We start from the raw sequence: 115,343 nt of genomic DNA, 5'->3' as shown, positions 1-115,343 counted from the left end.
TCCTGCAGGTTCTATTTTGGGAGCTCCAAAACCTAAAACCTTAGAAATAATTCAGGAAGCAGAAGGTTATAACAGAGGATACTACACAGGTGTTTGTGGCTGGTTCGACGGTAAAAATGTCGACAGCTGTGTAATGATACGTTTTATTGAAAAAGAGGATGATAAACTCTATTTCAAAAGCGGAGGCGGTATAACGCATATGAGTAAATTAGAAGACGAATATCAGGAAATGAAAAATAAAATCTATGTCCCAATTCATTGAAAGCATTAAGGTAGAAGATCAGGAAGTTTTTTTATTAGACCTCCATCAAAAACGTGTTAATCAAACATTTTCCCACTTTGGAAAAGAGGGATCTATTGACCTGGCCAAAATCTACAAAAACCTGCAGCATGATGAAGATGGACTTTTCAAGCTGAGAATTTCTTATGATCTGGATAAAAAGGTTCGGACTCAAATGATTCCTTATGCTATTCCTGAAATTCAGGATTTCCAACTGGTGGAAAATAACAGCTTCGATTACTCGTTCAAATTTGAAGACCGTAGGGAACTGGATAAGATGAAAATGAAGTCTAAGGCTGAGGAAATCATCATTGTCAAGAATAATCACATCACCGATACCTCTTTCTCCAATCTTTTATTTTTAAAAGGCAAGGATTGGTTTACCCCAAATTCTTTTCTTCTGAATGGAGTTCAAAGACAGCATCTTTTAAAACAGAAAAAAATAAAAGAGGCTGAAATTACCTTACAAAATATAAAGCAATTCAGCCACTTTCAACTCATCAACGCTTTAAACGATTTTGATGATATGTTTATCTATCCTATTGACAGAATCAAAAATCTGCCGGGAAATGAAGAATATCTAGATCTTTAGTTCTCTTTCATGAAATTAAAGTAAGCCTTCTGAACATCAGCACTGTTCTTCCCGTAAGTATTCACCTCCAGAATTTTTGGTTGTGCATCAGGCTTGAAGAAATTCTCCATTACTCGATCTAATGTAAGATCATCTTCCACTTTGATGTAAGAGAATCCAAAGTGTTTTGCCAGATGCTCAGCATTTTTACGGTGTTTGGTTGCAATGAACTCATCCAGTGTATTCGGATTGGCATTTCCTGGTCCAGGAATGATTTTAAAGATGTTTCCTTCTCCGTTGTTGAAGATGATAATTCTTACAAAAGGAGGGATATATTGGTTCCAAAGGCCATTGATATCATAGAAGAAGCTTAAATCACCGGTAATCAATAAGGTAGGATTTACATTCTTAATCGCAAAGCCCATTGCTGTAGAAGTTGAGCCATCAATACCACTGGTTCCTCTGTTGCAATATATTTTTCTTTTACCAAAATCAAACAGCTGTGCATATCTTATGGCTGAAGAGTTTGCAAAATGAATATTATAATTTTCAGGAACCGTTTGTGAGGCTTTATTGAAAAAATAAAAATCTGAGAATTCAACGGCATTTAAAAACTGTTGGTGCTTCGCATCTTTTTTATCTCTCAGAACATCCCAAAGATTGAAATAAGGTCTTGGTTCCAGATTAATAAATTTCAACAATTTAGAAAAGAATACTTCCGGTTTTACTTCTATTTTTTCTGTCAAAGAGAAATAAGTATCCGGCTGCCAAACTTCATCCAAATGCCAGTGCTGTTTTGGTCTCGCACTTCTCAGGAACTGCTTTACTTTTTTAGACACCACATTCTGCCCTACGGTAATCAACAGATCCGGAGCATAGGTTTTAAAATCTTCTTCTGTAAAGTTGAAAATATAACGGTCTATATGTCTGAAAAATTTCTCATGATACAAATTGGAATTCGCTTCACTCAATACAACAACAGAATGGTTTTTAACCAATTGTGTTAACTGATTTTCCAATTCCGGGCTATAATCTCTTGTCCCTACCAATAACATAATTCTTTGAGAAGTATGCCATTCTGCAATCAGATTGGAGGGGATCTCATAGTCTTTATGCTTAATTGTTTTTTCAACCGTCGGGAAGGTTGGAAGTTCTGATACCAATTCATATAATGGCTCTTCCAAAGGAATATTGATATGTACCGGCCCCTGCTTTTCAAAACAAAGCTCGATAGCCTTTTTAATAATATCGAAATTAACATCTTCTGCATTCTCTTTACTGTCTTCCAGCAATTGGAAGTCCCCGTAAGAATGCTGATGAAAAACATCCTTTTGTCTGATCGTCTGCCCATCAAAAATATCAACAAAATCCGTAGGTCTGTCAGCTGTTAAAACCAAAAGCGGAATATTCTGATAAAAAGCTTCTGTAATGGCAGGATAGTAATTAACCACCGCAGATCCGCTGGTACAGGTAATTGCTGTTGGTTTTTTCTCACTCTTAGCCATTCCCATTGCCACGAAGGCAGCACTTCTTTCATCTACTATACTGTAACAATTGAAGCTGTCTATTTCTGAAAAATGAATCGCTAAAGGAGCATTCCTTGATCCTGGTGAAATGACAACATCTGCAATTCCGTACTGCTGAAGAAGATGTGCAAGTATTTGGATACTTCTCTTAGAAGAATATTTTTTCATACAGCAAATTTAACTTATAAATAATGATTTTAAAATCATTTAATTTAAAAAAAATGTAATTTTGCTATTCGTAAATTTCTAAAAATGGATAAAATACCTAGTGTAGACCTGCGTGATTTCCTTTCGGACAACCCGGAACGCAAACAGAAATTTGTAAATGAAATCGGAAAAGCTTATGAAGAAATTGGTTTTGTAGCCTTAAAAGGCCACTTTCTTGATGACAACCTTGTAGAAGATTTATATGGAGAGGTAAAAAACTTTTTTGACCAACCAGTGGAAACGAAACAGAAGTATGAGATTCCAGGAATTGGAGGGCAGAGAGGGTATGTAGGATTCGGTAAAGAAACTGCAAAAGGTTTCAAAAAAGGAGACTTAAAAGAATTTTGGCACTTTGGGCAGTATCTAGCTGATGATTCAAAATACAAAGCTGAGTATCCAGACAATGTCATCGTTGATGAACTTCCAAAATTCAACGAAGTAGGTAAAGAAGCCTTCCAGATGCTTGAAAAAACGGGACAGTATGTTTTAAGAGCATTAGCTTTACACCTTGGTTTAGATGAATTCTATTTTGACGATAAAATCGCAGAAGGAAACTCAATCTTAAGACCTATTCACTACCCACCAATCACTGAAGAACCGGATGATGCGGTAAGAGCAGCAGCTCACGGAGATATTAACCTTATTACTCTTTTAATGGGAGCACAGGGGAAAGGTCTTCAGGTTCAGAACCATAACGGAGAATGGATTGATGCGATCGCAGAACCGGATGAATTGATGATTAACGTTGGTGATATGCTATCAAGACATACCAACAACAAATTGAAATCTACAATTCACAGAGTGGTAAACCCGCCAAGAGAATTATGGAGCACTTCAAGATTTTCAATTCCTTTCTTTATGCACCCAGTGAGTGCCATGTCATTAAACGCTCTTGACAACTGTGTAGACGAAAACAATCCAAAGTTATACGAAGACACTACAGCAGGAGAATTCTTACATGAAAGATTGATAGAACTAGGCTTGATTAAGAAATAATATCAATATAACGATATGAAATCGGCTGTCTCAAATGAGACAGCCGATTTTTATATCATTAATTAAAAATTTTTTACATAAATTTACATTACTATCAAATTTTTAATTAAAACCATATGAAAAATTTAAAAAAACTAAGAAAAGACCAATTGAAAGGTATTGCTGGAGGAGCTAAACTTCCCATTATTGAATACTGCATGTACTATTGTAATGGCACAGTCATTTGTGCAGCTTGCAGTGATGATTTCCAATGCCCTGTTACAGGAGGAGAAATAATGTAAATCTATTATGAAAAGGCAATTATACCGTTTCTTCTGAAACGGTATTTTATTTTTCAGCACCCAGTATCTGAAACAAAATAAAAATCTCATAAACAAACACTTAAGAATATTTTCATATCTTTATTTAAACCAAAATCAAATTATATGAAAAATTTAAAGAAATTAAGTAAAGACAAATTGAAAACCATTTCAGGAGGAATAAGCTATCCTTTTCCTGGAGACTGTTTCTAAGTGTGTAGTGATGGGATACAGTATAAAGCACTATGCAGAATGGAATTCATCTGCCCTGATGGTGAACAGCCTATTATTTACTAAAACAAAAAAACGTCTCTTCGAGGCGTTTTTTAATATAATTTAATCAAACAGTCTCAACTGCTGATCTTTTGTTCCAGTAAAATTAGCTGTTGACAGTTTTGGAAATTCCTTGCCGTCAAAAAACTTTTTTCGACCTATTTTAAAGGTCGTATGAATCATTTCAGCAATGTTTCCCTCCCCTCTCTGTCTCTCAAAATATCTTTTATCACCAAGCTTTCCTCCACGCATAGAACGGATAAGATTCAACACTTTCTGTGCCCTATCCGGAAAATGAGTTTCAATCCAATTGACAAAAACAGGTTCTACGGTATCATTCAATCTAACCAGAGTGTATCCAAACCCAAGCGCTCCGGCATCAGAAATAGATTTTAAAATATTCAAAGGTTCATCACTATTCAGCCCTGGGATAATAGGAGCTACCATTACATGAACAGGAATTTTATTTTCAGAAAGAATTTCAATTGCTTTTAATTTATTGGAAGCTGAACTCGTCCTTGGTTCCATTTTTCGTCTTAGCTCCTCATTGATCGTAGGAATACTTAAAGAAACTGAAACAAGATTTTGCTCAGCCATGGGTTTTAGAATATCCAAATCCCTTAGTACCATTGCGTTTTTTGTCAGAATATTGACAGGATGTCTGTAATCAAGACAAACCTGCAGGAGTTTTCTGGTTATTTCAAATTGCCTTTCAGCCGGCTGATAACAATCTGTGTTTCCTGAAAGCAAAATAGGCGCAGCTTTATAGCCTCTTTTCTGAAAAAACTTTTCCAGCAGTTCAGGAGCATTTTTCTTCACCATGATCTTTCTTTCAAAATCAATTCCGGCACTATAGCCCCAATATTCATGGGTAGGTCTGGCAAAGCAATAAGAGCAACCATGCTCACACCCCTGGTAAGGATTCATAGAATATTCCATCGGAAGATCTTCGCTTTTCACCTGATTAACTATCGTTTTGGGAAAGACTTCGGTAAAAGAGGTTTTAACGGTTTCGAAATCTTCAGGTTCAGGTTCATAAGTATACCTGTCAAAACGGTTGATAACGTTTCGCTGAGCTCCCTGACCTTTTATGAAATTTTCGTTTGACATTCTGATGTAAAATTAGAATGGATTTTTTATAAAATAATGAACTTTAACATTTAAGTTTTCCACAAAAAAATCCAACACTTTCAAAAGCGTTGGATTTAAACATAATTTAATATATTTTTTTACTACTTCAGCGCGTAAAATTCCACTCCGTGTGTTTCATCGTCGTGGTTCTTTTCATCAAAGTGTCTGTGATAATCTGAATAATTATCACTATATTTTTTATCTTTTTTAGTCAAAATTTTCTTGATACTTATTAAACTTAATACTGCCAAAAGACCAACTCCCCCTGCCAGTAAAACTCCAACTTCTTTTTTCATATTTTCTTTGATTTATTGTGATGAGTATTGCAAAAAGTGTACCTATTTTCTTTTTCCGAATTATAAATTTTGTTAACATTAAACTCTATTTTTAAGAAAATTATAATCCATTATTTTTCTTATCTTTAGAAAAGCAATGGTTTAATTATTGTACTTATCAACAAAAATATTATTATGGAAAATCCAGAAAACATCGATCAAATGACCACTTTAAGCCAGGTCATGAACAAACTCTCTGAGAGAGGGATAAAGAGAGAATTCAGAATGAATGAAAACTGTGAGATGAAATTTGAGAATTCTGAAAAACTTTATACTCCTTCTGACCTGACTATTTTAAAAACATACCGTTTTGAAGGGGACAGTAACCCGGATGACAATGCCGTATTATATGTGGTAAAGGATGATGCCGGAAACCGCGGAATGATTATCGATTCTTATGGAGCCGACAGCAATTATTCCGGAGATAAATTTGATAAATTTCTGAGAGATATCCCAGTTCACGAAAGTGACGAATTCAATTTTTAAGTATTGAAAGGCAATATTAATTTTTTAAACCATTAAGACTCTTTTAAATTAAAATAAATTTGATTTCGTACCAACTGTAAAGATATGTTTATCATTACACTTTAATGGTTTAAAAAATTATTTCTCTTCAGTATTATCTTTCTTTTTAAAAATACCATTTAAGAAACCTTTCTTCTCTTTTTTTTCTTCCTGGGGTCGAGAAGTATGCTTTTTCTGTTTGATTTCCTCTTTAATGTCTTTTACAGACTGTTTCATTTCTTTCACTGATGAAACTGCGTTTTTAACTTTCTGTTCAGTTTTTTCAACATTTTTTCCAATAAGAGTTTTCTTCAGCCCCTGTTGAATTCCCTTCCAAAAAAGGTTAAAGAAGGATTTCGTAGGATCACGTTCCACATTTTCTACCGTCACCGATTCCGGATAGTTCCCAGAGTTCGATTTTAAGAAAACATTAGCCACCGCCGTTAAAAAGCCTTTCTTTTCATGGTTCTCTTTATTTAATACCGCAATCTTTAAATCTTTATGCTTTAAATTAAATGTTCCGTGCAATCCGGCAGGGTTTCCTTTAAAATTAAACAGCATTTCCTGAATGATTCCCGCAGTAGCTGTTACGTGCAGATAAGGCCTGATAAATGGGTTGATTCCATTTGCGGGAAGATTGGAGGTCTTTCCTGAAATCATAAAGACATCATGTTGATCTGCAACATCAAAACTCCAATTCACAGAAAGTGGTGATAAATTCATGAATGAACAGTTAATATTAATATCCACTTTGGTAGGCTTTCCTTTTGCTTTCGCAGAGTTAAGGTTTTTGACATTCATATTAAAGTTACTGAATGTGAGTTTACCCGGGCCCATACTTTCGGGAGTATCTTCCTCGTATACCAAAACAGAATTCTTCAGATCCAGAGTATTGATATTCATAGGAATTTTAATAGAACGAAGTAATTTGGAATATAAAGGCTTAATCTTCGGATCGTCCTTTGGAATTTTACTCCTGAAAATATTAGCATCTGCAGATTGAATCTCTACATGTGAAGCATTAATGAACTGATGATCTGAAAACAAATCCCAATCGCCTTCAGCAATTACCTGACCAGCCTTCAAATCATACAGGTCTCTCTCCACAGGTATCATTTTGATAAACTGATTTCTCGAAACGAGAGGCTTCATTACAAAATTATTGATCTGGATTTTATTTTTATTCAGCTTTAAAAGCCCAAGACTAATATTATAAAACTGAGTTTTATAAGCAAAATTACGGGTAGTGAGAAAATAGTCTTTTATGGTAAAGGAAAGCCCTTGGTTATTTGTTTTAGGACTTATTTCAACACCGTTTACAGTAGCATTCAAGTCATGAAAAGCCAATGGTTCTTTTCCTTTATCATAAATAAGGTTCGAGTTCTTCAAAGAGACTTTTCTTACAATGACAGACTGTAAAATTCCGGAATTGGTATTTTTCTTTTGCTTATTCTCTCCTGCCTTTATCATTCCGTTTGCATTTTCAATCAGAATGTCTTTAACATCAAGATTCAGCTTTTTATTAATGAATTCCAGCTTATTGATATTAAATGCAATATGGCTGGATTTTAAATCCATTGTCGTTTTTCCGCTGGCTTGAGAACCCGGAGTGAATGAAAGATCTCGGATTTCTCCATTAGTAGGTTTTAAAGCAATACTTTTAATTGCAATATTCTGATGATCAGCATACACGATATCTTTTCCAGAGAATATAAAATCTTTATATCTAACCGGAATCACCTGTTCAGCAGTTTCTTTATTAAATATAAACTGATTGATATTTAAATTCAGGTTTCCTACAGATAAGAGCCTGCTTCCGTCAGCCTTGTTAATTTGAGTTACAGCATTTTTAAGCTTTATGTTCTCCAAATTAACTTCAAAGTCCGGTTTCTTCTTTTCTTTTTGAGCATTTTTCACACCGGTATTGTAGACCGTAAAAACCGGGGTTTGAAAATCTGCATCAGAAAGAGAAACTTTATTTTTATTTAAAACAACATCCTTAAATTCCATTTTGGGAATGGTAAATTCAAAAAGCTGAGTTTTTTGAGGATAAAACCTTTTAAACTGAGCAAAAGACAAGAGCGGAATCAGTTTAAAATTCTCAACAGCCATCTGCCCATCCGTTGTATTGATGGAACTAATAGTAACAGCATATACATCTGCCGGTCTGAAAAAGAAGTTTTCCCCTTTAATACTGTACCTGTCAAAAACAATGGGCAGCTTATCTTCTACAGATTCTTCCGTCATCTGCAGGTTTTCTACCAACAGATCCAGCTGTTGTACCGATAAAAGCTTCTGCTTGGTAGGTTTGAAAACAGTAATCTTGCCATCATTGATCCTGATATTTTCAAATGAGATGGGATTTCTTTTTTTTCCTGGTTTTTGGTCTGCTGGTTTTGCCAGGATGATATTTAGATTCGGTTTTGCCAGCAATAAATCAGATGAACTTATTATTTTATTGAAAATAGCATCGTAAATCCCAAAACGACTGACCTTTAATGTATCAACAGTTCCCTGAATCCCAATAACATTGATATTTTGCGGATCTTTACTGTTCACAGAAATTCCTGTTGCCAGAATGTTTCCGGTGCTAAGATCCACATCCAGACTTTTATACGAAACTTTATAAGCCGTATTATTTCTGATGTATTCCGGAAGCTGGGTTTTAAGCCAAAAATTCAACCCGAAATTCGCTGCAAGAAGAAGTCCTGCCAGGATTCCGAAACTGATTAATAGTCTTTTAACCCATTTTTTCATACTTACACATTTTGATATTCAGTATTCTCTTTATAAGCTTTCTTTGAAATTTCTTTTATAACTTTTCCTGCTAAGCTTATTTCGTAAAATTTTCCTTCTTTTCTAGCATAAATACTGTTAGCCTTTTCACTATATCCATATCCAAAAGAAACGGCTGGTTTGATTTCATCAAAAATAAAAGGACATAATTCTTTATTATTAGTATCTAAAATACCTGATTTACCATTTCTGCAAGCAAAAATAACACCTCCCCTCTGAATAAACTGATCATAAACCGGCAAAATTATAGTCTTAAATGTCTCATATTCTATTAAACCATGCTTACCTTTTTTTACGACAAAATGCCTTTTTTCGGGTCCATATTCTACCCAATTTGATATTTCATCATATTCTAACGGCAGCAATACTTTATTCTTAATATCAACAACTCCGAACTTTTTATTTTTAGATGCAATGAACTTTTGATGGTTATAATGAATCGGTACAAGAGTATCATATCCAAATAATATAGGTTTATTCTCTATGTCTATAACTTTATGATCTCCAATAAATAATTGAGTATCATCATCAAGCTCATATAAGTCTTTATACTGAAAAGGAATTTTTACTTTTCCATTTTCATCCAATAAACCAGTTTTCCCATTTTTTCTTCCATAAATAAAACCACTCTTCTGTTTTTGAAGATCTTCGTATTCAAAAGGAATCACAATATTTCCACCCCAATGCACCATTCCATATTGTCCTTTCAAATTTTTAAATATAAGATTTGGTGTAGAAACTGAAAAGTCATTAGAAACCTGTTCATATGATTCTCCTATCTTTTTCAGGTCTTTATTATAAATATGAAATATCTTTCCTTTTTTTGCATTATAATACTCCGAAGAATTATGATTTGTATCAAAATATCCTATCCAATCATATTCTATAGGAACTTTGGCAGATCCGTCCGGCTTTATAATTCCATATTTCCCATTTCTTTTAATAATGGCATTTTTATAAGTATCAAATACAGAAGCGGAATCATATTTATTGTTGGAAAATGCAGGTTCCAATTTTTCATTGATAAAACAATATTCTTTACCATTCCGCACTAATGCAGCCCCATTTTTAAAAAAGGTTGTTTCTCCTCTTTTAAAGACATCCTTTGAAAAATCTTCGTTCCATGATCTGTAAACATCGTCAAAAATAAAATCTGAAAGCTGTTTTCCTTTTCTATCAAAGAACGCCCATTTTTTATCTTTCTCAGCAATGACAAGGTTATCCATTTGCTCAGATCTTACATTGTTATAAATAATCGGGACTACAACTTCCCCTTTCATATTAATAAATCCGGATTTATGATTCTTTTTGACTTCACAAAGACCAGTCTGTGTAAAATAGTCAACATCATCATACAATAGAGGAATCACTATTTTTCCATCTTCGTTGATAAAACCCCATTTATTTTTTATTCTGACTGCAGCACGACCAAATGAAAAAATCCTCACTTCATCATAATTTGCTGCTAACTTTAAATTTCGGGTCGTTATAAAAAATTTTTCTTTCCCTTTTTCCGCATAAGCCAATCCATTTTCAAATGGGTTGAGAAAATCATATTGAACAGGAATTTGCACAATACTATCGCTATTGATGAACCCCCATTTTCCCTCTTTATTTTTTATCCGAATCCAACCTGTTTCGGTATCATGTTCCAAGAAAGAAATATCCTTTTTGGAAATGGAATGATTACAACTCAGACATAATACAACTACTAAGAGATATAAAAGTTTATACATATTAATTTTCAATACCTAGCTCTATCACATAGCCTTCATGTCCTCTTACATTGATAAAGTTTCCGCCTTCAAATCCAAGATACTGTCCTTTTATTCCAGTTAGTTTTCCGGTAAATTCCGGTTTCTTATCTAATGTAAATGAAGTTACTTTCTCTGGTTTTTCAAATGGATAATCAAATGCCCAAAGTTCTTCTCCTTCACTGTAGAACGTCTGGAATTCCTTTGGAAAATATTCTTTGATCTTTTGTCTGAAGTCTGCAAGATCTACTTCTCCTTCAAAGTCATCCTGAAGCATTTTTCTCCAGTTGGTTTTATCTGCTAAATGTTCTTTTAGGGCAACTTCTATCATTCCCGCTTCATAACGGTTTTCAGTTCTTGCAATAGGCAAAGCAAAAGTAGCTCCCTGATCGATCCATCTTGTAGGAATCTGAGTATTTCTGGTCACCCCAACTTTTACATCTCCTGTATATGCCAGATATACGGTGTGAGGCTGAAGCTGAATTTCTTTTTCTACTTCCAGATCACGTTCTGCAACTCCTAAATGTGCTGTTGAAAGCTCCGGACGGATAATGGTCTCACTTGCATACGGGCTTTCAAAAAAACAGCTTTTACAGAAACCCATCCTATAAATAGGCTTATTTTCACCACAGTTTACGCATTGAAACCCTATATGCTTAATGCTTAATTCTTTTCCCAGCAACTCATTGATATGAATCAGATCTCCTGAAAGATTCAGATAATATTGGATGGGTTTAGCATCATAGCTTATCATTTTTAAAATTTGCCCTTGAAACTGCATATTATATTTATATTACTTTTTTACGTAAATTTAATGATTATATTTTTCAAAAAGTAAAATTTATATTTTTGTATTCATAAAAAAACATTGATGATTTATCTTGTAACAGGCGGTAGCGGGTTCATAGGTTCCCATTTAGTTGAACAATTATTAAGAAATGGACATTCTGTCATAAACATTGACAATTTTGATGATTTCTATAGCTATCAGACAAAAATTAAAAATACTTTAGAGTCTATTGGTAAAATTTCGGATTTTGATTTCTCTGATAAAGAGACTGATATTCAACGTCTGGTTTCTCTCTCTGCATCTGATAAATATTCACTCTACTATCAGGATATCAGAGATAAAAAAGGACTTGAAGACATTTTCAAAAACCATTCTATTGATATGGTGATTCATTTGGCAGCATTAGCCGGTGTTCGCCCCTCTATTGAAAGACCTTTGGAATATGAAGAAGTGAATGTTCGCGGCACCATGAATCTTTGGGAATTGTGTAAAGATTTCAATATCAAAAAATTCATTTGTGCATCTTCATCAAGTGTTTATGGAAACAACGAAAAAGTCCCTTTTGCAGAAACTGATAATGTAGACAATCCTATTTCTCCCTATGCAGCAACGAAAAAGTGCGGAGAAATTTTGGGCCATGTTTATCATAATCTTTATCACATTGATATGATTCAGTTAAGGTTCTTCACCGTATATGGACCAAGACAGCGGCCGGATCTTGCCATCCATAAGTTTACAAAGCTTATTTCAGAAGGTATGGAAATCCCTTTCTATGGTGACGGAACTACTGCAAGAGATTATACTTATATTGATGACATTATTGACGGGATTACCAAATCTGTTCTGTATTTGGAAAACCACTCCAACGTATATGAAATCCTTAACTTAGGAGAAAATCAGGTTGTGGGCCTAACAGAGATGGTAGCCACTATAGAAAATGCCCTGAAAGTGACAGCCCACAAAAAAATTCTGCCAATGCAGCCCGGAGATGTCACAAAAACCAATGCCGATATCACAAAAGCAATGGCTTTAATAGGATATAAACCTGACACAGACTTCCAAAATGGCATAAAAAAATTTGTGGAATGGTTTTTGAGAAAACGACAATAGTAAAATAACTGACATGGCTGCCATGCAGTTGGTGACAGTGATTTACAAGAAAAAATTATAAAAAGAATTGAAAATCAAGTATAAAAAAGTTTATTATACAACCTATTTTTATACTTTTGCAAAAAATTAGAAAATTATGTACTGGACATTAGAATTAGCTTCATATCTAAGTGACGCACCTTGGCCAATGACAAAAGCAGAGCTTATTGACTACGCAATCAGAACTGGTGCACCTATGGAAGTAGTTGAAAACCTTCAGGCAATTGAAGATGAAGGGGAAATTTATGAGTCTATTGAGGAGGTTTGGAGCGATTATCCAACAGACGAAGACTTCCTTTGGAACGAGGACGAATATTAATAAAGCGATAAGCTTTAGGCTGCGAGCTTAGAGCTTTTTTGCCCTTTTTTATATATTAACTTACACGATAAGCGTGTCATTAAAACGCTTAAAGCATCTTGCATTAAGCATAAAGCAAAAAATTTATGAGTTTTTTAAACAAAGTTCTTAAAGGGTTTTTGGGAGACAAAAAAGCGCAGGACCTAAAAGAAGTAAAAAAAGTTGTAACAAAAATCAAGGCTGTAGAACCTAACATCCAACAATTGTCGGATGATGGACTGAGACAAAAAACTGCTGAGTTTAAAGCAAATATTAAAAATGCTACCAGCAAGATCACAGCTCAGATAGAACAGATTAAAGAGCAAATAAAAAACTCAACAAATGTTGATGAGAAAGAAGCTCTTTTCTCAAATATTGAGTCTCTAAAGAAAGAATCTTACGAAATTGAAGAGAAAGTCCTGGTTCAGGTTCTTCCAGAAGCTTTTGCATTGATCAAAGAAACCGCAAGAAGATGGGCACAGAATGGAGAAATTCGTGTAACAGCAAGTGACTGGGATAGGGAACTGGCTGCTGCAGGAAAAGATTTCGTTAGCATTCAGGGAGACCAAGCTGTTTGGAAAAACTCATGGGACGCTGCCGGAACTCCAGTAGTTTGGGATATGGTCCACTATGATGTTCAGTTTATCGGAGGTATTATTCTTCACAGTGGTAAAATTGCTGAGATGGCAACCGGTGAAGGTAAAACTTTGGTAGGAACATTACCTATTTACTTAAATTCGCTTCCGGAAAGAGGGGTTCACGTTGTAACGGTGAATGACTACCTTGCCAAAAGGGACTCCGCTTGGATGGGACCTCTTTATCAGTTCCACGGAATGTCTATCGACTGTATCGATAACCACCAGCCGAACTCAGACGGAAGAAGAAAAGCATACAATTCAGATATTACTTACGGAACGAACAACGAATTCGGTTTCGATTATCTGAGAGATAACATGGTGACTTCACCTTCAGAACTGGTGCAAAGAGAATTGAACTTTGCCATCGTGGATGAGGTAGACTCCGTTTTGGTAGATGATGCAAGAACACCTTTGATTATTTCTGGTCCGGTTCCTCAGGGAGACAGACAGGAATTTGACGTTCTTAAGCCTTCTATCGACAGAATCGTTGAAGTTCAGAAGAAAACAGTTTCTGTAATCTTCAATGAAGCGAAAAAACTAATCGCGGCAGGAAAAACTAAAGAAGGAGGATTCAAATTGCTTCAGGCATACAGAGGTCTTCCTAAAAACAGACAATTAATCAAATTCTTATCGGAAAGCGGAAACAGAGCATTACTTCAGAAAACTGAGGCTCAATACATGCAGGATAACAACCGTGATATGCCGATTGTAGATAAAGACCTTTACTTCGTTATTGAAGAAAAAAACAATCAGGTAGATCTTACAGACAAAGGTGTTGAATACATGTCTCAGGGGAACTCTGATTCTAACTTCTTCGTTCTTCCGGATATCGGAACTGAAATTGCTGAAGTAGAGGCTAAAAACTTATCTAAAGAAGAAGAATTCGAAGCTAAAGAAAGGCTTTTCAGTGATTTTGCTGAAAAATCTGAAAGAGTTCACACCATGAGCCAGCTATTGAAAGCCTATACATTGTTTGAGAAAGATGATGAGTATGTAGTAATTGATGGCGAGGTAAAAATTGTTGATGAGCAGACAGGGCGTATCATGGAAGGAAGACGTTATTCTGACGGTCTTCACCAGGCGATCGAAGCTAAAGAAAATGTAAAAATTGAGGCTGCTACTCAAACTTTTGCAACAATTACGCTTCAGAACTATTTCCGTATGTACAACAAACTTGCGGGAATGACTGGTACTGCTGAAACAGAGGCTGGTGAGCTTTGGGAAATCTACAAATTAGATGTTGTGGTTATTCCAACCAACCGTGTGATTTTAAGAAATGACAAACAGGATTTAGTTTTCAAAACTAACAGAGAAAAATATAACGCTGTAATTGAAGAAATTGAAAAATTAACGGCAGAGAAAAGACCTGTACTTGTAGGGACAACTTCTGTTGAAATTTCTCAGTTGCTTTCGAAAGCACTTCAGTTAAGAAAAATTCCACACCAGGTATTGAACGCGAAGCTTCACAAGAAAGAAGCTGAAATTGTTGCTGGAGCAGGACAGCCGGGAGTTGTAACCATTGCAACAAACATGGCAGGTCGTGGTACGGATATTAAACTTTCTAAAGAAGTAAAGGAAGCTGGAGGTTTAGCGATTATCGGTACAGAAAGACACGATTCAAGACGTGTTGACAGACAGTTAAGAGGTAGAGCTGGTCGTCAGGGAGATCCGGGAAGTTCTCAGTTCTATGTATCTCTTGAAGATAATTTGATGCGTCTATTCGGTTCTGAAAGAATCGCTAAAATGATGGACAGAATGGGTCATAAAGAGGGTGAGGTTATTCAGCACTCTATGATTAGTAAGTCTATCGAAAGAGCTCAGAAAAAAGTAGAAGAGAATAACTTCGGAACAAGAAAGAGACTTCTTGAGTATGATGACGTAATGAACAAACAACGTGACGTGATCTATAAGAGAAGAAAGAATGCTCTATTCGGCGATCACTTGAAATATGATATCACAAACATGATTTTTGATGTAGCCAACTCTATCGTTGCGAAAGGGAAAGCTACAGGAAGTTATAAGGATTTTGAATACGAAATCATTAAAACATTTACAATGGAATCTCCGGTTTCACAAAATGATTTTAATAATAAAAACATTCAGGATCTAACGAATATCTTATTCAAAGCAGCTCAGGAAGACTATCAGATGAAACTGAACTTATTGAAGGAGAAATCATTCCCAATCATTGAGAATGTTTATCAAAACCAAGGTTCAATGTTTAAAATGATCCAGGTTCCTTTCACAGACGGGCATAAAACAATGACAATTGTAGCTGATCTTAAAGAGGCTTATGATACTCAGTGTGAAAGCCTAATCAATGATTTTGAAAAGAACATCACTTTATCCATCATTGATGAAAACTGGAAGCTTCACCTTCGTGAGATGGACGACTTAAGAAGATCTTCTCAGGGAGCTGTTTATGAGCAGAAAGATCCGCTTGTCATTTACAAACAAGAATCTTTCCACTTATTCAGTGAAATGATGGAGAAATTAAACAAAGAAATAATTTCTTTCTTATACAAAGGAGAAATTCCTGCATAAGAAATAATTAATGATATTATTAAGAAACCGCTCTGGCATTGCCCGGAGCGGTTTTTTGTTGTGGATTGTATAATAATTTTATGACAAATATCAATATTATTGTTTATTTAGAATAGTTAAAAACAATATATTTGCATAAAATTTTGTTTTCATGAAAAATGTACTGATCTGTGCTTCTGCACTGGGGACATTGATGGTTTCTGCCCAAAAAAAAGATTCATTAACCACAAAAAACATAGATGAAGTAGTTATCAATACATATGTCAAGAAAGACAGTGATTATTCCAACAAAATGCCCCTTAAGGCCATAGAGGATCCACAGGTGTACTCTTCTATTGACAAAGGAGTTTTAGAAAACCAACTGCTATTCACCATAGATGATGCCTTCAGGAATGTGGCAGGTGCACAAAAAATGTGGAGCGCAACCAACAGATCCGGAGACGGAGGAATTTATCTTAACCTGAGAGGTTTTGTAGCAGGAAACTCTATCAGAAACGGTATGGTAGCTCCTATTACCACTTCCATGGATGCTATTAATGTTGAAAGAATTGAAGTTTTAAAAGGGCCTTCTGCAACGTTATTTGGAAGTAATGTAACCTCTTATGGCGGAGTTGTCAACAGAATTACAAAAAAGCCTTATGAAACATTCGGAGGAGCAATATCTCTGGCAGGAGGAAGTTACAACTACTACAGGGTGCAGGCGGATGTAAATGCACCGCTGACCGATGATAAGAAGTTATTATTCAGATTAAATACGGCTTATACAAACCAGGGCACTTTCCAGAGAACCCATGCAAAGAATTCATTCTATGCATTTACACCTTCCATCACTTACCGTCCTACAGATAATTTAGAGATTAATGCGGAACTGGAAATGTTTGAAACCAATTCATATCCTGAAACTGCATTTTTCTTTTATTATCCTAGCTCACAACTTGGTGCAGACAACATGGACAAAATGGAGAAACTTGGTTATAACTATAAACAGTCTTATATCGGGGAAGGTCTTAAAACTGTGGGTAAGGCAAGAAATTTCTTTGGGCAGGTTAACTATAAGATCAATGAGCATATTAAATCCTCCACTAATATAAGTACTGCTTATTCTTACTCAGATGGATTTAGCCCATATTTTTATTTTGCCCCCAATCCTACAAATAGTTCTGAAGTTGGAATAGCAAGAGCCGACCAGTCAACCAAAGACAGCAAAAGAACTTATTTCCAGCTTCAGCAGAATTTTAATTTTGATTTCAATATCGGAAGTATAAGAAACAGAACAGTAGCAGGTTTTGATTATTTGAGATTGAATGACAACCAATACTTTATGTTTACCAATTTTGACTGGGTGCCTTTTACGGGTACAGACTATTCTAATATGAATGGCCAGACAGTGGGAGCAATGTATGATCATCTGAGAAACGAGTCTGATTTTGAAAAAAATAACACATATATCAGTACAGGAAAAAAAGATGTTTACAGTGGATATATTTCCAATGTAATCACTCCTGTAGCAGGACTTAATATCCTTACCTCTTTGCGATACGAAAGTGTAGACTTTAAAGGAGGTCAAACGGGACAAAATGTAACGGCAGCATATACCCAGGGAGCATGGTCTCCGAAACTGGGAATTGTTTATCAGATTGTTCAGGATAAAGTATCTGTATTTGGAAATTATCAAAATAGTTTCACAAGCAATGGATATTATGTTTCCGACGCCAATTCTAATGTAACCCTTTCTGATCCTGAACGAGCTAATCAGTTTGAAGGTGGATTCAAAGCCAGTCTCATCAAAGGAAGAATCAGTACAACATTAAGCTATTACAATATCAAAGTAAAAAATACACTTCTGAATGTCGGATATACTGATCAAGGGAGAGCAATTCAAAGACAGGCAGGCTCACTAACGAGTCAAGGGATTGAATTGGAAGCAAATGCTTATCTGATCAAAGGATTCTCTGTAATTGCCGGTGTAAGCTATAATGATATGAAATATACGGAAGCGGATGAAACTGTAATCGGAAGAAGGCCTGCTACAGCCTCTTCTCCGTGGTTGGTTAATTTCAACGCGAGCTATCAGTTCCTTGACGGAAAATTAAAAGGCCTTGGATTTGGCGTGGGAGGAAATTATGCCAGCGATAACAAGATTGTTAACTCAACAACAATGGGAACGTTTATTCTTCCAAAATATCTGGTGCTGAATGCTAATGCCTTTTATGATACAAAAAAATTCAGAATTGGGGTAAAAGTAGACAATTTCACAAACGAAAAATACTGGAGCGGATATACAACAGCCAATGCACAGGCTCTTGCGAACGTATTAGGAAGCTTCACTTATAAATTTTAAAAAATAAAGGTTAACCCTCTCGGGGGTTAACTTTTTGCTATGAAAAGAAAGCATCACCATAAAAAGAAAATTTCTTCAACAAAGAAATGGTCTGCCAAACTGCATTTGTGGTTTGGTTTGTCTGTTGGTATCATTGTATTCATAGTCTCTCTTACAGGGACTTTATATGTTTTTAAGGATGAAGTACAGAATATACTCCGTAAGGACGTTATTTATGTAAAACATGAAACCTCAGCCCAAAAACCATTGCCTATTAACATTCTTCGGGAAAAAGTAAGTTTGGAGCTTAATGAAAAATACCCAATCACCTCTGTTGAAATATCTCTAAACAAAGGAAAATCTTACCGTTTTTTATATTACGAAAAGAATAAAAAGGGCTGGAATTACTTTCAGGAAGTTCTTATCAACAAACAGATTTATGTAAACCAATACACAGGAGAAATTCTGGCCGTTTATAACGAAAAATACGATTTCTTCAATATTTTAAAGTATATCCACTGGGGGTTGCTTTTGAACTCAGACTGGGGAAAATATGTGGTAGGTATTCCCACTGTTCTTTTCATCTTCATGCTGATTACAGGAATTATCTTATGGTGGCCAAAAAATAAGAATGCAAGAAAAGGCCGTTTCTGGTTCAACTGGGAGAATGTAAAAACATGGAAGCGTAAAAACTATGACCTTCATAACGTATTGGGGTTTTATGCCTCTTTCATTGCACTGTTAATGAGCATAACGGGGATCTATTTTGCTTATCCTTACGTTAAAAATGTATTCAATTACACGTTATCTGGCTCCCCTGATCTTGCCAAAGAAAAACAGATCAAATCTCCAGATTCATTGATGGCAAAGAGGTCTGATATCTTCGATATGACTGCTTTACAAACTGAAAAACTGTATGCCGGTGCCTCCAGCTACAGGATTTCACTCAATGGAAAAAACAAGAAAGGGAAAGAGCTTAAAAACCTTCCCTTCACGATCTATGGACAGGAAGGAAGATTCAGTGAAAGAAGCATGCTGACATTTGATAAATATTCCGGAAAACTGCTAACCAACAAACCTCATCAACAACTGAGCAATGCCGAGAAATATGCCAATGCCAATTATGATATCCATACAGGATCCTATTTTGGATTGTTTGGAAAAATCATCTGGTTTATTGCCGGTCTTATATGTACCTCACTTCCCGTTACCGGATTTCTGATCTGGTGGGGAAAAAGAAAGAAACAAGGAAAGAAAATATAATGAGAAAAGCGCTTTTATCAACCGCATATCTGGGAACAGTAATTGTTTTTGCCCAGAAGAATGATTCTTTAAACACTCAAAAAGTTGAGGAGGTTGTTATGACCGCTTCCAGAAAAAAAGAAAATATTAAGGAGGTACCAAGTTCTATAACTATTGTGGGGGAAAAGCAGATTCAGTCTCAATTGACTGTCAATTCAGACATTACAAGCATATTACAATACACGGTACCGAGCTTAGGAACCAATTCCGGACAAACTTCCAATACAGGGCAAACCTTGAGGGGACGTCAGGTGCTTGTTTTAATAGATGGGATTCCTCAATCTACTCCCCTACGAAACGGAGCAAGAGATCTAAGGGTAATTGATCCATCAGCTATTGAAAGAGTTGAAGTCATAAAAGGAGCTTCTTCTATTTATGGAAATGGTGCAGACGGAGGAATTATCAATTATATTACGAAAAGAAATAAAGCCAATAAAAATATTTCCGGGATTTCACAGATTGGTTTCACAGGACAGCGGTCAGGGGGAACTCTTGGTATAAGAGCCAGCCAGCTTTTATCCGGAAAGATCAATAAGTTTGATTATACCCTTTCCTTAGCCTACGAAAGAACAGGATATATGAAAGATGCCCATAAAGTCTATTTAAGCCCTACCTACAGTACTGCAAAAATGGATAACTACAACGGAATGTTAAAGTTAGGCTATGACATTAATGAAAATCAAAGGATTGAAGCTTCTTACATCGGATATTCTTCAAGGTCAGATCTTAATCTTGGATTAAATACTGGCATATATGGCACTAGACCTACTATTGGTGAAGGGCAGGGAAAAGGTTTAGAAACCACACCACAAGGAACACCAAGAAACCACAATATCAGACTAAGCTATGATAATAAAAATCTGTTCGCCGGAACTGCATTAAATGTGAATCTTTATTATCAGGATTTTAAAACAGTTTACGGATATAGTGATACATTTTTCAATGGTGGACAGTCTAATGTTCTTTCCAAAAAAGCAGGGGCAAGATTCAATTTAGATACCCAGCTTTGGAATACTCAAAACTCTCAGGCAGAAGTTATCTATGGAGCTGATATCCTGAATGATGAAACAGTACAGAAACTGGAAGATGGCCGTTTCTGGACACCCAATATGAATATGACCAATATTGCCCCTTTCTTATTGGCCAAAATTGATCTGTTCAAAAAGTTAACCATCAAAGGAGGCCTTCGATATGAAAATATCAAAGTAAATGTAGATGATTTCAATACGCTTTCTGTTATTAAAAACAATGGGACATTTACCCCAAGTATTCCGGTAGCAGGAGGAAAATTAAGCTATAATGCACTCGTAGGAAATATTGGACTACGTTACAATATTGAGCCATTTATCAATCTTTTTGGAAGCTTTTCACAGGCCTACTCTATCAACGAACTGGGAAGAATCCTAAGAACCTCAACCTCTGAAACCATTAAAAACCTTGAAACAAAGCCCATCATCGTAAACAATTACGAATTAGGAGCTACAGGACAGGTTTCCAGTTGGATGAACTATGAATTAACCTCTTATGTAAGTACTTCAAAACTAGGGGCTACCTTTGTTCAGAGTGCAGACAGAGCTTTAACCATCAAAAGAGCACCTGAAATTATCTATGGTGTAGAAGGGTTTTTACATTTTACTCCTGTTAAATGGCTTCAGTTTGGAGGAAGTTATAGCTGGATGGAAGGAATCTCTTCTCCGGATGATAACGAAAATTACTCCGCTAAAATCAATAACAGCAGAATCTCTGCTCCTAAAGTTCTTGCCTATGTTCAGATAAAGCCTGTTCCGGAATTTTTCCTTGGCGTGGACATGCTTCACTCTTTTCAGCAAGACAGATTTCAGCCTGGAGCTAATAAGCAATATACCTATGGAGAGGGGTTTGTTCCTGATTACACAGTTTTTAATCTAAAACTAGGAAGTGAGATCAATACAAACTGGAAACTGTCAATAGGAGTTGAAAACTTATTCAACAAACTATATCAGCCATCTATCGCATGGTGGTCAGCAAGAGACAGTGAATTTGTTAATGCTCCGGGAACAAGAGGAACCCTTATTCTTGAATACAAATTTTAATAAAAACTAAGTTACCATTACGATATGAAGAAAAATCATCATCACAAAAAAAAGCCGGGATTCTTTAAAAAGTGGTCAGCAAAGCTTCACCTATGGTTTGGGCTGGGAATTGGCTTTTTAATCTTTATTATCTCTATTACCGGGGCACTATATGTTTTTAAGGATGAAGTGGAAAATTATACCCGAAAGGATGTAATCTACCATCATGAGCAAAATATTGAGCAGAAACAGGTTCTTCCTATCCGCGTGATGGAGAAGGCTGTTGCAGAACAGGTAAAAGAAAAATATCCAATCCACTGGGTTAATATTCCGATGGATAAGAAAATGTCCTATATGTTCTTCTGGTATGAGCATAATACGAATGCATGGAATTATTTTGATGAGTTTCCCATCTATAAGCAGGCCTATGTAAACCCTTATACAGGAAAGGTTCTGAGAGTGTATGATGAAAAGAACGGATTCTTCAATATTGTAAAAATGATCCATTGGAGCTACCTTCTGAAGCAGGATTGGGGAACTTATGTGGTAGGAATTCCGGTGATTATTTTTATCATCATGCTGATTACCGGAATTGTTTTATGGTGGCCTAAGAATAAGGCGGCAAGAAAACAGCGTTTCTCATTCAAATGGAAGAGTATCAAGAGTTGGAAAAGAAAGAACTATGACCTTCACAATGTATTAGGATTCTATGCTTCAATCTTTGCCCTTATCTTCTCGATAACAGGTTTGTTTTATGCATTCTTTGTAGTTCAGGCGATGATTTATGTAATCTTTTCCGGAGGAGAAACCGTATATCCTGATTTCTCACATATTAAAACAAAAGCTCCCATAGAAATGAGAACCGAAACCACCCTGGATAAGATCATCAATACCGTTAAAGAAAAATATCCCGAGTCTTATGGTTTTGCTATAGATCTTGGCCATGAACATATGGATGACCATGAGCATCCTAATTTTGAGGTATATGTAAAACATCTTACTTACTCCTATCACAAAAGCAGCAGCCTTATTTTTGATGAAAATTCAGGAGATTTGCTCCACACCCATGATCCAAAAGATAAAAACTTTGGAGAAAAAGTGGTAAGTGCGAATTATGATATCCACGTGGGAGCTATTCTAGGCCTTCCTACAAAGATTATTGCTTTTATTGTAAGTCTTATCTGCGCTTCTCTTCCGGTAACAGGATTTATGATCTGGTGGGGACGAAGAAAGAAAAAACCGTTAAAAACAGTTTAATCTTTTAAATAATATGAGGTTAATAAGCTATTAATACAATCTTTTTTATAATTTTAGCACCTAGAATTTAATAATAGAAATGTCATTAATAGATTTATCAAAACAGGTTGCCCTTGGAGTTGACATCGGCGGAACCAATACCAAATTCGGAATTGTAAACCACCGTGGAGAAGTTCTGGATAAAGGAAGCCTTAAAACCGATGCCTATGATAAAGTAGAAGATTTTATCAACGCTTTATATGAACATGTATATCCTTTAATGGAAAAACATGGTACAGAAAAGCACTTCGACGGAATTGGTGTAGGCGCTCCCAACGCAAACTATTATAAAGGAACAATAGAACTAGCACCCAACCTACCATGGAAAGGTGTAATTCCTTTTGCCGAGCTGATGACCGCAAAGTTCAATTTACCATGTAAAATAACCAATGATGCTAATGCAGCAGCATTGGGAGAAATGCTTTTCGGGGCAGCACGTGGAATGAAGGATTTTATCATGATTACCCTGGGAACAGGAGTAGGAAGCGGAATTATTGCCAATGGAAGCCTCATCTACGGACATGATGGTTTTGCCGGAGAATTAGGGCACACTATTGTAAAACCAGGCGGAAGAAAGCACTGGAGCACGGGATCTGAAGGAAGCCTTGAGGCTTATGCTTCTGCAACAGGAATCACCATTACGGCTAAGAAAATGAGAGCCGAATTTCCTGAATCTATGCTGAACCAATATCCTGAAGACGAAATCAATTCTAAAACAGTATATGAATGTGCGATAAAAGGAGATCCTATTGCGATTGAAGTTTTCAGATACACAGGACAAAAGCTGGGTGAGGCATTGGCCAATTTCGTGATGTTTTCTTCACCGCAAGCTATTCTTTTGTTTGGAGGAGTGATCAAGGCCGGAGATTTTATCTTAAAGCCTACTAAACTTCATATGGAAAGGAATTTACTTCCAATCTTCAGAAATAAGGTACAATTGGTATTCAGTGAACTGGACGAGGCCGATGCTGCTATTCTTGGCGCAAGTGCTTTGGTTTGGGAAAAATAACTGGTACACTTATAATATTTAAAGCGATCTCATTGTGGGATCGCTTTTTTGTTTGCCACAAATTCACGAATGAATTTATTAGGCATTCGTAGCCGAAAAAATATTATTTATCAGCCTGTGATTCTCTTTGTATCATTCGTATAATCTATGAAAACAATTCATGGTATGCGTATCAAAATCCATGAAGTTTTTCTTACTTTTGATTAGCATTTTCCACAGCCTTCGTAGCCAAGGAAAATATCATAAAATAATATAATTACCAAAAAATGGATAACAATAATTTAGAAACCATCGTATTCGGTGGCGGATGTTTCTGGTGTGTAGAAAGCTGTTTCAACCTATTAAAAGGCGTTGATGCTGCCATTTCAGGATATTCTGGCGGTCACAAGGATAACCCCACTTATCAGGAAGTATGTACCGGTGAAACAGGCCATGCAGAAGTAGTACAGATCACTTACAATCCATCCATCATTTCCTACGAGCAATTAATGGATGTTTTCTTCTTCTTACACGATCCTACTCAGCTTAACAGACAGGGAAATGATATCGGAACACAGTATCGTTCTGTTATTTATTATAAAGATGCTGCAGAAAAAGCAAAAGCTGAAGAAGCCATTAAAGTTTCTCAGGAATCAGGAAGATGGGCTGGCACCTACGTGACAGAACTGGCTCCATTTGAAAAATTCTGCCCAGCAGAACAATATCACCAAGGTTATTACAATGAAAACCCTACACAACCTTACTGTAGTGCAGTAGTAGGTCCTAAGATTCAGAAGTTTAAAAAATATTTTGGAGAACTTGGGATGCTGAATGCAGAATAAAGTATATAAAACAAATCTAACCATAAAACATGATTCAATTTATTTTAATCCTTCTCGGATTGATATTCCCTAACAAAGCTACCAATGCAACTACCTCTAATGTAGCAATAGTAACTCAAAATTCATTTGTGAACTCTAATGAACTTGTTGAGGATACGAGTGGAGAAACAGGACAAATACTTCCACCTAAAAAATAACAAATGATTCAATTTATTTTAATGCTGTTCGGCTTAACATTTTCAAATGATAATACCAATAGAACAGATAACAATCAAACAATCTATACAATAACAACTTATTCAGGATCTGAACAAAGTACAGACGACGGCGGACCTGTTGGTGGAAACTCTGGACAATTACCTCCTCCAAGATAGTAATATTTTTAACCAAGAAAACTTGAGTTATTTATTACCTGATAAATGAGCAGCATATTTTTCAAAATAAAAATTTTAACCAGACAAAATGATTCAATTTATTTTAATCTTATTAGGTTTAGTACCTTCAAATGACAATACTAAAACATCTGCCGGTAATCAGCAAAATTCCTATATAGCTGTTTACTCAGCAATACCACCTAGTTATGATGATGGCGGACCTGTAGGAGGAGAAACGGGACAAACACCCCCTCCGAGAAAGTAGTATTAACAGTATATTTTCAAAATAAAATTTTATCCAGACAAAAAATGATTCAATTTATTTTAATGCTATTGGGCTTAACATTCCAAAACAACACTATCAATACAGTAGCATCTAATAATTCAGAAATAATAATACAAAGCTCTGTTTCTAATTCAGATGAATCAACTGAAGATACAAGTGGAGACAATGGGCAATTACCACCCAAAAAATAACATTTCTATTGATAAAGGCGGAATATTTTATATTCTGCCTTTTTTATTTCCTAATACCCTGCATACTTCTCAATAATATAAGCTGTAGAAACTCTCAATTCCCGCCCGGTATCCGGATCTACGCCATCCATGGTAAAAAATTCAACATTTCCGTTAAATTTTGAATACCAGGTTGTCCCAACGGCATTTTCTAAAGTAAGCGTATCTTTTCTTGTAATCCGTTTAAAATACTTAAGCTGAATCGTATCTTTTGGAATCAGGCTGCGCTGAGGATTTTTATCATTACAATCACTTAACTTATACTCACTATCATCCCAAAACATACAACTTCTCTCATCAGAAACTCCTCCGAAAAAACTTAAAGGAGTATTTTTTTTACTTCTTGATGAATAATGACTCCCAATTAAAACACTGATCACCAAAAAAACTCCGGCGAACCCCAATCCATTTTGCTTTACAAACTCAGGCACTTTAAAATGCTGTTCATTTGTTATATTGATAAAAATGTTAGAGATTTTATCAGATAAAGACTCTTCATGGTCATCTACCTTTATTCTAACTGTAGTTTTATTGACTTCTTCATCCTTTTTAATAAACATACTGGAAAAATCAAAAAAGTCTTTATAGCCCACATATTGGCTAAGCTTGTTAAGAATCAGGACATCCTTTATGTTGACGTCTTTGTTATCACGTATACAAGTATCATAATATCTAGTAAATGTCTTCTCATTAATCATAAAGTTCATGTTCTTCTCAAAATGATCAGACAATTCGGAGGCCCAACCACTCTTTGTACTTTCAGCAGGAAAGTCTTCTCGTGCTTTTCTGAACACCTCATGGATTAGTAGTTTTTTCTTGGACATATATAGTTTTTTCGGTCTTTACAAAATAGGCGATTTTCAATCATACCACATTACGGATTCCCATAAAGCCCCCATTGTCCAATTCGTGTCCATCAATGTCCAAAACGTGACTAACACCTGCGTCACGTCTTGTCGCATCTTTGCTTCAGAAAATCAGTGGAAAACAAAACATTACAAAAACAAATTTACAAAACTGATTTCAAAATCACCAGATAAAACGGAGGAAAACTCCGGGTTGGGAAGCAGATGTTTCTCCTCCGTTTTTGAAGGTTCACTTCCCAAAAAATTTAGAAGCGCTTCAATTTTTTTAACCGTGTAATACTATCTGCGATCTGTTTCGCGGGGAAGAACACGAATGCTTTAACAATAAATTTTTTGAAAAAATGATACAGTTTATTTTAATGCTATTAGGTTTAGCATTCCCAAATAATAACGCACATACAACAACTGATAATAATCAAACACCTGATATAGTAGTAACTTATTCAGAATCTGAACAAGGCATGGACGACGGCGGACCCGTTGGAGGAAATACGGGGCAAACCCCTCCATAAATAAGATAATAGAAGAACAGATTGTATAAATCTGTTCTTTTTTATATTTTGCACAAAACTAAAAAATGAAAAAATCAATATATTTATTATTGGTATTAATTATTGTTTCCTGCAAAAAAAATAATGTAAATGAAGGTATTAATATTAACTTTAAAAAAGCCACGATTTACAGAGATTCAAAATCTTCAGATTCTGCTTTTTACTATTTCAATTTAGCCAAAAATGATTATTTAACAATTCATGATTCCATAGGAGCAGCCCGCTCTTTAGCCAATATGGCAATTATTCAAACAGAAAAGGGAGACTTCTTCGGAGGAATTGAAGCATCATTAGAATCTAATAAAGCTATTAAATTGGAGCATAGTGATAGCCTGTCAAAAAAAATAATGGCAGCAAACTATAATAATATGGCTATAGCATCTAATTATTTAAAAAACTACGAAAATGCCTTTAATTATTACCTCCAAGCCCTCAAGCATATAAATCAAAAAGATACCATTAGTAAATATATTTATTATAATAATATTGGGGATGTTTTAATAACATTAGGACAATACAGAAGCGCACAAAACTATTTAAATAAAGCCATTAAAACAAAGGATGCTCCTACCTATGCAAGGGCATTAAATAACCTTGCAAAAGCCAAATATATCGGAAATAAAGATTACAATCCCATACCGGAGTTACTGAAAGCATTAGAAATACGTAGGATAAATAATGATAAAAAAGGACAAAATTCAAGTTATGAAACTTTATCAAGCTATTATTTGGATAAAGATCCTGATACCTCATTATTATTTGCAAAAAAAATGCTGGCTGTTGCGGAAGAAGATAATAGTCCTGATGATCAAATATTAGCCTTAGAAAGAATTATCACTTTAGAACCTATAAATTATCTGAAAAACTTTCAAAAGTTGAAATACATTAATGACAGTCTGCAAACTGCCAGAAATCAAGCAAAAAATCAGTTTGCAATTATTAGGTTTGATGTTGAAAAATTAAAAATGGAAAATACCAAGAAAGAAATTGATCTTTTAAGACGAAATATTGGTATTGCTACCTTATCATTATCATTAATCGGAGGTGTGTTCTGGTATAGGAGAAGAAAAAAAAGACTTCAGCAAGAAAAAGAAATCGAAGTAAAAAATACGCAGCTCAAAATGTCTAAAAAAGTTCATGATGTTGTTGCAAATGGGCTTTATCATATGATGATTGATGTTCAGAATAATCCAGAAATGGACAAAACCAGAATTCTTAATGATATTGAGAAAATGTATGAAGAATCAAGAGATATCTCTCATGAGGATATCGCAGAGAAAGATTTTGCGTTACGCTTTATCAATATGATCACATCTTATTCTTCAGACCAACAAAAGGTTTTATTGGTAGGATATAAAGAAAACATCTGGGAAAATATTTCCTATAATACACAACTTGAGCTTTATTATATTTTGAGAGAGATTCTTGTAAATATGAAAAAGCACAGCCAGGCAAAACTTGCCTCAGTACGATTTGAAAAAAACAATGACCGTTTAAAAATAAGATATACAGACAATGGTGTAGGGATTAATAATGTAGACCAACAAAAAGGAGTAGGAATACATAATACGGTTTTCCGTATTGAAAACATTGGAGGAGATATTACTTTTGAGAAAAATCCTTCAGGTGGATTAATTATTCGAATAACCGTTCCAATACAAGCAAAATATGTTTAAAAAAGTTCTCATAGCCGAAGATCACGAAGTCCGAAACCTTGGTGTCGTAAATACCCTTACAGAATTACAAATTCAGAATTATGATTTTGTAAATTATTGTGATGAAGCATTACAAAAAATAAAAGCCGCAGCTACCAACAATATTTCTTATGACCTATTAATTACTGACTTATCTTTCGATAAAGATCATATAGAGCAAAAAATAAATTCAGGTCAAAAATTAATCGAAGAAGTCAAAAAAAATCCAGCCGAATTTAAAAATTATTGCTTTTTCTATAGAAAAGAAACCTAAAATAATTGATGATCTTTTTAAAGTACAGAACATTAATGGTTTTGTAAGTAAAGGAAGAAATGATGGTAAAGATTTAAAAAACACCATCAAGAAAGTCTTTTCCGGTGAAACCGTTCTTCCACAAGAGATTTTAAATTCTATCCGAAACACATCTTTTGAGTTTACAGAATATGATGAGACCCTTATTGAGCTACTTTCTAAAGGGTGGAAACAAAGTGAGATCGAACAACATTTTAAAGAAAATAAAATAAGTCCGGATAGTAGAAGTGCTATCGAAAAAAGATTAAATGATCTCCGCTTTGAACTCGGCGCCAAAAATAATATTGAATTGATTGTCATCTGTAAGGACATGGGCATTATATGACTTACATCTCAACAAAATACGAGTAACCTTTCAGCATTTCTGGAAGGTTTTTTTATTAAATAACCCGAGTTCGAAATAATAAAATTAAGGATAATAGGCTGGAAGCCGGAAGAGTGAGGCTGGAAGTTACTATCGCAACTATAATTTCTGACGTTGCCGTAAAATTTGATGAAGCTGTCTTTAAGGAATAATATGTAATAGCCACAACTTGATCTGACAGTTAGGGTTTAAAAATAATTGTCAGTTATCCAATATTATCCTTACTTCCAAAAGTAAGGATTTTTTGTTCCTCTGCAAGAGTTTCCAATAATTTCTCTTTTGCAATAGGTTTACTATCCAAAAACGTCTGCATCGGTGTTTTACCGTAACAATGTTTTCCTGTATGCGTTCTTTCATTATTGTAATACGACAGCCAGCTGTTTAAGTCTAATTGCAGCTCTTCAATACTTCTGTAAATTTTCTTTCTGAAAGCTATGGCATAAAACTCTTCCTGTATTGTCCTGTGAAAACGTTCACAAATGCCGTTGGTCTGAGGGCTTTTAGCCTTGGTCTTCGTGTGATCAATATCTTCAATGGCTAAATAAAGCTGGTATTCATGCTGTTCTCTTATTCCACAGTATTCCGTTCCTCTGTCTGTTAAAATTCTGAGTAAACGAAGTTCCTGTTGCTCAAAGAACGGAACTACCTGATCATTAAGCATGTCAGCAGCAATAAGAGCATTTTTACGGTCATATAGCTTTGCAAATACTACTTTAGAATACGTGTCAATAAAAGTTTGCTGATAAATATGTCCAACTCCTTTGATATTGCCTACATAATAAGTGTCTTGAGCTCCTAAATATCCAGGATGATGAGTTTCAATTTCTCCATGAGCTTTTTTCTCCTCCTTGGCTCTTTCTAGTGCTGAAAGTTGAGATTCAGTAAGGACTATACCATCTTGAGCGGATTTGGCTTCCAAGGCTTTTAATCTTAGTTTAAACGTATGTAGATCGTGTCTTAACCAAATACCTCTGACCCCGCCTGGGGATACGATCAACCCTTTCTTTTTAAGTTCATTACTCACTCTAAGCTGCCCCAAAGCAGGGTTTTCAATGGCTATATCAACAACAGCCTTTTCAATAACTTCATCTACACGATTCTTTAATACTGGCTTTCTTCTGGAGATTTCCTGTAATGCTAATTCACCTCCTTGCTCATACAGTTCTTTGAATCGATAAAAACTGTCTCGGGAATAGCCCATTACTTTACAAGCTTTGGATACATTTCCTAAATGTTGTGCTAATTCAAGTACACCTAACTTGTTTTTGATGATTTTTTGTTGTGTTGTCATAATACTTAATCTGTTTTAAAGTTATTTAATTTGATTATAACTGTCAGATTAAGTCTTGACTAATTCAAATAATACATTACTGGGTTGCAAGTGGTTTTTTAAACTCAACCCACTTCCCACTCCTGGCTAACTAACTAACTAACTAACTAACTAACTAACTAACTAACTAACTAACTAACTAACTAACTAACTAACTAACTAACTAACTAACTAACTAACTAAAAACAGAAATGTCTTATCCCGAACTCAGGTTAAGTAATCCTATTTATGGTTTTCCGTAATGCACCGAAACTTAATGCTCATATTTTTGAAGTGTTAAAAAAAAAAACAATTATGGAATACAAAGTAATACCATTTGTTGCAACTGCCAATCAACAAAATATGAGCGCAAAAAATATTGCAGAACAACTAGACAATTTAATAAAAGTTCATACCAATGATGGCTGGGAATATATAAGACTGGAAAGTGTATCCACCTATATACAACCTGTAGAAGGCTGTTTTGGCCTTGGACACAAACCAGGCTATATGACTTCTTACCAAATGGTGGTTTTTAGTAAAGGAGAAAATGAAAAATCTATTAATTCTTCTTATTAAAATGTATTGGCTGGTAATTCCTCCGGCAAAAAGAAGGAAGTGTATTTTCAAAACCAGCTGTTCCAAGCACGTATATGAAAAAACCATAAATGAAGGATTTATTTCCGGATTAAAAGCTTTCAAGTACCGTTTTAAAAACTGTAGATCCGGTGCCTATATTTTGGAAAATCCTTCAGGAAAAATTCAAGTTATTCTACCTAATCAACAAATTCTTAATGAAACAGAGATTTCAGAAAGATTAATTATAAATAATAATCATGGGAAAATTTATAATCACTCAAAGAGTCAATAAAGAATATCAATTCAATCTGAAAGCCAAAAATGGAGAAATTATTTTAACCAGTGAAGGATATGTTCAGAAAGTATCTTGTCAAAAAGGAATTGAATCTGTTAAAACCAACTCTCAGGATGATACAAGATATGACAGAAGAATTGCAGTGAATGAAAAAGAGTATTTTGTTTTAAAAGCCAGAAATGGAGAAATTATTGGTAAAAGTCAATTATACAGTTCAAAATCCGGAATGGAAAACGGAATTGAATCCGTAAAACAGAACGCCCCAACTGCCGAAATCATTGATGAAACGCTTAAAAATTAAAACTATGGATCTTAAAATTAAATTGGACCAGTTACATCAGAAAGTCATCGGTCTGAAGGATCAGATTTCTACTGAAGAAGCAACAAAAAATGCCTTTGTGATGCCTTTCATACAAATTCTGGGGTATGATATCTTTAACCCTACCGAAGTAATTCCGGAACATGTTTGTGATATTGGAACGAAAAAAGGGGAAAAAGTAGATTACGTTATCAAAAATAATGACGAACCCATCTTTATTATCGAATGTAAACATTGGAAGGAAAGTGTAGACGCTCACAATTCACAACTTCACAGATATTACCATGTTTCGAAAACGAGATTCGGTGTGTTAACCAATGGTATTGTCTACAACTTTTATACGGATTTGGAAAAACCCAATATTATGGATGAAAAACCATTCTTCACCATTAATATTGAAGATTTAAAAGACAGCTCCATTAAAATACTGGAAAGCTTTACCAAGAAAGACTATAATCTTGAAAGTATTTTGGATTCTGCGGAAGCACTGAAATATATTAAAGCTATAAGAAAGGAATTTGAAAAGGAAATAGAAACTCCTTCTGATGAGATTGTTAAACTTCTGGTAAACAGATTCTTTGATAAGCCTATTACTGCAAGCAGATTAGTTTCTTTTAAAGAGTATACTAAAAAGGCATTGACGACCTCCATCAATGAGTCTATTAGCTTTAGACTTAAATCTGCATTAAGCATTAATGAGCAAATTGAAAAACAGGATGATGAAGTAAAAACACCCCAATCTATTGATGAGAATAATGATTCTAAAATTGTAACCACGGAAGAAGAACTTGAAGGTTTTCAAATTGTAAAAGCTATAATGAGAGAAAAAATTCCTTCAACCCGTATAGCCTATAGAGACACTTTATCTTATTTTGGAATTTTGTTGGATGATAATAACAGAAAACCACTTTGCAGACTGCATTTTAACACTGCCAATAAATATATTGAAACATTCCATAAGGGTAAAGACTCTGGTGAAAAAACTTTACTGAGCAGTCTTGATGAAATATATAACTTCAGAGAAGAGCTTCATAAAACGTTGGAACATTATTAATTATCTTCCTCAAATAGTTTACACAACTATTGAATAACCATGAAAACTATTCTATATAACTAAAAAACAAATACTATGAAAAAACTACTTTTCACAGGTCTTTTAGGACTTGGACTTTTATTACCTGCAAACATTTCCGCATCCCCTGTCAGCACTGCTTCTGCCAAAGAATTATTTAAAAAGCCAAGAAAAGGAAAGACTAAAACCAACAGAAAAAGCAAATCAACAAGATCAAGCTATTCTTCTCCAAGATCTTATTCCTCTACTTCCAGAAGCCAGGGCTGCTCTTACAACGGAAATCAATTGTATGTGGGCTCAAGAGGTGGATGTTATTATTATTCTGGCAACAGTAAACAATATGTGGATCGATCTTATTGTTCTAGCTGCAATTAATCAAAAAAAACTAAAAACACTCAATATATCATCATAAAAAAGCGAAGATTCTCTTCGCTTTTTTATTATTTTCGGGAATTAAAATTCTAATAATATGATTCAGACTTTATTAACACTCTTGGGGTTCTTATTTCCTCATAACAATCTAAATACTACTTATACCTCTCAAGATATTACAGCGTCGCAAAGTGCAGAACTTGGAGAGGGTATTGATACAGGTGGAGAAACAACCCCTCTGCCTCCGAAAAAATAATTCAACATCATAAAATTTATACCAAATGCTTCATTTTTTATTGATCTTGATTGGCTTTTTGTCTCCAAATCAAGATATTCAGATTCATTCAAAATCTACAACTGTACAGAGTACAACCATTGGAATAAATCCAGACACTGGCGGAGATACAATTCAAGTTCTCCCGAAAAAATAAACCATAACAATTATGATACAGCTTATATTAATGTTGCTAGGACTGTCCTTTCCAAATGACAACATCCAGAATACAAATAGCAACAGCCAAACTTCAGTAACAATATACAATAATACTACTTCCGGTGAAGGATTAGACACCGGAGGCGATACAGGCCACGTACTACCTCCTAAAAAATAACATTAATTAATACTCTACTTATGATACAATTCTTATTGATATTACTAGGATTCGCACATCCAAATAATAACTTAAATACAATCAACAATAACCAAGTAACCATACCAAGTAGTACAGGACTTGGAGAGGGACTTGATACTGGTGGTGAAACAACGCAGACTCCACCTAAAAAATAACAACTAAAATAACCTTTATGATACATTTTTTATTGATATTACTAGGATTCGCACATCCAAATAACAACTTAAATACAATCAACAATAATCAAATAACTGTACAAAGTAGTACAGATCTTGATGAAAATTTTGATACTGGAGGAGAAACAGGACAAATTATTCCTCCAAGAAAATAAATTACTAATACCCACTTACTATTATATGCTCTATTTTTTATTGATGTTACTAGGATTCGCACATCCAAATAACAACTTAAACACAACCAACAATAATCAAATAGCTGTACAAAGTAGTACAGATCTTGATGAAAATTTTGATACTGGAGGAGAAACACATCCAATACCTCCTAAAAAATAACAGATAAAACAAATACCTATGATTCAGTTCTTATTAATATTAATAGGATTTGTATATACAAACAATTCAACATCTACTTTTTTACAAAGTAACATATATCAAAAAGAAGGAAATGGTCATGGAAACGGAGGGAGCACAACAGGTAATACAGGCCAAACTCCTCCTCCTTTCAGTTAACCATAAATTAACTTGTAACAAAAAAGGTATCCCATCCGAGATACCTTTCATTTTATTTTCTAATCATTTCCGTATGCGAAATATCATCTTCCAGATATTTCTTTCCGGTATCCTCAAAACCGAAATCACCATAGAATCTCAACAGATAATCCTGTGCTGAAATTCTGATTTCGGAAGTATGAAAACGATTTTCTATAGTATCAATAGCATACTTTATCAATAGTTTTCCTAAGTTCTTGCCTCTTCCATGCTCCGTTGTAAGAACTCTTCCAATGGAAGTTTCATCATATTTTATCCCTTTGTCGAAAATACGGCAGTAGGCCAATATTTCTCCATTTTCTTCTGCCCAGATATGAACCGCTTTCTGATCATAATTATCAAGGTCAGGATACGGACAATTCTGTTCGATGATAAAAACATCAACACGAGCTTTCAAAACAGCATACAGTTCAGGAACCGTAAATTCATCAAACGTTTTGATTTTCCAGACAATATTACTCATCGAAGCTTACACTATTTTGAATTAAAAAGTCATTCGTCTTTTCTATAAAGTCTAAAATCAGATCTCCACCTTCCTTCTTTTCTGCTGAAGTAACATACAATTCTGGAAGATCTTCCCAGGTTTTATGAAGCTCCGCCTTATAATCCTCAACGTTTTTGATAACAACGTTCGGTTTTAGCTTATCTGCTTTTGTAAAGACAATTGAGAATGGGATTCCGCTTTCCCCACACCATTGGATAAATTCCAGGTCAATTTTCTGTGGAGTATGTCTTGAATCTACCAAAACAAAAAGGTTCACCAGATTTCTTCTGTTCAGAATATAATTGGTGATCAGTTTTTCAAAATCCTTTCGCTGAACTTTTGAAACCTTTGCATACCCATATCCTGGTAAATCGGTAAGGTACCAGTTTTCATTCACCAAAAAATGATTGATCAGCTGAGTTTTTCCTGGAGTTCCCGAAGTTTTAGCCAAATCTTTATGATTCATCATAGCATTGATCAATGACGATTTTCCTACATTAGATCTTCCGATAAAAGCATACTCAGGAATATTCGGTTCAGGACATTCCTGCCATTTTCCACTACTTTTTACAAACTCTGCTGTCTTAATAACCATTTTGAAATATATTTTAGAAAAATAAACCATTAAGAAAAGCTCTTAATGGTCATTTATTATGTTTTTAAACTTTATCTTTTATCCAGTTGTACAGGATTTCATTGAATTCATCCGGCTTTTCCATCATGGCAGCGTGCCCACAATGATCTATCCAGAATAAATCCGAGTTAGGAATAAACTTATGCATATCCTCTGCCACTTCCGGTGGGGTTACATTATCCTGTTTACCCCAAATCAGGCATGTGGGCGTCACGATCTTTGGAAGATCATTCAGCATATTATGTTTGATGGCACTTCTTGCCAGCATTACCGTTTTTATTCCTTTCATTCTGTCATTCACCACCGCAAAAACTTCATCTACAAGATCTTCAGTAGCCACCTTAGGGTCATAAAAAACCTCTTCCGTTTTCTTTCTGATATAAGATCTGTCATTCTTTCTTGGAAAACTATCTCCGAAAGTTCTTTCGTATAAGCCTGAACTGCCGGTTAAAACCAGATTCTTTACCAGATCAGGTCTTGCTAGGGTCAAAATAAGCCCTACATGCCCTCCCATTGAATTTCCAACAATGGAAACAGGTCCAGAAATATGACTTTCTATAAACTTGATGATATATTTTGCAATAGTGGTAAGATTCGTATTGAGTACCGGTAAATCATAGATGGGTAACTGAGGAACATATACTTTGAACCCTCTATCCGAAAAAAAATCTACCATTTTATCGAAATTACTCAAACCACCCATTAACCCGTGCAACAGCACTAATGGATGTCCTTCCCCAGCCTCTACATAGGAATATTTCTTTTCTTTTTTTGTACTAAATATCATATAATGCCTTAATAAAGCCCTGCAAAAATACAAATTAAACCTCAAAAATATTTTGATTATCCTAATTTAAGATAAAAATAATACAATATTCCCCTTTTTAACTTTTTTTTTCAAAATCGCTTTACTATGGCTTAAATAACAGTTTTAACAACCTTCTACATATCAATTAATTACATTCTTAGAACTCAATCTTTAATAAAACTTATTAACATTGAGTCAAAAAGTGGGAAAAAGTGGGAAATTTTGGAAATTATTATATAAATTTGTCCCAAATGAAAAATTTCATTGGGACATATGAGTGTAAAATTGACGATAAAGGCCGCTTAAAAGTTCCTTCATCTTTAATTAAACAGATGGAAAACTTCGACGATAAGGCGTTTGTAGTCAAAAGATCTGTGTTCCAACCTTGTCTGGAAGTCTATCCAATGAATGCATGGGATAAACTGATGGGCAAAATTAATAAACTGAACAGATTCATAAAAAAGAATGCTGATTTCATACGAATGTTTACGGCAGGAGTAAAAACAGTAGAATTGGACAATGCGGGGAGATTACAAATTTCTAAAGACCTGATGACTTTTTCAAATCTTCAGAAAGATGTAGTAATCACCAGCGCAGGAGAACTTTTCGAAATTTGGGATAAAGAAGCCTATGAACAGGTTATTTCAACCAATGAAACTGATTTTGCCAGCCTCGCCGAGGATGTAATGGGCTCTTTTGACGAAGAATAACTGTAAAGGTTATTAAAGATTTTATTTAATAAAAAACACAATTAAGCATGTATCATAACCCCGTTTTGTTGAAGCAGAGTGTAGATGATTTGGTGACGAATCCTGACGGAATCTATGTGGACTGCACCTTTGGAGGAGGTGGCCACTCAAGAGAGATTTTGAGCAGACTTTCTGACAAAGGAAAACTGTTCAGCTTCGATCAGGATCTGGATGCGCTTAAAAATACAATTGATGACCCCAGATTTACATTGGTAAATCAGAATTTCAGATTTCTGGAAAACTCACTATTAATGTATGGAGTTCCTCAGGTGGATGGTGTTTTAGCTGACCTTGGAGTTTCATCTCATCAGTTTGATGAAGCAGACAGAGGTTTCTCTACAAGAAGCAATGCTCCTTTGGATATGAGAATGAATGTGATGCAGAATCTTGATGCTAAAAGAGTGATTAACGAATATGGAGAAGAAGAACTTGCTGATATTTTCTATCACTATGGAGAATTAAGGGAAGCAAGAAAACTGGCAAGAGATATTGTACACCATAGAAAAACAAAAAGTATAGACACTACAGAGGATTTGAAAAAGCTTTTCAGCTACCTTCCTCCTCATAAAGTGAATAAATTCTATGCACAACTTTTTCAGGCAGTAAGAATAGAAGTAAACCAGGAACTTGAAGTATTAAAAGAAATGCTGGTTCAGGCCTACAATGTTTTAAAACCGGAAGGAAGATTAGTAGTAATCTCTTATCATTCTTTAGAAGACCGTTTGGTGAAGAGATTCCTGAAAAACGGAATGTTCGAAGGAGAACCGGAAAGAGATATCTACGGAAATTATAAAAAAGCATTCGAGTTGGTGAAGAGTAAAGCAATCATTCCTGATGACAAGGAGATTGAAGAAAACTCAAGAGCCAGAAGTGCTAAAATGAGAACAGGAATAAAGATATAAATGATAAACCATAAGTGATAGGCGATATCAATTATCTTTTATCATTCATCAATTATAAACAAAGCTTTGGCAAAAAGAACAACAAATCGCCCCCAGAAAAGACTCACTTTTATAGACATTATAAAAGGAAACTTTCTGAATCGTGATGAGATCAAAATACATTACAAGTATTTTCTCTTGTTGTTTATCTTGATGATGGCCATGATTTACAGTAATCACCTCGTCAACAAGAAAATTAAAATTGTAAACGCTTTAAAAGAAGAAACAGAAGAATACAAATCAAGAAACGCTTACGCCCAGAGTAAGTTAATCAAGGTAAAAATGGAATCAGAGCTGGGGAAAGAGGTTGCGCGGGACTCTTTGATGACCCTCGAAAACCACCCTCATAAATTGCTAATAAAACTGGACAGTACAGATGCAAAAGCAAAATGAATACGACAACAAACGTAAAAAAACGTTACGATGGGGCTACCTCTTTGCAGTGGTAGCTTTGTGCGTGTTTGTAATGTTCTTGGCAAGGATTGTAGTCCTTCAGAATACCAATGTTCAGGAAATTAAAGATGATTACATTAATAAAAATTATCGTGAAGCGACTCTAAAGGCTGCCCGTGGTAATTTATTTGCTTCCGATGGATCTATTTTGGCCACAACTGTGATGCGCTATGATATCTATCTTGACTTCAAAACGATGAAAGATACGATCTACAGCAATCACATCGGAGCATTAACGGATTCTCTGAGCAAAATGTTCGGAAAATCCAGAGGAGAGTTCAGACAAAAATTCGACGAGCAGAAGAAAAAGAAAAATCAATATTACACCCTGGTAAAAGGACTGGATTTTGACCAATACGACAGAATCAGACAGTTTCCGATCTTCAAAAGAGGTAAAAATAAAGGCGGATTTATTGTAGACAGAAACTACAAAAGAGAACTTGCAACCTCAGAAATTGGTGCAGGAACCATTGGTATGGATAACGGAGAACTGAAATCCGGACTGGAAGGAGCTTTCTCAAAGTATTTAACAGGTACTGACGGGAAAAGATTAGAACAAAGAATCAACTCTTCCCAATGGAAACCTATCGACTTCTGGAAAGTTCAGGAACCCATTGATGGAGAAGATGTATATACAACTTTAGATCTTAGAATTCAGGATATTGCACACTCTGCATTACAGAAGCAGCTAATCCATTACGAAGCCAAACACGGAACTGTAGTTGTGATGGAAGTAGAAACCGGAAAAGTACGTGCTTTGGTTAACTTAAGAAGAACTGAATCCGGAGAATACGAAGATTCTTACAACTATGCGTTAAAAGACAATATCGAACCGGGATCCACATTCAAAACCATTTCGCTTTTAGCGGCAATGGATGATGGATTCATTGATGAAAATTCAACGGTAAACGTAGGAAACGGAGTTTGGACCTATGCAAAACAAAGAATTTCTGATGGCCACGGTGGAGGTACTTATGACATTAGTGATGTTTTAGCCAAATCCAGTAACGTAGGAACAGCAAAGCTCATCACAAAATTCTATGCTGAAAAACCACAGATCTTCCTTGACCATTTGAAACGTTGGAAATTATTCGACAAAATGGATATCGAGCTTCCGGGAATCACAAAACCGAAGATCGTAACCCCAGAAAATAAAAGATGGAATGCAGCAACCCTAGCCTCTATCTCTTACGGATACTCTTCAAACATTAACCTGCTGCAGCTGGCAACATTCTACAACGGAGTAGCTAACGGAGGTAAAATGCTTAAGCCATTATTCATCGATAAAATCATGAAAGACGGAAAGGTAATGTACAGTGCAAAACCTGAAGTAATGGTCAGCAAAATGGCATCTGAGAAAGCCATCAAAATGATGACCAGCGCACTAACCAAAGCCGTAGAAAAAGGAACAGGACGAAGCATCTTCACTCCTAATCTTAAAATGGCAGGAAAAACAGGAACTGCAAGATTTGAATACTGGCTTCCCGGCCCAATGAAATATCGTGCATCATTCGCAGGATTTTATCCGGCAGATGCACCAAAATATACATGCTACGTGATGGTAAGTGAACCCAATACATCAATTGGATTCTATGGAGGTCCGGTAGCAGCGCCAGTGTTTAAGGAAATAGCAGGAAAAACCTTCCTGAAAACACCACAAAACATTGAAAAAGAAATGCTCGTAGACAAAAAGGTAAACCTCAGCAAAATGGTTGAGCCTAATGTAAAAGTAGCAGTCAATGATAAGCAAATGCCTAATGTAGTAGGATTGATCGGTAAAAATGTCATCCCACAATTGGAAAACTTAGGATATCGTGTCAATTTTAAAGGAGTTGGACGAATTAAAGAACAGTTCCCCTTAGAAGGCACAACAATCAGTAAGAACCAGAGAATATATTTATCTCTACAGAATTAGAAAAAACAGAGTCCCAAAGGGACGATTTAAGCCGAAATAGGATAAAGTCCTATTGATAAAAGATGATAATAACAGAATTAGTAAACAGAATTCCAGTAATAGAAATCCACGGAGACAGCAACCGTGAGGTATCAGAATTGGTTTTCGACAGCAGAAAGGTTACAGAAAACGCTCTTTACATTGCTATAAGAGGAACAGTAGTGGATGGACACTCATTCATTGCATCTTCTATTGAAAAAGGAGCAACAGCAATTGTTTGTGAAGAATTCCCTGAAACGCTGGCAGAAAACGTAACTTATATCAAAGTGAAAGACTCTGCTAAAGCTTTAGGTCATCTTTCATCTAACTTCTACGGAAATCCTTCTCAGAAACTAAAACTGATAGGTGTTACCGGAACCAACGGAAAAACTTCTGTTTCTACCCTCCTTTTTGATGTTTTCAAGAATTTAGGATATGATTCTGCTTTATTATCAACCGTTGAAATCAGAATTGGGGAAGAAATTATTCCCGCGACTCATACCACTCCGGATGTTATTACCATCAATAAAATCTTAGCTGAAGCAGTGGAGAAAGGGTGCGAATTTGCTTTCATGGAAGTAAGTTCTCACGGAATTGCCCAAAACAGAATCGAGGGGTTACACTTCAAAGTAGCAGGATTTACCAATCTTACCCACGATCATTTAGATTATCATAAAACATTCGAAGAATACTTAAAAACGAAAAAAAGATTCTTTGATGAATTAGAAGATACAGCCATTGCCATCACCAATGTAGATGACAAAAATGGTAACGTCATGCTTCAGAATACAAAAGCGACAAAGAAATCTTACGCTTTGAAAACAATGGCAGACTATCACGGAAAACTATTGGAAGTAGATTTCAACGGAATGCTGCTGAACTTCAACGGAAAAGAATTTTGGACCACATTAACAGGAAAATTCAATGTGTACAACCTATTGCTGGTTTTCGGAATTGCGGAAGAACTTGGGTTTGAACAGGATGAGATTCTTCAGGCCATCAGTAACTTAAAAAGAGTTTCCGGAAGATTTGAAACCATGAAATCCGATGGTGGAATTTTCTTTATCGTAGACTATGCACACACTCCGGATGCTTTAGAAAATATCTTGGACAGCATTAACGATATCAGAACCAAAAACGAAAGATTAATCACCGTTTTCGGTTGTGGAGGAGACAGAGATCACTCCAAAAGACCTGAAATGGGAAATATTGCCACTAAAAAATCAACATTGGCAATCATCACTTCAGACAACCCAAGAACAGAAGATCCCGGACAAATTATCAAGGAAATAGAAGCAGGTGTTGAACCTCAGAACTTCAGCAAATACACTTCAATTCCGGACAGAAAAGAAGCCATAAAGATGGCCATAAAGTTTGCAGAACCTAAAGATATTATTCTCGTAGCCGGAAAAGGCCACGAAAACTATCAGGAGATCAATGGTGTAAAACATCATTTTGATGACAAAGAAGTAATTAATGAGCTTTGGAAATTAATGAGCAAGTAATTATTAACAAATTGAAACTATGCTATACTATCTATACGAATATCTAACCGACCATGGAATTCACGTTCCGGGATTAGGAATGTTGAAATACATCTCCTTCCGTGCAGGAATGGCAGTATTGTTCTCATTAATTATTGCTCTTGTCTACGGAAAAAGAGTCATCAACTACCTGAGAACAAAACAAATGGGTGAATTAGTCCGTGATCTAGGATTGGATGGCCAAAAACAAAAAGAAGGAACTCCTACCATGGGAGGACTTATCATTATTTTGGCTACCATTATTCCCGTATTGCTGTTTACAAGAATTACAAACGTATATATTGTCTTACTGCTCGTTTCAATGTTTTGGATGGGGGCCATCGGATTTCTGGATGATTATTTAAAGAAAATAAAGAAAAATAAAGACGGACTAAGCGGTAAATTCAAAATTGTGGGGCAGGTTGGTTTAGGCTTAATTGTCGGAATCACCATGTATTTCCATCCGGATATCACCGTTAAAAGAAAATATGCCGATGCAAAAGTAGTGAACAGAAACAACGTAGAGCAAAACTTCATGCCTACAGAGAAAATCACAGTTTCTACAGTACCATTCGCAAAGAATAATGAGTTCGATTATAGCGGAATCCTGTTTTGGATGAATGAAAAAGATGCCCATGAGTGGGCATGGATTGTCTTTATCCCTATTGTCATCTTCATCGTAACAGCCGTTTCCAATGGAGCCAATATCACTGATGGAATAGACGGGCTCGCCGCAGGAACCAGTGCCATAATACTGCTTACCCTTGCCCTTTTCGCCTACCTTTCAGGGAACATCATCTTTGCAGACTATCTCAATATCATGTTCCTGCCGAATATGGGAGAAACCACCATTTTTGCCGTCGCAATGGTAGGAGCCGTAATTGGATTCTTCTGGTACAATACCTATCCTGCCCAGGTTTTCATGGGCGATACAGGAAGTTTGATGCTAGGAGGAGTAATTGCCGTTTTAGCGATTATTTTAAGAAAAGAATTACTGATTCCTGTTTTATGTGGAATTTTCCTGATCGAAAACCTATCCGTTATGCTTCAGGTAGTTGTTTTCAAATACAGAAAGAAAAAATATGGGCTGGAATATGCTCAAAACAATAGACTATTCAAAATGTCACCACTACACCACCATTATCAGAAAGAAGGTTTTCACGAAAGTAAAATCGTAAACAGAATGATTATCATTGGAGTAATACTGGCAATTGTTTGTCTGATCACCTTAAAAATGAGATAAAACTTAATTTAAAAATTGAAAGATTTAAACACTGAAGATCTTTTAATCATTAAATCAAAATAATATGAAAATAGTTGTTTTAGGAGGAGGAGAAAGCGGATGTGGAGCTGCTTATTTGGCCAAAAAGAAAGGTCTGGAAGTATTTCTTTCAGATAAAGGAGCCATTAAAGATAACTATAAGCAGTTTCTTACCGAAAATGGAATTGAATTTGAAGAAGGAAACCACGATGAAGACAGGATTTTAAATGCCGATTGGATCGTAAAAAGTCCGGGAATACCGAAAAAAGCAGAGATCATCCACAAAATTCATGAAAAAGGAATCAGACTTTCCTCTGAAATTGAATTCGCTTCTGAGTTTACAGATGCAAAGATCATTGCCATTACAGGAAGTAACGGAAAAACAACCACCACTTCCCTGATCTACTACATCCTGAAAAATGACGGATTAAATGTAGGGTTGGGAGGAAACATAGGATATAGCTTTGCAAAGCAGGTTGCAGATGAAAACCATGAATATTATGTATTGGAAGTAAGCTCTTTCCAGTTAGATGATATCCAGAATTTCAGACCTTATATCTCTTTATTGTTGAATCTGTCTCAGGATCACCTGGATCAGTACAACTACAACTATGAAGAATATGCATTGGCAAAATTCAGAATCACTGAAAATCAGGAAAACGACAACTTCTTCATCTACAATAAAGATGACGAAATGAGTAAAAACCTGCTTGAAAAATTAGAAATAAAAGCGAAGATGATTCCTTTCTCCACAAAGGAACAGCTTCCTGAAGGAGGTTTTGTAAACGATGATCAGATTGTGGTAAAAATGAAGGATGAATTCTCCATGAAAGTTGAAGAATTATCCCTACTTGGGAATCACAATGTTGCCAACAGCTTAGCTGCTTCTATAGCAGGTAAAATACTGAAGATCAATAATGAAAGTATAAGACATTCATTAATGACATTCCAGGCTGTAGAGCACAGACTGGAGTTTGTAACTGAAACGGATGGAGTAAAATACATCAATGACAGTAAAGCAACCAATGTGAATGCCACTTACTATGCTTTGGAAAGTATGAAAACCCCAACCGTTTGGATTGTTGGTGGATTAGATAAAGGAAATGACTATACCGAAATAGAGGATTTAGTCAAAAGAAAAGTAAAGGCAATTGTTTGCCTTGGTATTGACAATAAGAAGATTATAGATTTCTTTAAAGATAAAAAGGAGTTTATTTATGACACTTCAAGCATGGAAGAAGCCGTGAAAATATCAAAATTACTGGCTAAAAAAGGAGACACTGTTCTACTTTCTCCATGTTGCGCAAGCTTTGATTTATTCAAAAGCTATGAAGACAGAGGACGTCAGTTTAAAGAGCAGGTATTAAAGTAAAAATGTAAAATGTCAGTTGTAAAAAGTGGATGACACTTTTTACAAAAAACATCAATACAAAACATATGGACGAGCAGAATACAGAAACCAGATTTGAATTTCTAAAGGGCGATAAAGTACTTTGGATGGTCATTCTCGTGATCTCCATTTTCTCTATTTTCCCTGTTTATTCTGCAAGTTCAAACCTGGAATATATTGTTAATAACGGAACCACTACAGGTCACGTTATCAAACATATGTTCTTTGTAGTCCTGGGATTAGCGATTATGAGACTTGTAGGAACAATAAAATATGAATACATCGGTAAACTCAGCAGTATCCTGCTTGGGCTGATGATTGTTCTATTGATTGTTACCATGTTTACCGGACAGACCATTGATGGAGCCAGTGCTTCCCGATGGCTGAAAATTCCGGGAACCCCTATCTCATTCCAGCCGTCATCATTCGCCTTCCTGATGTTGATTATCTATTTATGCAGATATTTAACCAAGAAGATAACAAGAGAAAGACTTCCGATAGAGAATATCATGTATATTTTCGGTCCTATTCTACTTGTTTTTGTACTGGTAGCAAAAGATAACGGTTCTACAGCATTAATGATCCTTATGGTTTCAGTGGTTGTTCTGATTATCGGACAGCTTCACTGGAAATACATTGCAGGCTTTATTTCAGCATCATTTGTGGCCATTGTATTCTTTCTGTTAATTGCATTGAATACAAACATGATCGGAGGAAACCGTGTTCATACATGGATGAGCCGTATTGAAACATTTACATCAAGTAAAGCAAAATCAGCAGATATTGATGATGAAAGTGTAAAAGCCAAGAACTATCAGGTAATGCAGGCCAAAGCTGCCATCGTACACGGTGGCATTACCGGAATGGGACCCGGAAAAAGCGCATTAAAACAGATGCTCCCGCAATCTGCCTCCGACTTTATCTTCGCAGTAATCGTTGAAGAATACGGAGTAATAGGAGCCGCATTTTTAATCAGTCTCTATCTGATTATGATGATAAGGATTGTGATGATCGCCAGTAAAATGCCGGCCTTCTTCGGATCATTGCTCGTGCTCAGTCTCGGGGTAATGATTTTTATACAGCTATCTGTAAATATTGCTGTTGCCGTTAATCTGATCCCGGTAACAGGGCAGCCGTTACCATTGATAAGTTACGGAGGAACCTCCATGCTGGTAACCTATTTACAGCTAGGAATTATCTTAAATATAAGCTCCAGAATTCAGATTTACGATGAGGAAGGAATGGGCAAAAAACAAAGCATAGCAGAAATAAACGATATCGCATAAACCAAAAGAGTCCCAAAAGGAAAATTTAACAAAAATCGGACGAAGTCCTATTAATTAAAATGAACAAAAAACTAAAAATACTACTATCAGGCGGAGGAACAGGAGGACACATCTTCCCTGCCATTGCCATCGCTGACGAAATCAAGAAAAGGTTTCCAGATGCAGAATTTTTGTTCATTGGAGCCAACGGAAAAATGGAAATGGAAAAAGTTCCACAAGCTGGTTATAAAATTGAAGGAATTGATATCGCAGGAATTGACAGAGGAAACCTGTTATCCAACTTAGGACTTCCTTTCAAGATTCTAAAAAGTTTAAACAGATCAAAAGCAATTATCAAAGACTTTAAGCCAGACATTGCGATAGGAACAGGAGGTTTTGCAAGTGGCCCCGCTTTATATGAAGCTACAAAATTGGGAGTTCCGGTTTTTATTCAGGAACAGAATGCCCACGCAGGAGTCACCAATAAGATTTTAAGTAAAGCAGCAAAAGCCATCTTTACAGCCTATCCGAAAGTAGCAGGCTTTCCCGCAGAAAAGATCAAGTTTCTGGGAAACCCAATCCGTTCTGTTATTATTTCAGGAATGCAGGAAACAGCTCAGGCAAAACAAAAAATGGGGTTAAATAAAGATAAACTAACCATTTTATCGGTGGGTGGATCTTTAGGCTCCAGAACATTAAACAATGCATGGAAATCACATTTAAACCAAATTGTAGATAAAGATTATCAGCTGATCTGGCAGACAGGAAAGCTTGATTATAAAGATATTATTGAAGAAACAAAAGATATTGATACCAGAAATATTCAGATCCGTGAATTTATCAAAGACATGGAACTTGCTTATTCTGCAGCAGATATCATCGTTTCAAGAGCCGGAGCCATTGCCATTTCAGAGTTGGCCGTAGCACAGAAACCGGTATTATTGGTCCCATTCCCTTTTGCAGCGGAAGACCATCAAACCAAAAATGCCATGAATCTGGTTGAAAAAAATGCAGCCAGAATGGTAAAAGACTCTGAAATGCAGGAAAAATTCTGGAATACATTATCAGAAATCTGCGAAAATGAAAGTGTGAGAAAAGAAATGTCCGACAATCTGAAATATTTTGCTAAGCCGGATGCTACAAAAGAGATTGTAGATGAGATATTTAAAATCATAAGATAAATGTGTAAAATTTGTCATTCTGAACGAAACATAGTGAAGTGAAGAATCTCTATTATCAAGATTCCTCGTTCCTCGGAATGACAAAATGAAAATTATTAATAAGTAATGAAGAATTTAGAAACATATCAGAACTTTTACTTCGTTGGAATCGGAGGCATAGGAATGAGTGCATTAGCACGCTATTTCCATGCGTCCGGAAAAAAAGTATTGGGTTACGATAAAACCAACACCAAGCTTACTCAAAATCTGATGAAAGAAGGAATTGATATCGTTTTCGAAGATCTTATTGATGAAAGGGTTACCTCTCTTCAAAAAGAAGATACATTAATCATTTACACGCCTGCCATCAAAACACTTGGGATTTTAGATTACTTTAATCAAAATCAGTTTGAAGTGCTGAAACGTGCAAAGGTTTTAGGATTAATCACGGAAAATACAGACTGTATCGCAGTAGCAGGAACCCACGGTAAAACAACAACGTCTACCCTGGTTTCTCATTTATGCAAAGAAGCAAACCTTCCATTCTCATGCTTTTTAGGTGGGATTTCTGAAAACTTTAAATCAAACTTTCTATATAACGGTTCTAAGTATTCAGTAGTGGAAGCAGATGAATACGACAGAAGCTTCCTGAACCTTTCTCCAGACTGGGCAGTTGTAACTTCAACCGACGCAGACCACTTGGATATTTATGGAGATAAAAGCCATATTGAAGAAGGCTTCAGACAATTTGCAGCCTTAGTTCCTGAAGACCAACAGCTCTTCGTAAGAAAAGGCATTGAAATCGGAAGAGGACATCAGACCTACGCTGTAAATGAAAAAGCTGATTACTATTCTGATAACCTGAGAATGGATCATGATAAAATTTATTTTGACTTCCACACTCCAACCGAAACCATAAAAGATTTTGTTTGGGAAATCCCAGGAATTCATAATGTAGAAAATGCAACAGTAGCATTAGCAATTTTACACAATTTGGGCGCAGATTTTGATACGCTGAAAAAGGCAATTGCCAATTTTAAAGGAATTAAAAGAAGATATACCAAGCATTTTTACGAAAATGGTAAAATTTATATAGATGATTACGCTCATCACCCAACAGAAATTAATGCGGTAATGGGCTCTATCAAGACATTTTATCCTGATAAAAAATTATTGGTGGTCTTCCAGCCTCACCTGTTCAGCAGAACAAGAGATTTTGCAGATGGATTTGCTGAAAGCCTGAGCAAAGCAGACGAATTGATTCTTTTGGATATTTACCCGGCAAGAGAACTTCAGGAAAATTTTGAAGGAGTTACTTCAAGTTGGTTGTTGGAAAAAGTAACATTAGATAAAAAAGAAGTATCCACTTTATCCGATGCTTTTGAAAAAATAAAACAAAAGGATTTTGATATCCTTCTCACCGTAGGTGCCGGAAATATAGACACCCTATATGACCCGATCTGTGAGTGGATTGCAAAAATTTAATCTAAACGCTGTGTGCGCTAAGAAAGTTTAAAAAGTAAAATATTTTTGGGCGCAGAGGCGTTTCACTCAGCAAAGAAAATGAGTTAACAAAGATTACTGTAAAAAAAGATATATTAACAATAAAATTATAAAAATTACAGCCTTCGATGAGTGAAACGCCCTCGCGAACGGAAAAAGAATAAGGATTCTCTGCGATCCTAGCGTTAAAAATAAAAAACACAATGTATGATAGAAAATAAAATTTCAGGTATTGTTTTCGATGCCGGAATGAAAATACATCGTACGCTTGGAATAGGACTTTATGAAAATGTATATGAAGAATGTTTAGTTTATGAACTAGAAAAAAGAGGATTAAATGTAGAATATCAAAAAAACATTGATATTAAATATGAAGAATTAAATATCTCTAAAGCGTTCAGAGTAGATTTATTAATTGAAAACAAAGTAATAATTGAAATAAAAGCAGTTCCGGAAATTAATGATTATCATTTCTTTCAGCTTTTAAATTATTTGAGGATAACAGATATGAAACTCGGAATGATTTTAAATTTTCATTCAATGTTATTTAAAAATGGTGTAAAACGAGTTGTGAATAAATTATAAAGGAGAGTAAAAATATCTCTGCTAATAAGAAATAAAAATACTTTGCGCACATAGTGTTTAAAGAAAAATATGAAAAATAAATACAGAATATTAAAAATTGTTATCACGGTAATCATCCTTGGATTGTTGCTGAGTTTCTCCTTGAAGAGATTCGGCGGCCAAAAGATTACAGATAATAAGATTTCTGTAAAAATGAATGAAAAAACTCCTGTTTACTTTGTTGATGAAAAAGACATCAGAGAGATTGTAAAAAAGGAGAATCCATCAGGAAAAGTAGGAGATTTGAACATTCCGGCATTAGAAAAAAAGATCAACGCACTCCCAGCTGTAGACAGTGCCAATGTCTATCTGAACTTAAATGGGAAACTGAATCTGGATATCAAACAGAGAGTTCCTGTATTCAGGCTCAATAAAGAAGGAAAAGACTTTTATGTGGATGAAAAAGGAGTTGAATTTCCTATTTCAAGAACCTATTCCCATCCATGTATGCTGGTTACAGGAAATGTACAGCCGGATGAATATGAAAAGCTGGCAGAACTGGTTGGAAAAATTGATAAAGACGACTTCAGTAAGAAATTCTTCATTGGAATTTCAAAAAGTAAAGACAGCTATAATCTCCTGACCAGTGAAGGAAACTACAGAGTGGAACTTGGAGATCTGGAGAATATTGACTTTAAAGTAAGAGGATTTAAAACTTTTGTAGAAAAATACCTGGTTTATCAGGATCCTCAAAAATACAGTATGGTTTCTGTAAAATACCAGAACCAGATTGTAACCACTCTAAATCCACACTTCAAGGAAAACGACAGTATCCTGAAAGCGGGTAAATTAGAAATGGCAAAAGCTCCGGCACTTACAGCTGCTGCTAAAAAGGCGGATGCAAAACCAAAGATTGCAGAAGTGAAAAAAACAAGCTCAACTCCGGCAAAACCGAAAGAGAGTACGAAACCCAAAACACAGGCAAAAGAAACAAAGAAAACAGAGAAGAAAACAACGGCCCCGGCACAGTCCAAGCCAAAGCCGAAACCCAAGGTGAAAATAGAATAAAAAATAGTCCCGAAAGGGCAATTTAACACAAAGCAGGACTAAGTTCTGCATGGAAAAAGTAGAAAAAAATCAAATCGATATAAAATGGAAAATCAAGAGTATTCAGTAGGTCTGGACATCGGGACAACAAAGATAGTCGCGATTGTCGGAAGAAGGAATGCACACGGGAAAATAGAAGTTCTCGGTGTAGGAAAAGCTAAAAGTCTTGGTGTTCATAAAGGTATTGTGAATAATATTTCACAAACTATTAATTCAATCAAGGCTGCAGTATCCGAGGCACAATCCAGTGCCGGGGTTCCTATCCGCAAAGTTACGGTAGGTATTGCAGGAAAACACATACGTTCTCTGCAGCACTCCGATTATATTATGCGTGAACATCCGGATAAGTTCATCACAGATGATGATATTGAAGCGTTAAAAGATCAGGTCAAGAAACTGGTTATGCTTCCTGGAGAAGAAATTATCCATGTCCTTCCACAAGAATATAAAGTGGATTCCGAAGGCGAAATTCAGGAACCTGTCGGAATGCACGGAAAACGTTTAGAAGCCAACTTCCACGTTGTAGTAGGGCAAATGGGAAGCATCAGAAATATTGCAAGATGCGTTCGTGAAGCCGGATTAGAAATGGAAGCCCTTACTTTAGAACCATTAGCCTCTTCAGAAGCTGTTCTTACCAAAGAAGAGAAAGAAGCAGGAGTAGCTATTGTTGATATTGGAGGGGGTACTACAGATATTGCCATCTTCAAAGACAATATCATCCGTCATACCTGCGTAATCCCTTACGGAGGCGGTATTATTACGGAAGATATCAAAGAAGGATGCTCCATTATTGAAAAACATGCTGAACAATTGAAAGTAAAATTCGGTTCGGCTGTTCCAGAATTAGAAAAAGACAGTACTTTTGTAACAATTCCGGGACTTCATGGGCGACCAGATAAGGAAATCTCTTTAAAAACCCTTGCTCAGATCATCAATGCAAGAGTAGAAGAAGTTCTGGAAATGGTTAATACCGAGCTTAAAGCCTACGGAGCCTTTGAACAGAAGAAAAAGCTGATTGCAGGAATCGTACTTACAGGTGGTGGGTCAAACCTTAAACACCTTAGACAGCTGGCCAATTATACCACAGGTTTTGACAGCAGAATCGGTTTTGCAAATGAATATATTGCCAACGATAAAAATCAGTATCTGAAAGGCCCTGAATTTGCTACGTCTATTGGGTTATTGATGGAGAGTTTGAAGATCAGGGATAAAAGGCAGACTATTGACGATATAGAAGAAGCTGTAAAAGAGCAAACTAAGCCTGAAGCAGCTCCTGTACAGGCAGAAACTGTTCAACCTATTCAGCAGACTGCAGCTCCTGTTCAGGAACAGCAAATTGCTGATGAAAGACAGGAAAACAGAAAAGCTAAACTGACCTTCGGGCAGTCGCTTATGGAAAAAGTAAAAAAATTCTTTGAAGAAGTAGAATAAATATAAATGATAAAAGATTAATGATCAATGATACCAGAAAATAGCTTAATATTTATTAACTTAAAACGAATATCATTCATCAATTATCATCTATCAGTTATCAATTATTAAAAATATAGTTATGGAAAATATAGGTACACAAGGATTTTCATTTGACCTACCAAAAGGAAATTCATCCATCATAAAAGTAATCGGTGTAGGAGGTGGAGGAAACAACGCTCTAAAGCACATGTACGAGAAAGGGATCCACGGAGTTGATTTCGTGGTCTGTAATACAGACGCCCAGACCCTGGATAATAACCCCGTTGCCAATAAGGTTCAGTTGGGAACTTCTATTACAGAAGGTCTTGGAGCCGGTGCTGATCCTGAAGTAGGAGAAAAATCAGCAATTGAAAGTATTGAAGATATCAAGGCTGCTATGGGTCAGAACACGAAAATGGTGTTCATCACTGCCGGAATGGGTGGTGGTACAGGTACCGGAGCCGCTCCTGTCATTGCTAAAGTGGCAAAAGACATGGGAATCTTAACCGTAGGTATTGTTACCGTCCCTTTCAGTTTCGAAGGAAAAAGAAGATTGGAACAGGCTGAAAACGGGCTTGAGAAATTAAAAAATAATGTTGATTCATTAATTGTAATCAACAATGATAAACTGAGACAGCAATTCGGAAACCTTGGATTCAAACAAGGATTCTCTAAAGCGGATGAAGTCTTAGCCAATGCTGCTAAAGGAATGGCAGAAGTTATTACGGGTTACTTTGATGTAAACATTGACTTTAGAGATGCTAAATCTGTGCTTCAGAACTCTGGTACAGCTCTAATGTCTACCGGTACAGCTTCAGGTGAAAATAAAGCCGAAGAAGCCGTAAGAAAAGCATTAGATTCTCCACTATTGAATGACAACAAAATTACTGGTGCTAAAAATGTACTATTGTTGATCAGAAGTGGTGCTGAAGAAGTTACCATGGACGAAATCGGTATCATTATGGACCACATCCAGAAAGAAGCCGGAAATACTGCTGATATCATTTTTGGAGTAGGTGCCGATGAAGAACTTGGAGATGCAGTAAGCGTACTTGTTATTGCTACAGGATTCTCTAATGACAATAAGAAATTCTCTGGTCCTACCGAAAAGATCAGAATCAGTCTTAATGATAATTTAGAGTCCCAAAAATCTTCCCCTTTTAAAACAAGAGAAGAAAGAGAGTCTGCTCCTGAAGTAACTCATGATTTCGGCAGAAAAAGCCTTTTCAGATTGGATGATGAGGACCATGATACACCATTCAATGTGACTTCTACCGAAAAAAAAAGGATTATTGAGGAAGAGGAGATCAGAACAGAAATAAAATTCTTTGATAAAGAAGAAAATACAATCAACACTCCTGAGCAAGGGTGGAGAAATGAAGATGAGCAGGAAGAATACAGCTTACTTTCTATTGAAGAAGAGGAAGATCCAAATGATTTAGAAATTCAGTCTTTCTCATTTGATTTCGACAATAAAAAAGAGGAACTTCAGTCTGGGAATGTTTTCAACAACAATTCTTCACAAGAGAAACCGGTTGAATTCAATTTCTTCGTTAATGAGCCTATCAGAAATGAGCCTAAAACAGATTACGGACAGCCTAAAGCAGAGTTTAATGCTCCGGTAAGTGCAGTAGCAGAACCTGCTCAGAAAATCGAAACCTTCTATCAAAAAGAAGAGCCAAAAACTGAAACAAGACCTGCTTTTGAAACTAAAACAGAAATTGAAACTCCAAAAACTGAAGAATCAGAATTCACTTTCGTGAACAAAACGATCGATCAGGACAGAATTATAGAAAGAAGAAATAAATTAAAAGAATTCAATTCCCGTTATCAAAGCTTTGACAGCACGAGTGAATTCGAATCTATTCCTGCTTTCAAGAGAAAAAACATCTCTATTGACGGAACCAACCCATCAGATCAGAATATCAACACATATATGTCTGACAACAACGGTTCTATGCAAATCAGAGAAAATAGATTTTTAAATAAAGACGTAGACTAAATTTAATTCGAAAATGAAATAATTTGAGAATTTGAAAATTAATCCACAGGAAATCATAAATCCGGTGTTTTTATAATCTTCAAATTGTTTCATTTTCAAATTTTCAAATCATAATTATGAGTTTAGAAAATATTATAAGCGAAGCTATAAAAACTGCGATGAGAGAGAAAGACAGAGTTGCTTTAGACTCTCTTCGTGCTGTAAAATCTCAAATTCTTCTTTTACAAACAGAAGCCAGAGGTGCTGAAGTTTCTGCAGAACAGGAAATTGCTATTCTTCAGAGAATGATTAAGCAACGTAAAGATTCTTTTGAGCAGTTTTCTGCCCAGGGAAGACAAGATCTTGCAGAAGTGGAAGAAGCTCAGATGAAAGTTATTGAGAAGTTTTTACCAAAACAGCTTTCTGCAGAAGAATTAGAAACAGAAATTAAAAATATAATTTCAGAAACCGGAGCTGAATCTATGAAAGATTTAGGAAAGGTAATGGGAGTTGCTTCAAAAGCATTAGCCGGAAAATCAGACGGAAAAAGCATTTCCGAGATGGTTAAAAAGCTCCTTTCATAATGTGATACCAGTTCAGGGTTCGGATTTTCCGAATCTCGAAAACATGTATCTCATTCTATAACTAAGGATATACAACCTTTGCATATCGATTTGATTAAGAAGCCCGGGACTTTTTGAGTCTCGGGCTTCATTTTTTTGGATATTAAAGTCTATTGATTCAGAAAACTTTAAAAAAGAGTTTAGATACGATCATATTTCGGATGGTATTAAGTGATTGATTGCTTGAGGGAAAGCCTTAAATGTTTTTTTCATGGTCGTTTGTTTTTCAGAATCATTTCAAATTTAATAATTATATTTGATTATTCCTAATTTTAATTCACATTTTTTTGAATATTGTTATAATATTAATATTGGGTTAATTTTATATGCCTAATCCATTCATAGTTATTATATATTGAACAAACGTAAAGAATTGCTTAACTTTGTAGTGATAAAAAACAAAATATATGTATCCAACAGATTTAGTAATGCCTATGAAGGCTGAACTTACAGATAAAGGTTTCCAGGATTTAACAACTCCTGCTCAGGTAGAAGGTGCTTTGAAGCAGTCTGGAACTACATTATTGGTCATCAACTCTGTATGCGGATGTGCTGCAGGTGCTGCAAGACCGGGAGTAGTATACTCTTTAACTGGAGACAAAAAGCCAGATCATTTAACAACTGTATTTGCAGGTTTTGATACTGAGGCTGTAGTAGAAGCAAGAAAACACCTTGCTCCATTCCCGCCAAGCTCTCCTTGTGTAGCACTTTTCAAAGATGGGGAATTAGTTCATATGCTGGAAAGACATCACATTGAAGGAAATCCAGCAGGAGCAATCGCTGCAAATCTTCAGGCTGCTTATGATGAGTACTGCTAAGAAACAATAAACTAGATACTAAACCGTTACAAATTTTGTAGCGGTTTTTTTATTTAACCCCACAAAAAATTCTCTAAACATTCAAATATCATTATATTTGTTGGAATGGCAACCAAGGCACTTTTTAATACTGTAGTCAACTGGTTCATCCGCCAAAGGATAGACCAGATTCAGAATTTCATGGATCATCCCATTGAGACTCAGAAGGGCATATTGTTTTCCCAACTGTTTCATGCGGAAGATACGGAATATGGTAAACTGCATGGATTCAACTCCATTTCAAGCTATCAGGACTTTAAAAATAAAGTTCCTATTGTTACTTATGAAGAAATGGAGCCTTATATTGAAAAAGCGAGACAGGGACAAAAAGATGTAAGCTGGCCGGGACTGATTAAGCATTTTGCCAAATCCTCCGGAACAACCAATGCCAAAAGCAAGTTCATCCCAATTTCAGCAGAAAGCCTCGAATACTGCCATATGAAGGCAGGAAAGGACATGGTTTCCATTTATGCCAATAACCATCCGGAAAACCAGCTGTTTAATTATAAGAATTTACGTTTAGGTGGAAGTTCTGAGCTATATGCAGATTTTAATACAAAATTTGGAGACTTATCAGCTATTTTAATTGATAACCTTCCGTTTTGGGTAGAAATTACCACTACTCCGAGTAAGAAGGTTTCTTTGATGGGTGAATGGGAGAGTAAACTTAAAGCGATCACTTCTGAAGTGAAAAATGAAGATGTAGGCAGCATCCTTGGAGTACCCAGCTGGATGATGGTTCTCCTGCAAAAGGTATTGAACGAAACCAATGTAGAGAACATTTCAGAGCTATGGCCTAATCTGGAGGTGTTTTTTCACGGCGGAATCAGTTTTAAGCCCTACAGGGAGCAATACCGCAAGATCATCGGAAAAAACATCAATTACTACGAAATTTACAATGCTTCGGAAGGCTTCTTCGGAATACAGGACAGGTCCAACAGCGATGAAATGCTGCTGATGCTTGATTATGGCATATTCTACGAATTTATCCCGATGGATCAGTTCCATTTTTCAAACCCGAAAGTGGTAAGCCTTGAGGATGTGGAAATCGGGAAAAATTATGCCATGGTTATCACGACCAATGGCGGATTATGGAGATACCTGATTGGTGATACGGTAATATTTACCTCTACCAACCCTTTCAGAATAAAAATAACAGGAAGAACGAAGCACTACATCAATGCTTTCGGGGAAGAATTAATGATCACTAATGTAGAATCTGCCCTATCTAAAGCCTGTGAGCTTACCGGTGCTCAGATTACAGATTTTACCGGCGCTCCGGTCTTTATGAAAGAAAATGAAAGCGGAGCCCATGAATGGATCTTCGAATTCAGCCAGTATCCTGATAATCTGGATAGTTTTGTTGATGCTTTTGACCAGCATTTAAAGAAAATCAATTCGGATTATGAAGCGAAAAGATACAATAATATAACGCTTAGAAGACCAATTGTTCATATCGCCAAAGATAATCTGTTTTATCATTGGCTCGAATCCAAGGGAAAACTTGGCGGCCAGAATAAAGTACCAAGGCTGAGTAATGATAGAGAATACATTGACCCTTTACTGGAACTTAATAAATAACAGAAGGGAAGATGGAAGATTCTTACAGTCTTTACACAACTTATATTTTTAAGTAAAAAGGATTAAAATACAGAGACTAGATGTTATTGAGGAGGAAGTAGCCAGCTTCCCTCTTTTGACTTTCAACCCAATAAAAAACCCGCAGCTGATTTCAACTGCGGGTTTTGTTTTTATTTACTTAAATCTTCTTTTAATTTTTTAGCGGCATCCTCTACTTTCGCAGCACCTTTTCTAGCAGCATCTTTTGCATCTTTTCCTGCTTCCTGAGCTCCGGTTTTAATGTCTTTTCCTACTTTATTAGCCTCATTTTTAATATCCTGCCCTGCTTTATTAAGATCTTGTTTTGTCTTGTCTGCCGTAGCATCAATTTTATCTTTAGCATTTTGAGCGGCATTATCTATCTTATTTCCAGCCTGATCTAGTTTTGCATCAACTTTTTCTTTAGCTTCATTCACTTTTGCTGAGTCAACGATGTGAGGAGACGTTTCAGAAACCGTTGTAGTTGTGGTAGTAACAGTTCCGTCTGCATTCTCTACCTGTTCTGTCTTTGTTGTGGATTTTGTACAAGCAACCGTGAATACTGAAATCACTATTGCTGCAAGAATTTGCTTTTTCATATTGTATATTTTTTTAAAATGTTTCTTGGGTTTATTGTGCTTTGGTTACAGGGGAAGATGGAGTTTCAGAAGTTTTCTTCTTTTCAGCCTCTGCTTTTTTCTTTTCTTCCTCTTCTTTCTTTTTATTTTCTTTCTCCAACTCCGCGTTAAGCTTCTGTTCTTCTTCCAGAGCTTTTTTAGCTTGTTTTACAGAATCTAGGTACTGTGGTGAAGACATTCTGATCTTTCGGGCAATATCTACGGTAACAGCCCCATTAGAGAAAGAATCCACAGCCATTGTATCATAATGAATTTTCATATCCTGTTCTGCTCCAAATCCCGGAGATTCCTTCTTGGAACAAGCCGCTAAAAGGAGCACAAAAATGAAAATTGCAGACAATAAATTTTTCATGGAACTAATTTAGCAGAAATTCTGCAATTACAGGATAGTGATCCGATAATTTCACAGACTGATCTACTTTATAGCTTAATGGAATAATTGATTTCGAGCTGAAAATATAATCAATTCTCAAAGGAATCTTATAATCATGAAAACTGGAAGCACTTCCCTTTCCTGCGGTTAAAAATGCATCCTGCAGGTCTTTTCCCAAACTATAATATTCATAGGAATTGGGAACAGAATTAAAATCCCCGGCTACAATAACAGGATAGGGAGAAAAATCAATTGCTTTTCTGATTTTTTTAATCTGATCTTCATGAGCCTGAAAAGTAGGAATCATATGTGAAAGAAGGGCAGAAACATTTCCAATTCCCATCGCATCCAGTTTTGTAAACATTGTTTTCTGAAGTCTGAAGGGTTCCAAGTAAACATTTACAATTCTGATGATCTTTCCATTAATGTCTACATCTGCATAGAAAGAATTTCCTCTTGATTTGTCTTCTATGATTTCTGCCTGTCTTAGAATTTTATGTTTTGTTTTTAGAATTACAGAAGGATATTTTACCAGATCCTGTCTTAAAGCACGGTTGGTATCTTTTTCCTGTACCAGAATGATATCAGGATCCTGCTCTTTGATATAGTTTTTTACCTTATCCCATCCGTAATCACCATATTTTACATTAAAAGTAAGAACCTTGATGTCTCTTATTGTTTTTACTTTATCTGATTTGGGTGAAAAATTAACCCACCTTCTTATTGGATTATAAAAAAGCAATGTTCCCAGTGCAAAGGCAATAGCAATTTTGTTTCTTTTGAAAATCCATACCAAGGTAAGAAGAATGTGTGCAGATATCAGATAGGGGAAACCAAGAGAAAGTAAATTAAGGTTTCCTAAAATATTAGGTGGAACCCATGCATTTCCCAATGTGCATAGCAGTAAAACAGCAATAGCGATATGTATAAATAGTAATATCTGATTCGACTTCATGAAAAACATTCTTGGTACCCGTTTTTTTAAGCAAAAACCCTACCAAGCAGCCAAACTTTAACTATTTTTATGATTATTTATCACTAATCGAAAGCTCCGAAATAACTGGATAATGATCTGAAATACTGACAGAACGGTCAACGACATAGGAAATAGCCTTCAAAGATTTTGAATAAAAAATATAGTCTATTCTGATCGGAAATTTATAGTCATGAAAGCTGGTTGCACTTCCTCTTCCTGCTGTCATGAATGCATCTTCAAGGCCTTCAGATAAATAATAATATTCATAAGAATTGGGAACAGAATTAAAATCTCCAGTTACAATAACAGGATATGGTGAATTTTCCATCCCTTGACGGATTTTCTTTACCTGATCCTGGTGTATTTTGAAAGTAGGAATTAATTTTTTTACAACACCCTTTACTTTTTGCTCATTGGCTTCAGTGTCTCCATCAAGCTTAACCATCTTCTTTTCAAACTGAAACGGATAAAGATAGACATCAACAAATCTATAGGTCCTCCCTTTTATTTCAATATCCGCCTGCAGTGCACTCTGTAATTTCATATTCTCATCTTCAGAAAAAATTAATTTTTCGTTGGATAAATTATGTTTCGTCAGAATGGTTAAAATCCCATTCGATTTGGTTCTATTATAACCTTTAAGGGTTGGATATTCTATTCCGCCATCTTCCTGCAAAAGGATAACATCTGCATCTTGGGCTTTGAGATAGTTTAAAACCTCATCCTTGCCCATAAGCCCCGCTTTTATATTGAAAGAGACAATCTTTATAGCGCTGGAACCCTCTTTCTTCTCTGAAGAGAAATTGACCCATCGTTTTACAGGATTAATAAACGCCAATCCCACAAACATGAATACAAAAGCTCTTTTTTTCCAGCTGAATACCCAAAATACCGTTAAAACAATATATAGGCTCATAAGAATAGGAAAACCTAAAGAAAGCAGATTAAACCACGGAAATATTTTAGGTGGAATATAATCATTCAATAGTGAACCCAGCAATAGGAACAGAATTCCTACATGCAGGATCAGTAATATAAGTCGGAAAATCTTCACAGGAAATGATTAATTGAATCTATACAAATGCTTCTTCCAAATTCTTGCCAACAGCCAGCCTACCAAAGCTCCTCCTACATGAGCTAAGTGAGCAATCCCACCCCCATTTCCGGAAATTCCCAGATATACAGAAACCACAATAACAATGGGTAAAAGGTATTTTACTTTTATGGGAACCGGAATAAACATAATTCCGATTTTTGAATCGGGATATAATGTTGCAAAAGCGGCTACCACTCCGAAAATAGCTCCAGAAGCACCCACCATAGGGGTTGCCACAATTCCTTTTAAACTATCCAGTAATTCTTTCTGCTTCAGAATAGCGTCTGCATTTCCCGCAAACTGTACACTGGCTCCGGACAAATAAGCATCAACATTGAATCCCAGTTGCTGTAATTCGCTGGAAAGCTGCTGGGCTTCAACAAAATTCCATAAGTTAAACAGGAAGAAAGCTCCCAAACCACTTAAAAAATATAGAATCAGATATTTTTTTTCTCCCAAAGTTTGTTCCAAAATAGGACCAAAACTGAAGAGCGTCATCATATTGAACAAAATATGCATAATGCTTCCGTGCATAAACATGTGAGTAATCACCTGCCATGAATGGAAGAAAGGAGAAAAGGGGTAAAAACCGGCAAGATAACCGATGACCTGATTCCCCATTAAAGAGGTAACAATAAATACGATCACATTGATAATGATAATATTTCTTGTAATGGGCGGTATATTGTTAAACATTTTTTTAAAATTTGTTTTTAAAATCATTAAACGGAACTTCATAAAAGCATCTTTTCCCATCTGGTAAAAACTCAGGAAATCCTAGTGCTGTAAAGTCTTTGATGACCTGTTCCGCATCTTTTTTATATATAAAGTCAAATCTTGACTTCGACTGCATTTTACTCCATTGATTGTGATAGTACTGCATGAATTCATCTTCCGTTTTATAATCCAGGATCTCGAAAAGGTTTTCCAGGAACTTCATGGCCTGTGTTTCTTTTAATCCTTCCGGAAGCGAATCAATTCTCAATACGCTTTCATGAGCGATCTTCATGTCAAACCCAAGCTCAGGAAGATATTTTTTGATGGATTCATATTTACTTTTCTCTATCTCATTCATATGATATTCCAGAGAAAATAAGAGTGCGTGACTGTTTGTATTTGTATTTGATTTCCTGGTAGATTTATTATTTTCTGAAACCAACAATCTGTGCATTCTTCCTAAATCAAGCATCAGGGTAACATCTCCTTTGTTGAACAGCCAGTATCCGTTGGGTAACCTCATCAGATCTTCATCAAAGTCTTCATCTTCAAACAGATTGATCTTTGAAGGTTCTGCCGTAATATTCTGATGGTACATTTCCGTAAGATTCTGAATTTCTTCAGGATGTACTACATTTCTTTCTTCTAAAAACGGATTATAATCTCTGTCTACAATAATTTCGGGCATTTTAATAATACCGCCTCCACCACCATTTCCTTTGCTTGGAATGGGTTTATTCATCATCTCATCCAATTCCGGATCTCTATCAAAATCAAGGCTTGGAGAAACATTATAGATTCCCAGTGACCTCTTGATGGTAGAACGAAGCAGGGCGAAAATAAGGTGTTCATCTTCAAACTTCACTTCTGTTTTCTGCGGATGGATATTGACATCAATTTTCTCAGGATCAAGCTCCAGATAAAGAAAAAACGACGGAACATGTCCCGGCTGAAGCAGCCCTTCAAAGGCTTCCTGCACTGCTTTATTGAAATATGGACTTCTGAAATATCTTCCATTCACAAAAAGGAACTGCTCACCTCTAGCTTTTTTAGCCCCTTCAGGTTTAGCAACAAACCCGTGAAGCTTACACCAGATGATATCTTCTTTGATAGGAACTAAAAGTGGCTGCAGCTTTCTTCCGAAAACATCTACAATACGCTGCATCTGACTTCCTTTTCTTAATCTGAAAACGGCTTCGTCATCATGAAACAGAGAAAACTCTAATCCTTCATGCGCCAGAGCAACACGTTGAAATTCATCAATGACATGTCTGAACTCAATATTATTATTTTTTAGAAACTTTCTTCTGGCAGGAACATTATAAAAAAGATTCTTAACCAGAAAATTTGACCCTTCCGCAGTCTGAACGGGATCCTGAAACTGGAAAACACCTCCTTCAATATATATGTTGGTTCCAATAGAAGCCTCCCTTTGCTTTGTTCTCAGCTCTACCTGTGAAACAGCAGCAATAGAAGCAAGTGCTTCACCACGAAACCCTTTTGTTGCGATCTTAAAGATATCTTCCGTTCCTCTGATCTTAGAGGTAGCATGTCTTTCAAATGCCAATCTGGCATCTGTATCGGACATTCCTTTTCCGTCGTCTACGACTTGGATAAGGTTTTTTCCGGAATCCCTGATAATCAGTTCAATCTTCGTTGCATCTGCATCTATAGCGTTTTCCAAAAGTTCCTTCACGATGGATGCAGGTCTCTGCACCACCTCTCCTGCCGCAATTTGGTTGGCTACATGATCCGGTAAAAGCTGAATAATATCTGACATAAAAACGTAAATCAACTTACAAAAATAGTCAATGAAAATGGGAATTAAAACATTAAAAACGGGAATTAATATTTAATTATCAACATTTCAACAATACAGCTTTCTGCAAATTCTGCTCCAAACTGTTTGTGATATTAGTTTTCAAAGAGAACAATCCCCTATTGTTTTTATACCAATAGAGGATTGAACCAGCTAGTTTATACAAAAAATTAATAGTGATATTTACCCTGCACCAGGTATCTAATCCTAGTCTTCAAAGACCAGTTTTCTATTCTTTTTACTTTTAGGAATTCCATGGATCTTCTCATACAGATAAGCCAAAAGGTTCGGTTTCTTATAAATCCTGTTGTATCTGTACTTTGTATTGAAGTGTCTTACATGAATTTTATAAGCATCATATCCGATCACGATCATAAGACATAGACTGATAACATAGAATACTCTAAATTCCAGATAGTAATAGGTTAATCCTGAGAATACAGCGCCTAATACATAAGCTACCATAATACTCATGAGCAATTTTGCTCTTCCGATTAATTCACCGTTTTTTCTGTATTTCTTTTGAGTAAACATAGAAACCAGAATTCCTAAATCAGTTGTTGTTCCCGTAAGGTGGGTTGTTTTAACAGAGAAGTTGGAAATACTTGCCGTTAAGCCATTCTGTAATCCTGTGGCGAAAAGCATTACTGCTACTAAAACTTCCGTTTCCGCCAAGGTTTTCTGATAATACAATTGTCCGTATACTCCTACCCCAAACAAACATAATATTTCCAATACCAGAGGCATTGCATGAGCAAAATACTTGCTTTTCTTATTAAAATTAATCACAATGAAATTGGAAAGGAAACTTCCGAAGAAGAATAAAAATATCCAGCTGCCCATTATTGCCACCTGAGACCAGTTTCCTTTACTGATTTCTGCAGCTAAAATGGCATAGTGACCTGTTACGTTGGATGTAAAAGAGAGAAATATAAGTAGGGATGCAATATTTATAGTACCTGCCGTGAAGGCAGTCAGCGTCCCCAACCTGATATTGTCTCCCAATGTTCTGCTGTTACTATAATTTCTTAACATTTTTTATCTTTTTTAAATTGTGATGATGATGATTAGACCTCTACAAAGATCTCCGCCAGTCTTCCTCTTTCCGGAAGCCTTTCTCTGATCTCAAGGGTAATTTCCCCGGACTGAAGCGCTTTGCACTTTTTGATATAAGGAACAAGGTCAAATTTTCCTTTAGCTTTACTTTTAATAGAGGGAGAATAGTAAGCTTCTTCAATATTATGAGCCTCTACATATTGGTTAAAGGTTCTCTGAAAACTCCCTGTAAAGATGTCGCAGACAATTTTATTAACTAAATGAGGATATTTATTCCTGATGATTTCATAGCCGTCGCAGAACTCTACAGGCCTGATCTTGTTGAAAACTGTTGTCTTGGTATTGAATAAAAGATCTCTGATAGAATCCCCGAAGTCATATCCTGAAACCAGAAGGATGTTATATTGGTTCTGATCTTCGGAAGCGTCTTTTTCTCTCAGTACTTTTTTCAATATGTTTAATGACTCAAGAGAATAATCTGTTGCAATTAAAATTGTTTTAGCCATGTTCTTATTATTTTGTATTGTGTTTATCTTTTTTGATGATACAAAATTAGAATGGCCAGATTAGAAGGTCTTTGGAACGGAATTAAAATGTCATTAAAGAGATTAAAATGAGATTAGAAAATTGTTAACGGGTATTAATATGAAGAATAAAAGTTCCTCATAAAGCAATTGAAAAATAGAATTAATTAATTGATAATGTAAAGATTACACCTCTTTCTGTGTGCTGTAAAAGTTAGGAAAACGCATCTGTACTGTGGTTCCCTGATGTTCATTGGATGTCACAATCAGTTCTCCATGATGCATTCTTACAATGTTTCTTGCCAATGGAAGCCCTATTCCATAGCCTTCATAATTGTTGGTATTGGAAGCTCTGAAAAAAGGATCATAGATCTTGTTCATCTCCCGCTGCGGAATACCGATTCCGTTATCTTTCACAATGATATAAACATCAGCATCAGTAGCACCAAGAGAAACTTTAACCTGCTGGAAATTAGAATATTTGCAGCCATTACTGATAATATTAGCAACCGCGAGATGCAGAAGCTGCTCATTACCCTGCACTTTTAATTTTTTAGGATTATCCGGAAGCATACTGATATCCAGATAGATATTATTTCTGGAATCAATTTTTCTCAGGGTTTCAATAACATCCCAAAGTAACTGATCCATTCTTACTTTATCCATTTTCTGAATCTTACCATCGAATCCAGTCTGGGCTATCATTAAAAGTGCCTTGATTTTTTTATCCAGCTTCTCAGCTTCATCCAGAATAATTTCCAGTGTTTCTTTATATTCTTCCGGTGTTCTGCTGATGGAAAGGGCTACATCCGCCTCTCCCATAATGGAAGTTAAAGGAGTTCGCAACTCGTGAGAAACATTTCCGATCAAATGGTTTTGGGTCTCAAAAGAGGTTTCAATACGGTTGAGCATGTCATTAAAAGTATCTACCAGCTCATTCAACTCTTTATTGTCCGGTTGAGACTCTAATCGAAGGTGAAGGTTTTCAGAACTGATCTCTTTTACTTTCCCTGTAATTTTAAGAATAGGCTTAAAGAGTGTTTTCGAGAGATAGAATGAGAAAATCATACTGAAGAATAACGAGAGCACAATACAGGTAAGCAGGGTTCTTTTCAGGAACCCAAGATAATAGATTACATAATGGTTTTTAGCTGAAGCAATGGCAATATAATCTTTATCACCATACTTAAAGCTCTGCCCGATATAATAGAATTCTTTATCGTTATAATTATCTTCTCCTTTTTTAAGGATGTTTTTAAAGAAATAATCAGGAATATGAACTTCCTGAGAGATTTTCCTGAAATTAGAATCTGTTGGAACCGCAAAAACATAGTCTTTTTCCATCGGAAGCTCTTCATCATTCAGGCTGCTGAGAATATAATTTTCGGGAAGATCAAGATGATCCTTGCTTTTTTCTATCTGAACAATTGTAGCTGTACGGATTTTTAAGAGTTCATAAAATCTCTGGTGGGAAAAATTAACGATTGAAAAATAAACCAAACCACTGAACAACAGAATAATGGCGGTAAAAACCAACATTAAAAGCACCATCGTTTTGGTCTGATTTGTAATCACTTTGTTAAACATTCATTAGGCTTTTTTCAAAACGTAGCCCATTCCTATTACCGTGTGAATCAGTTTATTATCATCTCTATCATCTAATTTCTTTCTTAGATAATTTACGTAAACATCTACTACATTGGTTCCCAGTTCGTAGTTTACTCCCCAGACAGCATCAAGTATTTCAGCTCTGGAAATCACTTTTTCAGGGTTATTAAGGAAGTAAAGCAATAACTTATATTCTGTAGAAGTAAGGGTAATGTCTTCTCCGGCGCGGGTTACCTTTTTCGTATAATCATTTACTGTTAAATCCGAGAATTGAAATACATGTTCATTATCAGGTTCAGTCTCCGTAATTTCCTGTGGAATGTTATTGTGACTTCTTCTCAGTAAAGATTTTACACGGGCTACCAGTTCAATAAATTTGAAAGGCTTCACCAAATAATCATCTCCACCACTTTCCAGTCCCAGCACAATATTTTCAGAAGTCCCTAAAGCCGTTAAGAATAAAATCGGAACACTTTGGTTGGTCTTTCTGATCTCCTTACAAACATCCAGTCCATTCATTTCCGGAAGCATAATATCTAAAATCACCAAATCGAAATCATTAGCCCGCACCAGCTGTACACCGGTACGCCCGTCAAAAGCCACGGAAATTTCATATCCGTTTTCCTGAAGTCCTTTTTTAATGAAAGACACTACACTGGTTTCGTCTTCAATGAGAATTATTTTTTTCATAAATGAAATAAGGAGTTTTACAAAAATAGGGAAATTTTATTGGGATAAACAACCCCGAAGTATATTGAAAGGAAAAAGGAAAATTTAAAAATAGAAGCCTCTTGCAGGCGATTTATAACTTTAGTTTAAGAGGATTAGATTTTAACGCAAAAGGCGCAAGATATTTCAGAATAATGGCTATAAAACGGACGCAAAGGCGTTTCACTAAGCACTGATCGCATTCTTAGCTGAACGAAGTACCTCTGCGATCGAAAAAATAAAGCAGCAGCATGAATCAACTTGCAAACTTCGCTTTTTTATTTTTACTCTTCTTATCATTTTACCTTTTTGTGAATTCCTTTTTTTACCATACAACCTATATAGAATAATACTACCTTTGTTTTTCATTGAATACATCATGAATGATTTTTTAATAGGTATCGGAAAAAGATTAAAGGATATTAGAAAAAAGAATAATCTAACCATTAACGAACTAGCTTTCAGAGCCAATGTAAGTAACGGTCTTGTTTCCCGTATCGAAAATGGAAGAACAATTCCTTCGCTTCCTGTTTTACTGGACCTTATTCAATCTTTAGATATTGATGCCAGCTATTTCTTTGAAGGAGTAGAGAAAAAATCCAATGCAAAATTCATTTATGTTCCTAAAGAAAGCCAGCAGGTCATAGAAAAGGAGGTTGAAGCGGAAGGCTTTAAATACATGCATATCTTTAGCAAAAGTCTTCATTCTCTGGGCTTTGAAGCAGTACTGCTTACGCTTGAGCCCAATTCTAAAAGGGAAAAAGTGATTACAGATGCCTGGGAATTCAAGTATATTCTGAAAGGAGAAGTAAAATACATCATTGATAATGAGGAAGTCATTATGAAAGAGGGTGATTCTTTATATTTTAATGGAAAGTTTCCGCACGTTCCGGTAAGCATCAGTAATGAAAGCTGTGTGATGCTTGTTCTTTATTTTTACACTGCTTAATTCAATATTACACATTATTTTATCATTGCAATATCATGATCTGTCATCAAAAAGTTTACAAATAGTAAACTTTTAGTTTTCTCATTTTTGATTAAAATGAACGATATGTTAATCAAAAATCTCATTTAAACTGAAAATTACACTTTAAAAAATTAAGTTTTATTCGATTTATAACAATTTACAAATAAGGGATTTACTAAAAACCTGTTCCCTGTCTTTTTCACATCAATAAAAATTTAGAAAGTAAAATTTGGGTCATAAATAGCCTCGATTTGTTAATCAATACTTAACACAAAATATTTATATATATTAAAATTATTAGCTTGATTTGCATAAAAAATTTAATATATGTAAAAATGAAAACAAATTTAGAGAAATTACTTACCCTTGCTTCTGTCTGTCTCGTCACTTTTGTTTCAGCACAAAAGCAGTTAATTATAGGAACTGTTCTTGACGACAGTCAGCCGCTTCCCGGTGCCACAGTCAAAATAAAAGGTTCATCCAAAAGTATAACCACCGATGTTGACGGAAAATTTACCATCAATGACATCAAAGAAGGAGAATATAGTTTACAAATCAGCTATATTGGTTATGCTACTACTGATATTACGGTTAATCTAAAATCTGATGAAACCACAGATCTTGGTACCATAAAACTTTCACAGCCTAGGAAAAATATTGATGAAGTTGTGGTTACCGGAACCCTAAAAAATACAGAGGCAAGAGCCTTAAACTTACAGAAAAACGCGATCAACATCACCAATGTCATCGCTTCTGACGGAATCGGAAAACTTCCGGACAGAAATGCAGCAGAAACCGTACAACGTGTACAGGGAGTTTCTATTGAAAGAGATCAGGGAGAGGGAAGATTCGTTTCTTTAAGAGGTCTTCCTCCATTCTGGGCATCTACCACCATCAATGGAAACAGATTACCAACTGCAGAAGAGGAAACAACTTCCAGAGCTACCGCTTTTGATTTTTTCCCAACGGAGCTTATTTCTTACGTTCATGTCAACAAATCCTTTACCCCTGATTTAGAAGCAGATGGAATTGGCGGTGGCGTTAACTTTATTACCAAAACTCCTCCTATGAAAACGGAGTTTAAAGCCACATTAGGAAGTGGTTACAATGCTAAAGCAGATAAAGGCGTTTATAATATCGGCTTATTATATGGCGGAAGAACAAAGGATAAAAAATTCGGATACTTATTCAATTTTGCGCATTTCATCAGAAACTGGTCAACGGATAATTTCGAAGCAAGGAGAAGTGGTGATGAAGGGGTTTTCAGAGTGGAACTTCGTGATTATAACGGAGTAAGAAAGACAACCGGAATTAATGCGGCATTTGAGTATGTGCCTTCCCCTAAAAACACCTTATATCTGAAAGGAATGTATGGAACGTTGTCTGATGATGAAACGCATTACAAACACAGAGTAAGGCTTGATAAATTCAGTTCGGCTAATAATACTGCCAGAGTAGAACTTCAGAACATCCACAACTTACTGATTACAGAACTTACTTCAGTGTCATTAGGCGGAGTTCATAATTTAAATAAAGGAAAAATTGACTGGGATTTATCCTATTATGATAATCAGTTTAAGTATGGTAATATTCCTGATAAACAGAACAATTCTTATTATGTAATTAAATACACCCAATCCGGAGTAGGCATTAATCCAGATTATATTTCTGATCGTGGAAATGGACCTAGGGCTTACTGGAAAGCTGATGAGGGGAAGTTAGATTACAAAAACCCGGATGCTTTATTTGGTTTCTACAGCAATCCCGACTTTAAAATGGATGCTACCCAAATGAAGTTTACCGATCTTGAATTTTATAAGGTTTTCGTACAAGAAAAAGATAAAATTGTAGCCGCTTTCAATCATGAGATCAATGCTTCAGATAAACTGACTGTAAAGTATGGTTTCAAATACAGGGACAAAGAACGTAATGCCAAATTCTCTGATATTTTCTATAACTGGAGCAACGGAACTGCTCCTCTTCTATCTGACTACGCTCAATTTATTACCACTCAGCCGAATGGAAGAAAGTATTTAAGCGAAATGAATGCACATATCGGCAACACATTCGGACCCGTGCTTTCTACGGGAGGCATGAACCAGTTCTGGTATGACAATCAGGGGAACCTGAAAATCAATACTGCTGATTCTGAGTCGCTAGAATATAATAAAGCACTGGGAAGAAACTTTGATGTTTTTGAAAAGCACGCTGATGCTTATGGAATGGCAACCTACAAACTGAATGATAAGATTACCATTTTAGGAGGAATCAGGCTTTCCAATACCCATACAAAGGTAAAAGGATATAATGTGATTGATGATGTGTTGACTCCTGTAGAACACACCAAAAATTACTTGGCCGTTCTCCCTATGCTTCATCTGAAATATGCTTTGAATGATAAAACTAATCTCCGTTTTGCCGCAACCAGAACTTTTTCAAGACCTAATTTCGGAGATCTGACCCCCGGTGGAACTTATAGTGAAGCAGATAATGAATTCAAAGGCGGAAATCCCAATCTTAATCCAACCTATTCATTGAATTTTGACCTGATGGGAGAGTATTATTTCTCAAATGTCGGAATTCTGAGCGGTGGCGTTTTCTATAAATCGATTACAGATCCAATTTTCCAGGATTCTTTTATTGGAGAGTATAATGGCATGAACGGAGTACAATTCTCTGCCCCAAATAACGGAAGTGCAGCATGGCTAGGTGGTATTGAATTGGGCATCAACAAAAGATTTGATTTCTTACCAGGTTTCTTGCAATATTTCGGAGCTCAGGTGAACGCCACCTTCATGACTTCTGAAATGGAAAAACCAAGCGGAAGAAAGGTAGCCCTTCCTTACCAGGCTAAAGAATTGTATAACGTACAGCTATTCTTCGATAAAAAAGGATTCAATGCCAGAATAGCTTACAATTACAAAGGAAAATATGCTGTAGAATATGCTGAAGAGGATATTAATGATTCTTACTACGGAAAATACAGCAGTTTAGATTTCGGAGGTTCTTATCAATTCACCAAAAATATAGGCCTGTATATGGACATCAACAACATCCTGAATAAACCTCTGATCTACCACTTCGGAAAAAACGAAGACCGTCCTGAACAGGTAGAATACTACGGAGTACGATGTAATCTTGGAATAAAACTGAACTTCTAAACCATCACCATGGCCAGAACCATCAATAAAAAAACAGTAATAACTCTGAAGGCAGCTTTTGCCGCCTTCGGAGTTTACTTTTGCATGTACGGTTTCAGAAAACCTTTTACTGTAGCCTCTTTTGAAGGACTCTCCTATTTCGGGATTGATTATAAAATTCTGATTATTATTGCACAGGCTGTAGGCTACTTTATATCTAAGTTTATCGGAATTAAATTTATTTCTGAATTAAAACCTGCGAAAAGACTGACCTACCTATTTTCTTTTATCGCCATTGCAGAGCTTTCTTTATTAGGGTTTGCATTGGCACCCGCTCCTTACAATATTTTTTTTATGTTTCTGAATGGAATTCCGCTAGGGATGATCTGGGGTATTGTTTTTTCATACATTGAAGGCCGCAAAACAACAGAAATCATAGGACTTTTCCTTTGTTCAAGCTTTGTGGTTTCTTCAGGATTTACCAAGTCTGTAGGAAAGTTTTTGATGGATACTTTTTCCATTTCGGAGTTCTGGATGCCTTTTTCTGCGGGATTGATTTTTATTATTCCGTTAATTTTTTCCGGACTTCTGCTGGAAACAATTCCCAAGCCCAATAAAGAGGATGTGATGCTTAAAAGCAAAAGACAGCCTTTGAACGGTACAGAAAGAAGAGCACTTGTTCTACAGTTCTTTGTTCCGGTTGTCTGTATTATTTTTCTGTACATCTGTTTAACTGTCTTAAGGGATTTCAGAGATAATTTCAACCGTGAGATCTGGGATGGTCTTCATTTTAGTTTTGACAGCTCTGTTTTTACCCTCACCGAAATTCCGATTGCGGTCATGGTATTACTGATACTAAGCTTCTTGGTCAAAGTAAAAAACAACAAAAAGGCTTTTGCATACTATCATTACATCCTTTTTGCAGGAATTCTAACGGTAGGGCTTTCTACTTATTTATTTCAGCAGAATGCATTATCTCCTTTTTTATGGATGACGATTTCCGGTTTCGGAATGTACATCTGCTATATTCCGTTTAATGGAATTTATTTTGACAGAATGATTGCTGCATTCGATATCAAAGGAAATGTAGGGTTTCTGATCTATATTGTAGATTCTTTCGGGTATCTGGGGAGTGCTTTGATCCTGCTCTATAAAAACTTCGGTTCGGCTCAGACTTCATGGCTTAATTTTTATATCAGCCTGAATTATATTATCACCATCAGTGTTTTAATCCTTTCAATTATTGCTTTTCTGGCTTTCAGAAAGAAGGCAAAACCTAATTCAAATTCTAATCAATACATCAATTTCGATACTTCGAAAATCTTATAAATTATAATACAATGAAAACAAAATTTGATTTACTCGTTGTGGGAGGCGGAATTTTAGGAACATTCCATGCGTATCATGCGCTGAAGAGAAATCTAAAAGTAGCTTTACTGGAAAGAAACTCTATCCCTCAAGGGGCCACCGTACGAAATTTCGGACAGGTAGTTCCTTCCGGAATGGATCTTAAATGGCAAAACTTCGGAAGAGAAAGTCTCGCAATATATAATGAACTTCATACTCAGGCAGATCTTACCATCAGACAAAACGGATCTGTGTACATCGCTTCCAATGATGAGGAACTTCAGCTTATTGAAGAGCTGTATAAGATCAACAGAAATAATGATTATGAATCGGTTATGCTATCTAAAAATGACTGCATTAAGAAATATGACGGACTCCGTTCCGATTATTGTAAAGGTGGATTGTTCTTTCCACAGGAGCTTTCTGTAGATTCTGCAGATATGATTATAAAACTTCACAAGCTGCTGCAGGAAAAAATGGGATTGCAGATCATTTATAATACAACTGTTGTTGAAACGCATGAGGATGATCAGAAATGTATTGCCATCACAGCAGATGGAGAAGAATATACAGCTTCAAAAATCATTATTTGTGGCGGCCATGAGTTTAAAACTCTATACCCTAACGTATTCAATGAAAGTGATTTGGAAGTGAGTAAACTTCAGATGCTTCAAACCAAGCCTCAGGGAATTTATTCTCTTCAGGGAAATATTCTGACAGGGCTTTCCATCCGAAGATATGAGTCCTTTAGTGAATGTCCTTCTTTCCAGAAAATCAAATCGTTAGAAGATCCTAATTCGTTTGAGAAAAAATTTGGGGTTCACATCCTGTTCAAGCAGGCATTGGACGGATCTATCATTCTTGGAGACTCTCATGAATACGCTGATGCTAAAAATGCAGATGATCTTGGTTTTGATTTAAATATGGAAATTGACGAATTCATGATTCATGAAGCAAAAAAAATCATCGCTCTTCCTACTTATGAAATCCAGAGAAGATGGTTTGGAGTATATTCTCAGTGCAAAACGAAAGATATTTTTGAACACAGCCCCTCTCCAAATATCCATATTGTAACGGGTATTGGTGGAAAAGGAATGACGGGAAGCGGAGGCTTCTCTAAGTTTAACATAGACAAAATTTACGCATAAATTTCAATGAAAAATATAGAATTATTGGTTCTGGATATGGCCGGAACTACAGTGGATGAAGATAATGTAGTGTATAAAACCTTAACCGAGGCTGTTAATGAACATGGCTACAAAGTTAATCTTGAACAGGTTCTTATTACTTGTGCCGGAATGGAGAAACTGGAGGCTATCACCAGTTTACTAAAAGATATCAATGGAAAGGAGGCAGATGCTATTATTATTTTTGAAAACTTCTCCGGAAAACTAAAAGAGGCTTACCAGAATCTGGATGTACAACCAATCAATGGAACGGAAGATTTTCTTCTTACAATGAAAGCTCAGCATAAAAAAGTAGTGCTAAACACAGGTTACACCTCAGAAATTGCCCAACAGCTTTTGGATAAGCTTCAGTGGAAAGAAAATGTACATTTTGATGCTTTAATCACTGCTGACGATGTTACAGAAAGCAGACCAAGCCCGGAAATGATTCATCTGGCCATGCAAAAGTTCAATATTTTGGAGCCGGAAAAGGTTTTAAAAGCCGGAGATTCTGTGATTGATATTGAAGAGGGAAAAAATGCAGGCTGCGGATTGACTATTGCTGTCCTGTCCGGAGCTCAAAGCAGGACAGAACTGGAAAAGGCTGAACCTGATTATATCTTCAATACCATTTCTGAGGCTGTAAATATTCTTTAAATACTTACTTTTATACTTATGACACAAATGTTTTTTTCATGGCATTTGTGTCGTTTTTTTTAACCACCCCGTCAAAATTCTTTGAATTTTTGACACCCCTCCGAGGGAGGGGAATTATCACCCTATCGATTGAATATTTGTCTTCGTTGAGCTTTCACACTGTCATTCTGAATGGAGTGAAACGTAATGAAGAATCTCTAAGTAAGTTTAAGATTCTTCGACAAGCTCAGAATGACAAATATTAACTTTTACTATTTGTCAACTTTGAAATTTTCAATAATCCTTAATTGCATTTCTACATGTATAGTTTCAATTTAAAGCAATTAAGACGTTAAAGCATTAATATTATTACAGTTACAACACTACACCTATTTCTAACATTTCATTTTCAGAGCAACTTTTTAATTATCAATAAATTAATTTTCAGTTCATATATATTTACAAATAGTAAATTAATTTTACAATTATTAAAAAATAAATTACTATTTGTAAACTTTTACTTTTCAAAAACTCTTTATCCCATGAAAACAAAACTATTCTCAATGGCTGTTGTAATGAGCTGTTTCCTTGGAGCTCAAACTAAAAAAGTCCTTTTTATCGGTATTGACGGATGCCGTGCAGATGTCATGATGTCTACCAATGCCCCTAACATCAAAACCCTCATCAGCCAATCTATTTACTCTCTTGACGGATTGTGCGCTGCCACAACATGGAGCGGAAATGGCTGGAGTACCATGCTTACAGGTGTATGGCATACCAAGCATAATGTACAGGATAATAGTTTTACTAATCCTAATTATAGTAACTATCCTGATTTTATCTCAAGAGCTGAAGCCTATAATCCTAATTTAAGAACAATGTCTCTTGTCAATTGGGCACCTATCAATGACAAAATCATACAAAATGCGGACGTGAAATCGAATTTAGGAACAGATCTCGCCGTGAAAAACGCAGCCGTGAATACTTTACAGAATGATAATCCGGATATTCTGTTCGTAGATTTTGATGATGTGGATCATGCAGGGCATTCTTACGGATTTTCTTCTGCCATTCCACAGTATGTTTCTTCTATTCAGACTACTGATACTTATATTGGCGAGATTGTAAATGCCCTGAAAAACAGATCAACTTACCATAATGAGGACTGGCTGGTAGTTTTAACAACAGATCATGGTGCTGTAGAAAGCTCTCACGGTGGCGGAAATCTTTCAGAACGAAATATTTTCACGGTCTATTCCAACCCTGGATTTACCCCTCAACAGATCAGTAAAACAGTTCTTGAGTCTAATAAAACCTTTAACCAACTTAATCTTCCTTCGGGAGCTTATGCAAAACCTACAAACCAAACTCCGTTCAATTTTGGAGCAAATCAGGATTTCACGATTGAATTTTGGGTAAAACCTAACGCTGCTTACACCAGTGATCCTGTATTTCTTGGAAATAAAAACTGGAATAATGGAAAGAATAAAGGAATTATCTTCTCGGGATATTCCGGACAGAATTTTAAAATGAATATTGCAGATGGTACCAACCGAATTGATCTTGTAGGCGGAAAAGTAGAAACCAATAAATGGAAACATATTGCCGCAAGCTTTGACAGAGACGGTCTTGTAACCTTATATGAAGATGGTGTCCCGGTTACTTTCGCTAAAATGAGTACAATCGGAAATATTGATTCTGTTCTTCCATTAACATTAAATCAGGATGGGACAAATACTTACAGTGTTACTCTTGCCGCTTCCTACAAAGATGTAAGGATCTGGAAGTCTGCTCTTCCGAATAATGTAATTGTCAATTGGGCCAACCAGGATATTACCGCATCACATCCATATTATGCTCAGCTTTTGGCCAATTGGAAATGTGATGGAACAGCAGGAAATACTTTGGCAGATTCAAGTCCTAATGCGAATCATATGAACATTACAGGTTCTCCAACTTATACTGCCAACTCTTCAAATTCGTTTAAAGTTTATGATTATTCCTCAACAACAAGAGAAACGGATCATTTCCCAACTGTATTGAACTGGCTTTGTATTCCGATACAGTCTTCATGGGGAATTGATGGAATAAACAGAATTCCGGCCTGCTCAAAGGATGTTTTGTCTACTAAGGAAACAAAGGCTGCCACTGAGGATTTTAAAGTATATCCCAACCCTGCCTCCACTCAAATCAACATCAGTTATCCATCTGGGGATAAAGAAATTAAGGTTGAAATTATGGATTCTAAAGGATCACTTGTTTCCACCAAAAACTTAAGATCTTCCAATGGAAATTATGATGAGAAGATCAATATTGAAGGGTTTCCATCCGGAATGTATTTCATTAAACTCAATGGAAGCAAAAGGTCTCTGACGAAGACATTTATCAAGAAATAAAACAGTAAAACAATTAGATTTAAATTTGATATTGGAACTCGGATAATTATATCCTTGTTCCAATATTTTTTTTGACTAAGATTGAAGATCCAATTCCATCTGTACATCTCCTCGGTCGTAACCCGGATTGGTAATTGGTGTATGTTTAAACCCTAGTTTTTCATATAACTTTATGGCAGGCACCAACACGGAATTGGTTTCCAAAAATACTTTTTCTGCTTTTAACTCTCTGGCTTTTTCAACAAGAGCATTGCCCAATAGGTAACCGATCTTCTTACCCTGCGCTTTAGGGCTTACGGCCATTTTTGACAGTTCAAAAGCTAGTGGTTCCTCATGAGCTTTTACTAAGGCACAAGTGCCTACCGCTTCGCCATTCAATAAAGCAAAAGCAATATATCCACCTTTGTTGATTATCTCTTCTTCCGGATTATCCAACAGTTTATAATCACTGGGTTCCATAACAAAGAACTTTTTGATCCATTCTTCATTTAAGGTCTTAAAAGCTTCCTTATACTGAGGCTCATAGCTTATTATTTTTACTTCATTATTGTTATCATTCATCGCTTTAGGTGTATTAAATTCTGTTTTTTATCATTTTGCCCAATTTTTCCAGATCGCTTTCTACACGGTCTGTCCATTCCAGGGCATAGTTTAATCGCATACAGTTTTGATACTGATTATATTGTGAAAACATTCTTCCCGGAGCAAAGTTTACTTTCTGGTTAACTGCTTCATCATACAAATCTTCAGTACAAATTCTTTTATCAAGCTCCAGCCACAGCATAAATCCCCCTTTCGGTTCTGAAACTTTCGTATTATCAGGAAAATACTGTGTTACAGACTTCTGAATCTGTAAATAATTGGCATACAGCTTCTTCCTGAACATTCTCAAATGATGATCGTAACGGCCATGCTCAAGGAAATCCGCAATTACATCTGAAAATAAAGACGGACTTGATACGGTCTGCACCAGCTTTTGCCGGATAATCTTCTCTTTAAATTTTCCAGGTGCCACCCAGCCTACACGATAACCCGGCGCTAAGGTCTTAGACACGGAGCCTACCCACATCACAATTCCTGCTTCATCATAAAATTTACATGGCTTCGGCCTTCCCGCTCCGAAATAAATATTTCCGTAGACATCATCTTCTACCAAAGGAACATTATGCTCGGTAAGCATTCTTACCAGTTCTTTCTTATTATCATCCGGCATCTGAAAGCCCAACGGGTTATTATAGTTCACCACAAAACAACAGGCAGAAAGCTTTGGCAATACCTTTTTTAAGGCATCCAGATCTACTCCGGTAATAGGATGGGTAGGAATTTCCACCGCCTTCAGCCCCAGCAGCTGAATCGCCTGAAGAATTCCAAAATAAACAGGACTTTCCACCGCAACAGAATCTCCCGGCTGGGTAACAGCCATCAAACAGTTATAAACCCCGTTCATAGCACCGGAAGTAATCACCAGATCATCTTCTGTAATTTTCCCTTCCATTACGATAGACCACTTAGCAATTTCCCTGCGAAGACTTTCACTTCCCTGCACCGGCTCATAATTGGTTCCACTATCACTCTTCCTCTTAATTACTTCTATCATGCACTTCTTCATCTTTGCTACCGGAAGAAGGCTTTTCCCCGGAATCCCCAACGCAAACTGAGTAACATCCGTTCCCGCAATGGTTCCAAATACCTTTCCAACAAGATCTTCCGGGCTGTTTTTCCCTTCCCACACCTTCATTTTCGCCACAGAGGGTAATGCTAATTTTCGCTGAGAGGTCTGGCTTACATAGTAGCCATATTTTGGTCTTGATTCTACCAGAGAACGGCTTTCCAGCTCCATATAAGCCTGCTTTATGGTATTTAAGCTAACATTATACAGCTTTTGGGCACTGCGTAATGAAGGTAACCTGTCTCCAAACTGCAGTGTTTCGCTATTGATCTGCTCTGTAACAGAATTGGCTATTTTAAGGTAAAGAACATCTTTAGGCATCGATCACTGTTTTAAGTAAATGTACAACTTTATCACTTTTTGATTACTGATTGAGCCAGCTAATCATCCTGCAAATACTATTTTTAAGCTGTTCTGGGTTACGGAAATTAGCGGTATTATTCTTTTTAAAATAGCTCTCGACCCGGGAGATAAAGTTTTTCTTTTCAGAATTCTGTGCTCCTGTTTTATCATAAATTTTAAAGGCTATTCCTCCTTTTTCATTCATGACCAGACTCGCAAAGGCAATAACCTCTTCTTTCTTTTTAGCCAATAGGAAAGGGAGTCCAAATTCTGAGCTCACTTTTCCGGTATTCTGTGCCTGCAGAAATATATTTTTTAGCACCAACATGTCTGAAATATAGACTTCTGCATATTGAATCGGTTCCTGATATTGAACATTGGTTTCCATAATATTCTTCTTAACAAAGCAAAATTATGGAGTCTTTCGGTTTGGATACAGATACAGAACAACAGAATATCATGGGTACAGATTTTCTTAATCCATTGTATATAAATAGTATAAAAATATTCCGATAACAGCTTCTTTTATCACTCTTTTCAAAAGATTTATCTTTGCAAAAAAAATTAGAGATAAATGAGCTTCTTTGGAACGAACATTAAGAAAATAAGACAGGTTAAAGGTTTGAGCCAGAAGACATTTGCTGATTTACTTGATTTAAACAGAGGAGTGATAAGTTCCTATGAAGAAGGCCGTGCTGAACCGAAGATTGAAACCATACTAAAGGTGGCCAATCATTTTAGTCTGGATTTGGATCAGCTTCTTACGGAAACGCTTCAGGAAAGTCAGCTGGCCAGTGTTTCTGGTACTAATCAACTGATGCTTTTTCCGGAAATAGGCTTTAATGAAGATAAAGAAGCCGAAAATCTACGGGAAAATCATTCGGAGAACAATGCAATCCTTCAAAAAATATTAGCCTCAGTAGATCTCGTATATGAATTTACTAGAGAAAAACAACTGCTCTCTCCCTATCATTACGGAGATATTGTATTTCTGAATAAAGCTGATCTGAAAAAAGATCCCATTCATCATTTATTAGCCCATACAAATGGAAATTTAGAGTATGCAACCCATACTGATAACCAGAATCTTTATAAAATTGTAGGCCATGTCTCCATTGCTGAGAAGAATATTTTTACAGATATTTTTGAAAGACTGGAAAGACTGGAGAGAAGCAGTAAAAAATAATGGCTCCTACATCCCGGACGGATAAAAATATATTATGAAGCTCTTTACAATAAAATGTAAGGAGCTTATTTTTTATAGATGATTTCTTTTTACGATATTAAAACAAAAAACCCTCCGTATTCAAAATACAGAGGGTTTTGTACCCCAGACGGGACTTGAACCCGTACGTCCTTGCGGACACAGGATTTTAAGTCCTGCGTGTCTACCAGTTCCACCACCAGGGCCGGTGTGTGGTACAAAAAAAGGATTTGAAAGCAAATCCTGTTCTTTGTATTGTGCGGATGAAGGGACTCGAACCCCCACGCCTCACGGCACCAGATCCTAAGTCTGGCGTGGCTACCAATTACACCACATCCGCTCGTTATATTGCTCTGCTACCGCAGATACAATCGGTAATTCTTACAAATATAAGAAATTTATTTAAAAGATCACTCTCTCTATTAAAACAAAAAACCCTCTGTAGCAAATACAGAGGGCTTTGTACCCCAGACGGGACTTGAACCCGTACGTCCTTGCGGACACAGGATTTTAAGTCCTGCGTGTCTACCAGTTCCACCACCAGGGCATGGTGTGGAGCGAAAAACGGGATTCGAACCCGCGACCCCAACCTTGGCAAGGTTGTGCTCTACCAGCTGAGCTATTTTCGCATAGTGCGGATGAAGGGACTCGAACCCCCACGCCTCACGGCACCAGATCCTAAGTCTGGCGTGGCTACCAATTACACCACATCCGCTGGTTTTTTAATATTGTAAGTTTTAAAGAGCTTGCTTCGTTTTTGTGAGTGCAAATATAGGACAATTTCCCTTACCTCCAAACTTTTTCTAGAAAAAAATTAAAATTTCTAGATTTTTTTTCTGCGGCACCTATTATTACATTTCATTTTCTTACTTTTACAACGTTAATAATTACGATATGGAATTACAAGGAACGGTAAAGAAACTTTTTGAAACTCAAACTTTTGCAAGTGGATTTCAAAAAAGAGAATTGGTTATTTTAACTCAGGAACAGTATCCACAGCCGATAAACATAGAATTTTTATCTGATAAAATCAGTTTATTAGATAACCTTAAAGAAGGTGAAAACGTAAAAATAGGAATCAACATCAGAGGTAGAGAATGGGTTTCTCCACAAGGTGAAACTAAATACTTCAACTCTATTACAGGATGGAAAGTAGAGAAAGTTTTTGATAATGGATCAGAACCTACTCAGGCTATGCCTCAGCAATCAGCTTCTCCTGTTTCTAACGAGAATCCGTTTGCCGGAGATGATGATGATGATTTACCTTTCTAATTAAAGAATTAAAATCAAATATAAATCCTGCTTTCTTAAAAGTGGGATTTTTTTGCTAAAAAATGGTCCGACTAGACGAAAACGAGATTTCATTTCCTGATCCGGAGGTGTATGATGGACATGACGGGCTTATTGCCTATGGTGGAGATCTGTCTATAGAACGTATTTGGTTCGCCTACCAATTGGGTATTTTCCCCTGGTACAACCCGGGAGAGGAAATTCTATGGTGGTGCCCCGATCCGAGATTTATTTTAGTTCCTGATGAAATAAAGGTTTCAAAATCGATGAGAAAGATATTAAACAGGGATGTTTTTACTTTTTCGGAGAATAAAAACTTCAGAGAAGTCATCAAAAACTGTCAGCAAACCGAACGCAAAGGACAATCCGGGACATGGCTTTCTGATGAACTGATGAATTCTTTCATCAAACTTCATGAATATGGCCTGGCAAGAAGTATTGAAGTGTGGCAGGATGGAGAACTGGTAGGTGGTTTTTATGGGTTACAGATCGGAAACGTTTTCTGTGGTGAGAGTATGTTTGCGAAAGTGAGCAATGCCTCAAAAGCAGGCTTTATTCACTTTGTAGAAAGCAATAAAGATCAGATTGAATTAATTGACTGTCAGTCTCATACCGAACACCTGGAGAGCCTGGGGGCAAAAATGATTCCTAAAAAAGAATTTTTAAAAATCCTACACGAAAACAATGAACGCAGATAAAGAAAAATGGCTCCTTCTGGCTACCCTGAGTATTATTTGGGGATCTTCTTTTATTTTGATCAAAAAATCACTGGATCATTTCAGTCCGTACCAGGTAGGGTCACTAAGAGTCCTTATAGCTGGTATTATTTTGCTTCCGATTGCCATTTCCAATTATAAACTTTTTCCCAAGAAACATTTAAAATGGCTTATTCTTGCTGCATTTACCGGAAATTTTATTCCTATGTTCCTTTTCCCGATTGCAGAAAAGGAGGTCTCCAGCAGTATTGCAGGAATCATCAACTCTATGATGCCTATTTTCGTCATTATTGTGGGTGGATTGGTATGGAAATTTGAAACCACCAAGAAACAAATCATAGGAACACTCATAAGCTTTACAGGAGTCTGTATTCTGGCTTTTGGTGGCGGTGATAGTGGCGAACTGAAGATGATCCCGATTTTGTTGCTGCTATTGGCTACTTTATGCTATGCTGTAAGTACAACAACAGTAAAATCAAAACTGATGGATGTTTCTTCCGTTGTTTTATCTTCTTTTATATTTTCTTTTGTCTTAATTTTTCCTTCCATTATTGCTCTTACCAGTACAGGATTCTTTTCTGAATTCAGCTTTACAAAAGGTAATATGCTTGGATTGATGTTTGTAAGCTTACTTTCCATTTTCGGAACAGGGCTTGCCATGACCATGAATTATCGGTTACTAAAAGTTTCCACTCCTCTTTTTGCCTCAACAGTTACTCTTATAATGCCTATTGTAGCTATTATCTGGGGAATAATTGATGGTGAAAAGCTAACGATTATGCAATTTATAGGAGCCGGAATTATTATTGCCGGATTGATCTTTTTAAGAAGCAATCCGAAAAAATAGTTTAAAGGCTGGAAACTGGAAGAAAGAACATTGTAAACCACTATTAGTCATACAATTAACAGATTACTTACTAATAACTATTTCACTATTCTTTTAACGAAGAGTTCACAAAGAATTTGATTAAAAAAATGGAAAAATTATGTTCACAAGGGCGTTTCACTTAGCCATGATCACCTTCTTAGCTGAACGAAGTACCTTTGCGAACGTAAACTATCCATACAGCTTTATATTCCTTTGCGTATTCTTAGCGTTAAAAATAATTGCATTTAAGTTGGGAAAAGTCAAAGGAAGACTTATAACTTTCTTTTAGCTTCAGATTTATAACACCTTCTATATCAATAAAAAAAACCTGCATTTCTGCAGGATTTTCTGTTATTTAGAGTGATTTTAATTCTTTTTCTTCACTTTACTCACCTTCACCTTTTTTACTTCTTCTTTGATGAAAGGATATTTCTTTTGCATATCCTTTACCAGAGACGGATCCAGTTCTAAAGCTTTCTGAAGTGATTCCATTCCTTTATCCTGATCTTTCAGATTGAAAAAACAGTTACTTAACTGATAATACAACTCTGCCCTGTCATGATACTTTATTGCTGCATTTAAGACAGTTACAGCATCTTCATATTCTCCTACAAGCATCAGAACTTCTGAGTAGGCATACCAATTATAAAATCTTGACGGCTCAGCGTCTACCAGCTTTTTAAGACAGGAAAGACTTTCTTCAAATTTCCCGGAATCAATGAACAGGAATGCTAATCTTTTTTGATAGTCAAGATTATTTTCATTCAGCTGTGTTGCTTCTTTGGCAAAATGAAGAGCTTCAGACATTCCGCCCATTTCTTCGTATAAATAAGACTGTTCCATCATCGCCAGATAAAACTGAGGGTCTTCTCTCAATGATTTCTGGAATGAATTTAAAGCCAAAATAGGCTGCTTTAATGCTTTATTACACAATCCGATTTTATAGAAGGTAAATGCTTTGGTATATTCCAGTTCAAGCATTTCCTCATAAGTATCAATGGCTTTCTGGTATTGTCCTAAAGCTTCATAACAAGCTGCTTTATTAGCATATACGCCTACAGAATTTGAATTGATAGCCAATAGATAATCATATCCTTTTATGGCTTCATCAAAGTTCTTTCTGTTGAAGTAGAATTGTCCGTATTCAAACCAAGCAGTTTCGGAATAAGGGAATTCGTCTAAATATTCATTAAGAAAGGCAATCGCCTCCTCACTCTTATTCAGGTCACTGAAACACACCATTGCGTTTTCCAACGAATATTCGTCCGAAGGATCTTCTTTAAGTGCTTTTCTGTAATGTTTAAGAGCGTTAAAGGGATCTCCCAGATTTATATATTCATCCGCAATAAAGTTGTGAAGGAAATTTTCTTCTTCCTCCAGCGTAAGGGCTTTTTTGCAGATTTCAATGGATTTTCTAGGGTTACCCAGGTTCGAATAATACTTCGCGTAGCAAACTAAAAAGTCTGTATGTTCCATAGAGGAGCCTTTCAGCTCATCAATAAGATCTTTCGCCGTATTATATTCTTCCCACTCCAGAAGAATTTCAAGTCTTTTGATCTTGATATCTAATGAATTGGGGTGAAGCTTCAGTCCATAATTAACAGCCATATCAGCGTAATTAAAATCACCAAGCTCCAAATAATAAACAATGATATCTTCCAGCTCTTCGGTATCGAAGTAGAATTCGTCATTGTTTTCCATCATTTCTTCGAACTTTTTTACAAGTTCATTTCCAAAATACTCTTCCAATAGTGTCCTCTTCGTCAGCCCAATGCCTGAATTTACTTACAGACCTCGGCAAACTTTATTAATTAATAATATATCTGAAACTGATATTCAAATATTTATGCAAAGTTGCAACTTTTTTTTGAATTTTCCATTTCATAAATTTCTATTATAAAAATAGTAAAAAAAGAAAACCGATAAAAGGATTGTGGATAAAAAAATGGAAATTGGGGCTAAATTCTTACTACGAGCCTTTTTCCGGTTTGTGTCTCAGCATTCCACACCGCTTCGATATTTTTTATATCAACATTTTCGGTTTCTATTTTTATTTTCCCTTCCACAGCAGCCTGGAACATTTCGGGTATAATTTCGGAAAATAAAAGTGCAGATTCTTCTTTCGTCCAGCTTCCCAACCCCGATCCTGAAATCTGAATATCTGTTGCTCTAAGAATTTGTGAAGATAATTGGATAATATCACTACTCATTCCACCTATTGTAATCAGTTTCGTTTTATGGGAAAATGTTCCATCACCCTTAAATGCTGATAAAATCATTTCTACAGAGTGTCCCCAGATGTAGTCGATAACGATATCAACAGGACTTTCACTGTGAATTTCCTTTATTTTCTTTTTAAAATCTTCATCATTTAATTGGAGAGAAACCACCTCATCGGCTCCAAGTTCAAGAAGGGCTTGCAAGGATTCTTCATTTCTTCCGGTAACAATAATTTTTGAGGCTCCATATACTTTGGCAATCTGAACAGCTATTCTTCCCGTAATTCCTGTAGCTCCATTTACAAGAACAACATTTCCGGGCTGTATACCTGCTTTGAATTTTAATGCCATCGCTGATCCCATCACTGCATTAGGAAGAGCCGCCGCTATAGAGAGATCCAAGCCTTCAGGAACAGGTACTATCATTTGCAGATTGGCGATTGCCTTTTCTGCCACGGTTCCTTTTTTACTGAAAAAATAAACTTTGGATCCATCTTCAAGATGGCCTACTCCGTCTGACCCTACAATTACTGGCTGATGGGCTGCATTTCCTGTAGAATAATGTTTTCCGCTGGCTCTTGCTTTATCAAGATTTTTAATAGATGCTGCTTTTACAATCACCAATACTTCGTTTTCGTTTGATATTTCCGGTTCTGGAAAATCGGCATACTGAGGAGTACTCCCTTTTTCAAATACGACTGCTGCTTTCATTGTTTTAAATTTTTATACAAAATTATGAGGGTGAAAGCTTATGCGCGATAACATTTGTTATCAGTTTGTAGGAGATCGGAAGCTGGAAGTTATTGAAGCCTATAATAACAAATGATAGAGTATAAAACGCAAGGTTCGCAGGATTTTTAATTATTATGCTTTATTTTTTCGGTCGCAGAGGCACTTCGTTCAGCAAAGGGCGATCATAACTGAGTGAAACGCCTTTGCAAGCATTTTATAGCCATTATTTTAAAATTCTTTGCGTATTCTGCGTTGTAAAAAAACATAATACAATCTACCTTAAGCTGTATATCGTACTGAAGAAACCTCCTGTTTCCGCCATCCATCTTCCTGCCTAAGAATTATTTTCTTTCAATATTTTACTTTTTATCCTGCTGAGATGTACTGTTGTAATTCCTAAATACGAAGCGATATAATGCTGGGGAACTCTTTTGATAATTTCAGGTTTTTGTTGTGAAAGCTGGATGTAACGCTGTTGGGGAGTGTCTTTTATGAATGAAAAGAAATGTTTCATATAATCGAAGATTCTTTCGAAAAGAGCGTCCATAAAAAAGGTTCTGAGTTCAGGATTCTCGTAAACTTCATCCAGAAATGTTTCTACATCAGGTTTTCTAATTTTATATAAAATACAAGGTTCTACAGTTTCAAAAGAAACCATACTGGGAAGCCCTTTTTTAAAGCTTTCGAGGGATGAAAACATGGTGTTTTCCAGAAAAAACTGAAAGGTAACGTCCTTACCATCATTATTATACCATGCTCTCACAATTCCTTTTTCCAGATAGAAGGCATTATTTGAAACTTCACCTTCGTTCAAAAGCAAAGTTTTGGCCGGAACTTCCATGCGCTCAAAGCTACCTATAAATTTTCTCCATTTTTCTTTTGGAAAGGGAAACCTGTTTTTAATATGTTCAAACATGGGTATAAAAAAAGAACGGATTAGCTCCGTTCTTATGATTTATTTAAATTAAACTTTTAATCTTAGCAATAATATCATCTCCCAACTTATCTGCTTCTTCCTGAGATTTAGCTTCTGTATAAATTCTGATGATTGGCTCTGTGTTGGATTTTCTAAGGTGAACCCAATTGTTTTCAAAGTCTATTTTAACGCCATCAACGGTAGAAACCTCTTCATTTTCGTATTCTTTTTCCATTTTGCTCAGGATAGCATCTACATCAATTTCCGGAGTTAGTTCTATTTTCTTTTTCCCCATAAAATAGCTTGGATATCCTGCTCTTAGCTCAGAAACAGTTTTATTCTCCTTTGCCAAATGAGTTAGGAATAACGCGACCCCTACTAAAGAATCTCTTCCGTAGTGAAGATCAGGATAGATAATTCCTCCGTTTCCTTCGCCACCAATTACAGCGTTTTTCTCTTTCATTAAAGTGACTACATTTACTTCTCCTACCGCACTTGCAAAGTATTCTGAATTATGAGACTGGGCAACGTCTCTCAACGCACGGCTTGAAGAAAGATTAGAGATAGCTACACCATTTTTATTTTTCAACAGATAATCTGCTACGGCTACCAATGTATATTCTTCACCGAACATTTCTCCTTTTTCATCAATCAGGGCTAATCTGTCTACATCCGGATCCACCACAACTCCTAAATCTGCATTCTCTTTTTTAACCAGTTCGCAGATATCTCCCAAATGTTCTTTCAAAGGTTCCGGATTGTGTGGGAAATGACCCGTTGGTTCACAATATAATTTAACGGTTTCACAACCTAATTTATCTAATAACATTGGAATAGCAATTCCTCCTGTAGAATTTACAGCATCTAATACTACTTTAAAGTTTTTAGCTTTAATAGCTTCAGCGTCTACCATGGGTAAATCAAGAATCTGCTGAATATGGATATCAAAAGCATCATCTCTTGTTTCATATTTTCCAAGATCGTCTACTTCTGCATAATTGAAATCTTCACTTTCTGCTAAAGCAAGAACTTCTGCTCCGTTTTCACCAGTAATGAATTCTCCTTTTTCGTTTAAAAGCTTAAGGGCATTCCACTGTTTTGGATTGTGGGATGCGGTAAGGATAATTCCTCCGTCTGCTTTCAATTCAGGAACCATTATTTCAACGGTGGGCGTTGTAGAAAGACCTAAATCAACCACATTGATACCTAATCCCTGTAATGTTGCTGTAACCAGCGAAGAAACCATCTGGCCAGAGATTCTAGCATCTCTTCCGATGATAAGGGTTAAGTCTTTTTTATTTTTATTATTCTGAAGCCATGTTCCGAATGCGGAAGCGAATTTTACCACGTCAAGAGGTGTTAAGTTATCATTTACTTTTCCTCCTATGGTTCCGCGAATTCCCGAAATAGATTTTATTAACGACATTCTGTTTTATTTCTAATTGATTAGTGTAATAACTTTTGCGAAACAAAGATACTTAAAAAGACAGTCACCTTATAAAACAGGGATCTTTTTTTGAATTTTATCATACGTATTCTCTACCACTCTTGGGGGTGCAAAACGATAACCAATGTATAGCAAACCGTACACACTGTTATTTTGTACCAGCTGGTTTCTCGTCTGATTATAGGCATACGCGCTGAAATTCATTTTCCCGCCAAACAGAAATCTGTCTGTATTGTATCCTACGTGCAGGCCGCCTTCCATTCTTAAGGTAAGATATTGGGCATTTGTTCTTGTGCCATCACCTTGAACATTTTGATATGTTGAAAATTTTCCACCCAATCCAAGTGCCAAATAAGGGGCAATATTTACATTTTTTCCAAGTACCCAATTGTAGAAATAGCCCATATTGGCTCCAATTTTATATTGAGTTTCTTTTAGATTCCGCCCTTCTACTTTATTTCTAAAAATGGTTAGATCATAGTCGAGAAACGGAATCCAGCTGCCACTACTCTTCTTTTGCCATTCACCCTGGGTGTAGATGCTTCTTGCGGAAAAATTTTTATTAAGAATATAAGACGTAGAACCGCCAAAGCTTTGCACCCTTAAGTCAGGAAATTGTGTATAAGGATCGCCATCCTTCCAAGCCGGAAAGACCTCTTTCATATTTTCAATGTAGAAGCCTTTTACATTTTTATAATAAAGGGTTTGAATAAATCTTTTGGGGAAAAATCTAATGCTGAAGTCTGTATAAGAACTGCTTCCTTTCAGATCATTGTCGTTATTCCCTGAAAAAAATTTGGGTGCAAATGATAAAGTGGCACTTATAATCCTATAATCAACAGATAGGGAGACTTTTGTCTTATTGTTGATGGAGAAGATCTGTTGTTTTTGATTTCCATCTTCATCTTCCGTAAAAACAAAGCTTTCAAGATTAGTATCAAGATTGGCGCGAATCATCACCTGATCCGCATAAGATTTAATATTTGTTGTATCTGTTTGTGCACTGACCCGAATAGCCAACATAGAAAACACTACAACAACTCCTATCCTTATAAGACTCAACCTGAATATTTTAAATTAAAAAAATGAAATTACTACATTTTTTTTAATTATCCGTTGAAATCTATGTTAAGAACAGCCACAATCTTTATCACACCCCGTTCTTTTGGAATTGAATTTATTAGGGGCAAAATTCTTTTTGAGTACCTTTAATAAAGAGTAGCATGCAAATGCTACGATTAATGCAATCAGTACATATTGAAAAATTAATGAAGAGTCCATTATTTTAAAATTTGATATACTATCATCGACACAAAATATGCCAAACCTGTCATCATAGCCACCTGAAAGCCGGTCCATTTCCAGCTTTTGGTTTCTCTATAGACTACTGCCAGTGTAGAAACACACTGCATTGCAAATGCGTAGAACAGAAGAACGGAAATTCCGGTTGCAAAGCTGAAGACTTTTTCTCCGTTTGGCTTTACATCTCTTCTCATTTTATCAATCACTTTTACTTCCGGAGCATCATCTTCAAGGCTGTAGAGCGTTGACATTGTTCCTACGAATACTTCTCTGGCTACAAAGCTGGTCAGGATTCCTACTCCCATTTTCCAGTCGTATCCTAATGGAGCAATTAAAGGTTCGATTCCTTTACCCATTTTAGCCAGATAAGAATGGTCTAAATGAACATCTGACGCAACAAACTCATCTGCTTTTTGTTTAGGCCCGAAATAGCTTAAAACCCAGATTATAATACTTACAATGAAGATTATTTTCCCTGCTCCGGTGATGAAATCCCACACCTTACCTAAAACCATTTTAAAGTCATAACCGAAAAGTGGTTTTTTATAGGCAGGAAGGTCCATTACCAAGTAGGTTTTCCCTTTATCTTTAATAAATCCTTTAAGAATTGCTGCGGAAAATAATGCTACTAAAAATCCTAACAGATACATTCCCATCAGCACCAAAGCTTTATATTTTATTCCTAAAAATGATCCTTCTGAAATAATTAATCCGATAATGATACTGTATACCGGAAGCCTTGCAGAACATGTCATAAACGGTGTTACCAATATCGTAAGCAATCTTTCTTTAACGTTCTCTATATTTCTTGTGGAAATAACGGCCGGAATTGCACAGGCAGTTCCTGAAACAAGAGGAACGATACTTTTTCCGTTCAATCCAAAAGGACGAAGAAGCCTGTCCATCAGGAAAACAACTCTTGCCATATATCCTGAATCTTCCAACAGATAAAGGAAATACAGCAGAATCCCAATCTGTGGTGCAAAAACTACAATTCCTCCGATTCCCGGAACAATTCCGTTGGAGATCAATGAATTAATCGGTCCTTCCGGAAGGTGCTCACTGGTAAAAGCGGCCAGCCATGAGAAAGATTCCTCAATCCAGCTCATCGGATATTCTGCCAGAAAGAAAACACTTTGGAAGATAACCAGTAAGATCAATAAGAAAACCACATACCCCCAGAACTTGTGAACCAAAACCTTATCCAGCTTTTCTGTTAACAATTCTTTGAACTGAAGTTTCTTGGAGATGACATTCTCCAGTATTTTATCTACATTCTGGTATCTCCTAACAGTTTCCTGAACCTGTAATCTTTTCGGAACCAAGCTTTTAGCATCAGACTCATTGATCTGATCCATAACAGATTCTATTTTACCAAGATCCGTTCCCAAAGAAAGGCTCATCCAAGCCTTATATTCATTATCAAAGCCTTTGTGAGATACCAGTTTTTGAATGAAATCTCTGTGCTCATTAGGAATTTCAAAGGATGCTTTCTCTGTCTTTACAAATTCATTGTTAAGAACCGCATCTTTCATTTCATGGATTCCAATCTGTTCCTTAGCATTGGTTTGAATGATCTTAATCCCTAATGCCTCTGAAAATTTTTGAATATCTATCGTAATGCCTCTTCTTTCGGCCTGGTCAATCTGGTTAACGATCAGAATCATCGGAATCCCAAGATCCTGAATCTGCTGGAATAGAAGAAGGCCTCTTTTTAAACTTAATGCTTCAAGAATATAAACAACTCCTGCGTAGTTTTTCTGCTCATCCAGAAGGTATTTTGAGAAAATCGCTTCATCTTCAGAACTTGGATAAACGCTGTAAGAACCCGGAAGGTCAATCACTTCAACGTCCTCATTTTTATGGGTATAGTTTCCCGAGTGACTTGCAACGGTAACACCAGCATAATTTCCGGTTTTCTGCTTTTTATTACAAAGAGCATTAAAAATCGTTGACTTTCCTACATTAGGGTTCCCGACTAAAAGTATCTGTTTTTTCTTGTTTGCCTGCATTAATTCAATTCTTCAACAATAATATAATCTCCTTCTTCCTCACGAAGAGCAATCCGGCTTTTCTCTGCTCCAAATTCCACATACATCGGTCCATTAAACGGAGCCTGGTACAAAATCCTGAAAACGGTCTCCGGAAGAAGCCCCATTTCAATGATTTTATTGGGCATTTTCAGATGGTCATTATCATATCCCAATATCTTTCCCATTTTATTTTTAGGAAATACACTTAATTTATGTAATTGTTTCTCTTTCAAAGCCCTGATTTTTTGTAGTGCAAATATACGTTATTTAAATTTAATCTAAATAACGTTTTGGTGATAAAAAAAATCAACCCAAATACATTGCTGTACCTGGGTTGATTCGGAATATAATTTAGTTGATATGAATGCTTATTTTTTCTTTTGAGCTGAAGAAGCCTGCTCTTTTTCTATTGGATTATCATTTGCATTAAAGTAATCCTTTGCTATTTTTTCCTGCCTTTTAAGATTCTCTCCGATGGTTACGTCTGATCCCGGCATTTTCATATTCATCATTTCCGGACCTACTTTTTGACGAATTTCAGCCATTGGATCTTGCTTAAAGCTTGCGTAGGCCTTATCAAATTTTTCTTTTGTAGTAGGTGTTACGGTATTGGAAACGCCATATTTCGCATTGATCTTATCCGAATAGGATAGTTCATCATAGTTTGTGATCTTCTTATTTCCACTTAACATCCAAGAGTAATTTTTCTCAGTGTCTTCAATTTTAACAATTAATCCCGGAAGACCATAGAATTTATATGGACCATCCTGAAAAGGAATATCTGAGCTAAACCAGGCTGTCCATGTTCTGCCTCCATATTCTGTAGTCGCTTTTTGGGTATTATACTCTCCTATTTTTTGTTTTTCCGGCAGGATATTCCAAGTGAATTTAACAGAATCATCATATCCAAATAAATTAATACTTACTCTATTAAGATACTGCTCTTTCATTTCCGGATACGTTTTTACAATCTTGTAAGCAAACTTAGGCATTCTGATAAGTTTCGAAATATCCTTCCATACTTTTGCTTTTTCCATTTCCTCTACAGCGAGCTTAATAATAGAATCCTGTGCAGGAAGGGTATAATCCTGATAAATTGATTTTTTGGGAGTAATATCCAAAATTGTAATCAGCTTATCCAACTTGGCAGAATCTTTCTTTGGCTTAAATGTAAGTTCATAAAAGAATCGGTTAGCCGTTTCTTTAGTTTCCTGAGCATTAGCAAAGGCAAAAAGTGCGATAAGAAATACTGAAAATAGTTTTTTCACTTCTCAAGTTTTAATAATTAGTAATCACTTTTGAAAGTTTGTTACAGTTTTTCTTCATTTTTTTTTAAGATGGAAGTATGAAGAAGAAGTCTGGAAGTTAATATTGATGGGACAATAACTATTTGTATGAAAAATTATGATTCTCTTAAAACATTTTCAGCAGTAAAAGCTTTAACTTTAATCCTCTCAAAAACAAAATATTATGGATACTTTATCACAATTTAAAAATGAACTGGAAGCTGAATACCGGACGACCAGAAAATTCTTTGAAACTTATCCTGACGAAAAAAACGACTATGCTCCCCATGAAAAAAGCATGAAAATGCTGCCTCTTGCCACTCATATTGCTGAAATTTTTGAATGGCCGAACACGATGCTCACCACTTCGGAACTTGATTTTGCCAGTGGAGATTATCAGCCTAAGCAACTTTCTACAAGAGAAGATCTTCTTCAAACCCTGGATCAGAACTTCAAATCAGGGAAAGAAGCCCTTGAAAAGGCCAATGAGAATGATCTTACGGCAACATGGGCATTGAAAAACAATGGTGAAGAGCTTGCAAAATGGTCTAAATATGAGTCCATTCGCCATGCTTTGAACCAAATTACTCATCACAGAGCTCAATTGGGAGTTTATTACAGGATCAATAATATTCCTTTACCGGGAAGTTATGGCCCTTCTGCCGATTATCAAGCTTTTTAATCACTATATATCTCAACAAAAAACCAATCCGATCGGATTGGTTTTTATTTTATTTAAAATTGAATTTTACGGTAAACATTACCTGGCTAGGACGGAGCTGAATCTTCGTGTAAGAAGAACTATTTGTTGTCTGATTAATATTGTAGGTTTCAAAGAATTTTCTGTTAGCGATATTCAACCATTTGATTTCAAAATCAATTTTCTTTTTAGACCATGAAAACTGGTAGGAAATATCGTAGAACCCATTCTTGTACTTATTAATTCCATCACTTGTATTCACCTGATCCCAATTGAATCCTATCGTATGATTTTCTATTGGATAGAAGTAAACTGCCAAATTGTGATTAAATCCTGAATTTACTCCAAGCCTGCTTTGATTATTACTTAAACCAATATTATCCTGTTTATTTCTTGATAAATTAAGCGTATAATCTATACTTGCCCAGCTGAAGTATGTATTATTGACCTTTAGTCCGTAAGTTTGCGTATTGTTTTTGCTTAAATATTGAGTATCATCCAGAAATGCATCAGATTTTGATAATGTATTTCCATAGCTCACCGAAGCATTGGTTTTGAATTTTGGAAAATATTTACCCACTTCAACGCTGAATCTATTACTTTTTGAATGATTTTCTCTTTCAATGTATCGAATTAAAGTAGAACCTGTTGCTGCATCCAAAATTGGAGAAGAAAGCAAATTTCTTTTACTATCACTCAATGAATAATTGATATTAAAGAATAGATTATTTAATGGGTTTCTGTATTCAATTCTTGAACCTGCATTTTTTGAATTTGTTTGAGGAATTGGATTGTTTGGATCCATCACATTAAATCCTCTTGGGCTTAACAACATATATCCTGCATAAGCCGTTTGAATATCTCCAAAATTATTGCTGATATTTCCGTTTAAGCTTGCTTTCCAAAATGAAGCAAATGAATACTGAATAAATGCATTGGGAGTAAATGTTGTCTTATTTAATGATTTTGAAACTCCCCTTAAATCATCCTCAGCTTTAATACTGTTGAAATTTGCCGGAAAATTAGCAAAAATACTCCATGCCTCAGATTTATAGTTGATACCTAATGAAGCTGAAGGAACAATTTCTGTAAATCTCAGATTGTTTTCATACATGCCATCATTGAAATTTGGCGGAACATCATTCGGAATTGCTGGATTTGGAATTGCCAGTCCATCAAAGTTTGTATTTAGCCTATCTGTAGAGAAATCAAATCCCACCTGAGGAGTGAATGTCCATCCTTTTGAAGAAAAACTGATATTTGCAGAGTGTGAAGTATCTAAAGTTTTTAGCCTGAATTGTTGTAAAGCTGAAGTTCCCGGTCCGAAATTTACAATTCCGTATTTATCTTTTTCATTCGGGTCATTCGGATCTATCTTTGGAAGTTTGTAGGGCAGCTGTAAATAATTGGCCGGATCTACTTTCAATGTCTGTTGATCGTCCTGGTAATTGATATAAGATTTGAAATTCACCATTTTTTCTCCCCAGGGAATAATGGTACTCAATGAGTTTTGGAAAGATGATGTAGGTGATTCCACAGCCTGATTTCCCAATCTTCCTGCTCTGTCTGCAAAAGCTCTGTCTGCATTCCAGAATTGGCTGAAACTTGTGGTATTTTTGAAGAACCCTTTCTTCGCATTCTTTGTAAAGATTAGTTCACCTTTTAATTTATCTGTATAAAAATTATTTCTTGTACTCATTACCACCGTAGACTGTTGTGGCCTTTCATTAGTTGGAAAATAAGTTGTTTCATTATAATCTTCTCTTTCCACTGCATTGTTGGTGTAATTTGCATTAACCTTCAATTCCCATTCTTTCTTTTTATCAATATTAGTTAAATAGTTCACAGACAAATAGTGAACATTATTCATTAAATATCTTTTAACCGGCAAATTCGGAGTACTTGCTTTTTCTACATTCAGCCAATTGTTTTGGCCTGCATTAATTCTTTTTCCCTCCCATGCACTTCCGAAAGCCAGAATATTTCCTTCATTTTCCACCTGTTCCCCCATATTATTGGTTTTGTAATTAACTACCCACTGGCTTTTCTGCCCGAAGAACATAGGGGTTAATTTTACATTCCAAAGCCATGGTTCTCCAAAGCCCGTTCCCACTTCACCACGGCCGGTCATGGTTACAGAATTTTTCAGCTTAATATTGATTGCAGCCTGATCTGATGGTACTTTATCTTGAAGAATTTTTACCGGCTGATGGTTTTCAAGAACTTCTACTTTTTGTACGGCGTCTTTTGGCAGCGAGTTATTGATGGTTCCATAGCCACCTTCCATAAGATCTTTCCCGTTAACATAGAATTTATTGATTGCATTTCCCTGATAGAGAATAGTTCCGTCTGTATTGACTTCAATTCCGGGGATTTTCTTCATTACGTCGGCCAGAGTTCTATCATTTTTACTGTTGAATGCTTTAAGATCATAAGAAATGGTGTCTCCTCTTGCGGTGATCATTTTGGTTTTCAACTGTACTTCCTTAATTTCTGTAGCTTCAGACTGCATTTTAAAATTCAGGGTCTGATCGCTGTTACTGATTTGTTTTGTAAGGGGTTTCTGGTTGAAAGCTTTTACTTTAAGATCCACATTAGTTTCCGGAGAAGTAAAGGTTACCTTGTATTCTCCTTTGGAATTGGTAATTCCGTACGCAAGAATAGCATCTTTCCCGGGTTCTTCAATAGTTACACTAGCACTAGGTATAGCTAACCCATCGTCATCAGTAATTTTTCCGGAAACGGTTTTCTGTGCAAAGGTGAATACCATCATAAAGAGCATCAGAAATAAGTAAATATTTTTTTCCATTTTCATATTTGACTAATTAGTTAATCATTGTGATTTTTCGTTACACTTTCCTTAAAGATATATTTTTGAGTAAAAGGTTAAATTATATCACTATAAAAATAGGTATTATTTATCTTTTCAGGGTGAAAAATTTATAGTAACAGAAAATATAGTTTCAATTTGGTGAAGAGAAATGAAAATACAAATGCACAATATTAAAAATTACCAGTTAATGAATAAATATAACATTATGATAATCAGTAGTTTGATATTAAAATTAAAAAAACAAAACATTTTTTTAAATAAAAAAAAATTCTCAGGTCATTAATTTTTAAAAATAAAATTTAAAAATATTTCCCCAAGTGTTGAATTGAAATAATGTAACTCCTTTTTATTCTTGAATTTATCCGCTTTTTATAAAAATTATCTCTGAAATAAAAGTAATACCTTCGTATCAGAATGGATTTTTATTCATCTATTTTGTGTTTTTACCCTGTGATTTTATTACAGGGTATTTTTTGTTCAAATTGCTAAGAAAATGAAACGTTGAATAAACAATTGCAAATATTTATATTTTTATTTAGACTAAATAATAAAAAATAAATTATATTCTATATTAAAAAAAATTAAACGCTGGTTCATAAATATTTATTTAATAATTTTGTAACATAAAATTTACAAAATGGGAATTATTTTAAAGCCTATAGATGTTGTAGATGATATTTCTAAAGAGGAATTCTACGAAAAATATCTAAAGCCAAGAAGGCCCGTTGTCATCAAAAATATGGCAAAAAAGTGGCCTGCTTACCAAAAATGGACGATGGAATATATGAAGGAGGTTGTAGGAGATGTGGAGGTCCCGTTATATGACAGTTCGAAGGCAGATCCTTCTGCTCCCATCAATGCTTCTGCAGCCCAAATGAAATTCGGTGATTATATAGATCTTATTCAGAGAGAGCCAACTGATCTTAGAATTTTCCTTTTTGATCCGATAAAATATGCTCCGAAACTTCTGGAAGATTATATTTCTCCTAAAGAGCTTATGGGAGGTTTCCTTGATAAATATCCCAATATGTTCTTCGGTGGAAAAGGTTCTGTAACTTTCCTACATTTCGATATAGATATGGCGCATATTTTCCATACGCATTTCAACGGAAGAAAACATATCCTTCTTTTTGATTATAAATGGAAAGAAAGATTATATCAGATCCCTTATGCAACTTATGCTTTGGAGGATTATGATATTGAGAACCCTGATTTTACAAAGTTCCCGGCGTTGGATGGTGTAGAAGGTATTGAATGCTTCCTTGAGCATGGTGATACCTTATTTATGCCCACAGGATGGTGGCACTGGATGAAGTACCTTGATGGTTCTTTCTCTATCTCTTTAAGAGCTTGGGATAAATCATGGGCAGTAAAGGCCCATTCTTTATGGAATCTTACGGTACAGCGTAAATTTGACGACATTATGAAGTCGAGTTTCAAAAAGAAATACATGGACTGGAAAGAGAAAATGGCCGTTAAAAGAGCAGAAATAGCTTTAAAAAGAGGCTTACCCAAATAAATAAGAAAGACGTTTCAATGAAACGTCTTTCTTATTTTATTGATTTATTTTCAACAACTTACAATACTCTAAATACTGGATATTGTCTGAAAGTTTTTTCTTCAAAGTAAGGAGAATGCTTGTACACCCAATCCAATTGAGCTTCACCATCTTCTGATAGTTTTTTATCTGATTTTTTTGCTGCTTCAAAAGCATCGTTTAATTTTTGATCTTTCCTGAGCAATTCTGCTGCTGTATCTTCAAAAATATAAGCAGAATAATATTCTTTCTGAGCCAGAATACCATCAAAGAAATTCCAGTTAAAGAAAGAGTCTAATGCTTCAGGTTCAAGGGTTTCTATAATATATTTAACTCCGGATTGATTGGTAGAAACAATATAGTCTCCTGCTGTAAATACACGATCTTTTTTGGAAGACTCAACAGTGGTTTCATAATGCAGATAATGTCCTTCATAAGGGTTCTTTACGGTTTTAAAATCTTTGATCTTATAGGATTCCACGGCAATAGTGCTATCTTTTTGAATCGGCTTCATCTGAATTCCGTTTCTTTTCAATTCTTCAATAACTCTGTACTGAGATTGTGGGATTATATAATATTTAGGAATGGTGATATAGCCTGTAGGAACAGCTGTGTTAAAAAGCTTGATATTCTTTGTAAATGGCTTGTTTCTGTCATAATACAGCCTTGGTTTTCCTGAAATTTCGCTGGGTTTGTATTTGCCTTCATACCCTTTAAAATCCATGGTTGTATACTTGGTAGAATCTATTTTCCATCGGATTCCGTATTGTTTCCCCGCCTCATATTGCTTAAGATTTTCTAGACGGAGCTGTTTTATTTTCTGATAATCTTTATCCAGATTTTGCAGGTTAACCAGCATATATTTGTAAGTAGCATCTACTCTTTTATCATAAGGCTTCAGCATGTGAGTTTCTGGAACGGTTCCCAAAGAATTGAACAAAGCGGTATAGCCTGTGGAATATCGTGGAGAATCTTCGAATGAGGCAAAACCAACCTCAGGGACATCACCGTGAATATTGACATAAGGAGTGCTTTCGTAGCCTAATTTCTTCATATCATCAAGGTTTTTAGCCTGATAATCATTGTGAAAGTAAGCTCCAAGGACATTTCCTAAACGTTCTTTAAAGGTTGAAATATAGGTGAAAGTATATTGATAGTCAGCTCCATTGCTTACGTGGTTATCAATAAAGACATCGGGTTTCAGCCATTGATAGATTTCCTGAAAGCTTCTTGCATTTTTAGAATCTGCTTTAATAAAATCTCTGTTCAGATCATAATTCCTTGCATTGCCCCTGAATCCGTATTGTTCCGGACCATTCTGATTGGCTCTGGAATAGGAACCTCTGTTCAGCATTCCGCTGATATTATAGGCTGAAATTGCAGCAATGATAAAGTTCTGCGGCGTTTTGATCTTCCTGGTTGCCAGATCTCTCATCAGCATCATGGTAGCATCAATACCATCCGGTTCTCCAGGGTGAATTCCGTTGTTGACAAAGAGAATGGCTTTATCTTTTCTCAGTTTTTCAATATTCTTTTCAGGGAAGGGATTATACACCACCACATAAATAGGCTTCCCATTATCATCTTCTCCTTTTTTAAGGTATTGAATGGTATCAAAATTTTTGGACAAATCCTGATAATAGGTATTCATTTCATCATAGGTAACGGTTTGGTTACCATTTCCTTTTTCAAAAGGAGTCTGAAATGTTTTTTGAGCAAAAACCAAGGATGAGCTCAGAACAAACAGCAGATATTTCAGTTTCATTATTGATATAATTTTCGGGATTTAAAATTAATCAATATGATTCTGTAAAAAAACAAAATAGAGATCAATACATTATTTTTTCTGCTTTCTTTTCATTCATAATGGGATTACAGATTTCTTGATTTGATTTCTTTATTCGCCAAATTAAGGTTAATAAATAAAGGCAGCATTGTTACAGGCATTACAATGAAGGGAGTAAATGCTACAAAGGGAAATCCCTTAGCTCCTTTTATGGCAAGAAGCGCAATAAAAGCTATGACTCCCAACAAAAAAACAACTCCGAAGCCGATAGAGACTCCTTTGAGCGTATTTCTTTTTTTAATCAGCTCTTCATTGGTTAATGATTCATAGATATTTTTATTCATTGAATACAGTTTTTACAAATATAACTGGTTTCCGGGACATAAAATAGAGGAGAAAAATCACTAAGTTTGAAGAGTGAATACTTCTCCATAGAATGCACGCTCAAGAACCAGATTATACGGCTTAAATAATGAAGACAGAATTTTTCAATAAGATGACTGATTTGGAGTTCAGTATTGATATGAAAAATCGCACCATGAGTAATGTCAATTAAAAATGAAATGACTCTGCCATTCTGAAAGTAACGAAGTGAAACGAAGAATCTAAGCCACATTTGAGATTCTTCCTTCGTCAGAAATCGAAGATTCGACGTAGTCAATGACAGTGGTATATATTGTATATTATTTGCTTAACATATCCCCATTTCGTCCTTTTTCGTTAGGATATAAGGAGGGAAGCGGGTCGCTTTGCCAGAATTCATTGGTATTAATATCCATAATGGACAAGGCTCCCGTGAAAGCGGCACCGGTATCCATATTCCAGATATTGGCTTTATGGGTGGGTGTTGTACTTCCAATATAAAGTGTTGGAGTATGCCCGATAAATATTTCCTTATAAAGAAGAAGCCTTTTGGGGTATAGCACTGAATTTTTTTCCAATTTTTTATCCATGGCTACAGCTGTTTCCCAAAGGGTTCTGTCCCAGCGGTAATTGCTTGAATAGACTTCTTTTTCCGGGCCGTGCATGGAAGAATATCCGGCATGAATAAACAAACGATTTTGATCATCAACATGGTAGCTTTTCATACGTTGGAAAAACTCAAGATGGAGCTCCTGATCTTCCGGAGAATAATTTTCATAATTATCTACCGTACTTTTTCCACCATTGGAAAGCCAGACGCCCGGTCCTTCTCCACGGGCCAGCCAGTCTTCACACCAAACATCATGATTTCCTTTGATGAAAATACATTCCTGTTTTTCGGAAAGGTCTATTAAAGTTTGAATAACCTGGAAAGACTCGCTCCAGCCATCTACATAGTCTCCGAGAAAAATTAATCTGTCATTTGGGGTAACCTCAGCTCTTTCAAGCACCTGTTGCAATGCTCTGAATCCGCCGTGAATGTCTCCTATTACTAATGTTCTGCTCATGGTTTACTTCGTGGGTGAAAAGATAAACCATTATCTTTAAATAATGGTTCATTTAGTTCAACACTTCTATCATTTTATTACCTTGAAATATATTTGGGTTCCACAAAATCTGTCAGCCAAACGCCGTTGGCGGATCTGTAAAAAGCGAGTCCATCTTCATGCATTTTCCCGGTTCTGATGGTAAGAATTACTGGTTTACCGTGCCTCATTCCAACCTTTGTAGCGGTCTCTTTATCAGCGCTTAAATGTACATGCTGACGTGTTCTTTTTTCAATTCCTTTTTCTAAAATGGAAGAGATATTGGCTTCCGCGGTTCCGTGATATAAAAAGTCAGGAGGCTGTATTGATTCCAAAGCCAAATCTATATCAATAGAATGTCCCTGGCTGGCTCTGATCCTTGTTTTATCTTCATTAAAAGCAAATCTCTTCTTATTATTGGTTTCAACCACCTCATCTAATTCTTTCAGGGAAAAATGTTTTCCTTTTTTTGCTGATTTTACTCTCAGCTCTTCTACATCTGCCCAGCCATTTTCGTCCAGCTTCAGACCTATAATATCAGGTTGATGCCTCAAAATAAGGCTCAAAAATTTACTTATTCTTTTTGTATCTATTTCGTTCATTGGTTTTTTGTGTTTTAATTAAGCATTATAAAATTCCGGGGAAAAAGTGACTGTAAACCCTGTTGTTTTATGAATATCATCCGCATATTGATCAAAATAATAAATCTTCGGTGATATTGAAAGTGTTACAAATGATTTTTCGTATAGATAAACCCACAAACAAGATTCAGCCGGTCCCCTCCCTTTAAGCATATTTTGAATTTCTATTCCATTGATCTTATTCAGAGGAATCAATAAGGTTTTCTTTTGATCTGAAAAACCCAGCAGACTATTCTGATTATCTATCCAAAGTAAGGTATTATCCTTTACCCTATTCAGTACTTCAGCCGGTGTTTCAAATGCATAATCCGGAGAATAATGAACATGACAATTTCCAAGTTCCAAGGCTTTATTGATTTCAATTCTTCCTTCATATTTCCGTAAAGGGAAATTCAAAATATCATTCTCTGGATCATGTTTGGAAAACATATTGGCAAGGGCTTTTAGGAAAAATTTCATTGGTTTACAGAGTATTTATTGTGTAACTTTTCACATAGTTTTTCAATATCATCTTTTCTCACCAGGTCATCAATCCATTCCTGAGGAATATTTTCAAAACCATAATAGATTCCTGCCAATCCCCCTGTAATGGCTCCTGTTGTATCTGTATCTTCTCCCAGATTTACCGCTTTCAATACAGCTTCTGAATAGCTTTCCGAGTTTAAAAAACACCATAAAGAGGCTTCCAGACTATGGAGAACATAACCACTTCCCCTTATTTCATCTTCTGGGTAGTCTGAAATATCATTTTTTAAAACCCTATGAAAAAGCTCAACTTCACTTAAGCTAAACCATTGTTTTTCTGCATATTCCGAAGACGCTTCTTGCATATACGTGTATGCTTCCATTTTATTTTTTCCTTTTATTAATTGAATCGTAAAAATCACATAAATAAAACAAGCAAAAACAGAACGGAAATGCCCATGAGTAATAGTAGAGACTTCCTTTACCGTTTGATAAATGTTTTCGAGATTTTCTTCATCTTTTAAATAAAAAGCCAGAGGAAGAATTCTCATCAAAGAACCATTCCCATTATCTTCTTCAAAAATATTTCCTGAAAATCTGGCACTCTCCCCTTTAATAAGTCTTGCAATCGCTTCCCGTGTAGTTCCTCCAATATCGAAAAGTCTTCCGTGGGCAGTCCAGTGACCATATTTATTCCATTGTACAAAGCTTTGTCCGATCTTTTCCAGATCATATCCTTTTGTAAGTACCTCAGCAAGGCAGAGTGTTAGAGAGCTATCATCACTCCAGGTTCCTTTGGGTTGATTATGTGAGCCAAATTCCAGCATTTCGGTAACAGGAAATCGCTTTAAATAATCTCTATCTTTAAACTCTACAGGAATTCCAAGGGCATCACCGATGCATACTCCCATAATCCCTGCCTTTACTTTATTTTCCATTAGGCAAGATCTACCAGTTTATCAAATAACATTTTCATTCCCTGTGTTGCAGTCTCTTTCATCACTACTGCTCTTTCTCCATAACCAAAGCCTGTTTCATTAGGATTGATTACGATTAAAAGGCAGTCATCCTTGATGTCATCGATTAATACCGATGCAGGATATACTCGTAAAGAAGTTCCAATTACCAGTAAAATATCTGAATCTTTTACCATTTCTCTGGCATCATGATATAAAGGAACGTCTTCCCCAAACCAAACGATAAAGGGTCTCAACTGAGCGCCATCTTCGGCTTTATCTCCTATATTGATGTCATCTTTCTGATCGTAGATCAAACTTTTATTGTTACAAGAACATGATTTGAACAATTCTCCGTGGATGTGAAGAATCTTAGTGGAACCAGCCCTCTCATGCAAATCATCAATATTTTGGGTAATGATCTGAACATCAAAATGCTTTTCCAGTTCTGCCAGTAATTTGTGGGCATCGTTAGGTTCTACCTCATGAAGCTGACGTCTTCTCTGGTTATAAAATTCCAATACCAGGGCTCTGTCTTTTTTCCATCCTTCCGGACTGGCAACATCGGTTATATTATGATTTTCCCAAAGTCCATCTCCGTCTCTGAAGGTTTTTATTCCGCTTTCGGCACTTATTCCTGCACCGCTTAATATGGTTAGTTTTTTCATTGGTTTTAATTTTGTTTTATACACTCTGTTTTTGGCCACGAATGCACAAATATAATTGATTTTAAAGAGGAGGATTTAAAAGCTTTTTATAAATTTCTTCATTCTCTTCATCGAAACAGATAAAAATAACTTTCTCTATGATATCTGAGTGAAATTTTCTTATTTCATCAACAGCTATTTCTCCTGCCAGTTCTTTTGGAAACCTATAAATTCCCGTGCTGATATTAGGAAAAGCAATGGTTTTAACTCCAAGATTTTCTGCCAACAGTAAAGAGTTTTTATAGCAATCTGATAAAAGCTTTGAGCTTTTTTCTTTATCATCATTCCAAACTGGTCCTACTGTATGAATAACATATTGTGCAGAAAGATTTCCTGCTGTTGTTACCACTGCTTCTCCTGTATTACATTTACCCTGCCTATTTCTGATCGCTCTACATTCTTCCAGAATTTGTGGTCCTCCAGCACGATGGATAGCACCATCTACACCTCCACCTCCCAATAAAGAAGAATTAGCTGCATTGACAATGGCATCTGCATTAATTTTTGTGATGTCTCCTTTTATAACTTCAATTTTCATAAAAAAGTTTTTCAAAGTATTTGCTGTCATTACTTTAAACTAAGCTTCCTGTTTAGAACCTCATCATCAAATAATAATGGTTTTTCTTCAGGAATGACAAGCTGATCCAAATCATCATTCAGAACAAAATGATACTGCTCTTTTACAAAATCAGAGATATTTTCAATTAAAATAATATCTTCTTTTGCAAAAGAATGAATATGCTCATTTCTTAAACCAATTTGTATAGCTCTTCTTTCCAGTTTGTTTCCAAAAGGATCATGATCCGGATCCCACTGAAGTCTTACAGATGATTCTTTTACCTGATTCTGCCACACTTCTCTGGATATTCCAAGATCATCATTATAGCTAGAAACAATAGCCTTTTCAAGGTATTTTTTGAATGCGTTTAACTTTAGATGTATAGCTAATACACATTCCTGTCCTTCTTTTGTTCCCCAGCCATTACGATACATCATCCAAAGGAAATTAGGTTTTATCCAAGTCATCCTTTCCAGACTGAATCCACCACCAAAATATTGATTTTTAACCGCAAACTCTCCTATTACTTTTTTGTATGACTGATAGACTACAATTTTCTCATCATCATATTGTGCCATGATGTGATGCCCTTTTTGAGGCCAATCTGGTAGCTGTTCTTTATATTTTCTTAATATAAGTTTCATTGTATTTCTTCAAATGGCTTCAGCATTTCTTCTTTCTTTGTAAGCACAGCAAAAACCACTCTTTTAAATTTGTTCTTATATTTTCCATGGAGATATTTTTTGAACAGACCGGCAATTTCTTTCGGATCGTTTTTAAATACTCCACAACCCCAGGCTCCTAAAATCAAGGTCTCATTTCCCTGGTGTAAGGCTAATGAAAGCATCTTATCTGTTCTGATATCCATAGCTCCAAAGATCTCTTTCTCTCTTTGTGGTTCCTGACTTTTTACCACGCCTGCATTCACTGCCGGAGACGTTATAAAATTACACAGAACAGGTTTAGGTAAAAGTTCTCCTTTATCTTTTCTAAATACCGGAACTTTTGGACTGTAAATCATTGTATCGGTATAAAAACAGGATTCCATTGCTCTGTGAACGGTGTAATAATCCCAAGCCTGAAGCAAGCTTTCATACAGACCTGAAGTTCTTGCCAGACTTTCTTCCTGAGCTTCTGCTCCATTGATGAATCCTCCACCTGGATTTTTCGCTGATGCAAAGTTCAAGCACATTATTTTTTCCTGATCTTCTTCTGCTGCTAAATCTAAAATAGCTTTTAAAGAGCTGCAACGCCAGGTTTCAAATTGAGTTTCAAAATGAGTTTCAGGCATTGGAGCAACAGTTAATTCAGCAAGTTGTTCCGGAATGAAAAGAGCGGTTTCTTTTTTACTGATTTCCAGCTCTTTCGATATATCTATTTTTTCGTTGTCTGTATTGATATAATATTTTCTGGCCAAGATATCCAATGTATCTTTTGCCATTCCTTTATTGGTCATGGTTATTTTTGTGTTTGGCCACGAATGCCCTAATATTTTTTATAATCTTATGGATTCGTGGTAGTTATTTTTAAAGCGCTTACCAAGCTTTCTATTTCTGTATTTGTTGATCCCTTAAAGTCGTTTCCCACAAATACTTTAATTACTTCTATGTTTCCCACAATAGCTTGATTAAATGCTTCCAGCTCTTCTGAAGGAACCCACAGCTCATTATGGTTTCTTGCCCCTACATTCTGTGCCGGATATTGATTGGCAGCTTCCTCTGAAACATCAAAACGGGTTACAAAACCAAGATAGTTTCCAAACTCATCTCTGGTATTCCATTTCTCAGCTATTTCTGAGGCATAGTCTTCATCCAATACCGGATAAAAGATGGGTTGCCATTCCAGTCTGGGCGGAAATTCTTTGTATCCATTCTCTATAATCAATACCATTTCCTTCTCTCCTACCGGTCTGTACAATCTTGTTGTTTTCATCTTGTTATCCTTAATTTTATGATCCTATCCTCTGAGCAATTTCATGGGATAACGGATATGTTTTTTCTATAGGCAATAGCTTCTTTGCTTTATTAAATTCTCCTTGCTTGGTAAGGGTTAAAATCTTTTTTACCAGAGGGGAATAATCTTCTATTTTTACAATCCAGTCTTCATTAAATTCTTCTATCAGATAACGGCTGATTCCAACTTGAATGGAACGATATTCCAATTTGTTTCCTTTAATATTTCTTTCAGGATCCCATTGTACATACACTTTCGCATTTTCAAATTCTTCTTCCCAAATTTTGGGATTGGGATAGACTCTTTTTTCAGGAGAGGTTAAAATAGCCAGTTTCAAGACTTTTTCCCAAGCTTCCCGCTTAATATGTATTGCAAGAGTACATTCCTGATTGGATTTCTGTCCGTAATTGCTTCGTTCCATCATCCAAAGAAAAGAAGGTTTAATCCACGTCATCCTACTGAATGAAAAAGGAGCACTAAACTTCTGATTCTCTATAGCTGCTTTTGCAATAGCTTTATTGTAAGCCTGATAGACAACAATAGTATCACGGGTATAATCTGCTCTTATTTCAAATTCTTTCATCACTAATTAATCAAAATCATAGACATACACCTCAACATTCTTATTTAGTAAGGTTCTTTCGATGATAGGTTCTATTTGTTCCCATTTTCCACCAGCAAGCCCACAGCCAATTCTCGGCATATGAATGCTTGCATTCAGTTCTAAAGCTTCGTTGGCCAATGTTTCCAGACATTTTTCAATGGCTTCATATCGAACAGGAACTCCGTTACTTCCGGTTTTCATTCCTTTTTGCCCAATCATATTGGCTACATACATGTTTTTTTCAACCTGTACGATCTGAATTTCGCCCAATCCAAAATTATTTTCACTCCTGAAACGGTGCCAGTTTCTGTATTCTTTTTCCGGTTCTTTCCATCTTTTCGAAACAGCCAATACAAAGCCTTTTCCCCAACCTCCCAAATCATTACAGATATGAGCGATGATTTTTATTCCTTTTGCCTGTGGAACCGTAGCATCTCCTTTTAAATAGTGTATCGTTTTCATTGTTTATCTTTCAAAATGCATTATTTACCTCATCATTGTATTCCAACCCTAAATATAAGATAAAACCTCTGTATTCAGTATTAAATAAGTCTTTTAAAATCTTTTGAATAGGGAGAATAAGATCCGAAAACAGCATCAAACTTCATTTCCAGTTTATCAAATTGAAACTTCTCATCAATCTGATCCAGACAGGTTACCACTAAATTCTTTTTTGTTGAATTGACATAGGCACCATCTAGCTTTAAGGCATAATTCAATAATTCATAATTCAAATCACCAAATCTTAGGTCTTTCTGATACTCATTAAAGGTACAGGTTTCTTCTTCATTGTTTTTCAACATCATCTCTTTTTCATTGCTCATCCAGCCATTTCCGTGGCGTGTTGCATAACTTCTGGTCACATAAAACATTTCAATATCTTCAATATCAATCTTTTTACAGATCTCATAAGCATTTTTGGAAGTGGTATGAGCATAGGTCACATTCGGAAAAACACCGTGACCCATATCTAATAAAATCCCCTGGCTTCCTTCAAATATGAGGTTTTCAAATGAATTCAGATAGCTATAATCATCTATTTTCCAATTGATTTGTTCAATAGCGTCTAAAAAAGGTTTCATCTGCTCATCCATTTGATCCTCATCCATAAAACCATAGTAATAAGCAATTCCCTTCAATTTTTCAATCAACATTTCTCTTGGAGCAATAAGATCAATAGCAAATAGCTTGTAAGGGCTTTCATTTCTTTTCATTGTTGCCCCTACACCTTTTCCACAGGTTCCATGCTCCAGATTTTTTGAATTGTTCCTGTTTTGCCAGACATCAAAAGGCGTGGTTACCTTGGCTAGGGGATGAATATGAAGCTCTGTATTTCCATTTTTTGCTTTTAATTCTTCCATTTCATTGAATAGAAATTGAGGATGAATCGTGCAATGTTCCGTAAGATAAGACGGTAATCCACGAAGAGCTCCGCTTGCAAAGCTGGAATGAACATGCTTTCTGTTTTCCACCATTACTGTATGAGCCGCCTGTTGACCTCCTGAAAATCTGATTACCACAGACTCAGGGTTTTGCTGAGCCAGAAAATCTGTAGTGATTCCTTTTCCTTCATCTCCGAAACCTAATCCTATAACTATTTGCGCCTTTTTCATGTCTAGCATTTTTTAAATTATTGCCCTTCCGGCAAATTGGTGTTCTAAAGCATCTGTACGTTGTCTAATCCTTCCTGATTTGGTGTTCCAAAGGTTTTATCTTTATATTTTTCACAGATAATCCTTTTGATCACCTCCGGAATGTCTCTGTGGTCTTCTATGGATATACAATTCTGACCTAACAGTTCTTTCCAGCCTCTGTCTGCTCTTACAGCCTGATCAGAATGTAAAACACTGATGTGGTATACTTCGTATCGTTTTTTAGCTTCTTCCAACAGTTCATCATGAGTATAGGTTTGTTGTCCTGAACCCATAATTTCTCTGATCGCTGATGCCGGAAGTACTTTCAGACAAGGTTCGTCACCTACAGTAAACAATAATCCTTTCTGATTTCTTTTTTCAAAGGCATCTGTTCTGGTATGAAATGCAGCAAAATACCAAGCTAAAAGATAGCTTTCACCAGCATTTCCTCCTCCTCCGGATTCAATATAAGTACGGGTAAGCCACATATCCAGCTCTTCATCTCCTGACTCAAACTGCCCTACCTGAAGCGGATAGCTGTCACATTCATGATCTCCTATTCCCAGGAAAAGCAATGCCGGATCCGGAACTCCGCTTTGGATAATTCCACCCATCAGCTTTGGTAAACCTTCTCTGATGAGTTCATGAGGAATATGTCCCATACTTCCCGTTACATCCAATCCCAGGATAATGGGAACTGAATTAGGATGCACTTCAGAGTCTCTGGATTCCCTGAAGGAAATTCCGTTAGGAATCATTGAGGGATGTGCCTGTCTTTTGGCATTTTGTGTGAAGATTTCACTTGCAGATTTTGTTTTGTAACCTGCTTTGCTTGCTCTGTCATAACGAGCGTCTATATCGTATCTTGTACTTCCCATGACTAAAATGTTTTTCCGAATAAATATTCAAATCTCTTTTGAGTAACTTCTAACTGAATATTTAGATTTCTGATTGTTAATGATAATTCCATGTCTTTCTGAACGAATGCTTCGGGATTAAAATCCGCAAAAGTCAAACTGTTTTTATCCAAAGGACTGATATCAATAAGTCCTTCCTGTTCCCTCTCGAGTCTTTTTATTTTCAACTCGATGTCTTCTACCTTGCGTCTGTAGATCAATTCCGAATCTTCTCCGATCGTTCGCGCACGGTCTTCTCTGATCTGATCATTATTTCTCTGTAATGATTCGATAAATCTTGGTTTTAATTCATCTTCCATATCCGATCATTTTTTTGTGTTATTATTACGCTAATTCAAAAGGGCATAGCTATGCTTCATTCCTGCGTTCATTTTTAACAGGAATACATTACATCCGTTCTTAAAACATATTTTAATCCGCTCATCAAGGTTTTTCCTTCATGTCTTAAAGGATGGTAAAAGATTAGGGCGGTGCCTTTCTTAGGAGCTACAGTGAAAAGATTTTCGAATGTTGTTTCTCCGCCTTCAAAATCATCGTTCAAATAGATTAAAAAGGTATAGAAACTCTTTTCTTTTTCGTTTCTGATATAGCTTCCGTCACGGTGCATTTTAAATTGCTGGCCGGGAGAATACTTATAAACCCTGAACATCTCATTAAAATTCAGAAGTCTGTAATTTTCATGTTCCTGTGGAAGAAATTCAGCGGCTTTTTTGAAAAGATCTTCTGCAAGATCATTGTCAAAAATCATCAACCTGTCATTGTTTCTAATGCCTTTGCTCATCATCTGGCGTCCTCCAACATTGATTTTGGCTTCTTCAAAATCTTTTCCCTGTGACAAGGCAATGTATTCGTCACATTCAGCTTCTGAAAGAAAGTCCTCAATCAGAAATATCTGCGGATGTAGGTCTGTTTTTTCCATGATTATTATTTTGTGACTGGTTATTGTATTTTTACCCTCTTAATTCATCCCGAACTTCCATTAAAGCAAATCCTAAAAGGTTTTCTCCGTTCCATAATAAAGGATTTTCTGCTCTTGAATCTGCTTCCAGCATCCCTATTCCCCAGATGGTATCATAAGGACTGGCTTCTACAAGGATTTTATCATTCGTTGATAAAAGGAAATCTTTATATTTCTGGTTCTGTGAAAATTTTAAAAGATTTCCCTGTTTTACAATCTCATATTTATGCTCATTCCAAAGTTTCGGATCAAAGTTCTTTACTTTTCTTCCCAGACTTTTAACCTGATTTGGTGTGGATGCCTGCAATATTTTTTCTAAGGTTTCCGGATCATTGAATAATCTTGCTTTACCAGCCATCATATAATGTTCTGCCGTTTTATAAACAATCCCATTTTCTTCAAATTTTCCTGTAAACCATTGGCTAAAACATGACTTGGTGATTTCATCTTTAACCGTGTGTCCCCAGAAAAACAAAAACTTGATCCTTTGTTTCTTCTGAAATCTGTCTTTGATATTTTGTATGGTGTATTTCATATTGTGTTATTTCTACGCAAATGTAATACAATATCATTTTACCCACCAAATTTATTTGTGTTATTTTTACGCTAAAAACATAATCAACTGATTATCAATATAAAAAAAAATAATTTTCATAAGACACTAGAACCACAAATATTTTGCATAAATGACACTAATCTATTAGGTTTTGGCTAAAGCCAATTGAATTTTTGATCATAAAAAAACGGGCTAAAGTCCGTTTCTATTGAATATCTCTTCTTAATATTTTTCTTAGATAAAATATTTACCCTAATTTTTAATAATCTATTACTTGAAAATTGGGGATTATTCGTTTAAAATATTGGTGTGATTAATGGTTAAAAATCTATTTGATTTCGAAGTAGAAGCCTTGTTCTTCCAGCTCTTTATATTTTTCCTGATTAAAGGTAAAAAGCTTTCCTGGTCTTCCGCTTCCTTCTTTTTTGACGTTATTGGTCTCATTAAGCAAACCATAGCTCATGATTTTTTTACGGAAGTTTCTGCGGTCAATTTCTTGTCCCACAATAGTTTTGTAAAGGTTCTCAAGGTCTGAGAAAGGAAATTCTTCATTGAGAAGATTAAAGCCGATTGGCTGATATTGAATTTTGGTACGAAGCCTTTTTAAGGCAATATCAATGATATTTTTATGGTCAAAAGCAACTAAAGGAAGTTGATTCACACTGAACCATTGGGCATCATCTGCATCTGAATCTGCAAACAGCTCATGGTAAGAAGGGTTTACGAGGCCCAAATAAGCCACAGAAACCACTCTATTTCTCGGATCCCGGCCAACGTTACCAAATGTATAGAGTTGTTCTAAAAAGTCAGGCTTTATGCCCGCCTCTTCATGAAGTTCTCTTTTTACGGCATCATCCAGATTTTCATCATCCAGAACAAGACCTCCCGGAAGAGCCCACCCCCCCTTAAAAGGTTCAATATTTCTTTTGATTAAAAGGATTTGTAGATCTTTTTTATCGAAATATCCGAAAATAACCGCGTCTACAGCCACTTTGATATCCTGTAATTTTTTTGGAAGCTCCATAAATTAATTTGCGTTACGAATACACAAATATACGATTTTTAAATTTAATCCCATTGATAAACTTTTATTTTTATGCGTCAAGTTCTGTCGTTACCAGCAATTATTTTTGCCCTACAAAGTTCAATTATTCTGCAGAATAATAACATTAAACAATCACCTAATATTAAAAAAAATGGCAGACTTATTAATTATTGACCAATATACCGGCGAACAATGCGGATATTTAGAAACACAGGTATGGTATGACAACACAACTCCTATGAGTGATGCTCTCTGTGACCATGTAGTATATATAAAACGTGATAACAAGTATTATAAAAGAGTATTAAATGATTATCTAACCGTTAAAATGTTTGGTGCTATTGGGGACGGATTAACCAATGATTCCAGTGCCATCCAAAAAGCGGTTGATTTTTGTGAAACCACTTCTCAGAAAATGCTGTTTTTTCCTCCCGGAGATTATCTTTTGACTACTCCTGTTCAATGCTCAAGAGGAGGGGTAAAATTTCTGGGCTCCGGTGCATTATTAAGAGAGGAAAGTTGGTTTCCTAATCCTCCTTCTTATCCAACATTCCCAAAACCACCATTTTCAGGATGTTCTTTGATTGTTTCTCAAAATAGTAGTGCTATTATTTTTAAGGACAGTGTAGTTGATCCTATTTGTATTGAAGCAATTCAATTTGTGGCAAAAGAAGGAAGAACAGTAGGAACAACGTATGCTATCGATTTTAGATCAGAATTTACAGGACCTACATGGCCTTTTATTATCAGGGATTGCCATTTTAGAGGTTTTAACCGAGCGCTATCTTTTAAGAGTCAAAATGGTTATAATGTTGCCTTTGTACAAGTCACTGGTTCCGCTTTTTCTCAAAATGATGAATGTGTATATTTTGATTTTGCAAATGATACGCAACGAAATTTGTCTTGGGGCTTTTTATTTGAAAACAATAAATGTCATCATAACTCCAGAGTGATTTATGGTTGTTTTGCAAAAGATCTGGTAAAAATTGTTAATAATAATTTTGAAGGTTCTATCCCTTACATTGAAGATCAAATTCATAATCGTCCAAGTCCTGAGCATTATGGCATTGATATAGAAATTGACAATGCTGTAGTTCAGTTTTTTGGAAACCATTTTGAAGCAATGAGTAGTCACGCAGTTTATATCTCCTCGTTAAGAAAAGATATCAATGGAAATTATATGCCTACATTTGGAACGACAGCTACCTCCAATAGAAATAAGGTTGAAATTTTTGGAAATAATATGGATGGAATGACTGAAGACCCAAATCATCCACATCCATATAAGCAAATAAAATTCAATCTAACCGGTGTTCAGGTAATCAATAAGGATGATATTATATTATCTGTTCATGCTTGTGAAATTGTTGAAAATTTGGCAACAAGAGCAAATATTTTTCTAAATCCCGAAGCTAAAAAAGAAGGTACGGTGATTAAATTTTCAGATCCAGGCGGCGAATCCTATTTATTTAATAATACTTTAGAATATTATAATAAAACAAAATTTAGTGTAACCCCTAGGTCTATATTGATCGACGGTGAGCAATTTGAAAGTAAAGGAAATGGAGAGGTTAATGACCTACATTTTGCTGGAGGACATGCTATAAAACTCAACCCCACATCCACATATATTGGCGCTACATTTAAAATTAAAAGCAAAATGGATATACTTACAGCAGAAGTATTTTTCAGTATTCGAAATTTTAATGGAAACGCTCTTATTAGTAATCCTGTTAAATATTTAATGTCTACATTATGTCAAACCATCGGAGATTCATTAATTGTGGCCATCCTTCCCGTTAAAAATGAATATTTCCCTCCCTCTTCAACTTTCAATGATTTCAGTGCAGGACTTACAATGACCTATACAGAAGAAAAAAATATATTGGTGGCTACAGATGTTACTTATTTTAGTTTTGCTACAAAAGACCCAAGCATTCTACCTTATTATTTAAAATCTAATCTTGTTGATAAAGTTGGGACTTTCACTGAAGGACAACATTTTGTAGATATAAATCATAAAGTAAATGTTGTCACTGAAAGTGGAACGATTAACTTGGAAGGTTTTCTCGAAGTGAAAACGGAGACAGGGGTAGTGAAGACTTCCGTCACAGGATATGCTGGGGAGAATTTTATTAAAGTAAATCAGCCTCGAAAATTGACAATCGGGCAATATATTAGAATCGACGATCTACAAGCCATTGAAAGCCATAAATTTCATCAGATTACCGGGTGTGAAAATGGACAAAAATTTTACTTAGATAAATCTCTACCTATTGCAATTACTAATTCCACTTTTTCTTTTAAAGAGCCAACAATTACTATAATTACCTAATTATATCTTATCAAAAAGAAGCTGCCTCTCATCTTAAAAAGGGAGAGAGCTTCTTCTTATTCATTTGCTCTTTATTGATACCCATATAATAAAAGTCTATCCCCTTAAGTTATTATTATAACCAACTTAAAATTAAATATTTATGAAAAATTTACTAGCAATCATCACTATTGCTTTTTTACTTACATCATGTGAAAAAGGAAAAACCGCTACCTCTGAAAACTCAGATAAGAAAGACTCTCTTACAGCCAGTTCTGAGTGGAAGCCTGTAGATTCAGCTGCTGCAACGAAAGCATGGATGGATTTTGCAACTCCGGGCGACATGCATAAAATGCTGGCCAAATTTGACGGAAACTGGACTGGTGCCACCAGTATGTGGATGGATGACAGTGGAAAATCAGTGACTTCTACTTCTGAATGCACTAATAAAATGATCTTCAATGGCCGTTATCAGGTGAGTAATTACAAGGGAAATTTTATGGGGATGCCATTTGAAGGAATGAGTATCATGGGCTATGACAATACCAAGAAAAAGTTTGTAAGCACATGGATAGACAATATGGGAACAGGCTTAATGCATGCAGAAGGAGATTGGAATCCTGCTAAGAAATCTATTGATTTTAAGGGTAAAATGACAGATCCAAGCCGCCCGGGAAAAGAATGTGAGATAAGAGAAGTTTATACGTTTACAGATGATAATACCCATACCTTGGAAATGTATGGACCTAATCCCAAAACAGGAAAGGAAATGAAAACAATGGAAATAAAATTCACGCGTAAAAAATAAAACAAAAGCCGCTTCTTAATGGAAGCGGTTTTTGTTTTATAATGAATGAATTAATCATTAAGCTTTAATACAGCCATGAATGCAGATTGTGGTACTTCTACCCTTCCGATCTGTTTCATTTTCTTCTTACCTTCTTTCTGCTTTTCCAATAGCTTACGCTTTCTGGAAATATCTCCTCCGTAACATTTTGCGGTAACGTCTTTTCTTAAGGCTTTGATAGTTTCTCTTGCGATAACCTTCGTTCCTAATGCTGCCTGAACAGCGATATCAAACTGTTGTCTCGGGATCAGTTCACGAAGTTTTTCACACATTCTCTTACCGATATAATAAGCATTACTGTCGTGAATCAACGATGAAAGGGCATCTACCATATCACCATTAATCAGGATATCCATTTTTACAAGCTTAGAAGCTCTGAATCCGATTGGGTGATAATCGAATGATGCATATCCTTTAGAGATTGATTTCAATCTATCATAGAAGTCAAATACAACTTCCGCAAGAGGCATATTGAAAATTAGTTCAACT

Annotated in this window: 112 protein-coding genes and 5 tRNA genes (2 of these 117 only partly in view); 59 read left to right on the top strand and 58 right to left on the bottom strand. The window is 35.8% G+C overall.

Annotated features, from left to right (window positions below; translation table 11 throughout):
* Together CHSO_RS03490 and CHSO_RS03485 are read left to right on the top strand one after the other, a co-directional pair.
* Positions 1-262, top strand: partial view of an aminodeoxychorismate synthase component I gene (locus tag CHSO_RS03490; protein ID WP_045492368.1) — the end only. The gene continues 716 nt to the left of window position 1, outside the view; 262 of the gene's 978 nt are visible here — the last part of the coding sequence; its start codon lies beyond the left edge, outside the window; its stop codon occupies positions 260-262.
* Positions 246-872 (top strand): aminotransferase class IV, encoded by a 627-nt coding sequence (locus CHSO_RS03485; RefSeq protein ID WP_045492366.1) that lies wholly within the window; start codon positions 246-248, stop codon positions 870-872. Before CHSO_RS03490 ends, CHSO_RS03485 begins: the two co-directional genes overlap by 17 nt.
* Here CHSO_RS03485 and menD read toward each other — a convergent pair.
* Positions 869-2,545, bottom strand: coding sequence for a 2-succinyl-5-enolpyruvyl-6-hydroxy-3-cyclohexene-1-carboxylic-acid synthase (gene menD, locus CHSO_RS03480; RefSeq protein WP_045492364.1), 1,677 nt, complete (start codon positions 2,543-2,545; stop codon positions 869-871). The two genes, CHSO_RS03485 and menD, sit on opposite strands and share 4 nt — an antisense overlap.
* A gap of 84 nt (positions 2,546-2,629) precedes the next feature.
* Between menD and CHSO_RS03475 the strand changes: the two genes are divergently transcribed.
* The 3 genes from CHSO_RS03475 to CHSO_RS26555 all read left to right on the top strand — a co-directional run bounded on the left by CHSO_RS03475 (position 2,630) and on the right by CHSO_RS26555 (position 4,092).
* The gene (locus CHSO_RS03475; RefSeq protein WP_045492362.1) at positions 2,630-3,580 is read left to right on the top strand and encodes an isopenicillin N synthase family dioxygenase; all 951 of its coding nucleotides are present in this window, start codon (positions 2,630-2,632) and stop codon (positions 3,578-3,580) included.
* 116 nt (positions 3,581-3,696) lie between these two features.
* On the top strand, positions 3,697-3,861 hold the full coding sequence (locus tag CHSO_RS25830) for a bacteriocin-like protein (protein ID WP_171817597.1): 165 nt from the start codon (positions 3,697-3,699) through the stop codon (positions 3,859-3,861).
* Positions 3,862-4,005: 144 nt separating this feature from the next.
* Positions 4,006-4,092, top strand: coding sequence for a bacteriocin-like protein (locus CHSO_RS26555; RefSeq protein ID WP_144429037.1), 87 nt, complete (start codon positions 4,006-4,008; stop codon positions 4,090-4,092).
* A 123-nt stretch (positions 4,093-4,215) separates the two neighbouring features.
* Here the strand turns inward: CHSO_RS26555 and CHSO_RS03470 are convergent, their stop codons facing one another.
* Positions 4,216-5,262, bottom strand: a complete 1,047-nt coding sequence (locus CHSO_RS03470; protein WP_045492360.1) for a PA0069 family radical SAM protein — start codon at positions 5,260-5,262, stop codon at positions 4,216-4,218.
* Positions 5,263-5,384: 122 nt separating this feature from the next.
* Positions 5,385-5,579: a hypothetical protein gene (locus tag CHSO_RS03465; RefSeq protein ID WP_045492359.1), complete on the bottom strand. Its 195-nt coding sequence runs from the start codon at positions 5,577-5,579 to the stop codon at positions 5,385-5,387.
* Between the two features lie 174 nt (positions 5,580-5,753).
* Here CHSO_RS03465 and CHSO_RS03460 point away from each other — a divergent pair, with 174 nt between their 5' ends.
* Complete coding sequence (locus tag CHSO_RS03460; protein ID WP_045492357.1) at positions 5,754-6,104, top strand: hypothetical protein; 351 nt, start codon at positions 5,754-5,756, stop codon at positions 6,102-6,104.
* 117 nt (positions 6,105-6,221) lie between these two features.
* Here CHSO_RS03460 and CHSO_RS03455 read toward each other — a convergent pair whose 3' ends face one another.
* Genes CHSO_RS03455 through CHSO_RS03445 form a run of 3 tightly spaced genes read right to left on the bottom strand, consistent with a single transcriptional unit; the run spans position 6,222 to position 11,453 of the window.
* On the bottom strand, positions 6,222-8,879 hold the full coding sequence (locus CHSO_RS03455) for a hypothetical protein (protein ID WP_045492355.1): 2,658 nt from the start codon (positions 8,877-8,879) through the stop codon (positions 6,222-6,224).
* A 2-nt stretch (positions 8,880-8,881) separates the two neighbouring features.
* Positions 8,882-10,654 (bottom strand): WG repeat-containing protein, encoded by a 1,773-nt coding sequence (locus tag CHSO_RS03450; RefSeq protein ID WP_045492353.1) that lies wholly within the window; start codon positions 10,652-10,654, stop codon positions 8,882-8,884.
* A gap of 1 nt (position 10,655) precedes the next feature.
* A complete protein-coding gene (locus tag CHSO_RS03445; RefSeq protein WP_045492351.1) occupies positions 10,656-11,453 on the bottom strand; it encodes a DUF2797 domain-containing protein in 798 nt (265 codons plus the stop codon).
* Positions 11,454-11,543: 90 nt separating this feature from the next.
* Here CHSO_RS03445 and CHSO_RS03440 point away from each other — a divergent pair, with 90 nt between their 5' ends.
* The 12 genes from CHSO_RS03440 (at position 11,544) to CHSO_RS25815 (ending at position 25,780) form a co-directional block, all read left to right on the top strand.
* The gene (locus CHSO_RS03440) at positions 11,544-12,572 is read left to right on the top strand and encodes a GDP-mannose 4,6-dehydratase (protein WP_045492349.1); all 1,029 of its coding nucleotides are present in this window, start codon (positions 11,544-11,546) and stop codon (positions 12,570-12,572) included.
* 136 nt (positions 12,573-12,708) lie between these two features.
* A complete protein-coding gene (locus tag CHSO_RS03435) occupies positions 12,709-12,930 on the top strand; it encodes a DUF2795 domain-containing protein (RefSeq protein WP_002662059.1) in 222 nt (73 codons plus the stop codon).
* A 125-nt stretch (positions 12,931-13,055) separates the two neighbouring features.
* Positions 13,056-16,130 carry a preprotein translocase subunit SecA gene (gene secA, locus CHSO_RS03430; RefSeq protein WP_045492346.1) on the top strand — a complete coding sequence of 1,025 codons (3,075 nt, stop codon included), beginning with the start codon at positions 13,056-13,058 and terminating at the stop codon, positions 16,128-16,130.
* Positions 16,131-16,281: 151 nt separating this feature from the next.
* Positions 16,282-18,471: a TonB-dependent siderophore receptor gene (locus CHSO_RS03425; RefSeq protein WP_045492344.1), complete on the top strand. Its 2,190-nt coding sequence runs from the start codon at positions 16,282-16,284 to the stop codon at positions 18,469-18,471.
* A gap of 39 nt (positions 18,472-18,510) precedes the next feature.
* Positions 18,511-19,713: a PepSY-associated TM helix domain-containing protein gene (locus CHSO_RS03420; protein WP_045492342.1), complete on the top strand. Its 1,203-nt coding sequence runs from the start codon at positions 18,511-18,513 to the stop codon at positions 19,711-19,713.
* The gene (locus CHSO_RS03415; RefSeq protein WP_045501788.1) at positions 19,713-21,824 is read left to right on the top strand and encodes a TonB-dependent receptor; all 2,112 of its coding nucleotides are present in this window, start codon (positions 19,713-19,715) and stop codon (positions 21,822-21,824) included. Before CHSO_RS03420 ends, CHSO_RS03415 begins: the two co-directional genes overlap by 1 nt.
* A gap of 24 nt (positions 21,825-21,848) precedes the next feature.
* Positions 21,849-23,060, top strand: coding sequence for a PepSY-associated TM helix domain-containing protein (locus tag CHSO_RS03410; RefSeq protein ID WP_045492340.1), 1,212 nt, complete (start codon positions 21,849-21,851; stop codon positions 23,058-23,060).
* Between the two features lie 79 nt (positions 23,061-23,139).
* The gene (locus CHSO_RS03405; RefSeq protein WP_045492338.1) at positions 23,140-24,108 is read left to right on the top strand and encodes an ROK family protein; all 969 of its coding nucleotides are present in this window, start codon (positions 23,140-23,142) and stop codon (positions 24,106-24,108) included.
* Positions 24,109-24,374: 266 nt separating this feature from the next.
* Positions 24,375-24,929: a peptide-methionine (S)-S-oxide reductase MsrA gene (msrA, locus tag CHSO_RS03400; RefSeq protein WP_045492336.1), complete on the top strand. Its 555-nt coding sequence runs from the start codon at positions 24,375-24,377 to the stop codon at positions 24,927-24,929.
* 29 nt (positions 24,930-24,958) lie between these two features.
* The gene (locus tag CHSO_RS25825) at positions 24,959-25,126 is read left to right on the top strand and encodes a hypothetical protein (RefSeq protein ID WP_171817596.1); all 168 of its coding nucleotides are present in this window, start codon (positions 24,959-24,961) and stop codon (positions 25,124-25,126) included.
* Between the two features lie 3 nt (positions 25,127-25,129).
* Entirely contained in the window at positions 25,130-25,303 is a 174-nt protein-coding gene (locus CHSO_RS25820) for a hypothetical protein (RefSeq protein WP_171817595.1), read from the top strand.
* A 309-nt stretch (positions 25,304-25,612) separates the two neighbouring features.
* Entirely contained in the window at positions 25,613-25,780 is a 168-nt protein-coding gene (locus tag CHSO_RS25815; protein WP_171817594.1) for a hypothetical protein, read from the top strand.
* 50 nt (positions 25,781-25,830) lie between these two features.
* On the opposite strand, the gene CHSO_RS03395 is transcribed toward CHSO_RS25815, so the two are convergent.
* Entirely contained in the window at positions 25,831-26,643 is an 813-nt protein-coding gene (locus CHSO_RS03395; RefSeq protein ID WP_045492335.1) for a hypothetical protein, read from the bottom strand.
* Positions 26,644-27,262: 619 nt separating this feature from the next.
* Between CHSO_RS03395 and CHSO_RS03390 the strand changes: the two genes are divergently transcribed.
* Positions 27,263-28,912, top strand: a complete 1,650-nt coding sequence (locus CHSO_RS03390) for a tetratricopeptide repeat protein (protein ID WP_045492333.1) — start codon at positions 27,263-27,265, stop codon at positions 28,910-28,912.
* Positions 28,905-29,204 (top strand): response regulator, encoded by a 300-nt coding sequence (locus CHSO_RS26165; RefSeq protein ID WP_232509145.1) that lies wholly within the window; start codon positions 28,905-28,907, stop codon positions 29,202-29,204. The genes CHSO_RS03390 and CHSO_RS26165 overlap by 8 nt, the downstream gene beginning before the upstream one ends.
* A 608-nt stretch (positions 29,205-29,812) precedes the next feature.
* On the opposite strand, the gene CHSO_RS03380 is transcribed toward CHSO_RS26165, so the two are convergent.
* On the bottom strand, positions 29,813-30,898 hold the full coding sequence (locus tag CHSO_RS03380) for an IS481 family transposase (RefSeq protein WP_045492331.1): 1,086 nt from the start codon (positions 30,896-30,898) through the stop codon (positions 29,813-29,815).
* A 333-nt stretch (positions 30,899-31,231) separates the two neighbouring features.
* Here CHSO_RS03380 and CHSO_RS03375 point away from each other — a divergent pair, with 333 nt between their 5' ends.
* The 8 genes from CHSO_RS03375 (at position 31,232) to CHSO_RS25800 (ending at position 34,516) form a co-directional block, all read left to right on the top strand.
* A complete protein-coding gene (locus CHSO_RS03375) occupies positions 31,232-31,495 on the top strand; it encodes a hypothetical protein (protein WP_045501784.1) in 264 nt (87 codons plus the stop codon).
* Positions 31,467-31,787 (top strand): membrane protein insertion efficiency factor YidD, encoded by a 321-nt coding sequence (yidD, locus tag CHSO_RS03370; RefSeq protein ID WP_045492328.1) that lies wholly within the window; start codon positions 31,467-31,469, stop codon positions 31,785-31,787. Before CHSO_RS03375 ends, yidD begins: the two co-directional genes overlap by 29 nt.
* On the top strand, positions 31,753-32,091 hold the full coding sequence (locus CHSO_RS03365; protein ID WP_045492326.1) for a YegP family protein: 339 nt from the start codon (positions 31,753-31,755) through the stop codon (positions 32,089-32,091). Before yidD ends, CHSO_RS03365 begins: the two co-directional genes overlap by 35 nt.
* Positions 32,092-32,095: 4 nt before the next feature.
* A complete protein-coding gene (locus tag CHSO_RS03360; RefSeq protein WP_045501782.1) occupies positions 32,096-33,163 on the top strand; it encodes a type I restriction endonuclease in 1,068 nt (355 codons plus the stop codon).
* 75 nt (positions 33,164-33,238) lie between these two features.
* Positions 33,239-33,556 (top strand): hypothetical protein, encoded by a 318-nt coding sequence (locus tag CHSO_RS03355; RefSeq protein ID WP_144428844.1) that lies wholly within the window; start codon positions 33,239-33,241, stop codon positions 33,554-33,556.
* Positions 33,557-33,650: 94 nt separating this feature from the next.
* Positions 33,651-33,809, top strand: a complete 159-nt coding sequence (locus CHSO_RS25810) for a hypothetical protein (protein ID WP_171817593.1) — start codon at positions 33,651-33,653, stop codon at positions 33,807-33,809.
* A 187-nt stretch (positions 33,810-33,996) separates the two neighbouring features.
* A complete protein-coding gene (locus CHSO_RS25805) occupies positions 33,997-34,164 on the top strand; it encodes a hypothetical protein (protein WP_171817592.1) in 168 nt (55 codons plus the stop codon).
* A 193-nt stretch (positions 34,165-34,357) separates the two neighbouring features.
* Complete coding sequence (locus CHSO_RS25800) at positions 34,358-34,516, top strand: hypothetical protein (RefSeq protein ID WP_171817591.1); 159 nt, start codon at positions 34,358-34,360, stop codon at positions 34,514-34,516.
* 410 nt (positions 34,517-34,926) lie between these two features.
* Here the strand turns inward: CHSO_RS25800 and CHSO_RS03345 are convergent, their stop codons facing one another.
* The 3 genes from CHSO_RS03345 to CHSO_RS03335 all read right to left on the bottom strand — a co-directional run bounded on the left by CHSO_RS03345 (position 34,927) and on the right by CHSO_RS03335 (position 36,818).
* Entirely contained in the window at positions 34,927-35,376 is a 450-nt protein-coding gene (locus CHSO_RS03345) for a GNAT family N-acetyltransferase (RefSeq protein ID WP_045492320.1), read from the bottom strand.
* Positions 35,369-35,992: a ribosome biogenesis GTP-binding protein YihA/YsxC gene (yihA, locus tag CHSO_RS03340; protein ID WP_045501781.1), complete on the bottom strand. Its 624-nt coding sequence runs from the start codon at positions 35,990-35,992 to the stop codon at positions 35,369-35,371. The genes CHSO_RS03345 and yihA overlap by 8 nt, the downstream gene beginning before the upstream one ends.
* 64 nt (positions 35,993-36,056) lie before the next feature.
* Positions 36,057-36,818 (bottom strand): alpha/beta fold hydrolase, encoded by a 762-nt coding sequence (locus tag CHSO_RS03335; RefSeq protein ID WP_045492318.1) that lies wholly within the window; start codon positions 36,816-36,818, stop codon positions 36,057-36,059.
* Between the two features lie 272 nt (positions 36,819-37,090).
* Here CHSO_RS03335 and mraZ point away from each other — a divergent pair, with 272 nt between their 5' ends.
* The 17 genes from mraZ to CHSO_RS03250 all read left to right on the top strand — a co-directional run bounded on the left by mraZ (position 37,091) and on the right by CHSO_RS03250 (position 57,182).
* Positions 37,091-37,549, top strand: a complete 459-nt coding sequence (gene mraZ / locus CHSO_RS03330; protein WP_045492316.1) for a division/cell wall cluster transcriptional repressor MraZ — start codon at positions 37,091-37,093, stop codon at positions 37,547-37,549.
* Between the two features lie 47 nt (positions 37,550-37,596).
* On the top strand, positions 37,597-38,490 hold the full coding sequence (gene rsmH / locus CHSO_RS03325) for a 16S rRNA (cytosine(1402)-N(4))-methyltransferase RsmH (protein ID WP_045492314.1): 894 nt from the start codon (positions 37,597-37,599) through the stop codon (positions 38,488-38,490).
* A gap of 66 nt (positions 38,491-38,556) precedes the next feature.
* Positions 38,557-38,922: an FtsL-like putative cell division protein gene (locus CHSO_RS03320; RefSeq protein WP_027372881.1), complete on the top strand. Its 366-nt coding sequence runs from the start codon at positions 38,557-38,559 to the stop codon at positions 38,920-38,922.
* Positions 38,906-40,897, top strand: a complete 1,992-nt coding sequence (locus CHSO_RS03315; RefSeq protein WP_045492311.1) for a penicillin-binding transpeptidase domain-containing protein — start codon at positions 38,906-38,908, stop codon at positions 40,895-40,897. The genes CHSO_RS03320 and CHSO_RS03315 overlap by 17 nt, the downstream gene beginning before the upstream one ends.
* Before the next feature lie 62 nt (positions 40,898-40,959).
* Positions 40,960-42,420 (top strand): UDP-N-acetylmuramoyl-L-alanyl-D-glutamate--2,6-diaminopimelate ligase, encoded by a 1,461-nt coding sequence (locus CHSO_RS03310; RefSeq protein ID WP_045492309.1) that lies wholly within the window; start codon positions 40,960-40,962, stop codon positions 42,418-42,420.
* Between the two features lie 19 nt (positions 42,421-42,439).
* Positions 42,440-43,681 (top strand): phospho-N-acetylmuramoyl-pentapeptide-transferase, encoded by a 1,242-nt coding sequence (gene mraY, locus CHSO_RS03305; RefSeq protein WP_045492307.1) that lies wholly within the window; start codon positions 42,440-42,442, stop codon positions 43,679-43,681.
* A 64-nt stretch (positions 43,682-43,745) separates the two neighbouring features.
* Positions 43,746-45,071: a UDP-N-acetylmuramoyl-L-alanine--D-glutamate ligase gene (gene murD, locus CHSO_RS03300; RefSeq protein WP_045492305.1), complete on the top strand. Its 1,326-nt coding sequence runs from the start codon at positions 43,746-43,748 to the stop codon at positions 45,069-45,071.
* A 65-nt stretch (positions 45,072-45,136) separates the two neighbouring features.
* Complete coding sequence (locus CHSO_RS03295) at positions 45,137-46,375, top strand: FtsW/RodA/SpoVE family cell cycle protein (protein WP_045492303.1); 1,239 nt, start codon at positions 45,137-45,139, stop codon at positions 46,373-46,375.
* A 59-nt stretch (positions 46,376-46,434) separates the two neighbouring features.
* Complete coding sequence (gene murG, locus CHSO_RS03290) at positions 46,435-47,535, top strand: undecaprenyldiphospho-muramoylpentapeptide beta-N-acetylglucosaminyltransferase (protein WP_045492301.1); 1,101 nt, start codon at positions 46,435-46,437, stop codon at positions 47,533-47,535.
* Positions 47,536-47,640: 105 nt separating this feature from the next.
* Positions 47,641-48,999, top strand: a complete 1,359-nt coding sequence (murC, locus tag CHSO_RS03285; protein WP_045492299.1) for a UDP-N-acetylmuramate--L-alanine ligase — start codon at positions 47,641-47,643, stop codon at positions 48,997-48,999.
* A gap of 225 nt (positions 49,000-49,224) precedes the next feature.
* Complete coding sequence (locus CHSO_RS03280; protein ID WP_045492297.1) at positions 49,225-49,602, top strand: GxxExxY protein; 378 nt, start codon at positions 49,225-49,227, stop codon at positions 49,600-49,602.
* 69 nt (positions 49,603-49,671) lie between these two features.
* Entirely contained in the window at positions 49,672-50,649 is a 978-nt protein-coding gene (locus CHSO_RS03275) for a cell division protein FtsQ/DivIB (RefSeq protein WP_045492295.1), read from the top strand.
* A gap of 84 nt (positions 50,650-50,733) precedes the next feature.
* The gene (gene ftsA / locus CHSO_RS03270) at positions 50,734-52,119 is read left to right on the top strand and encodes a cell division protein FtsA (protein ID WP_045492293.1); all 1,386 of its coding nucleotides are present in this window, start codon (positions 50,734-50,736) and stop codon (positions 52,117-52,119) included.
* A gap of 121 nt (positions 52,120-52,240) precedes the next feature.
* Positions 52,241-54,142: a cell division protein FtsZ gene (gene ftsZ, locus CHSO_RS03265; protein ID WP_045492291.1), complete on the top strand. Its 1,902-nt coding sequence runs from the start codon at positions 52,241-52,243 to the stop codon at positions 54,140-54,142.
* A gap of 116 nt (positions 54,143-54,258) precedes the next feature.
* Positions 54,259-54,705 carry a GatB/YqeY domain-containing protein gene (locus tag CHSO_RS03260; protein ID WP_045492289.1) on the top strand — a complete coding sequence of 149 codons (447 nt, stop codon included), beginning with the start codon at positions 54,259-54,261 and terminating at the stop codon, positions 54,703-54,705.
* A gap of 446 nt (positions 54,706-55,151) precedes the next feature.
* A complete protein-coding gene (locus tag CHSO_RS03255) occupies positions 55,152-55,562 on the top strand; it encodes a BrxA/BrxB family bacilliredoxin (RefSeq protein WP_045492287.1) in 411 nt (136 codons plus the stop codon).
* A 105-nt stretch (positions 55,563-55,667) separates the two neighbouring features.
* A complete protein-coding gene (locus tag CHSO_RS03250; RefSeq protein WP_045492285.1) occupies positions 55,668-57,182 on the top strand; it encodes a GH3 auxin-responsive promoter family protein in 1,515 nt (504 codons plus the stop codon).
* A gap of 170 nt (positions 57,183-57,352) precedes the next feature.
* On the opposite strand, the gene CHSO_RS03245 is transcribed toward CHSO_RS03250, so the two are convergent.
* From CHSO_RS03245 to CHSO_RS03200, 10 genes are all read right to left on the bottom strand, one after another.
* Positions 57,353-57,799 carry a hypothetical protein gene (locus tag CHSO_RS03245; protein ID WP_045492284.1) on the bottom strand — a complete coding sequence of 149 codons (447 nt, stop codon included), beginning with the start codon at positions 57,797-57,799 and terminating at the stop codon, positions 57,353-57,355.
* Between the two features lie 31 nt (positions 57,800-57,830).
* A complete protein-coding gene (locus CHSO_RS03240) occupies positions 57,831-58,190 on the bottom strand; it encodes a hypothetical protein (RefSeq protein ID WP_045492282.1) in 360 nt (119 codons plus the stop codon).
* 4 nt (positions 58,191-58,194) lie between these two features.
* Positions 58,195-59,166 carry an endonuclease/exonuclease/phosphatase family protein gene (locus CHSO_RS03235; RefSeq protein WP_045501779.1) on the bottom strand — a complete coding sequence of 324 codons (972 nt, stop codon included), beginning with the start codon at positions 59,164-59,166 and terminating at the stop codon, positions 58,195-58,197.
* A gap of 73 nt (positions 59,167-59,239) precedes the next feature.
* Positions 59,240-60,241, bottom strand: coding sequence for an endonuclease/exonuclease/phosphatase family protein (locus CHSO_RS03230; RefSeq protein WP_045492280.1), 1,002 nt, complete (start codon positions 60,239-60,241; stop codon positions 59,240-59,242).
* A 9-nt stretch (positions 60,242-60,250) separates the two neighbouring features.
* The gene (locus tag CHSO_RS03225) at positions 60,251-60,979 is read right to left on the bottom strand and encodes a rhomboid family intramembrane serine protease (RefSeq protein ID WP_045501776.1); all 729 of its coding nucleotides are present in this window, start codon (positions 60,977-60,979) and stop codon (positions 60,251-60,253) included.
* A gap of 4 nt (positions 60,980-60,983) precedes the next feature.
* A complete protein-coding gene (gene mutL / locus CHSO_RS03220) occupies positions 60,984-62,780 on the bottom strand; it encodes a DNA mismatch repair endonuclease MutL (protein WP_045492278.1) in 1,797 nt (598 codons plus the stop codon).
* A 246-nt stretch (positions 62,781-63,026) separates the two neighbouring features.
* On the bottom strand, positions 63,027-63,854 hold the full coding sequence (locus CHSO_RS03215; RefSeq protein WP_045492277.1) for a YoaK family protein: 828 nt from the start codon (positions 63,852-63,854) through the stop codon (positions 63,027-63,029).
* 32 nt (positions 63,855-63,886) lie between these two features.
* On the bottom strand, positions 63,887-64,381 hold the full coding sequence (locus CHSO_RS03210) for a hypothetical protein (RefSeq protein ID WP_045492271.1): 495 nt from the start codon (positions 64,379-64,381) through the stop codon (positions 63,887-63,889).
* Positions 64,382-64,585: 204 nt separating this feature from the next.
* Complete coding sequence (locus tag CHSO_RS03205; protein ID WP_045492269.1) at positions 64,586-65,986, bottom strand: sensor histidine kinase; 1,401 nt, start codon at positions 65,984-65,986, stop codon at positions 64,586-64,588.
* A 3-nt stretch (positions 65,987-65,989) separates the two neighbouring features.
* Positions 65,990-66,697, bottom strand: coding sequence for a response regulator transcription factor (locus CHSO_RS03200; protein ID WP_045492267.1), 708 nt, complete (start codon positions 66,695-66,697; stop codon positions 65,990-65,992).
* A gap of 397 nt (positions 66,698-67,094) precedes the next feature.
* Between CHSO_RS03200 and CHSO_RS03190 the strand changes: the two genes are divergently transcribed.
* The 6 genes from CHSO_RS03190 (at position 67,095) to CHSO_RS03165 (ending at position 76,370) form a co-directional block, all read left to right on the top strand.
* The gene (locus CHSO_RS03190) at positions 67,095-67,664 is read left to right on the top strand and encodes a helix-turn-helix domain-containing protein (RefSeq protein WP_045492263.1); all 570 of its coding nucleotides are present in this window, start codon (positions 67,095-67,097) and stop codon (positions 67,662-67,664) included.
* A gap of 356 nt (positions 67,665-68,020) precedes the next feature.
* Entirely contained in the window at positions 68,021-70,846 is a 2,826-nt protein-coding gene (locus CHSO_RS03185; RefSeq protein WP_045492262.1) for a TonB-dependent receptor, read from the top strand.
* Positions 70,847-70,855: 9 nt separating this feature from the next.
* The gene (locus CHSO_RS03180; protein WP_052480475.1) at positions 70,856-72,154 is read left to right on the top strand and encodes a DUF5690 family protein; all 1,299 of its coding nucleotides are present in this window, start codon (positions 70,856-70,858) and stop codon (positions 72,152-72,154) included.
* An 11-nt stretch (positions 72,155-72,165) separates the two neighbouring features.
* On the top strand, positions 72,166-73,320 hold the full coding sequence (locus CHSO_RS03175) for a TIGR03364 family FAD-dependent oxidoreductase (RefSeq protein WP_045492260.1): 1,155 nt from the start codon (positions 72,166-72,168) through the stop codon (positions 73,318-73,320).
* Between the two features lie 6 nt (positions 73,321-73,326).
* Positions 73,327-73,995, top strand: coding sequence for an HAD-IA family hydrolase (locus CHSO_RS03170; RefSeq protein ID WP_045492258.1), 669 nt, complete (start codon positions 73,327-73,329; stop codon positions 73,993-73,995).
* A gap of 521 nt (positions 73,996-74,516) precedes the next feature.
* Entirely contained in the window at positions 74,517-76,370 is a 1,854-nt protein-coding gene (locus CHSO_RS03165) for an alkaline phosphatase family protein (RefSeq protein ID WP_045492256.1), read from the top strand.
* Between the two features lie 75 nt (positions 76,371-76,445).
* Here the strand turns inward: CHSO_RS03165 and CHSO_RS03160 are convergent, their stop codons facing one another.
* The 3 genes from CHSO_RS03160 to CHSO_RS03150 are packed head-to-tail and all read right to left on the bottom strand — an operon-like array spanning position 76,446 to position 78,769.
* A complete protein-coding gene (locus tag CHSO_RS03160) occupies positions 76,446-76,931 on the bottom strand; it encodes a GNAT family N-acetyltransferase (protein ID WP_045492254.1) in 486 nt (161 codons plus the stop codon).
* A 13-nt stretch (positions 76,932-76,944) separates the two neighbouring features.
* Positions 76,945-78,360: a PLP-dependent aminotransferase family protein gene (locus CHSO_RS03155; RefSeq protein ID WP_045492252.1), complete on the bottom strand. Its 1,416-nt coding sequence runs from the start codon at positions 78,358-78,360 to the stop codon at positions 76,945-76,947.
* A 43-nt stretch (positions 78,361-78,403) separates the two neighbouring features.
* Entirely contained in the window at positions 78,404-78,769 is a 366-nt protein-coding gene (locus tag CHSO_RS03150) for a hypothetical protein (protein WP_045492250.1), read from the bottom strand.
* Positions 78,770-78,955: 186 nt separating this feature from the next.
* Between CHSO_RS03150 and CHSO_RS24875 the strand changes: the two genes are divergently transcribed.
* Positions 78,956-79,567 carry a helix-turn-helix domain-containing protein gene (locus CHSO_RS24875; RefSeq protein WP_052480474.1) on the top strand — a complete coding sequence of 204 codons (612 nt, stop codon included), beginning with the start codon at positions 78,956-78,958 and terminating at the stop codon, positions 79,565-79,567.
* Positions 79,568-79,707: 140 nt separating this feature from the next.
* Here CHSO_RS24875 and CHSO_RS03140 read toward each other — a convergent pair.
* The 5 genes from CHSO_RS03140 to CHSO_RS03120 form a co-directional block, all read right to left on the bottom strand.
* Positions 79,708-79,791: transfer RNA gene (locus CHSO_RS03140), tRNA-Leu, on the bottom strand.
* 52 nt (positions 79,792-79,843) lie between these two features.
* Positions 79,844-79,925 (bottom strand) — tRNA-Leu (locus tag CHSO_RS03135).
* Positions 79,926-80,048: 123 nt separating this feature from the next.
* Positions 80,049-80,132, bottom strand: a tRNA-Leu gene (locus CHSO_RS03130).
* A 6-nt stretch (positions 80,133-80,138) separates the two neighbouring features.
* Positions 80,139-80,214: transfer RNA gene (locus CHSO_RS03125), tRNA-Gly, on the bottom strand.
* Positions 80,215-80,218: 4 nt separating this feature from the next.
* Positions 80,219-80,300 (bottom strand) — tRNA-Leu (locus CHSO_RS03120).
* A 179-nt stretch (positions 80,301-80,479) separates the two neighbouring features.
* On the opposite strand from CHSO_RS03120, the gene CHSO_RS03115 reads away from it, so the two are divergent.
* The 3 genes from CHSO_RS03115 (at position 80,480) to CHSO_RS03105 (ending at position 82,438) form a co-directional block, all read left to right on the top strand.
* A complete protein-coding gene (locus CHSO_RS03115; protein ID WP_045492249.1) occupies positions 80,480-80,857 on the top strand; it encodes a DUF3127 domain-containing protein in 378 nt (125 codons plus the stop codon).
* A gap of 62 nt (positions 80,858-80,919) precedes the next feature.
* Complete coding sequence (gene aat / locus CHSO_RS03110; protein ID WP_045492247.1) at positions 80,920-81,573, top strand: leucyl/phenylalanyl-tRNA--protein transferase; 654 nt, start codon at positions 80,920-80,922, stop codon at positions 81,571-81,573.
* Complete coding sequence (locus CHSO_RS03105) at positions 81,560-82,438, top strand: DMT family transporter (protein WP_045492245.1); 879 nt, start codon at positions 81,560-81,562, stop codon at positions 82,436-82,438. The genes aat and CHSO_RS03105 overlap by 14 nt, the downstream gene beginning before the upstream one ends.
* Positions 82,439-82,825: 387 nt before the next feature.
* Here the strand turns inward: CHSO_RS03105 and CHSO_RS03100 are convergent, their stop codons facing one another.
* The 8 genes from CHSO_RS03100 to CHSO_RS03065 all read right to left on the bottom strand — a co-directional run bounded on the left by CHSO_RS03100 (position 82,826) and on the right by CHSO_RS03065 (position 92,376).
* Positions 82,826-84,208, bottom strand: coding sequence for a tetratricopeptide repeat protein (locus CHSO_RS03100; RefSeq protein WP_045492243.1), 1,383 nt, complete (start codon positions 84,206-84,208; stop codon positions 82,826-82,828).
* Between the two features lie 209 nt (positions 84,209-84,417).
* Positions 84,418-85,389, bottom strand: a complete 972-nt coding sequence (locus tag CHSO_RS03095) for a zinc-binding alcohol dehydrogenase family protein (RefSeq protein ID WP_045492241.1) — start codon at positions 85,387-85,389, stop codon at positions 84,418-84,420.
* 355 nt (positions 85,390-85,744) lie between these two features.
* Entirely contained in the window at positions 85,745-86,326 is a 582-nt protein-coding gene (locus CHSO_RS03090) for a Crp/Fnr family transcriptional regulator (RefSeq protein ID WP_052480473.1), read from the bottom strand.
* A gap of 43 nt (positions 86,327-86,369) precedes the next feature.
* A complete protein-coding gene (glmM, locus tag CHSO_RS03085; RefSeq protein WP_045492239.1) occupies positions 86,370-87,752 on the bottom strand; it encodes a phosphoglucosamine mutase in 1,383 nt (460 codons plus the stop codon).
* Positions 87,753-87,821: 69 nt separating this feature from the next.
* Positions 87,822-88,835 (bottom strand): DUF4421 family protein, encoded by a 1,014-nt coding sequence (locus CHSO_RS03080; RefSeq protein WP_144428843.1) that lies wholly within the window; start codon positions 88,833-88,835, stop codon positions 87,822-87,824.
* Between the two features lie 218 nt (positions 88,836-89,053).
* Complete coding sequence (gene feoB / locus CHSO_RS03075; RefSeq protein WP_045492233.1) at positions 89,054-91,087, bottom strand: ferrous iron transport protein B; 2,034 nt, start codon at positions 91,085-91,087, stop codon at positions 89,054-89,056.
* On the bottom strand, positions 91,087-91,341 hold the full coding sequence (locus CHSO_RS03070; protein WP_084220918.1) for a ferrous iron transport protein A: 255 nt from the start codon (positions 91,339-91,341) through the stop codon (positions 91,087-91,089). Before CHSO_RS03070 ends, feoB begins: the two co-directional genes overlap by 1 nt.
* A 135-nt stretch (positions 91,342-91,476) precedes the next feature.
* Complete coding sequence (locus CHSO_RS03065; protein WP_084220917.1) at positions 91,477-92,376, bottom strand: GLPGLI family protein; 900 nt, start codon at positions 92,374-92,376, stop codon at positions 91,477-91,479.
* Positions 92,377-92,578: 202 nt separating this feature from the next.
* Here CHSO_RS03065 and CHSO_RS03060 point away from each other — a divergent pair, with 202 nt between their 5' ends.
* Positions 92,579-93,076 (top strand): DinB family protein, encoded by a 498-nt coding sequence (locus CHSO_RS03060; protein ID WP_045492231.1) that lies wholly within the window; start codon positions 92,579-92,581, stop codon positions 93,074-93,076.
* A 49-nt stretch (positions 93,077-93,125) separates the two neighbouring features.
* Here the strand turns inward: CHSO_RS03060 and CHSO_RS03055 are convergent, their stop codons facing one another.
* A complete protein-coding gene (locus tag CHSO_RS03055) occupies positions 93,126-95,903 on the bottom strand; it encodes a TonB-dependent receptor (RefSeq protein WP_045501758.1) in 2,778 nt (925 codons plus the stop codon).
* A gap of 661 nt (positions 95,904-96,564) precedes the next feature.
* On the opposite strand from CHSO_RS03055, the gene CHSO_RS03050 reads away from it, so the two are divergent.
* Positions 96,565-97,446: a cupin-like domain-containing protein gene (locus CHSO_RS03050; RefSeq protein WP_045492229.1), complete on the top strand. Its 882-nt coding sequence runs from the start codon at positions 96,565-96,567 to the stop codon at positions 97,444-97,446.
* A gap of 58 nt (positions 97,447-97,504) precedes the next feature.
* Here CHSO_RS03050 and CHSO_RS03045 read toward each other — a convergent pair whose 3' ends face one another.
* The 19 genes from CHSO_RS03045 to CHSO_RS02955 all read right to left on the bottom strand — a co-directional run bounded on the left by CHSO_RS03045 (position 97,505) and on the right by CHSO_RS02955 (position 111,672).
* Entirely contained in the window at positions 97,505-99,229 is a 1,725-nt protein-coding gene (locus CHSO_RS03045) for a hypothetical protein (RefSeq protein WP_045492227.1), read from the bottom strand.
* Positions 99,230-99,336: 107 nt separating this feature from the next.
* Positions 99,337-99,594, bottom strand: a complete 258-nt coding sequence (locus tag CHSO_RS03040) for a hypothetical protein (RefSeq protein ID WP_045492225.1) — start codon at positions 99,592-99,594, stop codon at positions 99,337-99,339.
* 339 nt (positions 99,595-99,933) lie between these two features.
* Positions 99,934-100,680: a metallophosphoesterase family protein gene (locus CHSO_RS03035; protein ID WP_045492223.1), complete on the bottom strand. Its 747-nt coding sequence runs from the start codon at positions 100,678-100,680 to the stop codon at positions 99,934-99,936.
* A gap of 77 nt (positions 100,681-100,757) precedes the next feature.
* Positions 100,758-101,300 (bottom strand): RNA 2'-phosphotransferase, encoded by a 543-nt coding sequence (locus tag CHSO_RS03030; protein ID WP_045492222.1) that lies wholly within the window; start codon positions 101,298-101,300, stop codon positions 100,758-100,760.
* 18 nt (positions 101,301-101,318) lie between these two features.
* Positions 101,319-101,798, bottom strand: coding sequence for a hypothetical protein (locus CHSO_RS03025; RefSeq protein ID WP_045492220.1), 480 nt, complete (start codon positions 101,796-101,798; stop codon positions 101,319-101,321).
* A complete protein-coding gene (locus tag CHSO_RS03020; protein ID WP_045492218.1) occupies positions 101,795-102,742 on the bottom strand; it encodes an ADP-ribosylglycohydrolase family protein in 948 nt (315 codons plus the stop codon). The genes CHSO_RS03025 and CHSO_RS03020 overlap by 4 nt, the downstream gene beginning before the upstream one ends.
* On the bottom strand, positions 102,742-103,428 hold the full coding sequence (locus CHSO_RS03015; RefSeq protein ID WP_045501756.1) for a Sir2 family NAD-dependent protein deacetylase: 687 nt from the start codon (positions 103,426-103,428) through the stop codon (positions 102,742-102,744). Before CHSO_RS03015 ends, CHSO_RS03020 begins: the two co-directional genes overlap by 1 nt.
* Before the next feature lie 61 nt (positions 103,429-103,489).
* Positions 103,490-104,005: an O-acetyl-ADP-ribose deacetylase gene (locus CHSO_RS03010; protein ID WP_045501754.1), complete on the bottom strand. Its 516-nt coding sequence runs from the start codon at positions 104,003-104,005 to the stop codon at positions 103,490-103,492.
* Positions 104,006-104,034: 29 nt separating this feature from the next.
* Positions 104,035-104,670 (bottom strand): DUF4291 domain-containing protein, encoded by a 636-nt coding sequence (locus tag CHSO_RS03005; protein WP_045492216.1) that lies wholly within the window; start codon positions 104,668-104,670, stop codon positions 104,035-104,037.
* Positions 104,667-105,482, bottom strand: coding sequence for a TIGR02452 family protein (locus CHSO_RS03000; RefSeq protein ID WP_045492214.1), 816 nt, complete (start codon positions 105,480-105,482; stop codon positions 104,667-104,669). The genes CHSO_RS03005 and CHSO_RS03000 overlap by 4 nt, the downstream gene beginning before the upstream one ends.
* A gap of 47 nt (positions 105,483-105,529) precedes the next feature.
* Positions 105,530-105,958, bottom strand: coding sequence for a hypothetical protein (locus CHSO_RS02995; protein ID WP_045492212.1), 429 nt, complete (start codon positions 105,956-105,958; stop codon positions 105,530-105,532).
* A gap of 16 nt (positions 105,959-105,974) precedes the next feature.
* The gene (locus CHSO_RS02990; RefSeq protein ID WP_045492210.1) at positions 105,975-106,562 is read right to left on the bottom strand and encodes a DUF4291 domain-containing protein; all 588 of its coding nucleotides are present in this window, start codon (positions 106,560-106,562) and stop codon (positions 105,975-105,977) included.
* 6 nt (positions 106,563-106,568) lie between these two features.
* Positions 106,569-107,045: a macro domain-containing protein gene (locus tag CHSO_RS02985; protein WP_045492207.1), complete on the bottom strand. Its 477-nt coding sequence runs from the start codon at positions 107,043-107,045 to the stop codon at positions 106,569-106,571.
* Between the two features lie 80 nt (positions 107,046-107,125).
* Positions 107,126-108,196, bottom strand: a complete 1,071-nt coding sequence (locus CHSO_RS02980; RefSeq protein WP_045492204.1) for an adenylosuccinate synthetase — start codon at positions 108,194-108,196, stop codon at positions 107,126-107,128.
* A 44-nt stretch (positions 108,197-108,240) separates the two neighbouring features.
* Positions 108,241-109,095 (bottom strand): hypothetical protein, encoded by an 855-nt coding sequence (locus CHSO_RS02975; protein ID WP_045492202.1) that lies wholly within the window; start codon positions 109,093-109,095, stop codon positions 108,241-108,243.
* A 2-nt stretch (positions 109,096-109,097) separates the two neighbouring features.
* Entirely contained in the window at positions 109,098-109,433 is a 336-nt protein-coding gene (locus CHSO_RS02970) for a hypothetical protein (RefSeq protein WP_045492200.1), read from the bottom strand.
* Positions 109,434-109,507: 74 nt separating this feature from the next.
* Complete coding sequence (locus tag CHSO_RS02965; protein ID WP_045492199.1) at positions 109,508-110,053, bottom strand: prolyl hydroxylase family protein; 546 nt, start codon at positions 110,051-110,053, stop codon at positions 109,508-109,510.
* A 31-nt stretch (positions 110,054-110,084) separates the two neighbouring features.
* Positions 110,085-110,627: an NADAR family protein gene (locus tag CHSO_RS02960; protein ID WP_045492197.1), complete on the bottom strand. Its 543-nt coding sequence runs from the start codon at positions 110,625-110,627 to the stop codon at positions 110,085-110,087.
* 349 nt (positions 110,628-110,976) lie between these two features.
* Positions 110,977-111,672 (bottom strand): NUDIX hydrolase, encoded by a 696-nt coding sequence (locus CHSO_RS02955; protein WP_045492195.1) that lies wholly within the window; start codon positions 111,670-111,672, stop codon positions 110,977-110,979.
* Positions 111,673-111,844: 172 nt separating this feature from the next.
* Here CHSO_RS02955 and CHSO_RS02950 point away from each other — a divergent pair, with 172 nt between their 5' ends.
* Both CHSO_RS02950 and CHSO_RS02945 read left to right on the top strand, forming a co-directional pair.
* Positions 111,845-114,028, top strand: a complete 2,184-nt coding sequence (locus tag CHSO_RS02950) for a glycosyl hydrolase family 28-related protein (RefSeq protein WP_045492193.1) — start codon at positions 111,845-111,847, stop codon at positions 114,026-114,028.
* A 142-nt stretch (positions 114,029-114,170) separates the two neighbouring features.
* Positions 114,171-114,815 (top strand): DUF1579 domain-containing protein, encoded by a 645-nt coding sequence (locus CHSO_RS02945; protein ID WP_045492191.1) that lies wholly within the window; start codon positions 114,171-114,173, stop codon positions 114,813-114,815.
* A gap of 50 nt (positions 114,816-114,865) precedes the next feature.
* Here CHSO_RS02945 and lepA read toward each other — a convergent pair whose 3' ends face one another.
* On the bottom strand, positions 114,866-115,343 hold the end of the coding sequence (lepA, locus tag CHSO_RS02940; protein WP_045492188.1) for a translation elongation factor 4. 1,319 nt of this gene lie beyond the right edge of the window; only the last 478 of its 1,797 coding nucleotides appear in the window; the start codon falls outside the window, past its right edge; its stop codon occupies positions 114,866-114,868.

It is taken from the genome of Chryseobacterium sp. StRB126 (assembly GCF_000829375.1).
Classification (GTDB): Bacteria; Bacteroidota; Bacteroidia; order Flavobacteriales; family Weeksellaceae; genus Chryseobacterium.
This window is presented reverse-complemented; position numbering and strand designations above follow the sequence as displayed.

What these genes read in the sequence shown, in the direction of transcription:
- CHSO_RS03485 (WP_045492366.1), top strand. Translation starts at nt 246, where the DNA reads ATGTCCCAATTCATTGAAAGCATTAAGGTAGAAGATCAGGAAGTTTTT.
- menD (WP_045492364.1), bottom strand. Translation starts at nt 2,545, where the DNA reads ATGAAAAAATATTCTTCTAAGAGAAGTATCCAAATACTTGCACATCTT.
- CHSO_RS03475 (WP_045492362.1), top strand. Translation starts at nt 2,630, where the DNA reads ATGGATAAAATACCTAGTGTAGACCTGCGTGATTTCCTTTCGGACAAC.
- CHSO_RS25830 (WP_171817597.1), top strand. Translation starts at nt 3,697, where the DNA reads ATGAAAAATTTAAAAAAACTAAGAAAAGACCAATTGAAAGGTATTGCT.
- CHSO_RS26555 (WP_144429037.1), top strand. Translation starts at nt 4,006, where the DNA reads ATGAAAAATTTAAAGAAATTAAGTAAAGACAAATTGAAAACCATTTCA.
- CHSO_RS03470 (WP_045492360.1), bottom strand. Translation starts at nt 5,262, where the DNA reads ATGTCAAACGAAAATTTCATAAAAGGTCAGGGAGCTCAGCGAAACGTT.
- CHSO_RS03465 (WP_045492359.1), bottom strand. Translation starts at nt 5,579, where the DNA reads ATGAAAAAAGAAGTTGGAGTTTTACTGGCAGGGGGAGTTGGTCTTTTG.
- CHSO_RS03460 (WP_045492357.1), top strand. Translation starts at nt 5,754, where the DNA reads ATGGAAAATCCAGAAAACATCGATCAAATGACCACTTTAAGCCAGGTC.
- CHSO_RS03455 (WP_045492355.1), bottom strand. Translation starts at nt 8,879, where the DNA reads ATGAAAAAATGGGTTAAAAGACTATTAATCAGTTTCGGAATCCTGGCA.
- CHSO_RS03450 (WP_045492353.1), bottom strand. Translation starts at nt 10,654, where the DNA reads ATGTATAAACTTTTATATCTCTTAGTAGTTGTATTATGTCTGAGTTGT.
- CHSO_RS03445 (WP_045492351.1), bottom strand. Translation starts at nt 11,453, where the DNA reads ATGCAGTTTCAAGGGCAAATTTTAAAAATGATAAGCTATGATGCTAAA.
- CHSO_RS03440 (WP_045492349.1), top strand. Translation starts at nt 11,544, where the DNA reads ATGATTTATCTTGTAACAGGCGGTAGCGGGTTCATAGGTTCCCATTTA.
- CHSO_RS03435 (WP_002662059.1), top strand. Translation starts at nt 12,709, where the DNA reads ATGTACTGGACATTAGAATTAGCTTCATATCTAAGTGACGCACCTTGG.
- secA (WP_045492346.1), top strand. Translation starts at nt 13,056, where the DNA reads ATGAGTTTTTTAAACAAAGTTCTTAAAGGGTTTTTGGGAGACAAAAAA.
- CHSO_RS03425 (WP_045492344.1), top strand. Translation starts at nt 16,282, where the DNA reads ATGAAAAATGTACTGATCTGTGCTTCTGCACTGGGGACATTGATGGTT.
- CHSO_RS03420 (WP_045492342.1), top strand. Translation starts at nt 18,511, where the DNA reads ATGAAAAGAAAGCATCACCATAAAAAGAAAATTTCTTCAACAAAGAAA.
- CHSO_RS03415 (WP_045501788.1), top strand. Translation starts at nt 19,713, where the DNA reads ATGAGAAAAGCGCTTTTATCAACCGCATATCTGGGAACAGTAATTGTT.
- CHSO_RS03410 (WP_045492340.1), top strand. Translation starts at nt 21,849, where the DNA reads ATGAAGAAAAATCATCATCACAAAAAAAAGCCGGGATTCTTTAAAAAG.
- CHSO_RS03405 (WP_045492338.1), top strand. Translation starts at nt 23,140, where the DNA reads ATGTCATTAATAGATTTATCAAAACAGGTTGCCCTTGGAGTTGACATC.
- msrA (WP_045492336.1), top strand. Translation starts at nt 24,375, where the DNA reads ATGGATAACAATAATTTAGAAACCATCGTATTCGGTGGCGGATGTTTC.
- CHSO_RS25825 (WP_171817596.1), top strand. Translation starts at nt 24,959, where the DNA reads ATGATTCAATTTATTTTAATCCTTCTCGGATTGATATTCCCTAACAAA.
- CHSO_RS25820 (WP_171817595.1), top strand. Translation starts at nt 25,130, where the DNA reads ATGATTCAATTTATTTTAATGCTGTTCGGCTTAACATTTTCAAATGAT.
- CHSO_RS25815 (WP_171817594.1), top strand. Translation starts at nt 25,613, where the DNA reads ATGATTCAATTTATTTTAATGCTATTGGGCTTAACATTCCAAAACAAC.
- CHSO_RS03395 (WP_045492335.1), bottom strand. Translation starts at nt 26,643, where the DNA reads ATGTCCAAGAAAAAACTACTAATCCATGAGGTGTTCAGAAAAGCACGA.
- CHSO_RS03390 (WP_045492333.1), top strand. Translation starts at nt 27,263, where the DNA reads ATGAAAAAATCAATATATTTATTATTGGTATTAATTATTGTTTCCTGC.
- CHSO_RS26165 (WP_232509145.1), top strand. Translation starts at nt 28,905, where the DNA reads ATGTTTAAAAAAGTTCTCATAGCCGAAGATCACGAAGTCCGAAACCTT.
- CHSO_RS03380 (WP_045492331.1), bottom strand. Translation starts at nt 30,898, where the DNA reads ATGACAACACAACAAAAAATCATCAAAAACAAGTTAGGTGTACTTGAA.
- CHSO_RS03375 (WP_045501784.1), top strand. Translation starts at nt 31,232, where the DNA reads ATGGAATACAAAGTAATACCATTTGTTGCAACTGCCAATCAACAAAAT.
- yidD (WP_045492328.1), top strand. Translation starts at nt 31,467, where the DNA reads ATGAAAAATCTATTAATTCTTCTTATTAAAATGTATTGGCTGGTAATT.
- CHSO_RS03365 (WP_045492326.1), top strand. Translation starts at nt 31,753, where the DNA reads ATGGGAAAATTTATAATCACTCAAAGAGTCAATAAAGAATATCAATTC.
- CHSO_RS03360 (WP_045501782.1), top strand. Translation starts at nt 32,096, where the DNA reads ATGGATCTTAAAATTAAATTGGACCAGTTACATCAGAAAGTCATCGGT.
- CHSO_RS03355 (WP_144428844.1), top strand. Translation starts at nt 33,239, where the DNA reads ATGAAAAAACTACTTTTCACAGGTCTTTTAGGACTTGGACTTTTATTA.
- CHSO_RS25810 (WP_171817593.1), top strand. Translation starts at nt 33,651, where the DNA reads ATGATTCAGACTTTATTAACACTCTTGGGGTTCTTATTTCCTCATAAC.
- CHSO_RS25805 (WP_171817592.1), top strand. Translation starts at nt 33,997, where the DNA reads ATGATACAGCTTATATTAATGTTGCTAGGACTGTCCTTTCCAAATGAC.
- CHSO_RS25800 (WP_171817591.1), top strand. Translation starts at nt 34,358, where the DNA reads ATGATACATTTTTTATTGATATTACTAGGATTCGCACATCCAAATAAC.
- CHSO_RS03345 (WP_045492320.1), bottom strand. Translation starts at nt 35,376, where the DNA reads ATGAGTAATATTGTCTGGAAAATCAAAACGTTTGATGAATTTACGGTT.
- yihA (WP_045501781.1), bottom strand. Translation starts at nt 35,992, where the DNA reads ATGGTTATTAAGACAGCAGAGTTTGTAAAAAGTAGTGGAAAATGGCAG.
- CHSO_RS03335 (WP_045492318.1), bottom strand. Translation starts at nt 36,818, where the DNA reads ATGATATTTAGTACAAAAAAAGAAAAGAAATATTCCTATGTAGAGGCT.
- mraZ (WP_045492316.1), top strand. Translation starts at nt 37,091, where the DNA reads ATGAAAAATTTCATTGGGACATATGAGTGTAAAATTGACGATAAAGGC.
- rsmH (WP_045492314.1), top strand. Translation starts at nt 37,597, where the DNA reads ATGTATCATAACCCCGTTTTGTTGAAGCAGAGTGTAGATGATTTGGTG.
- CHSO_RS03315 (WP_045492311.1), top strand. Translation starts at nt 38,906, where the DNA reads ATGCAAAAGCAAAATGAATACGACAACAAACGTAAAAAAACGTTACGA.
- CHSO_RS03310 (WP_045492309.1), top strand. Translation starts at nt 40,960, where the DNA reads ATGATAATAACAGAATTAGTAAACAGAATTCCAGTAATAGAAATCCAC.
- mraY (WP_045492307.1), top strand. Translation starts at nt 42,440, where the DNA reads ATGCTATACTATCTATACGAATATCTAACCGACCATGGAATTCACGTT.
- murD (WP_045492305.1), top strand. Translation starts at nt 43,746, where the DNA reads ATGAAAATAGTTGTTTTAGGAGGAGGAGAAAGCGGATGTGGAGCTGCT.
- CHSO_RS03295 (WP_045492303.1), top strand. Translation starts at nt 45,137, where the DNA reads ATGGACGAGCAGAATACAGAAACCAGATTTGAATTTCTAAAGGGCGAT.
- murG (WP_045492301.1), top strand. Translation starts at nt 46,435, where the DNA reads ATGAACAAAAAACTAAAAATACTACTATCAGGCGGAGGAACAGGAGGA.
- murC (WP_045492299.1), top strand. Translation starts at nt 47,641, where the DNA reads ATGAAGAATTTAGAAACATATCAGAACTTTTACTTCGTTGGAATCGGA.
- CHSO_RS03280 (WP_045492297.1), top strand. Translation starts at nt 49,225, where the DNA reads ATGATAGAAAATAAAATTTCAGGTATTGTTTTCGATGCCGGAATGAAA.
- CHSO_RS03275 (WP_045492295.1), top strand. Translation starts at nt 49,672, where the DNA reads ATGAAAAATAAATACAGAATATTAAAAATTGTTATCACGGTAATCATC.
- ftsA (WP_045492293.1), top strand. Translation starts at nt 50,734, where the DNA reads ATGGAAAATCAAGAGTATTCAGTAGGTCTGGACATCGGGACAACAAAG.
- ftsZ (WP_045492291.1), top strand. Translation starts at nt 52,241, where the DNA reads ATGGAAAATATAGGTACACAAGGATTTTCATTTGACCTACCAAAAGGA.
- CHSO_RS03260 (WP_045492289.1), top strand. Translation starts at nt 54,259, where the DNA reads ATGAGTTTAGAAAATATTATAAGCGAAGCTATAAAAACTGCGATGAGA.
- CHSO_RS03255 (WP_045492287.1), top strand. Translation starts at nt 55,152, where the DNA reads ATGTATCCAACAGATTTAGTAATGCCTATGAAGGCTGAACTTACAGAT.
- CHSO_RS03250 (WP_045492285.1), top strand. Translation starts at nt 55,668, where the DNA reads ATGGCAACCAAGGCACTTTTTAATACTGTAGTCAACTGGTTCATCCGC.
- CHSO_RS03245 (WP_045492284.1), bottom strand. Translation starts at nt 57,799, where the DNA reads ATGAAAAAGCAAATTCTTGCAGCAATAGTGATTTCAGTATTCACGGTT.
- CHSO_RS03240 (WP_045492282.1), bottom strand. Translation starts at nt 58,190, where the DNA reads ATGAAAAATTTATTGTCTGCAATTTTCATTTTTGTGCTCCTTTTAGCG.
- CHSO_RS03235 (WP_045501779.1), bottom strand. Translation starts at nt 59,166, where the DNA reads ATGAAGTCGAATCAGATATTACTATTTATACATATCGCTATTGCTGTT.
- CHSO_RS03225 (WP_045501776.1), bottom strand. Translation starts at nt 60,979, where the DNA reads ATGTTTAACAATATACCGCCCATTACAAGAAATATTATCATTATCAAT.
- mutL (WP_045492278.1), bottom strand. Translation starts at nt 62,780, where the DNA reads ATGTCAGATATTATTCAGCTTTTACCGGATCATGTAGCCAACCAAATT.
- CHSO_RS03215 (WP_045492277.1), bottom strand. Translation starts at nt 63,854, where the DNA reads ATGTTAAGAAATTATAGTAACAGCAGAACATTGGGAGACAATATCAGG.
- CHSO_RS03210 (WP_045492271.1), bottom strand. Translation starts at nt 64,381, where the DNA reads ATGGCTAAAACAATTTTAATTGCAACAGATTATTCTCTTGAGTCATTA.
- CHSO_RS03205 (WP_045492269.1), bottom strand. Translation starts at nt 65,986, where the DNA reads ATGTTTAACAAAGTGATTACAAATCAGACCAAAACGATGGTGCTTTTA.
- CHSO_RS03200 (WP_045492267.1), bottom strand. Translation starts at nt 66,697, where the DNA reads ATGAAAAAAATAATTCTCATTGAAGACGAAACCAGTGTAGTGTCTTTC.
- CHSO_RS03190 (WP_045492263.1), top strand. Translation starts at nt 67,095, where the DNA reads ATGAATGATTTTTTAATAGGTATCGGAAAAAGATTAAAGGATATTAGA.
- CHSO_RS03185 (WP_045492262.1), top strand. Translation starts at nt 68,021, where the DNA reads ATGAAAACAAATTTAGAGAAATTACTTACCCTTGCTTCTGTCTGTCTC.
- CHSO_RS03180 (WP_052480475.1), top strand. Translation starts at nt 70,856, where the DNA reads ATGGCCAGAACCATCAATAAAAAAACAGTAATAACTCTGAAGGCAGCT.
- CHSO_RS03175 (WP_045492260.1), top strand. Translation starts at nt 72,166, where the DNA reads ATGAAAACAAAATTTGATTTACTCGTTGTGGGAGGCGGAATTTTAGGA.
- CHSO_RS03170 (WP_045492258.1), top strand. Translation starts at nt 73,327, where the DNA reads ATGAAAAATATAGAATTATTGGTTCTGGATATGGCCGGAACTACAGTG.
- CHSO_RS03165 (WP_045492256.1), top strand. Translation starts at nt 74,517, where the DNA reads ATGAAAACAAAACTATTCTCAATGGCTGTTGTAATGAGCTGTTTCCTT.
- CHSO_RS03160 (WP_045492254.1), bottom strand. Translation starts at nt 76,931, where the DNA reads ATGAATGATAACAATAATGAAGTAAAAATAATAAGCTATGAGCCTCAG.
- CHSO_RS03155 (WP_045492252.1), bottom strand. Translation starts at nt 78,360, where the DNA reads ATGCCTAAAGATGTTCTTTACCTTAAAATAGCCAATTCTGTTACAGAG.
- CHSO_RS03150 (WP_045492250.1), bottom strand. Translation starts at nt 78,769, where the DNA reads ATGGAAACCAATGTTCAATATCAGGAACCGATTCAATATGCAGAAGTC.
- CHSO_RS24875 (WP_052480474.1), top strand. Translation starts at nt 78,956, where the DNA reads ATGAGCTTCTTTGGAACGAACATTAAGAAAATAAGACAGGTTAAAGGT.
- CHSO_RS03115 (WP_045492249.1), top strand. Translation starts at nt 80,480, where the DNA reads ATGGAATTACAAGGAACGGTAAAGAAACTTTTTGAAACTCAAACTTTT.
- aat (WP_045492247.1), top strand. Translation starts at nt 80,920, where the DNA reads ATGGTCCGACTAGACGAAAACGAGATTTCATTTCCTGATCCGGAGGTG.
- CHSO_RS03105 (WP_045492245.1), top strand. Translation starts at nt 81,560, where the DNA reads ATGAACGCAGATAAAGAAAAATGGCTCCTTCTGGCTACCCTGAGTATT.
- CHSO_RS03095 (WP_045492241.1), bottom strand. Translation starts at nt 85,389, where the DNA reads ATGAAAGCAGCAGTCGTATTTGAAAAAGGGAGTACTCCTCAGTATGCC.
- CHSO_RS03090 (WP_052480473.1), bottom strand. Translation starts at nt 86,326, where the DNA reads ATGTTTGAACATATTAAAAACAGGTTTCCCTTTCCAAAAGAAAAATGG.
- glmM (WP_045492239.1), bottom strand. Translation starts at nt 87,752, where the DNA reads ATGTCGTTAATAAAATCTATTTCGGGAATTCGCGGAACCATAGGAGGA.
- feoB (WP_045492233.1), bottom strand. Translation starts at nt 91,087, where the DNA reads ATGCAGGCAAACAAGAAAAAACAGATACTTTTAGTCGGGAACCCTAAT.
- CHSO_RS03060 (WP_045492231.1), top strand. Translation starts at nt 92,579, where the DNA reads ATGGATACTTTATCACAATTTAAAAATGAACTGGAAGCTGAATACCGG.
- CHSO_RS03055 (WP_045501758.1), bottom strand. Translation starts at nt 95,903, where the DNA reads ATGGAAAAAAATATTTACTTATTTCTGATGCTCTTTATGATGGTATTC.
- CHSO_RS03050 (WP_045492229.1), top strand. Translation starts at nt 96,565, where the DNA reads ATGGGAATTATTTTAAAGCCTATAGATGTTGTAGATGATATTTCTAAA.
- CHSO_RS03045 (WP_045492227.1), bottom strand. Translation starts at nt 99,229, where the DNA reads ATGAAACTGAAATATCTGCTGTTTGTTCTGAGCTCATCCTTGGTTTTT.
- CHSO_RS03040 (WP_045492225.1), bottom strand. Translation starts at nt 99,594, where the DNA reads ATGAATAAAAATATCTATGAATCATTAACCAATGAAGAGCTGATTAAA.
- CHSO_RS03035 (WP_045492223.1), bottom strand. Translation starts at nt 100,680, where the DNA reads ATGAGCAGAACATTAGTAATAGGAGACATTCACGGCGGATTCAGAGCA.
- CHSO_RS03030 (WP_045492222.1), bottom strand. Translation starts at nt 101,300, where the DNA reads ATGAACGAAATAGATACAAAAAGAATAAGTAAATTTTTGAGCCTTATT.
- CHSO_RS03025 (WP_045492220.1), bottom strand. Translation starts at nt 101,798, where the DNA reads ATGAAATTTTTCCTAAAAGCCCTTGCCAATATGTTTTCCAAACATGAT.
- CHSO_RS03020 (WP_045492218.1), bottom strand. Translation starts at nt 102,742, where the DNA reads ATGGAAAATAAAGTAAAGGCAGGGATTATGGGAGTATGCATCGGTGAT.
- CHSO_RS03015 (WP_045501756.1), bottom strand. Translation starts at nt 103,428, where the DNA reads ATGAAAAAACTAACCATATTAAGCGGTGCAGGAATAAGTGCCGAAAGC.
- CHSO_RS03010 (WP_045501754.1), bottom strand. Translation starts at nt 104,005, where the DNA reads ATGAAAATTGAAGTTATAAAAGGAGACATCACAAAAATTAATGCAGAT.
- CHSO_RS03005 (WP_045492216.1), bottom strand. Translation starts at nt 104,670, where the DNA reads ATGAAACTTATATTAAGAAAATATAAAGAACAGCTACCAGATTGGCCT.
- CHSO_RS03000 (WP_045492214.1), bottom strand. Translation starts at nt 105,482, where the DNA reads ATGACCAATAAAGGAATGGCAAAAGATACATTGGATATCTTGGCCAGA.
- CHSO_RS02995 (WP_045492212.1), bottom strand. Translation starts at nt 105,958, where the DNA reads ATGAAAACAACAAGATTGTACAGACCGGTAGGAGAGAAGGAAATGGTA.
- CHSO_RS02990 (WP_045492210.1), bottom strand. Translation starts at nt 106,562, where the DNA reads ATGAAAGAATTTGAAATAAGAGCAGATTATACCCGTGATACTATTGTT.
- CHSO_RS02985 (WP_045492207.1), bottom strand. Translation starts at nt 107,045, where the DNA reads ATGAAAACGATACACTATTTAAAAGGAGATGCTACGGTTCCACAGGCA.
- CHSO_RS02980 (WP_045492204.1), bottom strand. Translation starts at nt 108,196, where the DNA reads ATGAAAAAGGCGCAAATAGTTATAGGATTAGGTTTCGGAGATGAAGGA.
- CHSO_RS02975 (WP_045492202.1), bottom strand. Translation starts at nt 109,095, where the DNA reads ATGGGAAGTACAAGATACGATATAGACGCTCGTTATGACAGAGCAAGC.
- CHSO_RS02970 (WP_045492200.1), bottom strand. Translation starts at nt 109,433, where the DNA reads ATGGAAGATGAATTAAAACCAAGATTTATCGAATCATTACAGAGAAAT.
- CHSO_RS02965 (WP_045492199.1), bottom strand. Translation starts at nt 110,053, where the DNA reads ATGGAAAAAACAGACCTACATCCGCAGATATTTCTGATTGAGGACTTT.
- CHSO_RS02960 (WP_045492197.1), bottom strand. Translation starts at nt 110,627, where the DNA reads ATGAAATACACCATACAAAATATCAAAGACAGATTTCAGAAGAAACAA.
- CHSO_RS02955 (WP_045492195.1), bottom strand. Translation starts at nt 111,672, where the DNA reads ATGGAGCTTCCAAAAAAATTACAGGATATCAAAGTGGCTGTAGACGCG.
- CHSO_RS02950 (WP_045492193.1), top strand. Translation starts at nt 111,845, where the DNA reads ATGGCAGACTTATTAATTATTGACCAATATACCGGCGAACAATGCGGA.
- CHSO_RS02945 (WP_045492191.1), top strand. Translation starts at nt 114,171, where the DNA reads ATGAAAAATTTACTAGCAATCATCACTATTGCTTTTTTACTTACATCA.